The sequence below is a fragment of the Streptomyces canus genome, assembly GCF_041435015.1.
Lineage (GTDB): Bacteria > Actinomycetota > Actinomycetes > Streptomycetales > Streptomycetaceae > Streptomyces > Streptomyces canus_G.
On the sequence record NZ_CP107989.1, the window covers coordinates 5,588,801 to 5,699,030 of the forward strand.

Here is a 110,230-nt window from a genome sequence, read left to right on the forward strand (position 1 = left end):
CTCGTCGACGCCTTCCTGGCCGCCGCGCGCGAGGGTGACTTCGACCGGCTGCTGGAGGTCCTCGACCCGGATGTCGTGGTGCGCACGGAGGTCGGGGTGACGACAGGGGCGCCGGCTGTCGCCAAGGGGGCGACGAGCTACTCGCGGCACATCATCGGCGTCGCGGTGCCCGTTCTCGTCGAGGGCCGCACCGGCATCGCGCTCCTACGGGACGGCCGCGTGGAGCGGACCCTCGCGTTCACGTTCGTACACGACCGGATCGCCGTGATCGACATCACCACGGACCCGGTCCGGGCGGCCCGGTCGGAGATCACCTTCGTCTAGTCGAGGCTCAACACCCCGACCGTCTCGCCCCCGCTCAGCTCCCCGGTCCGGCGGAAACCGAGCCGCAGATAGAACTCCGCCGGGCCGTTGTCGCCCTCGTGCCAGGTGACGTACAACTCCTTCGTGCCCCGGCGGCGCAGCTCCGCGGCCACGGACTCGACGGCGAAACGGCCGTAGCCCCTGCCCTGGGCGTCGGCCGCGATGTTCAGCCGCCACAGACCGGAGCGGACGACGCTGCCGCCGTCGGCGCGCCAGTCGATGTCGAGGAAGGCCATCAGGAAGCCGACCGTGCGGTCGCCGTCGACGATCAGACGGGGCCAGGCGACGCCCGCGGGATGCACGTAGGCCTCGGCGAGGGACTGCATGACCGGGGAGATCGCGAATTCCTGCTCGGGGCGGACCCGTATGCCGGTCGCCGTTTCGAAATTCCCGGGTGTGATCTCTTCGAGGCGGGGTGCGAATGTCATCCGGGGACCTTATGCCGAAGGGTCGGCGCGGGGCCACGGAATTCATCCCAGCTGGCGGTACCTGCCCCGGAAATAGGTCAGCGGCCCGCCGTCCGCGCTCGGTACGTCGGCCGTCAGGACGCGGCCGATCACCAGCACGTGGTCGCCGGCCTCCACGCGCTGTTCGGTGCGGCACTCCAGGGTGGCGAGGGCACCGCCCACCAGTGCGGCGCCGGTGGCCGCGCCGCGGACGTACGGGATGTCCTCGAACAGGAGGCGGTCGCTGATGCGGCCCTTCATGGCGAAACGGCCCGCGATGTGGCGCTGGCTCTCGGACAGGACGGAGACCGCCCAGTGGGGTTGCTCGTCGAGCAGGTCGTCCATGCGGGAGCCCGTACGCAGGCTGACCAGCACGAGAGGCGGATCCAGGGAGACCGACAGGAAGGCCGTGGCCGTCATGCCGACGTCCTCGCCGCCTGGTCCCTCGGCGTCGAGCGGGGGCTCGAACGCGGTCACCAGGACCACGCCCGCGGCCAGCCGGGACATGGCGGCGCGGAACTCGTCGTTGCTCACCCCCACAGCATGCCCGGAAGCGGGCGGAGGGATCATCGGGGCGGTGGCGGGGGGAGTGTTCGGCACGCCGGAAACGCTAATGTCCGGTCCGTGCGCTCCGCATCGGGCCTTCGTCCGAGGCCGGACCTAGGTCTACCGGCGGAGATGGACAGGGCGTCCACAAACGCCCAAAGTTTGCGTTCAGTAAACGCACAGGGAAAGCGCAGAAACCCCACTCAATTGTTCATCTTTCGCTGTGACTTGAGTCACAAGGGGCGGTATTTGTTGACCCTGTGTACCGAGTGGGCAGCGCGCTGTGATTCAGTGGCGGGGAAGTACCGACGAAGCCGCACCAACGAAGCCGCACTGAAGATACGCCGAAGAGAACCCTTGATTCGCTGCGAGGTCTCGGGGGGAGGGCGAGCAATGGAGAGCGAGTCGGAGCCGTACGTCCGTCTTGCGTCCCTGCGACAGCTGCACCAGGTCATGGCCGACATGAACACGGCCCGCAGCCTGGCCGACACACTGCAGACCGTCGCGAACGGCGTGGTCACCGCACTCGGTTACGAACTGGCGTGCGTCAATCTCGTGCGCCCCGACGGCGACCTCGTGGTCGCCGCCTTCTCCGGGAACCAGGCCGCCGAGTCGCTGATCACCGGCCGGGTGGGCTCCCGTGAGTCCTGGGAGCGCCGGCTGAGCATGGGGGAGACCTGGGGCGACCTGGTCTTCATCCCGCACACCGAGGGCTGGGTCCTCGACGACGACGACGTCCCGCAGTGGTACACCGACGGCCCGGCGCCCCGCTTCGAGGACGAGTGGCATCCCTCGGACCGGCTGTTCGCGCCGATGTACACACCGGGCGTCAAGGGCGGCCAGTGCGGCGAGCTGATCGGCGTGCTGTCCGTGGACCGGCCGCGCAACGGCCGCAGGCCGGGGGCCTGGGGACGCGAAGCGCTCCAGATGTACGCGTTCCAGGCCGCCATCGCGATCAGCAACGCGCGTCTGCGGTCGAACATGCAGCGCGCACTGGTCAGGCTCGAAAGGGAGCAGCAGGCCCTCAGGGCCAGTGAAGAGAGCTTTCGGCAGGCCTTCGAGTACGCCCCCTCCGGCATGGCCATCGCCGAGATGGGCGGTGACCAGCACGGCCGGATCCTGCGCACCAACGACGCCCTGTGCCGCCTTCTCGGCCGCCCCGCGTCCGCGATGCGCCGCTACTCCTTCTCCGACCTGGTCCACCCCGAGGACATAGGCACCCTGCTGCGGACCTCCGCGGAAGGCGGGCGCGCGGAGCTCCGCCTCGGGCGCCGGGACGGCACGTACGTCTGGGTGTCCCTGCGCAACTCGGTGGTCGCCGACGCCGCCGACGGGCCGCGCTTCCTGCTCACCCACGTCGAGGACATCGAGGAGCGCAAGCGCCGCGAGCTCCAGCTCGCCCACCGCGCCTCCCACGACTCCCTGACCGGCCTGCCGAACTCCGCCGAGCTGCGCTCGCGGCTGTCCTCCCGGCTCTGTCAGCGCTCCACCCACACGGGCGCGCTGGAGTCGATCGACGCGGCCTTCGGCCACCCGGCCTTCGACGCGAACGGCCACGGTTTCGACTTCCGGCCGGTCGGCGCGGCGGCGTTCGACACCTTCGACCACCATGTGCACACCGTCGCCCCCGAGGGAGAGCGCGACGACGGCACCAAGGGGCTCGCGGTGCTCTTCTGCGACCTCGACGGCTTCAAGTCGATCAACGACCGGTTCGGGCACAACGCGGGTGACGCGGTGCTCATCGAGGTCGCCCGGCGGTTGTCCCAGTGCGTGCGCGACGGCGACACCGTGGCCCGGCTCGGCGGCGACGAGTTCGTGATCCTCGCCGACGGCCTCGGCAAGGCCGACGCCGCCGACCTCGCCGTACGTCTGCGCAGCGAGATCATCCAGCCGATCCGTGCCGAGGGACGGGCCGTCCGGGTGGGTGCCAGCTTCGGCATCGGCTGGGCGCACTGCGGCATGACGGCGGACGAAGTGTTGAAGTCCGCCGACGAGCGGATGTACGTCGAGAAACGATCTCGTCCCAAACAACACAGACGCGCGGGATGATCCCCAGGTCAGCGAGCTGATGCGATCCGAGTCACCCGTTTGGGCCATCAGGAGCGGGTAGGCTCGCCATTCTGACCATCCGTATCGCATCCGATGCCCACCTGTTTGAGGAGTACCTGGGATGACGTCCGGCAACAACGGGGCGAGTGCGCCCGAGGACGACGACCCGTTCGGCTACCTCTACGCCGACGGCCAGGCCAACGGCGCCCAGCCGCCGTCCGGCGGCGGCTACGGCTACGGCTACCCGAACTCCGTCAACCGGACGCGCTCGGTCGGCCAGCGGCAGTACGGCCAGCAGCAGGCGCCGGCCGCGCCGAACGGCCCGTACGGCCAGGTCCCGCAGCAGCAGGGCCAGAGTGGCCACACCCAGCCCAGCGCCCACTACGCCGCCCCCGAGACCTTCCCGGGCGGCGCCCCCACCAGCCAGCAGCCCATGCCCGGCTACAGCGGTGGCGGCGGCCGGAGCGGTGGCCCCAACACCAAGGGCCTGCTGATCGGCGCGATCGCGGTGGTCGCCGCGGTCGTCATAGGCATCGGCATCGCGATGGCGGGCGGCGACGACCAGAACGACGACAAGGGCAACCAGGCGGCGACGACCCCGAGCACGTCGCAGAGCTCGAAGCCGAGCGCGTCGAGCAGCAGTGGCAGCGCTGCGAGCGAGGAGTATAAGAAGACGATCGACGCGAAGGCGCTGCGCCTTGGCGGCGGCGCCGCTCTCGCCTCGGACGTCGAGGGCGCCCAGTCCGAGGGCGGCATCTACGTCGGCAACCTGAACAACGTGGGCGCGTCCGTGACGTGGACCGTCAACGGCATTCCCTCGGACGGCACTTACACGCTGTTCGCGCACTACAGCGCCACCAGCGACGACCAGGCGATGACCCTCACGGTCAACGGCAAGGTCTTCGGCAGCAAACTGAACCTGAAGAACTACGCGAAGGCGGCCGACGGCGACTTCGCCAAGGGCTGGACGACCACCTACAACTGGCCCACCCTCACCAAGGGCACCAACACCATCAGCCTGTCCTGCGCGGACGGCGACCAGTGCAACGTCCTCCTGGACCAGGTGTGGCTCAAGGAGGGCCAGGTCACGCGCTAGGCCGTGCTGACCTCCCGCGTCACGGGCCCACCCGGTCTGCCATGCTCTGCAGCAGTAGACGCCACGATCGTGCTCTCACCACAACGGCCGGGGCCCTGGGGAGGCCCCGGCCGACGCTGTGCGTGTGGAGTGCAGACGCCTATGGCCAATTCGAGGTCGCCGCCCCGGATGCAAGTTCTACAGGTGGTGCGTGGTGCAACCACCGTCCGGAGCAGTGGCACACCAGCGCTGCGCCACACTACGAGGAACGCACCCAACGGTCCGGTTGGCCATTACCAATCGGTGCAAGAGTTCAACTTATGCTCACCTTCGAACGTCGCCACCTCGACGCCTATCTCGAAGAGGCCTCTGTCGTCCGATGCGGTGGTGTCCCAACTCTGCCCTGTGCCTGCTCCACCCATATGCTTGCGCCACGGCCAGTAAACAACGTTGCCACTGGACTGCTCGCTAAGAATCCTGATCCGAACGTGGTGGTCGTCGGCCTTCGTGTCCTTCACGGTGATTGAGAGTCCCACCCTGGCGCCCGGGTCGGTCCAGTTGGTTATCGTAACGCCGCCGTTGGATCCTGTGGTTGAACACCAACGGTAGTCCTCGGCGTGGGCGGGGCTCATGCTGAGTGCGGTGGCGGCTAGTGTGGCGGCCGTTGTGATGGCTGCACCCGCCTTCTTGTTCATTTGACCTCCTCAGGAATGAATCTTTGCCACTCTATGTGGCGACCACATGGAGCCGCCCGTGTGTTCGAATATTGACTGAAAAGATCGCCTTCTTGGCGCGGTGCGCATACTTGTTCAGGCTGTGTCGGCTACGACACGTCCAAGCAGGTCCGTGTAGCCGGCGTGGTCGAACTCGCCCGCCACCGGGGACAGTACCGTCGCCGCGGACAACGCGACCGCGCGGATCAGGCGGTCCGGCCAGGGGAGTCGGTCGACCAGGCCCGACAGCAGGCCTGCCACCAGCGAGTCGCCGGCGCCCGTCGGGTTGCCGTGGACGCGGGCCGGGGGCGTGGCGCTCCAACGGCCTTCCGGGGTCGCCGCCAGCAGGCCCCGCGCGCCCAGGGAGGCGACCACCGTGAGCGCGCCGCGGCGGCGGGCGTCCTGGGCCGCGCGCAGCGGTTCGTGGGAGCCGGTCAGTTCGGACAGTTCGTCGGCGTTCGGCTTGAGGATGTCGGGGCGGGCGGCGACCCCGCGGCGCAGTGCCTCTCCGCTGGTGTCCAGCAGGACCGGCACCCCGGCCGCCTTCGCCGTGCGGATCAGGCCCGCGTACGCCCCCACCGGCACCCCCGGCGGCAGGCTCCCGCACAGGGCCACCGCCGAGACCGACGGGACGAGATCCTCGTACGCCTCCTGGAAGGCCGACCACTCCGCCGACGTGACCGTCGGACCCGGTTCGTTGAGCTGGGTGGTGTCGCCGGACTGGTCGTCCACCACGGCGATCGTGCGCCGGGTCGGGCCGGCGACCGGGACGAGCGCGTCCACCAGGCCCGGTACGGCGGTGAGCCGGTCCTGGACCATGCGGCCCGTGGCGCCGCCCGTGAACCCGGTGACCGTCACCTCGTGGCCGAGCGCGGCCAGCACCCGGGCCACGTTCAGGCCCTTGCCGCCGGGGCGTTCGGTGACCTCGGTGACCCGGTGGCTGGTGTGCGGCCGCAGCGACCGTACGCGATAGCTGATGTCGAGAGCGGTGTTCAGCGTGACCGTGAGGATCACCTGGGCCGACCTCCCCCGAAAGACAGAATGTGCCCGTCCAGTCTCCCAGGATGCCGACGGGCCCAACAGCGGGACACATCAGCCCAGTTGGGGATCGACCACCCATTCCCCCCGGCGCATGACGCCCTTGAGGTCGAATTGATGGTCGAGGAGGACCAGGTCGGCGTCCTTGCCGGGCTCCAGTGAGCCGATGCGGTCGGACATGCCCAGCAGACGGGCCGGGTTGGCGGAGATCGCCGCGACCACGTCCTCGACGGGGAGCCGGTCGACGGTCACCGCCCGCTTGAAGGCGCGGTCCAGGGTGAGGGTCGAGCCCGCGATCGAACCGCCCTCCACGAGCCGGGCGACTCCCTCGCTGACCTCGACCTCCAGGGGGCCGAGCAGGTAACGGCCGTCGCCGAAGCCGGCCGCGTCCATGGCATCCGTGATGAACGCGACGCGGTGTGCCGTCGCGCGGTGGAACGCGAGTTGCAGCGCGGCCGGGTGCAGATGCGTGCCGTCGTTGATCAGCTCGACCGTGATCCGCTCGTCCTCCAGGAGGGCGGCGATGGGGCCGGGCGCGCGGTGGCCGATCTGCGGCATCGCGTTGAAGAGGTGGGTGGCCACGGTGGCGCCCGCGTCGATGGCCTCGACGGTCTGCTCGTACGTCGCGTCCGTGTGCCCGATCGCCGCGATGACCCCCTGCTCGACAAGGAGCCGTACGGAGTCGATGCCACCGGGGAGTTCGGTGGCGAGCGTGACCATCTTCGCCTGTCCGCGAGCCGCGTCGACCAGCTTGCGGACCTCCGCCGGGTCGGGGTGGCGCAGGAGGTTCTCCGCGTGCGCGCCCTTGCGGCAGGGGGAGATGAACGGGCCCTCGAAGTGGATGCCGGCGATGTCGCCCTGCTCGGCGAGTTCGCTCAGCAGGCCGGCTCGCTGGGCGAGGAAGTCCATGTCGCCGGTGACGGTGGAGGCGACGAGGGTGGTGGTGCCGTGGTTCTGGTGGGTGCGGATGCCCTTGAGTACGTCTTCGATCGTGCCTGAGGTGAACGAGGCTCCGCCGCCGCCGTGGTTGTGGATGTCGACGAAGCCGGGGACCAGGGTGTAGCCGGTGACGTCGATGACCTTGGCGTTCTCCGGGGCGATGCCGGCGATGCGGGTGCCGTCGACGATGACGCGGCCGTCTTCGACGGATCCTGTGGGGAGGACGACCGTCGCGCCGGACAGGACGAGGGGGGACTTGCCCGTAGTGGGGTGCGGGCTCGTCGTGGCTGGTCGCGCAGTTCCCCGCGCCCCTAGCGGCGTAGCCATCAGGGAGTTACCTCCGTACGGTCCGTTGTGTCGAGGAGATCCCAGGCCAGCAGGCCTGCGCCCAGGCAGCCCGCCGTATCGCCCAGGGCGGCCGGGACGATGGTCGGGAGCTTCTGGAAGGTGACCCGTTGCCGGACCGCCTCCCGCAGGGGTGTGAACAAGGTTTGCCCCGCCTCGGCCAGGCCGCCACCGATGATCAGGGTGCGGGGGTCCAGGAGGGTGAGGGCGGTGAGCAGGCCGTCGGCCAGGGCGTCCACGGCGTGCTGCCAGACCTCCCGGGCCTTCGGGTCGTCGGCTTCCACCGCCTTCGCGCAGTCCGCCGCGTCCGCTTCCGGGTTCCCGGTGACGGAGGACCAGGCCTCGCTGACCGCCGCCGCGGAGGCGTACCGCTCCAGGCAGCCCCGCTGGCCGCACGGGCAGGGCGTGCCGCCCGGGCGTACGACGATGTGGCCGATCTCGCCCGCGAAGCCGTGGGCGCCCGACTCCACCCGCCCCGCGATGCCGATCGCCCCCGCGATGCCGGTGCCCAGGGGGACGAAGAGGAAGCGGTCGGCGCCCTTGCCCGCGCCGATGCGGCCCTCCGCGAGACCGCCGGTGCGGACGTCGTGCCCGAGGGCGACCGGGACGCCCCCGAGGCGGTCGGTGAGCAGCCCGCGCAGCGGGAGGTCCCGCCAGCCCAGGTTGGCGGAGTAGGCCGCGATGCCCCGCTCCTCGTCGACGATGCCGGGCACGGCGACGCCGGCCGCGAGCGCGGGGGCACCGAGGTGCTCGATGCCGTACGCGCGCAGCTCGGCGGCGAAGTCGAGGATGCCGTCGACGACCGCGTCGGGGCCGCGGTCGCGGCCGGTCGCCCGGCGGCCCTGGTGCAGGAGCTCGCCGCCCGTGCCGACCAAGGCCGCCTTCATCCCGGTGCCGCCCACATCGAGGGCGATGACATGTCTCACGGAAGACAGTGTGGCCCTTGGACCCGCAAGAGGTCTAGTCCACTCACGTGGTGTAGACCTTACGTCTGAGATATGTATGACTTTTCGAAAGCTTTCGAACGTGAGTGTGGGGCGGTTGTCGGTGCGGCGGCGTAGGACGGGAACGATCGCGGCGGTGTCCGCGCTGGGCATGACGGCGGTCCTCGGCGGCTGCGGGCTGGGAGGCGGCTCGGACGAGGTGACGCTGAGGCTGGTCGCCGCCGACTACGGAGACAGCTCGGCCAACAGCTCCCAGAAGTACTGGGACAAGCTCGTCAAGGAGTACGAGGCCGAGCACTCCGGCGTGAAGATCGACGTCAGCGTGTACTCCTGGACCGATGTGGACCGCAAGGTCAAGGAGCTGGTCGACGCCGGGAAGGCACCCGACATGGCGCAGATCGGCGCGTACGCCGACTACGCCCACAAGGGTCTGCTGTACAAGGCCGACGACCTGATCGGGATCCGGGAGCAGGCCGACTTCGTCGCGCAGCTGGCCTCGGCGGGGCGGATCAACGGGATGCAGTACGGCATGCCGTTCGCCGCGTCCACCCGGCTGCTCTTCTACAACAAGACCCTCTTCGCCGACGCCGGACTCACCCCGCCGACGACGTGGAAGCAGCTCGCCGCGGATGCCGAGGCGCTCAAGGCGGACGGGGTGAAGTACCCGTACGCGCTGCCGCTCGGGCCTGAGGAGGCGCAGGCCGAGACCATGCAGTGGCTGCTGAGCGGGGGCGGCGGGTACGTCGACTCCGTCGGCACGTACGGCATCGACTCCGGCGAGAACGTCACGACGCTGACCTGGCTCAAGGACGACCTCGTCGGCAAGGGGCTGACCGGGCCGGTAGCGCCCGAGAACCTCAATCGGGCCGCCGCGTTCTCGGCGTTCGCCGCCGGGGATGTCGGCATGCTCAACGGGCATCCCTCGCTGATGAAGATCGCCGCCGCGAAGGGGCTGAAGTTCGGGATGGTGCCCATGCCCGGGGCCCACGGGGAGACCAAGAACTCCATGGGGGTCGCCGACTGGATGATGGCCTTCAAGCAGAACGGGCACGCCGAGCAGGTGGGCGACTTCCTCGACTCCGTGTACAGCGAGAAGAACGTCCTCGCGTTCTCCCGGGAGTACGACCTGCTGCCGGTGACCAACTCCGCGTCCTCGGTCATGAGCCGGGCCTCCCGGGACGCCGACCTCAAGCCCTTCCTCGACGCGCTGCCCAACTCCGAGCTGCCTCCGGTGGGCAAGACGTCCTGGGCCTCGGTGAGCGCGGCCGTGAAGAAGCGGATCGGGTCGGCGGTGAGTTCGGGCGGGAGCCCTTCGGAGGTGCTGCGCGCGCTGCAGCTGACCGCGCAGAAGGCGGAGTAGTCGCTGTCAGTGGCGGGCGTTACGGTTCCGGGCATGGAGCATCCGGAGCTGGACCGCAGGGAGCGGGACATCCTCGCCCTGGAGCGCCGCGGCTTCCCGGGGCCCGGCGCCAAGGAGCGGGCGATACGGGAGGAGCTGGGGCTGGCACCGGTCCGCTACTACCAGCTGCTCAACGCCCTGCTGGACGACGAGCGCGCCCTGGTCTTCGACCCGGTGACGGTGAACCGTCTGCGCCGGGTCCGGGAGGCGCGGCGGCAGGAACGCTGAGGGTCGGGTGCGGGTCAGGTGAGCCGTTCGGCCAGGGCGCGCAGCAGGCCCACCACGCCGCCCGGGCCGTCCACCACCAGGTCCGCCCGCTTACGCAGTTCCGTCACCTCGTCGCTGCCGCTGCAGACCAGGAGGCCGGGGGTGCCGGTGGTGCGGAGGTCGTCGACCGCGGAGAAGGCCGGGAGGTCACCCAGGTCGTCACCGCCGTAGAGGACGGACGTGGCGGACAGCTCGCGGACGTGGGTCAGCAGGGCCACTCCCTTGTCCATGCCCGGGGGGCGCAGCTCCAGGACCAGACGGCCCGGTTCGACGATCAGGCCGTGCCGGGCGGCCAGGTCGGTGAGGGGGGCGCGCAGGGCGTCGAAGACGGCCTGCGGGTCCGGGGCCCGGCGGGTGTGGACCGCCACCGCCCGGCCGCCCTTCTCCTCGATCCAGGCACCGGTTCCGTCGAGGAACTCCGGCAGCTCGGCACGGACCGCGGCCACGCCCGGGTGCGGTTCGGGCGCCGTGACCTCTCCCGTCACCGCGTCCCAGCGTTCCGCGCCGTAGTGGCCGAGGACCGTCAGGTGCTCCAGGCCGGGGACTCCCGCGAAGCCGCCGTAGCGGACCGCGATCTCGGCCGGGCGGCCGGTGATCACCGCGACGGAGGCCACCTTCGGTGCCAGGGCGGCGAGGACGGCCACCGCCTGGGGGTGCGCCCGCGCCTGTTCAGGGTCCGCCACGATCGGCGCCAGCGTCCCGTCGAAGTCGAGTCCGATGACCGCCCGCCGCGGCTCCGCGAGAAGCGCGCGCAGGCCGTCCCGCCCGGCGGGCGTCGCCGGACTCGGCAGGGCACCGGGGTCGGTGTGGCTGCTCATGGGGTACCTCTCCGCGGGGGTGAAGTGCGGCGAGCGCCGCTTTCGCCTGGCCGGTGGTCGGTCAGCCGTGCTCGGTGTTCAGTGCCTTCAGCGCGTTCAGCTGGTCCAGGAACCACTGGGCCGGCGGCAGCGCCGTGGCCGCCGCGGCGAGCCGCTTCGCTCGTTCGGCCCGTTCGTGGGCCGGCATCGTCAGGGCCTCGTGCAGGGCCTCCGCCGTCTGCTCCACGTCGTACGGGTTCACCACGATCGCGTCGTCACCGAGCTCCTCGAACGCCCCGGCCTCCCGCGACAGGACCAGCGCGCATCCCTCGTCGGAGACCAGCGGCACCTCCTTCGCGACCAGGTTCATGCCGTCCCGGATGGGGTTGACCAGCGCCACGTCGGCCAGCCGGTACGCGGCGAGGGAGCGCGCGAAGTCGTCCTTCAGATTCAGCAGGACCGGGGTCCAGTCGGGCGTGCCGAACGTGTCGTTGATCTCCTCCGCCACGCGCTGCACCTCGGCCGTGTAGTCCCGGTACACCGCCAGGTCCTGCCGCGACGGATACGCGAACGCCACGTGCACGACCCGCTCCCGCCACTCGGGCCGCGACTCCAGCAGCCGCCGGTAGGCGTGCAGTCCGCGCACGATGTTCTTGGACAGCTCGGTCCGGTCCACCCGCACGATCGTCTTGCGGCCCGCGCCGATCTCCTCGCGCAGGGCGAGGATGCGCTCCTCGACGTCGGCCTCGTGGGAGCGGGCACGCAGGAAGTCCGCGTCCGTGCCCAGCCCGTGCACCCCGATCCGGGTTTCGCCGAGCCCGTCCGCGCACTCCGTGGCGCAGGCCGTGAAGGCGTCCGCCCAGCGACGGGTGAGGAAGCCGAGCCGGTCGGCGCCCAGCATGCCCCGCAGGAGCCGGCCCGCGATGTCGTCCGGCAGCATCCGGAAGTAGTCCACCGGCGCCCACGGCGTGTGCGAGAAGTGGGAGATGCGCAGGTCGGGACGGAGCTCGCGGAGCATCCCCGGCACCAGGCACAGGTGGTAGTCCTGGACCAGGACCGCCGCCCCCTCGGCCGCCTCCTCGGCGAGCGCCTCCGCGAAGGCGCGGTTGTACGTCTCGTACGACGCCCACTGCCGCCGGAAGTCCGCGTCGAAGGAGGGCTCCAGCGGGGTCTGGTAGAGGAGATGGTGGACGAACCAGAGGACCGAGTTCGCGATGCCGTTGTACGCGTCCGCGTGCACGTCGGCCGGTACGGCGAGCATGCGGACACCGTCCTCGCCGACCCCCTGTCGCACCGCCTCGCGGTCGCCGTCGGACAGCGCCGAGCACACCCACAGCGCGCCCGCCTCCGGGCCGATCGCCGAAAGACCCGAGACCAGTCCGCCGCCACCCCGTTTGGGGCTCAGCGAACCGTCCTCCTGGACCTCGTACGAGACCGGGCCGCGGTTGGACGCGACCAGCACCTGGGCAGCACCCTGCACGGAAGACGTGGAAGCCATACGCCTCAACCTAGCCCGGCCCGGAAACGCTCAAACGTACGGTTGCGCTCAGTGCGCGGACGTATACGGAACGCCCCGTTCTGTCACCCGGTCCGTCACGCGACCCTACGCTCCGCGTACTCCGCGATCTCCACCATCGGCGGCCGCTCCTCCGTGTCCACGGAGTACGTACGCGGCTCGAAGCCGTCGCGGCCCCGCTCGAACTGGGTGAGGGAGGGCCGGATCATATGGCCGCGGGCCAGCCTCAGCTGGGCGGTGCGGTAGATCGCGGCGGACATCCGGCCCAGGGCCTGGCCGTCCTGGTGACGGTGCTTGCGCACTCCGACGTCGACCTGGGCGAGCGCGTCCAGGCCCACCAGGTGCAGGGCGTCGACCAGCATGCCCAGTTCGACGCCGTAGCCGACGGGGAACGGGAGCTGTTCCAGCAACGAGCGCCGGGCCGCGTACTCGCCGCCCAGCGGCTGCACGAAACCGGCCAGCTGCGGCCAGTGCATGTTCAGCAGCGGACGCGCCATGAGCTCGGTGACCCGGCCGCCCTGCCCTGCGGCGCCGCCCAGGGGGCGGTCGTACATGCCCTTGACCAGGTCGACCTCGGGGTCGGTGAGCAGCGGTCCGACGATGCCGGAGACGAAGTCCGAGGAGAACTCCTTCAGGTCGGCGTCGATGAAACAGACGATGTCCCCCGAGGTGGCGAGCAGGGAGCGCCACAGGACCTCGCCCTTGCCGGGCACGGCGGGTATGCGCGGGAGGATGTCGTCGCGGTGGACGACCCGCGCACCGGCCGCGGCGGCGACCTCGGAGGTGCGGTCGGTCGATCCCGAGTCGACGACGACGATCTCGTCGACGAGCGGGACCTGCTGCATGAGGTCATGACGGATCACGGCGACGATGTCACCGACCGTCTCCTCCTCGTTGAGCGCGGGCAGGACAACACTGACCGTCCGGCCCGTGCCCCGCTTCGCCGCCATGATCCTGTGCAGCGGGCGATCGGTCACGGACCAGGAACGCGTGGCCAGCCAGCGCTCGACTTCGTTCAGCACAGTGCGCGGCTCCTCTGCCTTTGATCCATCTCGCGGTTCGGACGTCTCTCTCAACTGTCCTGGCCGTCGGTTACAGTCTTGAACAACGCGGATGACCATCGCATGTCCTGGGTGGCCCGCCGTTCACAACTTCATACCGCTCATCCAGAGGGGCAGAGGGATACGGCCCGATGAAGCCCCGGCAACCCTCCAGTCGGTTCTCGTAGCGATCGCTGACGATCGTTTCCGCGAGGCTCCCGGCTCGGGAAGGTGCCAAATCCGTCTCACGGCGAGATGCGTCGTGAGGAAGATGAGGAGAAAGGGCCTCGCCTCCATGGCTGCGCAGACTGTTGCAAGCACCACGAACTCCGTCGATCTGGGTCCCGCCGCGGCGCTGAGCTGCCGCGAATGCGGCCACCGCGTCCCGCTCGGCCCGGTCTTCGCCTGCGAGGAGTGTTTCGGCCCGCTCGAGATCGCGTACGACTTCTCGGCCTACGACACCGAGGAGCTCCGCAAGCAGATCGAGGCGGGACCCGCGAACATCTGGCGCTACGCCCCGCTGCTGCCCGTCCCCGCGGACGTGGCGGACAAGCCGAACATCAACCCCGGCTGGACCAAGCTCGTCAAGGCCGACAACCTCGCGCGCGAGCTGGGTGTCGACGCCGGCAAGCTCTTCGTGAAGGACGACTCCGGCAACCCGACGCACTCCTTCAAGGACCGGGTCGTCGCGCAGGCCATCGAGGCCGCTCGCGCCTTCGACTTCACCACCCTCTCCTGCTCCTCCACCGGCAACCTCGCCGGCGCCGTGGGTGCCGCCGCGGCCCGGGCCGGGTTCCGTTCCTGCGTGTTCATCCCGCACGACCTGGAGCAGGGCAAGGTCGTCATGGCCGCGATCTACGGCGGCGAGCTCGTCGGCATCGAGGGCAACTACGACGACGTGAACCGCTTCTGCTCCGAGCTGATCGGCGACCCGGCCGGCGAGGGCTGGGGCTTCGTCAACGTCAACCTGCGGCCGTACTACGCGGAGGGGTCCAAGACCCTGGCGTACGAGATCTGCGAGCAGCTCGGCTGGCAGCTCCCGGACCAGCTGGTCGTGCCGATCGCCTCCGGCTCGCAGCTCACGAAGATCGACAAGGGTCTGCAGGAGCTGATCAAGCTCGGGCTCGTCGAGGACAAGCCGTACAAGATCTTCGGCGCGCAGGCCGAGGGGTGCTCGCCGGTGTCGGTCGCGTACAAGGCGGGCCACGACGTGGTCCGGCCCCAGAAGCCGAACACCATCGCCAAGTCCCTGGCGATCGGGAACCCGGCGGACGGTCCGTATGTGCTGGACATCGCGCGTCGTACCGGCGGTGCGGTGGAGGACGTGAACGACGAGCAGGTCGTCGACGCGATCAAGCTGCTCGCGCGGACCGAGGGGATCTTCGCGGAGACCGCCGGTGGCGTGACCGTCGGCGTGGCGAAGAAGCTGATCGAGAACGGTCTGCTGGATCCCTCGCTGACGACCGTCGTGCTGAACACCGGTGACGGTCTGAAGACGCTGGACGCGGTGGCGGGTACGGGTCTCACCGCCACGATCCGCCCCAACCTGGATTCGTTCCGCGAGGCCGGCCTCGCGTAGTCGCCGCCCCTGAAAGCCCTCACCCCGACCGGAGGTCCTGAAACATGAGCGTTTCCGTCCGAATCCCCACCATCCTGCGCACCTACACCGGCGGGCAGGCCGAGGTGCAGGCCGAGGGTGCGACCCTCGCCGATGTCATCGCCGATCTGGAGAAGAACCACACCGGTATCGCCGCGCGCGTTCTCGACGACCAGGGCAAGCTGCGGCGGTTCGTCAATGTGTACGTCAATGACGACGATGTGCGGTTCGAGCAGGGGCTGGAGACGGCGACGCCCGACGGGGCCGGCGTCTCGATCATTCCGGCCGTCGCCGGAGGGTGACCGTATGACTGGTCATTACCTTCGGTAACGGTAATTACCGAGTGTTCATCCGATTGCCCCCTCCGCGAGAGAAGCGGAGGGGGCAATTCTCTATGGTTGAGCGCGGTACAGTTGGGGAAGCGGCGGCTTTTTTCTTGCCGCGTGCATATGAGTTCTCGCTCCACATGCGATGAGAAGTAGCCAAAGTGTGCGCGTCTTAAGTGCCTTATGTGTCTTTTATGGGGCCCGACTTGCCCCGAATTCAGGCGAATTCTCGCTACATTCCGGACCCCTTCCGTCCAGAATTCTCGTCCGATTGACCTGTTGCAGACGGCAGTTGGACAGATACATTCAGCCGCGGTCGACGCGTTCCGGCGCACGCCCCCAACCATGTGGGGGGTGAGGTCTGACCCGGATCCACGAAGTGTGGATCCGTGCAAGGGCCAGTAATAGGGGAGTTAGGCATGGCTCAGGGCACCGTCAAGTGGTTCAACGCGGAGAAGGGGTACGGCTTCATCGCGGTCGACGGTGGTGCGGATGTATTCGTCCACTACAGCGCGATTCAGATGGACGGCTACCGCACCCTTGAAGAGGGCCAGCGGGTCGAGTTCGAGATCTCGCAAGGTCAGAAGGGGCCGCAGGCGGACATGGTTCGTCTCGCGACTGGCTGAAGCACGCGCCGGGTAACAACAGCGTCGTTCTTCTGTTCTTCTTCGAAGGGCTCGTCCCCCATAGGGAGTCATGGGGTACGGGCCCTTCGGCATGCCCGGAGTGGTGTTCCGTCGAGTGCTGGGGCTGAGCGGGTTCGCGTCCGCTGCGGGTCGCGGCCGTGCGGTCCAGTCGGGCGTTGTGTACGGCGCCGACATGGCCAGTGGTGCCCGGACGCCTGGCGTCGGTCGGCTGTATGGGCCGGTGGCGAGCCGTCGCTGTCGCTCGGCGCCGCCGTGCGGGACTACCGCAATCGCCGGCGGGGCGGCCGGGCCGTCGTGTCGGCGATGGTACGGCCCCGATGCGCCCGGACGCGGGGGCGCCGGTGGGCCGTAAGGGTCGGTAGCGAGACGTTGCTGTCGCCCGGCCACCCCCCGTATGGATGGGGGCGGCCGGGCTCCCGCATCGCTCGACGGGCCCCTGGGAGGGCACCCCGGGTGAGGCCCGGCCGGCCGTCGTGCGCCGTGCCGGGACGGCCGTGTGGGGCCCGGACACCGTGGCGTCGGCCAGGCCGTACGGGCCGGTAACGAGGCGTCTCTGTTGCTCGGCGTCCTGCCCGATACCCGAGAGGCGCTTGCACTCGACCATGCCGAGTGCTAATCATTGGCGTTAGCACTCTGAAGGTGAGAGTGACAAAGATGGACCGGGTCGGTGAGGCCCGCAGGCCTTGTGGGGCAAGGATCCACAGGCCGGCGAGCCGTCCGTCGCGGGCGCGGGCGCGGTCCGAAGGAATCACCCCCAGTCCTGGAGGGACCACTTCACATGGCCAAGATCATCGCGTTCGACGAGGAGGCGCGGCGCGGCCTCGAGCGCGGCATGAACCAGCTCGCGGACGCCGTCAAGGTGACGCTCGGCCCCAAGGGCCGCAACGTCGTCCTCGAGAAGAAGTGGGGCGCCCCCACGATCACCAACGATGGTGTTTCCATCGCCAAGGAGATCGAGCTCGAGGACCCGTACGAGAAGATCGGCGCCGAGCTGGTCAAGGAAGTCGCCAAGAAGACGGACGACGTCGCCGGTGACGGTACGACCACCGCGACCGTGCTCGCCCAGGCCCTGGTCAAGGAAGGCCTGCGCAACGTAGCCGCCGGCGCCAACCCCATGGCCCTCAAGCGCGGTATCGAGAAGGCCGTCGAGGCCGTCTCCGCCGCCCTGCTCGAGCAGGCCAAGGATGTCGAGACCAAGGAGCAGATCGCCTCCACGGCCTCCATCTCCGCCGCCGACACCCAGATCGGCGAGCTCATCGCCGAGGCGATGGACAAGGTCGGCAAGGAAGGCGTCATCACCGTCGAGGAGTCCCAGACCTTCGGTCTGGAGCTCGAGCTCACCGAGGGTATGCGCTTCGACAAGGGCTACATCTCGGCGTACTTCGCCACCGACATGGAGCGGATGGAGGCGTCGCTCGACGACCCGTACATCCTCATCGCCAACTCCAAGATCGGCTCCGTCAAGGACCTGCTCCCGCTCCTGGAGAAGGTCATGCAGTCGGGCAAGCCGCTGCTGATCATCGCCGAGGACGTCGAGGGCGAGGCCCTGTCGACCCTGGTCGTCAACAAGATCCGCGGCACCTTCAAGTCCGTCGCCGTCAAGGCCCCGGGCTTCGGTGACCGCCGCAAGGCCATGCTCGGCGACATCGCCATCCTCACGGGCGGCGAGGTCATCTCCGAGGAGGTCGGCCTCAAGCTGGAGAACGCGACCCTGGACCTCCTGGGCCGCGCCCGCAAGGTCGTCATCACCAAGGACGAGACCACCATCGTCGACGGTGCCGGTTCCTCGGACCAGGTCAACGGCCGGGTGAACCAGATCCGCGCCGAGATCGAGAACAGCGACTCGGACTACGACCGCGAGAAGCTCCAGGAGCGCCTGGCGAAGCTCGCCGGTGGCGTCGCCGTCATCAAGGCCGGTGCCGCGACCGAGGTCGAGCTCAAGGAGCGCAAGCACCGCATCGAGGACGCCGTTCGCAACGCGAAGGCGGCCGTCGAGGAGGGCATCGTCGCCGGTGGTGGCGTGGCCCTCATCCAGGCCTCCTCGGTCTTCGAGAAGCTGGACCTGGAGGGTGACGAGCTGACCGGCGCCAACGCCGTGAAGCTGGCCCTGGAGGCCCCGCTCAAGCAGATCGCCGTCAACGGTGGTCTCGAGGGTGGCGTCATCGTCGAGAAGGTGCGCAACCTGCCCGTCGGCCACGGCCTGAACGCCGCGACCGGTGAGTACGTCGACATGATCGCCGAAGGCATCATCGACCCGGCGAAGGTCACGCGCTCTGCCCTGCAGAACGCCGCCTCCATCGCCGCGCTGTTCCTCACCACCGAGGCCGTCATCGCCGACAAGCCGGAGAAGGCGGGCGCTGCCCCGGCCGGCGGCGGCATGCCGGGCGGTGACATGGACTTCTGATCGACCCCCGGCCGCAAGGCCTGACGGTTGATCAACGTCCTTCCCGGGGGCGGCACTTCCTGGAAACAGGAGGTGGCCGCCCCCGGTCTTTTCCTGCGCTATGCTTGATCACGAGCCGCTCGACGTGAACTCCCGTCGGTCGACTACGCGTTGGTGGTCCAAGGAAAGACGCCCCGCTTCCTGCGGGGAGATGCAGGTGCAAGGCCTGCCCGGCGCTCGACATGAAGCCCGTCCCACGATGGTGGGGCGGGCTTCTTTCATGCGCGGCTCAATGCGCGGCTTCCATGCGTGGGCGGAGTCACAGCGTCCCGGGAAATCCTGAGCAGGACGAGGTGGTTGGCACCTGCGTAGTGTCCATGCGCAGGCACATACCGAGGAGTACTGTCACGTGACCGCCCCCGCCGCCTCCCGCGCCGCCGAGATCCTCTCCCGCCCGGCCCACATCAACGGCCTGACCGTCCCGAACCGCATCGCGATGGCGCCCATGACCCGGATGTTCTCCCCGGGCGGCGTCCCCGGCGCGGACGTGGCGTCGTACTACTCCCGCCGCGCGGCCGCCGGAGTCGGTCTGATCGTCACCGAGGGCACCTACGTCGGCCACGAGTCGGCCGGGAACAGCGACAGCGTCCCCCGGTTCCACGGCGAGGAGCAGCTGGCGGGCTGGGCGAAGGTCGCCGAGCAGGTGCACGCGGCGGGCGGCAAAATCGTCCCGCAGCTGTGGCACATCGGCATGGTGCGTGAGCAGGGCCAGCCGCCCTACGCCGACGCCCCCGCCGTCGGCCCCTCCGGCATTCGTCTCGGCGCCGACGAGCCCACCGGCAAGGCGATGACCCAGCGCGACCTGGACGACGTCATCGGTGCCTTCGCCGAGGCCGCGGCCGCCGCCGAGCGCATCGGCTTCGACGGCGTGGAGCTGCACGGCGCCCACGGCTACCTCCTCGACCAGTTCCTGTGGTCGGGCACCAACCGCCGCACCGACGCCTACGGCGGTGACCCCGTCGCCCGTACCAAGGTCGCGGCGGAGATCGTGGCGGCCGTACGGGAGACGGTCTCGCCGGAGTTCCCGATCATCTTCCGGTACTCGCAGTGGAAGCAGGAGGCCTACAAGGCGCGGCTCGCCGAGACGCCGGAAGAGCTGGAGGCGATCCTCACACCGCTCGCCGCGGCCGGGGTCGACGCCTTCCACGCCTCCACGCGCCGCTACTGGCTCCCCGAGTTCGACAACTCCGACCTCAACCTCGCCGGCTGGACCAAGAAGCTCACCGGCAGGACCACCATCACCGTGGGCTCGGTCGGCCTCGACGGCGACTTCATCCGCGGCTTCATGGGCGAGGGTTCCCCGGTCAAGGGCATCGACGACCTGCTCGACGCCCTGGAGCGCGAGGAGTACGACATGGTCGCCGTCGGGCGGGCGCTGCTTCAGGACCCGCAGTGGGCCGCGAAGGTGCTGGCGGGCCGATTCGACGAGCTCGAGCCGTACGACGCGTCCGCGCTGAAGTCGTTGAGCTGACGGGTTTCGGGTCGGTGGGGTCGGCCCGCGCGCCGACGTGGTGCTGGTTGCGGTCGCCAACTCCCGCTACCGTGCCGGAACATGCGGATTCTGCATCTCTCGGACACGCACGTGGAGCGCACCGATGCACCGAACAGGAACGGCGTCAACGCCACCGACTCACTACGGCTGATGCTCGCTGAGCTGCGGCATCTACGGGACGTCGACGCGGTCGTCGTCACCGGGGACATCGCCAACGAGGGGGACGTGGAGGCGTATACGGCGGTACGGGAGCTCATGGGGGCGTTCGCCCAGCCGCTGGACGCCCCCGTCTTCTACACCACAGGCAACCACGACGAGCGCGAGGCCTTCGGCAAGGTGCTGGGGAGCGGACACCCGGATCCCGAGGGGCTGTTGGAGACAGGTGCGTCCGAGCGGGCCGCAGTGAGCACGGTCGGCGGGTACCGGTTCGTCACACTGGACTCGCTGGTGCCGGGAGAGGTGTACGGCCGTATCAGCGCGGCCCAACTGGGCTGGTTGCGCGAGGTGTTGAGCACCCCGGCCGAGCACGGCACCGTCCTCGCCTTCCACCACCCGCCCCTCGGTCTCGGCCTGTCCGTCACCCAGCCGGTCTTCGGGCTGCTGAACCCCGGTGAGCTGGCGTCCGCGATCCGGGGGAGTGACGTACGGGTCCTGCTGACCGGGCACTTCCATCTCCAGCTCTTCGGGATGCTGGAGGCGGTGCCGGTGTGGGTGACGCCGGGGGTGGTCAACCGGATCGACCTGACGACGCCGTACGGCACCGAGCGGGCGGTGCGCGGGGCCTCGGCCTCGCTGGTGGAGCTGGGCGGACCGGCGAGCCCCATGTTCCACACGTTCCACGCGCGGGACCCGCGGGCCCACGAGACGGTGTACCAGCTGGACGAGGAGCGGACCCGGGCGCTGCTGGAGAAGCACGGGCCGACGGCCCTCGACTGACGGCGACTTGGTTGACTCACGCAAGGGAAGTGGGCTGAAGTGAATCGCACAGCCCCCTACTCGTGAGGAGTTCGACGATGACGTCAGCCGAGGGTCTCGAAGTGCGCACCGCGGCCGGTGCCGTGCGCGGGCGTGCGGAGGGCGGACTGGTGGTCTTCCGGGGGATCCCGTTCGCCGAACCACCGGTCGGGGAGGCCCGGTTCCAGGCGCCGCGGCCCGTGAAGGGCTGGCAGGGGACCCGGGAGGCGTACGACTTCGGCCCCCCGCCCCCGCAGGAGTCGGGCTTTCAGGGCCGGGCCGCCGAACTGCCGGTACCCACCGGGGACGACTGGCTGACGGTCAACGTCTGGACGCCCGGCACGGACCCGTCGGCCCGCCGCCCGGTCATGGTGTGGATCTACGGCGGCGCCTATAAACTGGGTCACGCTGGCAGCCCCGGCTACGACGCCCAGCACCTCGCGCGCGCCGGTGACGTGGTCGTCGTGACCTTCAACTACCGCGTCGGGATCGAGGGGTTCGCCCTGCTGGAGGGGGCGCCCGCGAACCGGGGCCTGCTGGACCAGGTCGCCGCGCTGGAGTGGGTGCGGGACAACATCACGGCGTTCGGCGGGGACCCCGGGCAGGTCACGGTGTTCGGGGGGTCGGCGGGGGCGGGGTCGGTGGCCTCGCTGCTGGCGATGCCGAGCGCGCGGGGACTGTTCGGGCGGGCCGTCGCGCAGAGCGTGCCCGGCACGTACTTCTCCGCCGAACTCGCCCGGGACATCGCGGTGGAGATCGGCAAGGAGGCGGGCCCGGCTCCGACGGCCGCCGCGCTGTCCGCCGTGGAACCGCTCGAACTCCCTTCGGCAGGCGAGCGGTTGAGCCTTCGGATGCGTGAGTACGACGACCGGTGGGGGCAGGTGGCGCCGACCGCCACACCGTTCTCGCCGGTGGTCGACGGCGAGGTGCTGCCGACGACCCCCTGGGAAGCGCTGGCGGCCGGCGCGGCCCGGGACGTGGAGCTGCTCGTCGGGCACAACCGGGACGAGTACCGGCTCTTCCTCGCCCTCGCCGACCGGCTCGGCCGGATAACCGAGGAACAGACGGCCTCGGCCCTGCGCATGTTCGCGCCGGGTCCGGACGGCGAGCGCGCCTACCGCGAGGCCTTCCCGGACGCCACACCGACGGAACTCTACGAACGCGTGCAGACGGACTGGCTGTTCAGCATGCCCACGCTGCGGCTGGCCGAGGCCCAGGTCACGGGCGGCGGCCGCGTCCACCTCTACGAACTGGTTTGGCCCGCACCCGGGATCGGCGGCGTGCTCGGCGCGTGCCACGGGCTGGACATCCCGCTGCTCTTCGGTACGTACGAGGCCGACCTCGGGAATCTGCTGTTCGCCGGGAGCGGGGTGCCCGACGAGGCGAGGGCGCTGACCACGCGCTTCCAGGCGGCGTGGACGGGGTTCGCGCGGACCGGGGATCCGGGGTGGCCGGCGTATGACGCGGCGGGCGGCCGGCTGACCCAGGTCCTGGACGCGGAGCCGGAGGTGCTGCCGTATCCGGAGGAGGTCTCCCGGCGGCTGTGGGAGACGTACGACTTCCGGCCGCTCCCCCTGCTGAAGTAGGTCTCTCGGCCGCTAGAGATTGCCGAGCGGCTCGATGTCCACCTTCACCGGTGTGCCCCACACCCGCAGCACCTCGTAGTCGGTGAACTCGTGCACGAGCCGGTACGCCATCGCGGCGCGCGGGCCCCGGCGCTGCGCGTTGATGTAGAGCTCGGCCTCGTGCCGGTCCCGCCTCGGCGTGCCGCACAGCTGCCACTCCTGACCGGTCCACTGCTCCGGCAGCCAGCGCTGCTGGGGCTGGGGCCGGTCCTCCCGCACCCCGTACCTGGAGGGCGTGGGACCGGCGGTCCTCGGGCGCGCGCCGGGCCCGTTGATCTCGGCACGACGGGCCGCCCGGCGCCGGGTCTCGCACAGCAGACACAGGTCGGGGGCGTTCTCGTCGACCGGGCCGTTCGGATGCTCGGCGCAGCGGGTGGTGGGGGCGGCGGCGGTGACGCTGTCCTCGAGGAGGTCCAGGGCCCGCTTGATGTCCGCCTTCACTTCGTGCAGCTTCGCGTCGGGGGTGTCACCGGTGAGCGACTCACCGTGCTCGCCGAGGAGACGGAGGGCGCGGCCCAGGGCGGTGAGCTGGGCGTGGTTCATGGGATGGCTCCGGTTGTCGCGGGGGCCGGGTTCAGTTGGTGGGGCCGACCTTCAGCACATGCACGGTGACGGTGGGCCCGTCCGGCCGGTACAGCACGCGCCAACTTCCGACGTGCAGCCGGTAGTAGCCGGAGGATCGTCGGCGAGGGCACGTACTGCCACGGCAGTCGCCTTGGCACCTACCGGGTCGAGGACGCGGAGTCGTCGGAACTCGTTCATGGCGTGGTTCTCCCACACCACCGTGTACGTCACGAAGCGGCCTCTCGGCGATCTTCCGCCTCCAACTGCGCCATGAACGCGTCGTGGGACATCGACGGGCCGGCCGGAGCGGCCTCACGAGCGCGCGCCTCGGCGATGTCCGCCTCGTCACGCAGCCGCTGCAGCTCTTCCAGCTCGCTTATCGGGATGAGTGCCGCAGCGGGCTTGCCGTACTCGGTGATCAGAATCTGTTCCTGTCCGTGCCGGACCCGGCCGACCAGTTGGCCGAGCTGGTTGCGGGCTTCGACGAGCGGATACGTGTCCATGGAAAAACTGTACACACCAGCGAGTGTGTGTACTGCCTGCCGCGACAAAGCCAGGCTTGGGTCAGTCGTCATGCGTACGTGCGCTCTTCTCGTTTCAGGGACATTGCGGCTCGGATCTCGTCCGCGCGGGCGTGGATCTCGGGGGCGGGCAGCAGCCAGGCGGGGCGCGCGGGGGCGTATCCGTCTCGGCAACCGCGGCAGACGCCTCCCGGCAGGGCCTCCGGACGCCCGGGCACTCCGCACTCCGCGCACTCCAGGATCCGGTCGGGCGTTTGGGGAAGCGGCAGCTCCGGGGGCAGTTTGTCGGTCAGGCGGCGGCGGAGCAGGGCAGCCGGGTGGTGGACCGGGGTGGGCAGGCCGCTGGTCAGGGCATGGCGTACGGCGTCCTCGCCGGCTCCTCGGGCGAACCACTCCGTCACCAGCGGGGCGAGGGCCGCGCAGTCGGCGGCGGAGAGGGACAGAGAAGGGGTCCCGCGGCCCAGCGCGGCGAGGAGGATGTAGGCGCGGGTACGGGTCGGCGGGTGGGGTTCGCTGTCCTTCGGTACGTCACCCCTCGTGAAGGCAGCCCACCAGTCGTCATTGCGTGCGGTACGGGTGAACCACGTTCGGGTGATCCAACGGGAGCTGCCGGTATCCGAGTCCAGGCGCTCGCGCCCCCGGCGCAAGTGGCCTGCCTGTTGGAGGCGGTTGAGGGCGGTGCGGAGGGCGCACTGTCCGTACGGCAGCTGCTTGGCCAGCGTTTTCACGGAGATGTCGGCGCCGTCGGGGAGGCGGTCGAGGTACGCGGCGATGGCGGCTTCGCGGGGCGGGAGGTCGGCGAAGTCCTGCGCGGTGCGGGGGCGTTGGTCGGGGGCGCTGCGTTTGCCGTATCCCGGGTTCGCCATGGGATGCGCGGGCAGGAAGGGAGCACTAAAATGGGCGTCAGCCACGGGATCGACTCGCATTCGATCTTGTAGGTCAAGCCCCCGCAGGTGTTGGTAGCACCTGGCGGGGGCTGTTCGTTTATGCGGGCACGCTAGACGATCGTGACTGTGCGTGGCAAGTCGGTCGCTTCCCGTCAACTCGCGGGGTGGGAGGGCGGGTTGAGGCCCTCCATCCATTCCTTGAAAAGAGGGCTTGGAGCTGGGTGCTTGAGCTTCGGGCCGGTCCGGTCGGTGGGTCAGCCCATGCTCTTGGCGCCGTCCAGGGCCTCCCGGACGATGTCGGCGTGGCCGGCGTGCTGGGCGGTCTCCGCGACGATGTGCAGCAGCACCCTGCGGGCCGACCACTGAGCCCCGGCCTCGAACCACGGGGCCTTGGGTAGCGGATGGGTGGCGTCCAGGTCGGGCAGGGCGGCGACCAGTTCGTCCGTCCGGTCGGCCGTCTCCGCGTAGTCGGCCAGCACGCCGGCCAGGGTCTCACCGGGCAGCATCCGGAACTCGTCCGCCCGCCGGGCCCAGTCGTCCTCGGTCATGGCGGTGAAGTCGCCCATCGACGACGGGCCCTTCTCGATGAAGCCCACCCAGTTTCGTTCCACCGACGTGACGTGCTTGATCAGGCCGCCGAGACACAGTTCGCTGACGGTGGTCCGCTGCCCGGCCTGCTCGTCGGTGAGGTCGCGGGTGGTGAAGCGCAGGAAGTGCCGCTGCTTGGCCAGCGCCTCCAGCAGGTCGGCGCGCTCGCCGGTGGGCAGGGTGGTCTTCGTGGCGGTGGTCATGGTGTGGCCCTCCGTGGATTGCTGTTCCGTCGACAGGCCACACGCTAGGAGGCATATAGGTCAGATCCTGACCTCTTGGGAGCGGCGTTGCCTTTGCCTCCGCTAGGAGTCTTTCGCCGCCCGGGCCCGATAGGCCGCGACCGTCGTCCGGCTCGCCCACGCGTGGGAGCAGAACCGTCGCGTCCGGTTCCGTGACTGGTCCACGAAGTGGTTTTCGCACCCGGCCGTGGCGCACCGCCCCAGTGCCACCGCCGGATCCCCGGCCGCGACCAGGGCGAGCTTGGCGGCGATCAGCTGGCGGGTTCGCGTACGCGCCGCAGCTCGCGGACCTGCCGGACCAGAAGATGTGGCGCATCGACCGCACCGCCGACTACGGCGCCTTCACCGACGCCGCCCGCGGCCGGGTCGACCTCGCCCGGATCGAGCGCCGGTGGGAGGACATCCTGCGGATCATCGGCTCCGTCCACACCGGCGCCGTCCACGCGTACGACGTGATCCGGATGCTGTCGCGGGACGGGCGGCCGACCCCGCTGTTCGATGTCCGCGACGAGGACGTCGCCCGCCTCTCGCCGTTCGTGCGGCAGCACATCAACATGCTCGGCCGGTACTCCTTCCAGCTCCCCGAACTGCCCGGCGGCGACGTTTGCACTGGTCACCGGCTCGTAGGGGGCCGGGAGCCGTAATACCGGCGGAGGGCATGGCGGCGGGTGCGGTAGGCGGCCGACGAGAGTTCCAGGCTGCTGCTGGTCCGGCCCTGGGGTGCGGCGGCCGTGGGTGGCATCGGCTCGTGGTTCGAGTCAGGCGGCCGCCCGGAGCAGGGCGTGCAGCTCGGCGGTGTCGATGATGTGGGCCCGTGAGGGGAAGACTTTGTGGAGCAGGACGTTGTGGACTTCGGTGTCTGGGTCGGCGACGCCGTCGGACAGGACGTAGAGCTGGTAGTCGAGGTCGGCCGCGTCGATGACGGTGGAGAGGACGACGCCGCTGGTACTGATGCCGGAGACGACCAGAGTGGTGATGCCGCGCTCGCGCAGCCGCTGGTCGAGTTCGGTGGTGGACATGCCGCCGTAGCGGATCTTGCGCACGATGATGTCGCCGTCCTGGGGAGCCAGGCGCTCGTGGATGGCAGCGGCGGGGTCCTCGTGGTGCATGACGCGGTGTTGGGCCAGCGGGGCGAAGGACTTGTTGGAGGCCGGGATCGCGTCCCAGTCGGCATCGGTGAAGCCGACGCGTACGTAGGCGATGGTGCCGCCCTGTGAGCGAACGTCGGCGATGGCCCCTTCCACCCGACCGAGCAGGGCGTTTCGGTCCTCGCCTTCGGGCACAAAGGCCAGGATCGCGGGCTGGTAGTCCATGACGAGAAGCGCGGTGTGGGTGGGGTCGAGCGCGGGGGCAGTGCTCACGCGAGTGTTCTCCTTAACCGGTGGAGTGCCAGGTCGACGCGGACGCGCACCGGCGGACCGCTGCGGCCTGCGGGTGGCAAGGTGTGGTGCCTCATGAGTGGCTGCGGGACAGTTCCGGCTCGTGCTGCGACGTCGGGTCCTGTCGGGGAAGCAGGAGCGGGGTGGTCAGGATGAGCAGTCCCGCGACCGTGAGAGCGGTGCGTGGGCCGGTGACGTCGGCGAGCAGCCCGGCGAGCGCGGTGAGGACGGCGATGGAGGCCTGCTGACCGATCGACCAGGCCGACAGGGTGCGGGCGACGAGATGCTTGGGGGTGTGTTCGAGCCGGTAGGTGGCGAGTACCGGGCTGTACAGGCTCATGTTGATGATGATCGCCAGTTCGACGGCCATCACGGTGACGAGACCGACGACGCCAGGACGGACAAAGGCCAGGCCGATCAGCCAGATGGCACGCAGGGTGCCGACGGTCCGGAAGACCCGGTGTCGGCCGAAGCGGGCCACGACACGGCGGGCCAGCCGGGAGCCGATGAGTCCGCCGAGGCAGGGGGCGGCGAAGGCGAGGGCGTACTGCCAGGGTGGGAACCCGAGCTGGCGAAGCAGGAGCACGGCCAGCAGCGGCTCGGTAGCCATGATCAGACCGGCGACGAGCATGTGGTTGAGGTAGAGCGGCCGCAGACCGGGGTGGCCCATGATGTGTCGCCAGCCGTCGAGCAGTGCGCCCGCCCGGAGCGGGCTCTTTTCGGTCGTTCGCGGCGCTTCTTCCTGGCCGCGGATCGCGGTGATGCCCAGCGCGGAGAGGAGGTAGCTGAGCGCGTCGGCCACCACGGTGGTGACCGGCCCGAACAGGCCGATCGCCGCCCCGCCCAGCGGTGGCCCCACCGCGATGGAGCTCCAGTTCGTGGACTCGAACCGCGCGTTGGCCACGAGCAGGTCGTCCGGCCGCACGAGGGCCTTGAGGTAGGCGCCGCCGGCCGCGTTGAAGGCAATCTTGGCTGCGGCGACCACGGCCGAGACCACGAGCAGGTGGACGAAACTGAGCCGTCCGAAGGCGTAGGCGACCGGGATCGTCGCCATGGCCGCAAACCGGGCCAGGTCCATCATGATCATGACCGGGCGCTTGCGCCGAAACTCCACCCACGGGGCGAGCGGCACCGCGATCAGGGCACCCATCGCAGGCCCCATCGCGGACAGCGCGGACACCTCAGCGGGTCCGGCATGCAACACCAGCACGGCGATCAGCGGCAACGCCCCGAATCCCAGCCCGGACCCGTAGGCGCTCACCGCATATGACGCCCACAGCCAGCCGAACTGCCGGCCCAACCGTCTCCTGCCCACCATGCTCAGCGCACTCCCCTTGAGGTCCCACCCGAACAAACTGACGTTGACCAATGAGAGGTAAGCGGGCAGGGCAACAGCAGGTCAAACAACTGACCTGCCGGCAATCCACAACTATCAGTTGTTCACTAAGGTGGGTGGGCGTGGACCTCGAAGCTGTACGTACCTTTGTCGCCGTCGCGGAAGCGGGCCAGTTCCAGAAAGCCGCCACCGACCTGTCGATCACCCAGCAGGCTGTCTCCAAGCGCATCGCCGGGCTGGAGAGCAACCTCGGCGTGCGGTTGTTCACCCGTGCCCCACGCGGCGCCGAGCTCACCATCGATGGTCAGGCGTTCCTGCCCCACGCACGCGAGCTGCTGCGCGTCGCCGAGCGTGCGGGCGCGTCCGTGCGTCCCGGCCGCCGTCCGCTGCGCGTCGACGTGATCGCCTCGCGCAGCGCGCAGTCGGGCCTGATGCGCGGCTTCCACCGCGCACACCCCGAGATCGACCTCGACGTGATGATGCTGTTCGACATCGAGACGGCCGTCACCGCCATCCGCTCCGGTGCGATCGACGCGTCCTTCCGCGCCGTCGCCGCGCCCGGTCGACCCCTGCCCGAGGACATCGCCTCCGTCCGGGTGCTCGACGAGCCGCTCCAACTCCTCACCGGCCCCGCCCACACACTGGCGGGCGCCCGGTCGGTGACCATCGCCCAGCTCACCGGGCACCGGATCTGGATGCCCGGCATCGCCCCCGGTACCGAGTGGGGCGCCTACTACGACGACCTCGTCGCCGAGTTCGGCCTCACCATCGAGGTGACCGGCCCCAACTTCGGCTCCGACGCGCTCCTCGACACCATCTCCGACACCCCGGCCCTGGCCACCTTCATGGGCGAGCACAGCCGCCTCATCTGGCCCGCCGACCACGGCCTGCGCCGCATCCCGGTGACCGACCCGACGCCCGTCTACCCGCGCTCGCTCCTCTGGCACCGCGACAACCCCCACCCAGCGCTGGCCACCCTCCGCACCCACCTCGCCGCCGCGACGGCCGGCCACGACACCGCCGGGACCTGGACACCGGGCTGGGCGATTCCTCGCTGAACGGCTCCCCGCCCGTGCGGCCGGCCCCGCCCAGCGCAGGCGGTCAACGGCGGGCGTCGCCGAGGTCGAGCAGGCTGGTCGGCTCGGCGATCGCCTCCGGGGAGGGCTTGAAGTAGCGGCGGACGTTCTTCCGCCCCATCAGACGCCCGCCTCCAACTGCCCCACGAACGACCCGCTCGCGAACAGCCGTTGCCCCAGCTCCTCCTGGCCCAGCCCGCCGGACGCCACCGGGCCCGCGCCGCAGACAGACGTGCCGCGGGCGAGAGTGCGGAAGGTCAACAAGGAAGGGAGGATGCCCTGTTGAATGAACCATGCCTCTCCTGGACGCCCTCGCTCGCTTCAACGACGCCCACCCCTGGTCCCACAACGCCCACTTCCACCCGTGGCTCATGCGTCAGTTGCCCCGGCGCTACGACCGCGCCCTCGACGTCGGCTGCGGTTCCGGTGACCTGGCCCGGCTGCTGGCCACGCGCGCGACGCAGGTCCACGGCATCGACAGCGACGAACGGATCATCGACAAGGCGAGGGAGTCGACTGACCCCGGCCTCCCCGTCACCTTCGCCGTCGCAGACGCCCTGTCCTACGACGAAGGCTCCCCCTACGACGTCATCACCTGCGTCGCCGTACTCCACCACCTCCCCCTGACCGAGACCCTCACCCGCTTCCGACAACGGCTGGCCCCCGGCGGGAGCCTGGTGATCGTCGGGCTGACGCGAGAAGACACCCGCGTCCAGACACTCCTCGGCCTCGCGTCCGTCCCGCTCAACCTGGTCACCGGTTGGGTCAAGAACAGGGGACGTACGGCACCGCGCCCCGTCGCGATGACCGCCCCGACCCGACCGGCGGACGTCCCCCACACCGAGTTCGCCCGCGAGGTCCGCCGTATTCTCCCCGGCGCCCGGCTGAGGCGGCGCCTCTTCTGGCGCTACAGCCTCGTGTGGAAAAAGGTGCGCGGGGATGTCGATCCCGGCAGGCTCTGAACGACGCAGAGGTGAGAGCACGACATCACACGAGAGGTGAAGGCCATGCCCAAGGTCCGGGTGCACAACGTGACGATCTCCCTCGACGGTTTCATGGCGGGTCCGAATCAGCGACTGGACGCCCCGTTCGGCGACGGCGTCGGCTGGGGCGACGACCTGCACAGCTGGTTCATGTCCGCGTCGCAGGACGCGGCCGCGGGGAAGTCCGGGATCGACGTCGACCACTTCGTCCGCGGTGATCAGAACATCGGCGCCACGATCATGGGGCGGAACATGTTCGGGCCGCAGCGCGGGCCGTGGGAGGACGAGTCCTGGCAGGGCTGGTGGGGTGACAACCCGCCGTACCACCACGACGTCTTCGTTCACACCCACCATCTGCGCCCGGCACTGGAGATGGCCGGCGGAACCACCTTCCACTTCACCGACGGGCCGCCGGAGGCGGTCCTGCGGCGCGCGTTCGACGCCGCGGACGGCAAGGACGTCCGGATCGGCGGCGGGGCAGCGGTCATCCGGCAGTATCTGCGCGCCGGGCTGATCGACGAACTCCACCTGGCGATCGCGCCGCTCCTCATCGGACGCGGGGAGCGGCTCCTCGACGACCTCGGCGACGGGATCGACGGCTACCGGGTGTCCGAGCTGGTCAGCTCACCGAACGTCACCCACGCGATCCTCCTCCGCAGCTGAGCCCGCTAGCGGGTCGTCGCCGCCAGCGCCGCCCGCAGATGGCCCCCCGACTCCTCCAGGAGCCGGGCCGCCGTGGGGCCGTCCACGTCGGCCAGGATGGCCAGGATGGCGTTCTTCACCTCGCCGTCCGTGGTGGCCAGGGCGCGCTCGACCTCCTGGTCGTCGGCGCCGGTGGCGAGGGCGACGATACGGCGGGAGCGGGCCCGCAGCTTCTCGTTGGAGGCGCGGACGTCGACCATCAGGTTCCCGTACGTCTTGCCCAGGCGGATCATCGTGATCGTCGACAGCATGTTGAGGACGAGCTTCTGGGCCGTGCCCGCCTTGAGGCGGGTCGAGCCGGTGAGCAGCTCGGGGCCGACGACCACCTCGATGCCGTGATCGGCTGCCGCGGCGAGCGCGCTGTCCGCGTTGCAGGACAGGCCGACCGTCAACGCCCCCTGCGCGCGGGCGTGTTCCACCGCGCCCACGGCGTAAGGGGTACGACCGGACGCGGACACCCCGACCACCGTGTCCACGTCCGTCACCGCGAGCCCGTCGAGGTCGGCCCGCGCCAGCTCCGCCGAGTCCTCCGCCCCCTCGACGGAGGTGACCAGAGCCTCGGGGCCGCCCGCGATCAGGCCCACGACCTGGGCGGGGTCGGTGTTGAAGGTCGGCGGACACTCGGAGGCGTCCAGTACGCCGAGGCGTCCGGCGGTGCCCGCACCGACGTAGATCAGCCGTCCGCCGCGGGCCATCCGGTCGGAGATCGCGTCGACGGCGGCGGCGATCTGCGGCAAACGCCGGGACACCGCGGCGGCCACGGAGGCGTCCTCGCCGTTCATCAGCCGGGCGATGTCGAGGGTCGGCAACTGATCGATGTCGGCCAGCTCCGGCCGGAAGGCCTCGGTGGTCAGCGACTCCAACGCGGCACGCAGTTCACGGGAAGAGGACGTGGACGTCATGGCGGTGACTCTTTCAGAGGTGCGTTCCGATCAACTATCGACGATGCCGGTGCGCCAGCGCCTCGTATGACGCGGCCAGCGCGGGCGCCGCCGTCTCGTACGTCTGCTGCGCCACCCCCACGAACAGACAGTCCACCACCAGCAGCTGACTCGTCCGCGAGGACATCGCCGCCGGCCGCAGTTCACTCTCCCGGGCCGTGGACGTCGTCAGTACATGGTCGGCGTACTGCGCCACCGCCCCGCCCGGCCGCCCGGTGATGGCGACGGTCGTGGCCCCGTGCTCGAAGGCGACCCGCAGCGGCTCGATGACATCCCCGGTCGCCCCGGAGTGCGTGATCGCGATCGCCACATCGCCCGACCGCAACTGCACGGCGTTCGTCACGGCGAGATGCGGGTCGCTGTGCGCCTGGGCTATCAGCCCTATCCGCAGCAGCTTCTGCGTGAGGTCCTGGGCGACGAGACCGGAGGCACCCACCCCGTACACGTCGATCCGCCGCGCCGAGGCCGCCGCGGCGACCGCCGCCCCCAACTGCACGGTGTCCAGCCCGGCCGCCGTGTCCGCGAGGGTCTGCTGCTCGTCGTAGGCGAGCTTGGCGACCACGTCCGCGAGCGGGTCGTCCACCGCGATGTCCGTGGTGATCGCGGGAGACCGCCCGGACTGCTGCTGCGCGGCGAGCCCGGCGAGGGCGAGCCGCAGGTCGCGGTACCCGGGATACCCCAGCAGCCGGGCCGTGCGCACGACGGTCGCCTCGCTCGTCCCGGTCAGTTCCGCGAGGCCCGTGACGGTGAGCGCCGCGCACCCCGCGGGGTCCTTGGCGACGGCCTCGGCGACCCGCTGCATGGAGCGCGTCATGGACGGACCCAGCGTGCGCACCTTCGCGGCGAGAGCGCTGCCGAAAATTTCCTTCACTTCCTGGGGCACGTATGAAAGATATTTTCGGCTCGGGCCCGTGGTCAAGAGCGCGCACAATGGCACCATGGAGTCCATCGATCCACTGGAACAGACGCTGCACACGGCCCGCGCCCTCGTACTCGCCGACCTGGCCGCCGGTGAGGTCGCCGCCGCGGACGTGGTGTCGATGGTCGAGGACTCGGTCGTACAGCGGCGCTGGTGGGTGGAGCAGTGGCCCGAGGGCGCCGAGTTCGTGGCGGGCCTGGTCGCCCAGGACGTCCAGGACGCGCTGCTGGAAACCTACGGCCGCTGGCCCCTGTGCCCGGTGTGCGGCTCCGGCGACCCGCACGCCCTGGACGTCGAACCGGAGCTCGGCCCCGACCCGCACTGGGTGTGCCACAAGGCGGGCGTGAAGGTCGCGGCGGTCGGCTCGCTCGGGACCGCGGCGGGCGGGACCTCCCCCTCGTGACCGTCTACATCGACCCACCCACCTGGCCGGGGCACGGCCGCATGTGGTCCCACCTCGTCAGCGACGTCTCCTTCGACGAACTGCACGCCTTCGCCGACGAGTTGGGCGTCCCGAGGCGCGCCTTCGAACGCGACCACTACGACATACCCTCGCACCGGTACGCGGACGTCGTGGCGGCCGGCGCGGTGGAGGTCAGCAGCCGCGAGGTGGTGCGGCTGCTCACGGGGGCGGGACTGCGGCGGCCCAAAGGCCGTTAACCGGCCCGGCCGGGCAGCACGTACAGCCGAAGGCCCGGTTCCGCCTCCCCGTACGCCTGCTCCTCCTCCACCGTGGCCCGGACGTACCCGGCCCGGGCGATCACCCGCTGCGAGGCGGCGTTGTCGGGTTCGATGGTGGCGCAGAGGCTGCGCACGTCGTCGCGGGCCAGGGCCCAGTCGCTGAGGGCGCGCAGGGCCTCCGTGGCATAGCTCTGGCCGCGGGCGCTCTCGGCGAGGTCGTAGCCGACCTCCGCGCGGCCGTCCTCGTCGGGGGCGCCGTGGAAGCCGATGCCGCCGATCGCGCGGCCGTCCTCCCGCCGTACGAGGGCGAAGAGGCCGAACTCCGGGCGGTGGACGCCGGCTTCGTAGGCCTTGATGGTCATGCCGGCGGCCTCGCGGGTGCCCTCGAAGGGGCCGTCCTCGACCCACTCGAAGTCACCGTCGCCGCCCGCGGCCAGTTCGGCGGCCGAGGCGGGGGTCACGCCCTGGAGGGTGAGGCGTTCGGTGGGCAGGACGAGGTTGTTGCTCCAGCGCCACTCCGTGCGCGGGGCGCGGCCGGGCAGGTCGCCGCGGCCGGTGGCCCACAGGAGGGTGCGCCAGGGGTCGGGGCCCGGCTGGACCTCGGGGAAGATCCGGGTGAGGACGTGTTCGGGGAGGTGGGCGGGGGGCTCGTACGGCAGGCCCAGTCCGTCCGCCATGTCGTACGTGTGCAGCAGCACCTCGGCGATGCCCATCGCGGCGAAGCCCGCGCGGTTCGCGCTGCGGAAGGGGTACGGGTGGAAGGCGCGGATCTCGCGCGGGGTGGCGCGGATCGTCGCGGCGAAGAGGGTGCCGGCCGTCTCGATCACCTGGAGGGCGCCCTCGGCGTCCGTGTCGTCCTCGAGGTGGATCTCGAAGGGGACGTACCTGTCCTGCGGGCTGCCCGCCAACTGCCCCGCGTACGCGATCAGATCGCTCGCGATGTGCTCGGCCGTCTTCAGACAGCTCCACTCCACCCGGCCGGCCCGTACCGCCTCCCAGTCCCGGTCCACCGCCGCCCGCAGCACCGCCACCGCGTCCGCGACGGCCTCCGTCACCCGTTCCCCGCCCATGTCTGCCATGCGGGCAGGCTAAGGCGCCGATCGCCTCAGAGCGACAGCATTTCCAGCTCCGAGGCGAGGTTGTAACGGGCTGTGGCCTCCCATTGCCGTTCCCCGTACGGCGTCCTGAACAGGCGTGGCAGATCCAGCAGTTGGCGCAGGATTGCGGACCGGCCCTCGCGGAAGGCGTCGGTCGGGACGAAGCCGTACTCCTCGCGTACGGCGGCCGTGTAGGCGGCGTAGGCGGAGGGCGGGGCGGCGAGGATCGCGAGGTCGGCGTCGCAGAGGACCTGGCCGTTGCGGTCGTCGTCGGCGGGGGCGTGGGTGGTGGTGAGGCGGACGAGGCGGGCCACTTCGGCCGTGCCTTGCCGGGAGAGTCCGGCCTCGGGGAGGGCGCGTTCGGCCAGTCGGGCGGAGCGGTCCTCGTTCTCCGAGCGGTCCGGGAGGTAGACGGCGTCGTGGAACCAGGCCGCGAGACGCACCAGGTGCGGGTCGTCCGCGTACTCCTCCAGTACGTCGATGTGGTCCAGGACCGCCGTCAGGTGGTGGACGGTGTGGTACCGGCGCTGCGGTTCCTGCCAGCGGGTGAGCAGGTTGTCGGCGTACGGCGCCGGGTCGGGTCCTTCGGTCCCGGGGCGGGCGCTCTCCAGGGCACGGGCGAAACGGTCGCGGAGGTCGTCGAGATCGGCCATGGCCTCATTGTCCCGCGCGGCGCCCCCTGGCAGTTTTGACCCCATGACCACAGACATGACTGCGGACGCCGTACGCGACCCCGACCTGCCCGGCCGCCTCCTGGCCGGCGAACGCGACGCCCTGATCCCCCTCCTGCGCTCCCGCCCGGACGCCGATTTCGCGCTGCCGACGCGGGCGTGTCCTGGGTGGAGCGTGCGGGACGTGCTGGCGCACTGTTCGTCCGCGCTGACGCGGGTCGTGGAGGGCCGGTTCGAGAAGGGGGCCTTCTCGCCCGAGTCGAACGACCGGGACATCGCCGAGCGCGCGGACCGGACGAACCAGCAGGTCGTGGACGAGCTGGAGCGCGGGATGACGCAGGCCGGGCCGGTGATCGCCTCAGCGGGTGGGGTGCTGGACATCATCGCGCTGGGGGAGTGGGTGCACGCCGGGGACGTACGGGACGTCCTCGGGGAGCCGGGGGCGTACGCGGGTGCCGGTCTTCCGGACGCGCTGGCCCTGCTGGCCCGCACGACCCGGGAACGCGGCCACCTCCCCCTCCACGCCGACGTCGACGACCTGGACGAACCGGTCCGCCTGGGCGATGTGACGGGTGACCGCACTCCGGCGCGGTACATCGGGGACGCGGCGACCCTCGTACGGCTGTACTCGGGGCGTCCGGTGGAGGGGCGGGCGTACGAGCTCGCGGGGGCGGAGGTGAAGGAGCTGAACATCTTCGGCTGAGACGCGCCGGTGAGCGGGACTCCGTGGCGGCGTATTCTGAAATTGGACTAGACCTGTAGCCGCCCGAGACCGTCGACGAATGGGGTCCCATGAGCAAGCGTGCAGTCCTGGAGGTGATCGCCCTGGACGCCGAGGACGCGATCGCCGCCCAGGCCGGAGGCGCGGACCGGCTGGAACTCGTGACCGACATGGCGGCGGACGGTCTGACGCCGACGGTCTCGACGGTCGCCGCGATCCGGACCGCCGTGGACATCCCGGTGCGGGTGATGCTGCGGCTGTCGGACGGGTTCGGGGCGGGGGACGTCTCGCGGGTGGCCCGGGCGGCCGGGGAGGTGCGGGACGCCGGGGCCCAGGAGTTCGTGCTCGGTTTCCTGGACGGGGCCGGCGAGGTCGATCTGGCCGCCGTGGAGCGGGTCGTCGAGGTGCTGGACGGGTGCCGCTGGACCTTCCACCGGGCGATCGACCATGCCGCCGACCGGGACGCGCTGCGCAAGCAGCTGGCCGATCTGCCGGGCCTGGACACCTACCTCACCGCGGGCTCGGCAGTGGGCGTCGACGAGGGGCTGCCGGTGCTTCTCGCGGAGGCGTCGAGGGCGGGGGAGCCGGGGTACGAACAGCAGCTTCTGGTGGGTGGCGGTCTACGACTGGACCACGTGCCGGGGCTGCGGGCGGCGGGAATCGACGCGTTCCACATCGGCGGGGCGGCGAGGCCGGGGGGCTGGCATGCACCGGTCTCGGCCGACGCCGTAAGGGAGTGGCGCCACGTCCTGGACGAGTGCTGAGCTGAACTCCCCAGGGGGGCGGGGCTGTGTCGATGTGCGGCTCAGCCGCGCCGGCGCGACCAGCCCCCGCCACCCGCAATCGGTGAACAGCAGGACGCGGGACCCTACTTGGCGAGCGCCGCAGGCAATGGCGCCGCGTGCGTCACGACCAGCCCCGACACCGCTCGGGTCAGCGCCACGTACAGCCGCCGCAGGCCCGTGCGTTCGTCCGGTTCGCCGTCCACCACCGCCTGCGGCTCGTCCAGGACGACATAGTCGTACTCGAGGCCCTTGGCGAGGGACGCCGGGACCAGGGTCAGACGGGTTTCGGCCGTCGTCTCCTCGCCGGGGGCCAGGTAGCCGATGCCGGCCGCGGTCAGCGCCTCCGCCAGCTCCGGGACGCGGGCGTCGGCGGCGATCAGGCCGGTCGAGCCCTCGTTGCGCAGCAACTCCTCGCACGCGGCGACCACCTGGTCCGTGGTCTCCACGGGGCGGACATCGAAGAATCCCGGGTTCTCCCGGACCGAAGCGACCGGGGTCAGGCCCGGCGCGATGTGCGGGAGGAGGCGGGAGGCGTAGGTGATGACGTCCGTCGGCACGCGGAAACCCGCCGTCAACTCCTCGATCACCCCGTCGGACTTGCCCAGGTGGGCCAGCGCCTCGTCCCAACTCCGCGTCGCCCAGGGCGTGGTGCCCTGCGCGAGGTCGCCGAGGACCGTCGCCGAACCGGTGGAGCAGCGGCGGCCGACCGCGCGGTACTGCATGGGGGACAGGTCCTGCGCCTCGTCGAGGACCACATGCCCGAGGGAGTGCGTGCGCTCCACGATGTCCGTCGTCTCGTCGATCAGCACCGCGTCCGCGGCGGACCACTTGGCCGACTTCACGCTCCGGACGGGCTTCGCCCACACGATCGTCTTCTGCTCGTCCTCGTCGAGGATCCCCTCCGCGTGGACGGCGAGGAAGTCCGCGTCCGTCAGCAGCCGGAGCACCAGCTTCGCCGGATCCACCGGCGGCCAGATCGCCTTGACCGCCGCCTTCACCGCCGTGTTGCGTGCCACCGCGTCCTGCACCCGGTCGTCCGGCGCCTCCCCGGACCGCTCCATCTGCACCAGCACGGCGTGCGCGATGCGCTGCGGGAGTGCCTCGCGGGCGGCGCCGTAACGGATGCCCCGGTCGAGCAACTCCCGGACGATCTCCTCGATCTCGTACGCCGGGATCCGCCACCTGCGCGACCCGCGGACGACCATCACCGGCTCGGCCGGCATGGTCACGTGTGCGTACACGGCCCGCTTGAGCACCTCCGCCATCCTTGCGTCGCCTTTGAGGACGGCGGCCGCCGCGTCATCGGTGCCGCGCACCTCCAGGCCCGCCGCGACCAGGTCGTCGACGGTCGCCTGCTTCACCGACAGCTCGCCCAGCGCGGGCAGCACCTGCTCGATGTAGTGCAGGAAGGAGCGGTTCGGCCCGATGACGAGGGTGCCGGTGCGGGCGAGCCGCTCGCGATGGGCGTAGAGCAGATACGCGACCCGGTGCAGGCCGACGGCGGTCTTCCCGGTGCCGGGGCCTCCCTGTACGCAGACCGTGCCGCCGAGCCCGGACCGAACGATCTCGTCCTGCTCGGGCTGGATGGTCGCGACGATGTCGCGCATCGGGCCGACGCGCGGGCGCTCGATCTCCTGCTGGAGCAGCTTGCTGGTGGCCGCGGCCTCGGCGGGGTCGGAGAGGTGCTCGTCCTCGTAGGCCGTGATCTCGCCGCGCGTGTAGCCGAAACGGCGGCGCAGCCCGATGTCCCTCGGGTCCTTCTTGGACGCCCGGTAGAACGGCTGCGAGACCGGCGCACGCCAGTCGATCACCATCGGGTCGCCGTCGTGGTCGTGGACGTGCCGGCGGCCGATGTAGAAGCGCTCGCCCTCGGCGCCTTCCGCCCGGTCGGCGCCGGGGGAGTGCAGGTAGTCCAGGCGGCCGAAGAAGAGGGGGGTGTCGCTGAGGTCGGCCAGCGACTTGATGCGCTCGCCGATCTGACGGGCCAGGACCTCGGCGTTGACCCAGTTCGCGGTGACGTCCTTGATGTCCAGCGACTCGGCGTCCTCACGCATGGCGCGCAGTGCGGCACGGGAGCCGGCGAGGTGGGAGCGTTCGCGGGCGAGAGGGTCGTCGGCTACGGGCACGGGCGTGGGCGGCCTGGACAAGGGGGTGCCTCCGAAGGCGCTGCGGGGTGGATGGCTGCCGGGTGGACGGCAGCGGTGTGCCGGCCGGTTTCCGTCCGGTCGGCGGCGCTCCGGGAGGGAGGCGGGCAAGAGCGGAGATTCTAGACCGGCGGGATGTGAGGCGGCCAACGAATTTTCCCGCGTCTCAGGGTCGGGCCCGCCGTCCCGTAGGGGTGGCTCCACCCAGGGGGTGTACTCAGGTAGCACAGCAAGTGGCTACCTGGGACCGATGCCCTGCTTATGCCTCGAAAGCCACTATGGAGGCATGAGTGCAGCGACCTTCACCCCAGCCCCCGGTCGCCCGTCCGGGGCGACCCCCGTCTCCGGCCTCACCCCCCGCCACCGCGTCGGCCAGGCCCTCCGAGCCGTCCGCGTCCTCGTCGGCGCCGCCTTCGACGTGGTCATACTCGGCGAGTACGGCGAGGAGGCGGGCGTCGTCCGGCGTCACCGGTGAGTACCGGGCACGGTCCGGGATGAGTACCCGAGCCGATGCCGGTCCGTCCCCTCGGGCGGTTCACTCGGATGCATGACGACAGCGACCGCACCGGTGTGCGCCACCGACCAGGACCGTCGCGCCTGGGTGGCCCCTCTCGTCGCGACGATCCTGCTGGTCCTCCTCGGCCCGGCCGCCCTGTTCCTCGGCGGCCTCTCCGCGATGGCCACCGACTCCTGCGGCCCCGACGACTGCCCGTCGGCGCTGATGACCTCTCTGACCCTGATCTACGGGATCCTGGAGTTCGGGATCCTGGTCACCCTGCCCGCGTTCGTCGCCTCCTGGGCCCTGCCCCGGCACCGCCGCTGGTCGGCCCTGCGCGCAGTGCTGGCGGCCGTGGCGGTGCTGCCGCCGCTGACCGTACTGCTGCTGGTCTTCACCCTCCCGATGCCGTGACGGGGGCTCCGGTTCAGGTGCCGTCGTCCGCGAGGATCTCGTCCGCGTCCACGATCCGGTAGGCGTACCCCTGCTCCGCGAGGAACCGCTGGCGGTGGGCGGCGAAGTCCTGGTCGAGCGTGTCGCGGGCGACGACGGAGTAGAAGTGCGCCTGGTGGCCGTCCGCCTTCGGGCGCAGTACCCGCCCCAGCCGCTGCGCCTCCTCCTGCCGTGATCCGAACGTCCCCGAGACCTGGATGGCGACCGTCGCCTCCGGCAGGTCGATCGAGAAGTTCGCGACCTTCGACACCACCAGCACGCTGATCTCGCCCTGCCGGAAGGCGTCGAAGAGCTTCTCGCGCTGGGCGTTGGAGGTCTCGCCCTTGATGACGGGAGCGTTCAGATGCTCGCCGAGTTCGTCGAGCTGGTCGATGTACTGGCCGATCACCAGGATCTGCTGGCCCGCGAAGCGCCGTACCAGAGCCTCCGTGACCTTCCGCTTCGTCGCGGTCGTGGCACAGAAGCGGTACTTCTCCTCCTGCTCGGCGGTGGCGTAGGCGAGCCGCTCGGAGTCGGTCAGGTTGACCCGCACCTCGACACAGTCGGCCGGCGCGATGTACCCCTGCGCCTCGATCTCCTTCCACGGCGCGTCGAACCGCTTGGGCCCGATGAGCGAGAACACGTCCGACTCCCGCCCGTCCTCCCGCACCAGGGTCGCGGTCAGCCCGAGTCTGCGCCGGGCCTGGAGGTCGGCGGTGAACTTGAAGACGGGCGCCGGGAGCAGGTGCACCTCGTCGTAGACGATGAGCCCCCAGTCCCGGGAGTCGAAGAGCTCCAGGTGTGGGTAGACGCCCTTGCGCCGGGTCGTCAGCACCTGGTAGGTGGCGATGGTGACGGGCCGGATCTCCTTGCGCGTTCCGCTGTACTCGCCGATCTCGTCCTCGGTCAGGGAGGTCCGCTTCACGAGCTCGTGCTTCCACTGCCGGGCCGAGACGGTGTTGGTGACGAGGATCAGCGTGGTCGACTTGGCCTGCGCCATGGACCCGGCGCCGACGAGGGTCTTGCCCGCACCGCAGGGCAGCACCACGACCCCGCTCCCGCCGTGCCAGAAGTTCTCCACGGCCTGCTTCTGGTAGGGCCTGAGCGCCCACCCGTCCTCGGCCAGCTCGATCGGGTGCGCCTCGCCGTCGACGTACCCCGCGAGGTCCTCGGCGGGCCAGCCCAGCTTCAGCAGCGTCTGCTTGATCTGCCCGCGCTCGGAGGGGTGCACGGCCACGGTGTCCGGGTCGAGCCGCGCCCCCACCAGCGGGATGATCCGCTTCGAGCGCAGGATCTCCTCCAGCACCGGCCGGTCGGTGGTGGTGAGCACGAGCCCGTGTGCCGGGTGCTTGCTCAGGGTGAGCCGCCCGTACCGGTCCATCGTCTCGGCGACGTCGACGAGCAGGGCGTGCGGCACCGGATACCGGCTGTACTGCACCAGCGCGTCGACCACCTGCTCGGCGTCGTGCCCGGCGGCCCGCGCGTTCCACAGCCCCAGCGGCGTCACCCGGTAGGTGTGGATGTGCTCGGGCGCCCGCTCCAGCTCCGCGAACGGCGCGATGGCCCGACGGCACTCGTCGGCCTGCTCGTGATCGACCTCGAGCAGCAGGGTCTTGTCGGACTGGACGATGAGAGGACCGTTCACGTACATGCATCCTTCCGCACGGGCCAAACGTCCAGTGTGCCTCAACCAGGGACGATCAGGGGAGGTCGGCGGCGTGCAACCCCGACCCCTGCTCGTGTGTCTTGACTGACGGGAGTGGGGCGAGGAGGACGCATGGGGATGTCTGCGGGCAGATGGGTGGTCGGCGGGGGAGCGGTCGCGGTGCTGGTGGCGACCGGTGCCTTCGTGATGTGGCCGGCGGCCGGAGTCGACACGCGGCTGTGGGGCGAGGTCCGGCCGGTGATCGAGGCCCGGATCGCGTCCGACGCGCGGGGCAGCGGATACGGCGGGACGGTGCCCGCCCTGAGGGCGCGCTGGTTCTGCCGGGCGGAGGCGCTCGGTCTCCAGCGGCAGGGGGACGACGTGCGCGCGGACGTCACCACGCTGTGCGTGGAGTACGGCGTGCACGACGACACCCTGGTGGAGTGCAGCGCCGGGCAGGTCCCGCAGGTGGTGCGGCTGGAGCGCGACGACGCGGCCGCGGGCGGCTACCGGGTCGTGTCCCGGCAGGAGGCTCCCGACGGCGCCGGGAACGCCCGCTGGACGAGGGCCCACTTCGGGATCGTCGGTGCCTCGCTCGCGCGGGACTCGATGTCCTCCGGCGCCCTGGAGGCCGAGGCCCGCACCCACTTCGGCCTGCCCGCGGGCGCCGCCGTCGTGGACTGCTGACCGTCAGGGCCGGTCCTCGGCGAGCTCGGCCAGCCGGCGCAGGTGGGGGCCGTACTCCGGGTCGGCGAGCGCGGCGGCGAACTGGGCCGTGAGGTAGGCCAGCGGATTGCCGGTGTCGTACCAGCGGCCCTGGATGACCTGGCCGTAGACGGCCTTGCTGCTCGCGTAGGCGTTGATGGCGTCCGTCAGGTAGATCTCGCCGGTCCGGTGCTCGTACCAGCGCTCGGTCTGGCTGCGCAGCTCCTCGATGATGCCGGGGGTGACGACATAGCCGCCGATGGCCGCGTAGGCGGAGGGCGCGTCCTGCGGCTTCGGCTTCTCGACCAGGCCGGTGATGCGCAGCAGCCCGTCACCGAGGTCCTCCTTGACCCGGGGCACGCCGTAGCGCTGCGAGTCGGCCGGGTCCATCGGCAGCAGGGCGAGGACCGGGCAGCTGGTCGCCTCGTAGGCGCGGATCAGCTGCTGGGCGCGCGGGACCTCGGCCACGAAGACGTCGTCCGGCCACAGGACCAGGACCGGCTCGTCGCCGACGTTGCGTGCGGCGTTGAGGACGGGAGTGCCGTTGCCGTACGGGCCGTGCTGGTCGAGATAGGTGATGTGCCCGAGCCGGGAGAGCTCGCCGACCTCCTCCACGGCGTCCGCGTAGGCCGTCTTGCCGTCCGCCCGCAGCTGTGCGACGAGGGTCGGATTGGGGCGGAAGTGGTCCTGGATCAGGCCCTTGCCGCCGGAGACGACGATGGTGATGTCGGTGATGCCGGACGCCACCAGTTCCCGGACGGTGTGCTCGATGACCGGCTTGTCGCCGACCGGCAGCATCTCCTTCGGGATCGCCTTCGTCAGCGGCAGGAGACGGGATCCCAGCCCCGCCGCGGGGATGACCGCCCTGCGGATCGTCGTTGCCATGAAATCCCCTTCGCCGAAGACACCGAATGTGCCGAACATCCGGTCCTGTGTCCAGGAGACGTTTCCCGTCAGCCCGTCCCGGAAGCGCCGGTTTCGAGCCCTACGCCTCGTCCGCCAGCTCCGCCACCCCGGTCACCCGGTGCAGCGGATACGTGCGGACCTCGTCCGCGGTGTGGTCGTAGGCCGTGACGAAGCCGCCCTCGACGCGGACGGGGGCGATGAGGCGTTGGCTGGCGGCACCCTCGGCGTTGACGTAGCCGATCCACAGGGCCTCGCCGGTGAGGACGGCGGCCTGCATGGTGGCGAGGGTCTCGGCGGAGTTGGTGCGGGGGAGCTCGCCGGTGGCGGGCGGGGGCCGGTCGGTCTGTCTGCGGGGGGTCGTCGAGGCCAGGTCACCTGCGCGGATCGCCCGGATCGCGGCCGACAGGAGTGTCGCGTCGGGGATCGGGGGGCCGTCCGGGACGGGTTCGGGGGCCGTGCGGGGCGGGGTGCGGTGGGCGTGGGCGCGGGTGATCAGGACATCGCCCTCCGCGGACTCGGCGGCCGGGGCGAAGCCCATCGCGCGCAGGCCGTCCAGCAGTGACGCCGGGTCGGTCTGCGCGGCCAGCACGGTCGGGGCCAGGCGGCGCAGGCGCAGGCCCGCGGCGCGCTTGTCGGCGAGGATCTCGTTGAGGATGGCTTCGTCGTCGCAGCGGACGTAGGCGGAGGCCGCGCCGACCCTGAGGTGACCGTGCCTGCGCGCCACGTCGTCGATGAGGTACGTCAGTGGCTGCGGCACCGGCGTCCGCGCGTGCGCGGCGAGGAAGGCGTGCAGGTCGGAGGCGGACTGGCCGGCGTCCAGAGCACGGCGTACCGAGCCGGGGGTGAAGCGGTAGACCGTCGCCCCGCCCTTCGACTCCACGTCGGCCAGCACGTCCAGCACCTCGGCCAACGACCGCTGCAAGGGGCCGGGGGCCACCGCGGTCAGGTCGGCCTGCAGCAGGACGTGGTCCAGCGGCTCGGGCAGCAACGGCGCGAGCAGCCGGGCGGCCGCGGCGGACGCGGTGGCCTGCTCGGCGGGGGAGAGGGGTTCCGCGAGGGTGGGGCGATGGTGCACGGGCAGCTTGTCCCCGGGGCCCACCGGTGCCTGGGCCGGCGACTTCGGCGCGGTCGCGCCGAGCAATGCCCGTCCGTGCCCCGACAGCGCCCCCCGTCCGGTCACTCCCAGCAGCTCAGCCTCCGCCAGCGTCCACTCGGCGAGCCGTGACCGCAGGTCGTCCTCGCGCTGCGGCCCCCGCAGCGGACGCTCCCAGCGCAGCCGGGCCAGCACCGACTCCTTCGACGGCGACGCCCCTTCCGGCAGCCCCGCCAGCAGCGTCAGCACCCGGTGTCGTACCTCTGGCGCCGCACTGCGGTCGAGCCCCGGGCCCAGCGTCGACAGCGTGCGTTCCTTCGCGTCCCGGCCGCCCACCACGCCGGACACCCGCGTCGCCGTCAGCCACGCCTCCGCCAGGCGGGCCCAGCGCTGTGCCGCGGGCTGCTCCAGCCACTCGTCGTGGGCCGGGGTCGCCGCGTACCGTTCGTCCGCCTCGCCGTCGGAGGCCAGCAGGCCCGCCGCGTACGCCAGCTCGACCCAGAACGCGGCGACCGGTTCCGCCACGTCCAGGGCGACGGCCGTGCGCTTGAGGTCGCGGACGCTGAGGCCGCCCGCCCGCAGCACCGCGGGCCCGCCCTCGTCCCAGTCCTTCAGCAGCTCCTCGACGGTCGCGAGCGCGGTGTACGCCTGCCCGGCCGCCGTCGCGTCCACCACCTGTGGACGGTGCGTCGCCGCGGGCTCGACGGCCGGCGGCAGCGGCTCCACCGCGCGGTGCGCACGGCCGCCGCGCAGATGCAGGGCCACTTCCCGCGGGAGGACGACCGTCCCGGGCGCCGTCGGCACCAGCAGCCCCAGGTCCAGCAGGCGCCGCAGATGGGCCGCAGGGTCGGCGGTGACCTGGCCGTACGGCGGGCCCCACACCAGCCGGGTGAGCACCTCCCGCGACTCCTCCGAGAGCTCGGCGAGCAGCGCGGACATCCGCTTGCGGTCCGTGAACAGGGCCGTCAGCGACGCCAGCGCCGACACCGCGTCGTGGGTCGAGCCGAGCCCCGTCGCCGTCACGATGTCCTGGATGCGGCCCGGCGACATCCCCGCCGTGGCCTCCTGCACGGTCGGCCCGAGCCCGGTCGGCGACGGATGCTGCGGCGAGGGCGCGAGCAGCTCACGGGCGGTGCGCACCAGCCGCAGCCGGTCGTCGTCGCCCCACACCAGGGCCTGCTCCCGCAGCGTGGCGAGGGCGCGGGGGAGCGCCGCCGAGACGGCCGGGTCGCCGCCGTCACCGGTCAGCAGCGCCCGCAGTTCCTCGTACGGCGCCGGGTCCGCGGCCACGGCCAGCGCCTCCGCCGTCTGCAGCGCGAAACGGTCCAGCCGCTCCAGCGCCCGCACCACCGACGCCCTCGTCCCGGCCCGGGTCGCGAGCTGGGTCAGGTCCGTGGGCACGGGGGTGATGAGGTCGGGGCGGGCACGCAGAAGCGCGGCCAGGGAGGCGTCGTCCCTGGCCCGGAGCGCTTCCGCGAGGGAGCGCGGCGGTACGGCCGGGTTGCTCATCCGACCAACGTTAGCGGGTCGCCTCCGGCGGCCGGGCCGAGCAGGTGAGGTCGGCGGGGGTGCGCGTCCCCGGGGGCGGTGCGCTAGTTTCGTCCCACGAGGGAGCCAATGCACCAACCCCGGAGGGGACTTCGTGGGTATCGAGAGCGACCAGGTCGTCTACGAGTATCTGAGCCGCGTCGGAGACGTCGCGCAGCAGCGGCAGTTGCCGTCGTCCACCCGGATGAGACTCGTCTCGGAGTTGCGCAACGAGATCGACCGGCGGCGCGCCAAGGTCACCGTGGACTCGCCCGCCGCCGTCCGCCGGATCATCGCCAGGCTGGGCAGCCCCGACGAGGTGGTCAGCGCCGCCGGAGGCACGGCGGGCAGTGCCCCGCAGATGCCGGTCGTCTCGATGCCCGTACAGCGGGACCGGGAGCCGGAGGAGACCGAGCGGCCCAAGGGGCTGCGCAAGGTCGTCCCCCGGCCGCGCCCCGGGACCCCGCCGCAGCCCGCCCCGGCCGCCGATCGCGACACGTCCCACGGGCCCCATCTGGCCGGCCTGGACGAGCTCGGCGACAGTGCGGCGCAGCCCGACTGGTGGCGGGTGGACAGCAGTCCCTTCGGGGTCGGCGACAGCGTGCCGGGCTTCGTGGGCGGAGTGGAGATCCCGGAGCTGCTGAGGCCCCCGCCGCCCAAGGAGGAGCAGAAACCCGAGCCCCCGCCGGCCGTCGAACAGGTGGCGCAGGCGCCGGTGGTGAAGGCCCGTACGGCCTGGTGGAGGCCGAAGACGGTCACGAAGGCCGCGGAACCGCTCGTCGAGGCCGTCCCGGCCCGCCGGCGCCCCTTCTCCCGGGCCGCGGGCTCCGGAGCCGGAGGCTGGAGCAATCCCCTCCTCCTGCTCGCCGCCGCCCTGCTCGTCGCCGGTGCCGTGCTCGGCAACCTGCTCGTCCTGGTCGTCGGCTGGCTCATCGCGTGGGCCTCGCGCCGGCTGACCGACACCGAGACCAAATGGGCCGTCGTGTTCCTGCCCGGTCTCTCGCTCACCGCGGGGCTCGTCTGGCTGTGGGGGCGGAACGAGGGCCGCTGGGGCGAGCCCATCGCCCAGGGCCACATGAACGACGCGATCTCCCAGACGTGGCCATGGGTGGTGCGGGGCGCGGCCGTGGCGTCGGCGCTGTTCCTGGTGTGGCGCTCGCAGCGGCAGCGGTAGACCGCGGAAATCCGGTGTCTGCGGGCCCCGCCGCCCGGGCACAATGGCCCATATGGCCTCTGCGAGCATCACCGCCCCGACCGTCGGCTTCGACCTCGACATGACGCTGATCGACTCCCGCCCCGGCATCCGCGCCTGCTGGGTGGAGCTGTCGGAGCGGACGGGGACGTACGTCGACGCCGACCTGGTGGTCACGCGGCTCGGGCCGCCGCTGGAGGAGGAGATGGCGTACTGGTTCCCGGCGGACCGCATCCCGGCCATGTCGGACCTCTACCGCGAGCTCTACCCGTCGTACGCCATCACCGGCACCCTGGCGATGCCCGGCGCCCGCGAGGCCATAGGCGCCGTACAGGCGGCCGGCGGGCGGGCGATCGTCGTGACGGCCAAGTGGGAGCCCAACGCCGAGCTGCACATGGAGCACCTGGGCATGGAGCCGGACGCGGTGATCGGCAACCTGTGGGCCGAGCAGAAGGGCGAGGCGCTGCGCGAGCACGGCGCGCGGGTGTACGTCGGCGACCACACCGGCGATGTGCGCGGGGCGCGGATCGCCGAGGCGCTCTCGGTCGCGGTGCCCACGGGACCGTGCACCGCCGAAGAACTGAGCGAGGCCGGGGCCGATGTCGTCCTCGGAGATCTCACCGAGTTCCCGGGGTGGTTTTCGGACTATCGTCCCGGTTATCGGCCGGCCCGCGCTTGACGCCTTCCCGCCGCGACCGATTGCAGCACGCCCGCACCGGCCACCACGAACCCGACGGCCATGAGCATGCTCAATCCGAACATGTACGTCGGAAAAGGCGTCGTTCCGAGCAGGAACGGGGCCACGGTGACCAGAGTGGCCACCGCACCGATGAAGAAGACGATGGCTCCGGCACGGATCAGTCGGTCACCGGGAGCGGCGGAATTCGGTTGGGTTTTGTCACGCACCGGACCAGGGTAGTTCCCTGCGCGAAGGAACAACCGGGCGACGTCTTGTCACCGGCCTGAAGACCATTAGCCTGGGAACCGGCGGGTCCCGACGACCCGCCCCAGTGCTATCAAGAGCCGTTTCAGAAGCAGTTTTCCGACGAGTACGAGGACGAGGACAGACGTGCCTACCGGCAAGGTCAAGTGGTTCAACAGTGAGAAGGGCTTCGGCTTTCTCTCCCGCGACGACGGCGGTGACGTCTTCGTCCATTCCTCCGTCCTCCCTGCCGGAGTCGAGACGCTGAAGCCCGGACAGCGGGTGGAGTTCGGGGTGGTCGCCGGGCAGCGCGGTGACCAGGCCCTTTCGGTGGCCGTCCTCGACCCGACCCCATCGGTCGCGGCGGCGACGCGCAAGAAGCCGGACGAACTGGCCTCCATCGTCCAGGATCTGACGACCCTTCTGGAGAACATCACGCCGATGCTGGAGCGCGGCCGCTACCCCGACAAGGCGGCCGGCGGAAAGATCGCCGGTCTCCTGCGAGCGGTCGCCGACCAACTCGACGTGTAGTGCACGAGACACGGGCCGAGGCGCCGTCCCCTCAACTGCTGGAACAGGTCCGGCGGCAGCGGCGCCACACCCTGGAACTGCTCACGGTGTGCGCCGTGGGCCTGGTCCCGTGGACGATCCTGCTGGCGGCCACGCTGCCCAGCGGCTACACGGTCCGCCAGTGGCGCACCACCTGGGTCGGCTTCGACATCCTGCTCCTGCTGGCGATGGCCGCCACGGCCCTGCTCGGCTGGCGCCGCCACCGGGGGGTCGTGGTGGCGGCCGTGTCGACGGGTGCCCTGCTGGTCTGCGACGCGTGGTTCGACGTGTCGCTGGCCCTGGGCACCCCGGACGTCTGGTGGTCGGCGGCACTGGCGGTGTGCGTGGAACTGCCGCTCGCCGGCTTCCTGATCCACCGAGTCCTGGGAATGCTGAAACTGGCCCAATGGCCGAGCGCCCCGCAGGAACGCGTCAGGTGAACGACAACGCGTCGGGACCCAGAGCGGGCACAAGGCCTTCCGCGGCCGCCCGGGTCAGCAGCCCCCGAATCGCCGCATATCCGTCTTCCCCGAGGTCCGCGGTGAACTCGTTGACGTACAAACCAATGTGCTGATCGGCGACAGCGGGATCCATCTCCTGCGCGTGTTCCATGACATAAGGCCGGGAATTCTCGGGCTCGTCCCAAGCGGCCCGCACGGACGTACGGATGGACTCGGCGAGCGACTCCAGCCTCTGGGCACCGAGAGCGCGCTTGGCGATGATCGCCCCCAACGGAATCGGCAACCCCGTCGTCGACTCCCAGTGCTCGCCCATGTCCGCGAGCTTGTGCAGCCCGTAGTTCTGATACGTGAAGCGCGCCTCGTGAATGACGAGCCCCGCGTCCACGCGACCGTCCCGCACGGCCGGCATGATCTCGTGGAACGGCATCACGACGATCTTCCCGACCCCGCCCTCCAGGACGTCCGCCGCCCACAGCCGGAACAGCAGATACGCCGTCGACCTCTCGGACGGCACGGCGACGGTACGGCCCTTGAGATCCACGTCGGCCTCCCGCGTCAGCACCAGCGGCCCGCACCCCCGCCCCAGCGCACCCCCGCAGGGCAGCAGCGTGTACTCGTCGAGGACGTACGGCAGCACGGCGTACGACACCTTCAGCACATCGAACTCACCGCGCTCCGCCATCCCGTTGGTGATGTCGATGTCGGCGAACGTCACGTCCAGCGAAGGCGCCCCCGGCACCCGGCCATGGGCCAGCGCGTCGAAGACGAACGTGTCGTTCGGGCAGGGCGAGTACGCGATCTGCAGCGGCTCAGTCGTCATGGTGTGTCCAACCCTCCAGTACGGGCGTCAGCTTCCCGAACCCCTCCGTCAGGGCCGTGAGCGCGTCGCCGATTCGCCAGGCGGCCCGGTCGCGCGGACCGATCGGATTGGAGACGGCCCGGATCTCCAGCACGGGCACCCCGTGCGCCCCGGCCGCCTCGGCGACCCCGAAGCCCTCCATGGCCTCGGCGAGGGCGGTGGGATGGCGTTCTCGCAGGGCGGTAGCGCGGGCGGCGGTACCGGTCACCGTGGAGACGGTGAGCACGGCTCCGGCCCGGCCGCCGGTCGCGGCCACGGCGGCCCGTACGAGTGTTTCGGGCGGACGGTGGGTGACGACCCCGAACCCCAGCTCGGTCACCGGCACGAACCCCTCGGCGGTCTCGGCCCCGAGGTCGGCCGCGGTGATCTCGTCGGCGACGACGAGCGACCCGACCGGCGCGTGCGGCAGAAACCCGCCCGCGATCCCGGCGGAGACGACGAGGCCGTAGGGAGCCCCCTCCACAGTGGCCATGGTGAGCGCGGTGGCGGTGGAGGCGGCGGCGAGAGCGGGCCCGACCCCCACGGCGACGACGTCGACGGACGACGCCGTGCCCTCGAACGCGCGGGCCACCGCGTCCCGTTCGACCGGGACGGCGGTGGCCACGAGGATGCGCATCAGCTACGGCTCCGACGGATCAGTAGTCGGAGTTCTCCAGCTTGAAGTTCCACACGCCCTTGTAATCCTTGCTCTGGCCCGAGGTCGTCTTGTCCTGCTCGACGATGCTGATGTACAGCGTCTTCTGCGGGGCCTGGCCCTGCTGCTGGGCGAAGAGGTCGACGCCGTCGAAGGAGTAGTACGACTTCTTGTACACGTAGGTCATCTGCTGGCCGTTGATCCACAGGGCCCAGCCGGTGTCCGCGATCTTCTGGTCGACGCCGACGCGCAGGGTCTCGCTCTGCTTGACCTTGATCGTCTTGACGTCGCCCTTCTCCAGGGCGCACTTGGCGACCTTGGCCTGGCCGAGGTCGTTGCCGTCGTCGTAGCAGACGGCCTCGGAGCTCACCGAGGTCGAACCGACCGTGACGGTGACGCGCGGCGTCGGCTTGTCGCAGGCCGACAGGACGAGCAGTCCGGCGGAAACGAGGCCGGCGGCGGCGACGGCACGGCGGCGTCGCACATCGGATTGCAGCGTGGTCATGACGGAAGGCTATCTGGCACGTCCTACGGTCCCCTTATGCGGGGTACGGCGTGCCGTGCGTCGGCGGCGGGTTACGCCACTCGCGCCTTGGGCGCGCTGCCGTGCCGGGCCGAGCTGAGCAGTCCCTTCGCGGTGGCCAGCCAGCCCGCGGCGACGACCGCGGCGGCCACGGACAGGCCCAGGTAGCCGTTGAGCGGCATCACGATGCCGACCGCGCCGCCGAACACCCAGGACACCTGGAGCAGCGTCTCGGAGCGGGCGAAAGCCGAGGTGCGGACGAGTTCGGGCACGTCCCGCTGGATCAGCGCGTCCAGGGACAGCTTGGACAGGGCCTGGGAGAATCCGGCGACCGCCGTCAGACACGCCACCAGGAAGGCCCCGAAGAAGATCGCCGCCGTGATCGCCGCGCCCAGCACGAACGCCACCACCGTCACGATGATGATCTCCGGCGCTCTCGAGCGCAGCCAGGCCCCGACCGCCGTACCGAGCGCGTTGCCCACGCCCGCCGACACGGCCACCAGGCCCAGGGAGACCGCCGCGCTCTCGCCGGTCAGCGGATGCTCGCGCAGCAGGAAGGCGAGGAAGAAGGTGAGGAAGCCGGAGAGCCAGCGCAGGGCGGCGTTCGCGCCGAGGGCGTGGGTGACGGCGGTGCCGACCGTGCGCAGCCCCGGCCGCTTGACGGCCTTGAGATGCGGTCCGTGCAGATGTTTCTCGTCGGCGGCGAGCAGCGCCACGTCCTCGCCCTTGGCCGAGTCGACCTTCGGCGGCAGCGAGAAGGACAGGAACGTACCGGCGATGAAGATCACGAAGGCGCCGTACAGCGGCCAGCGTGGTCCGACGGCCTGGAGCCCGGCGCCGATCGGGGCCGCGATGCCGGTGGCGAGGAGGCCGCCGAGGGTGACGCGGGAGTTGGCCTTGACCAGGGAGAAGCCGGGCGGGAGCAGCCGGGGCACGACCGCGCTTCTGACGACGCCGTACGCCTTGGAGGCCACCAGGACGCCCAGAGCCGCCGGATACAGCTCCAGGCTGCCCGTGGCGACCGCCCCGGCGATGATGAGCGCGAGCATCGCCCGGGCGAGCATCGCGCCCGCCATGGCGGCGCGGCGGCCGTGCGGGAGGCGGTCCAGGAGCGGGCCGATCACGGGCGCGAGGACCGTGAAGGGCGCCATGGTGATGGCGAGGTAGAGCGCGACGCGCCCGCGGGCCTCGTCGGTCGGCACCGAGAAGAACACGGTCGAGGCGAGCGCGACGGTGATCATCACGTCACCCGCGCCGTTGACGGCGTGCAGTTCGATCAGCTTGCCGAGGCCGGACTCGCCCGCCCCGTGCGCATGGGTCGCCTTGCGGATTCCCCGGGCCGTACCGGTGAACGGGAAGTGCAGGGCACGCCCGACGGCACGGACGGACCCTGTCATCCGGCCCGAACCGCCACCGATCCCGGTGGCTCCCTGGGGTGTCCTCGCCGCTGCCACCCCGTCATAGTGCCCCGAGAAAGCTGTGAGTAGTGCGGTTACCGCGCGTATGAACGCATATGAAGCGCCACCTGAGGCAACGGATCATCACGTCGGTGTAGGCCGAGCGGCGGCGAACAGGTAGCGTGCGTAGCGCGCCGTGGCGAACGTTCTCGGCCGCGCGCCTCTCTGACATCCCGCAGAATGGATAGGAGCAGGTGCGCCCGAGCGCGATCGGACGCGGACGTCGACGCGGTCCTCCGGTCCGCTCCGTCCGCATCCGCCGCCTTCAGGCCGGCGCACCCGAGTGACGGCGTAGGAGAGAAGCGATACCTGTGAGCGCAGCGACAACGCGAAGCCGCACCCCCGACCGCCTGTGCGCCGAGGCCGTCGACCTCGCCCGCGCCGCCGCCGAGGAGGCCGCCGCACCCGGCGTGGTGGGCGAGCACGCGAGCCTGGTGTCCGAGGGCGATCGTGTCGTCACGCACTTCTTCGAGTGCAAGGAGCTCGGATACCGGGGCTGGCGCTGGGCCGTCACGGTGGCCCGCGCCTCCCGCGCCAAGCTGGTGACGCTGGACGAGGTCGTGCTGCTCCCCGGCCCCGACGCGCTGCTGGCGCCGGAGTGGGTGCCGTGGAGCGAACGCCTGCGCCCCGGCGACATGGGCCCCGGCGATCTGCTCCCCACCGACGCCGAGGACCTCCGCCTGGAGCCCGGCTATACCGGCGAGGACGAGCCGCTGCCGAGCGCGCCCGTCTCCGAGGAGATGGCCGAGCTGGTCGAGGCGGAGGACGCGGAGCTCACGGCGGGCACCCCCTCGAACCTCCCGGTCGCCCCGACCCGCGGCTCGATCGCCGCGGTCGCCGAGGAACTGGGCATGCGCCGCGCCCGGGTCCTGTCCCGCTACGGCCTCCATGTCGCCGCCGACCGCTGGGAGGATTCCTTCGGCGCCAAGACGCCGATGGCCCAGGCGGCCCCGGCGCCCTGCGTCAGCTGCGGCTTCCTGGTCCCGCTCGGAGGTTCGCTGGGCCAGGCCTTCGGACTGTGCGCCAACGAGTTCGCCCCGGCGGACGGCCGAGTGGTCTCGCTGTCCTACGGCTGCGGAGGCCACTCGGAGGCGGCGGTCATGCCGAAGCCCCCGCAGCCGGCCCCGCCGGTGATCGACGAGACCCGGGTGGACCCGTTCCCGCTGCGACCGGCATCCGACTCGGGGTCGGTGCCGCTGCTGGCGGACGAGGACTCGGCGGAGCTGGGTCACTCGTAGGAGGGGTGCCGGCTCCCGGGGTGCAGCACCCCCTGCCGTGCACATGCCGCGGAGCGGGCGCCCGTTCCCGTTGCCGGAGAACGGACGCCCGCTCGCGGGCCGACGGACGGGCGATCGGTCAGGGGCGCTGGAACACCCGGTCCACCACGCCGTCGGCGACGATGTACTGCGACTGGTCGTAGACCTTGGTCGTCAGTTTCATCGTGGTCCGCTCACGCAAGCCCAGGTACCGGTACGTCTTCGCGTCGAAGAGCAGCACCCGCCCGCCGTCCTCCCAGGGGGTGCCGCGCGGGCCGACGTACCGGACACCGATGGCCGTGTGCCCGTTGAACTCGGTCCGGTCCGGCAGCACCTCGACCCCGGGGACGGCGGCGAGCGCCTCGAACGCCGCGGAGCGCAGCCCCTTGGGCAGGACGGAGTCGCGGAGCAGTCCGGCGAGGAAGAACTGGACCATCGGCCACTCGTCGGCCCTGGTCTTCCGGCCGAAGTCGGGCTTCGTGCCCGACTCGCGCAGGACGATCGTCAGCCTGGCCGGGTCGAGGGGCAGCTTCTCCAGCTTCGACCACTCGGTCGGCGGCCAGGAGTACTGACCCTTCTGAGCCGGCGGCACCCACTGGGTGTGGCCCAGCTCGCTGACGTAGGACTTCTTGGACCCGTCGACCGAGTTCCAGCTCTCGTCGACGTACTTCTTCACGGGACCGCCCGAGACCGGCTTGAGCTCGATGACCTCCTTGGTGTAGATGAACTGGTCGTCGCGCGGGGCGAGCGGCTTCTCCAGCCGGAGTGCCTCGGCCGCCGCCCCCCGCAGCACGGTGGTCGCGCTCACCGTCTGCGTGCGGGGTGCGCTCTCCCCGGTGTTCTGGGCGACCACCACGGTCGCGGTGACCGCGGTCGCGGCCGCGCAGGCCACGGCGATCCGCAGCAGCGGACGGCGGCCTACGGCGGCGGGGGCGGCGGCGGGGGCCTGCATCGCCTGGTAGAGGCGGAAGCGGGCGCGGGCGCGGGCGGTGTCCGTGAGAGGGGGCGCGTCCGCGTCCCACTCCCTCAGAAGCTCGATCTCATTCATCGTCGGATTCCTCTCGGAGAGCGGTCGGATCGGATCCGCCCAATGCCTCACGGACTTTTCTGCGGGCCCTGTACAACCGCGACCGGACCGTCCCCACCGGCACGCTCAGGGCGGCCGCGACCTCCTCGTAGCCGAGGTCGGCCCAGGCGACCAGCAGCAGTACGTCCCGGTGCCGGGCGGGCAACCGGGCGAGGGCGCCGGCGAGTTCGCCGCGTACCGCCTGGGCGCTGACCCGTGCCGCCACCCGGTCCGCCACCGTCTCCTCGGCCGGCCCGTCGGGGGCGGCCGCGGGCAGCCGGCCAAGTGTCTTCAGCCGCCGGGCCTCGGCGCGCCGGTGGCGGCCGATGAGGTTGGTCGCGATGCCGAACAGCCAGGGGCGGGCGTCGGGCGCCTCCGTGCGGTACCGGAAGCGCTGCTGGAACGCGGTGGTGAAGGTCTCCGCCATCACGTCCTCGGCCGCTTCCGCACCGAGTCGGCGCGCCGCGTAACGGTGCACCGAGTCGGCATGGCGGTCGAAGAGCGCGGCGAACACCTCGGGCTCGTCCCACGACCGTTCGATCACCGAGGCGTCGCTGTCCTGCCCCACCCTGACGCCTGGTTCGACGGTCATCGGGGCTCCTTTCGTCGCTGTGGCGCTGTGAAGCTCGGGCTTTCACCCGTACTTCGCCGCTCGCGGGAATCCGGTTCCCATGGAGACAAGGTGTGAGGGCCACAGGGGCGGAGTTGCCGTCCCCCCTGCGCGCGGTACCTTCATCGTCACGCCGACGAGGAGAGTGTGAACGTGAGCAAGTTCGTGCGGCCCGCCGCCGAGGGTGCCGACCCGTTCGGGACCGCCCGGCTCAGGCGAGGGGTGCTGGACGCCTGGGCCACCAGCCCCGCCCGGTTCCGGGAGGACGCCAACGCCGAGGAGGACCTCGTCCTCGGCGGGTACCGGGACCGACTCGTCGTCGAGCTCGCGCAGAACGCCGCCGACGCGGCGGCCAGGGCGGGCGTGCCGGGACGGCTCCGGCTCACCCTCCGCGAGGGCGTCCTGGTCGCCGCCAACACCGGCGCACCGCTGGACGCGGCCGGTGTCGAGTCCCTCTCCACCCTGCGGGCCTCCGCCAAGCGCGACAACCAGGACGGCTCGATCGGCCGCTTCGGCGTCGGCTTCGCCGCCGTGCTCGCCGTCACCGACGAACCCGCCGTCGTCGGCCGGCACGGCGGGGTCTGCTGGTCCCTCGCCGAGGCCCGCGAGCACGCCGCCGACACGGCGCGGCACAGTCCCGGACTCGGCGACGAGATCCGCCGCCGCGACGGCCATGTCCCGCTGCTGCGACTCCCGTTCGCCGCCGAGGGCACCGCGCCCGACCCCTACGACACCGTCGTCATCCTCCCGCTGCGCGACACCGCCGCCGCCGACCTCGCCGAGCGCCTCCTGAACACCGTCGACGACGCTCTCCTCCTCGCCCTCCCCGGGCTCGAGGAGGTCGTGATCGAGACGGACACGACCCGCACGATCAGCCGCCGCACCGAGGGCAACCTCATCGTCGTGGAGGACTCGCGAGACGGTACGACCGGCTGGCGTACGGCGTCCGCGCACGGGCCGCTCACCCCCGAACTCCTCGCCGGCCGGCCCGTCGAGGAGCGGCTGCGGCCGCACTGGTCGCTCACCTGGGCCGTGCCCGCCGACACCGACGGCACCCCGGCCCACCCCCGCACCAGCCCCGTCGTGCACGCCCCGACGCCCAGCGACGAGCCGCTCGGCGTCCCCGCCCTGCTCATCGCGTCCTTCCCGCTGGACACCACCCGCCGGCACGCGGCACCCGGACCACTCACCGATTTCCTCGTGCAGCGCGCGGCGGACGTGTACGCCGAACTCCTCGCCGGCTGGCGGCCGGTGAGCGAAGGGATCATCGGGCTGGTGCCCGGCCCGTTGGGCAAGGGTGAGCTGGACGGGGCGCTGCGGCAGGCGATTCTCGATCGCCTCCCGCGCACGGCGTTTCTCCCACCCGCCCTCCCAGCGTTTCTCCCACCCGCCCTCCCAGCGTTTCTCCCACCCGCCCTCGAGCCCGGTGACGACTCAGAGCTGCCGGAGGTCCTGCGCCCCCGCGAGGCCGAGGTCGTCGAGGGCGCCGGCGCCGACACCGTGCGGGTGCTCGCCGAAGTACTGCCCACCCTGCTGCCCGCCGGTCTCGAACGGCGTGTGGAACTGCGGACGCTGGGCGTCGCCCGCATCCCGCTGACCGACGCCGTCGACCGGCTCGCCGGGCTCGAGAAGGAGCCGGAGTGGTGGCAGCGGCTCTACGACAGCCTCGCGGGCGTCGACCCCGACCGGCTCTCCGGCCTTCCCGTGCCGCTGGCCGACGGGCGGACGACCATCGGGCCCCGGCAGGTCCTGCTGCCCACCTCGGACGGATCCCTGATCGACCCGGAGATCCTCGCCCGGCTCGGCCTCAAGGTCGCCCACCCGGCCGCCGCCCACCCGCTCCTGGAGAAGCTCGGCGCGCTGCCCGCGACGTCGCGCGCGGTGCTCACCACGCCCCAGGTGCGGGCCGCCGTGGCCGCCTCCCTGGACGACGACGGCGGGATGAGCTGGGAGGAGGACACCCCGGACGCCGAGGAGCTGGCCGACACCGTCCTCGCGCTCGTCAGGGACGCGGGACTCGAGCCCGGCGACGAGCCGTGGCTGGGCGCGCTCGCCCTGCCGGACGAGGAGGGGGAACTGGTCCCCGCCGGTGAACTCGTCCTGCCCGGCAGCCCGTTCGCCCAGGTCATGCGTGAGGACGAACTCGCCTACGTGGACGCCGAACTGGCCGGGAAGTGGGGCGAACAGCCTCTCGCGGCCTGCGGAGTGCTCGCCGGCTTCGCCCTGGTCCGGGCCACGGACGTGGTGTTGGACCCGGACGAACTGGAGCCCCGCGAGGGCGACTTCGCGGAGCCGGACGACGCCGGTCTGCTCGATGCCGTGGACGTGTGGTGCGAGGACATCCTCGACCGCTTCCCGGACACGCCGGTACCGCCGGTCGCCACCGAACTGGTCGCCGTACGCGATCTCGACCTGGTCGACGAGGACAAGTGGCCCGAGGCGCTGGCCCTGCTGGCCCGGCCGCCCCTCCGGGACGCGATCACCCAGCAGGTCCGCATCCTCCTGCCGGACGGCACACATGAACTCGTACGGCCGTACACCGCCTGGTGGTTGCGCGGGAACCAGGTGCTCGACGGCCGCCGCCCCGCCGGTCTGCTGGCGGCCGGGGGAGACTCCCTCCTCCGCGGCCTGTACGACGAGGCGGACGCGACCGGGTTCGACGACGAGCAGGTGCTGCGGGCGCTGGGCGTGCGGACGTCGGTGGCCGCGCTGCTGGAGGAGCCGGGCGGGGCGGCGGAGCTGCTGGACCGCCTCGCCGACCCCGACCGATCGGTGACGGGCGTCCAACTGCATGCCCTTTACAGTGCGTTGGCCGATCTCGATCCCGAACAGGTCACCCTCCCCGACGAGCTGCGGGCGGTGACCGACGGCCGGGTCGAGGTCGTGGACGCGGCCGACGCGGTGGTCGTCGACTCACCGGACCTGCTCCCGTTCACGCAGGGCGTCCCGCTGCTGCCGGTCCGCCCGCCCCGGGCCGCCGAGCTGGCCGAACTCTTCCAGGTCCGCCGCCTGAGCGAGTCCGTCACCGGTTCCGTCGACTCCGAGGGCACCGAGCACGACGTACCGGATCCGGTACGGGTGCTGCTGGGCGCCCGTACCCCGTCCACCTACGTCGAGCACGACGAACTCGTCGTCGACGGCGTGGGGATCGACTGGCGCCTGACGAACGACGGTGTCCTGCACGCTTCCACCCTGGAGGGCGTGGCCGCGGGCCTGGCCTGGGCGGCGGGCCAGTGGCCACGACGCTTCGAGGTGGCAGCGCTCCTGGAGGACCCGACCCGCACGGAGGAACTGGCCAGGGACCGCTGGTTCGACTGAGCGTCTCAGCCGGAGCTGGGGTCCAGGAAGTAGTCGTACTTCTCCAGGTCGAGCGTGATTCCGGTCAACTGCCGGACACGCTCGGCGTGTTCCTCCGTCAGAGGCACATCGCCGACGAGCCGGGACGGTGGAATCCCCACGAGGTCCGCGAGGACGTCCACGCCGACGGCGGTGACATCGACGGACGAGTCAAGGAACTCGTCGTCCTTCGGGAAGCGGGAGATGGCAAGTCGGCCGTTCACAGGGAAGGGTCCTCCTCCGGTTCCAGGAAGTAGTCGTACCTCTCCAGGTCGAGCCTGATTCCGGTCAACTGCCGGACACGCTCGGCGTGCTGCTGCGTCAGCGGATACACGTCGGCCAGCTGCTCCGGCGCCATCCCGAGGAGTTCTCCCCAGGCTTCCGCGCCGACCGCGGTGACGTCGGTGGACGACAGCGGCTGGTCGCCGTCCTTGGGATAGCAGGTGAGAGGGAAGTACACGGTCACGTCGGCACCTTCCGGGTCGGATCGGCGGGCTTGGTCGGGGCTCCAGTATTGGGGTCGAACTCCCCGAGGTGCTTCAACGACGGCCTGGGCCGGGTGCTGCGCGAGACGCAGAGCGAGAGCAACGCCGTACAGAAGGCGCAGACGGATCCGATTCTCGCGGTTACGCCGGTGACGGCTCGTGGAAAATCAGGCCGTCTGCTGCAACGCTTCACCCCGCTCGCGCATCTGACCCCACGAGCCGCCAGGCTCCACGACCAGTCCCTGGGGGAACGCATGCGCATCCGCACCACCGTGGCCGCCGTCTCCGGCGGCCTCGTCCTCTCCGCCCTCGCCGTCCCGGCCGCGCAGGCCGACGGCGGGGGCCTCCACAAACCCACCGCCGCGGAGCGTTTCGGCGTCTCCAGAGCCGCGATGAGCGCCGCCGCCGACGATGAAGTGCCGGTCATCTCCGACGTGAAGGTCAACGGCGGCAAGAGCATCGTGTTCGGTACGACTGGCGTCAAGACGTTCGCTGTGTCGCTGACCGCCAGTCACTCCGCCGGTATCCAGGACGCGTACATCGACTTGTGGCACGGCAAGGACCTGGCCCACCACGACGGCGTGTTCGCTCCGAACGAGCAGAACGCCACCTGCACCGCGGTCAGTGCCACGACCTCGAACTGCAAGCTCACCATCACGGTCGACGCCGGCCGGGAGCTGTACATGAACTCGCTGGCCGGTACCTGGCACGTGACGGCCGCCGCGATCGCCGCCGACGAGGCCGGGAGCGACTACTGGAACGACTTCTACGGCACCCACAAGCTCCAGCGCCTCTCCAAGCTCACGGCCAATGCCTCCCCCGAACCGGTGAAGAAGGGCAAGACGATCACCGTCACCGGCAAGCTGACGCGGGCCAACTGGGAGACGCGTAAGTACGCCGGTTACTCGACCCAGCCGGTGAAGCTGCAGTTCCGCAAGAAGGACTCCGACACCTACACCACCGTGAAGACCATCAAGACCAACAACAAGGGTGACCTGAAGACCACGGTCAAGGCCACGGTCGACGGCTTCTTCCGCTGGAGCTTCGCGGGCACCTCCACCACCCCGGCGGTCAACGCCGCGGGCGACTTCATCGACGTCAAGTAAGTCGGCTTGAAGTAAAGCGTTGCGCATGTGCGGCTAAAAAAACGCCTCACGCGTACAACCTGTCCCAGGAGTCACGGATCTACGGACTGAGTCATCAGACTCCGAGATCCTTCTCTCCTCATGGGGAACGCACATGCGCATACGCGCCCTCGTCCTCGTCGCCTCCGGCGCCGTGGCACTCTCCACCCTTGCCGTGCCGGCCGCCCAGGCCGCCACGGCCGGGCCCGCCGTCACCTTCTCCAACCTGAAGGTCAACAGCGGCAAGAACATCGTGGTCGGCACGACGACGACGGTCACGGTCTCGGCGACCTACACCGTGACCAAGCCCGCGAGCCTGAACGCGAGTTCCTTCCAGACCGGGCCGGTCCTCTACCGCGGCGCCACTCTCGGCCTGAACTCCGACGACCTGCTCGGCGGTGACGACGCCGGCACCTGCACGGCGTCCTCCTCGACGGTGCTGAAGTGCACGGCGAAGATCCAGTTCCGCCCCAAGGGCTCCGACGAGGCCGACGACCTGGTCAGCAGTGAGGCCGGCACCTGGAAGCTGGGCGCCCTCGCGGTCAACGCGGACGACGGCATGACCTGGCAGGGCGACCTCGGCACCACCCACCTCCAGCGCAGGGCCACCCTCTCCGTCAACGCCTCCCCCGAGCCGGTGAAGAAGGGGAAGACGATCACGGTCACGGGCAAGCTCGCCCGCGCCAACTGGGACACCAACACCTACGCGGGTTACTCGACCCAGCCGGTGAAGCTGCAGTTCCGCAAGAAGGGCAGCAGCACCTACACGACCCTCAAGACCATCAAGACGACGTCCACGGGCACGCTGAAGACGACGACCACGGCGACGGCCGACGGCTACTACCGCTACAGCTTCGCGGGCACGACGACGACGCCGTCCGTGAGCGCGGCGGGCGACTACGTCGACGTTCAGTAGAACGTGCCCCACAGGGGCGCGAGGCCGTATCTCATTCGCGGCTGCGCCGCGCGGGCGCGACAGGCCACGACGGCGCCGCACACGACACACAGCGGCCCTGTCCCGGCTGAAGCCCAGCGCTAAGCGGGAACGCGGCGGTCCACCCACCTCCACAGGAGTTCCAGGGTGGCCGCCGCCACCACCGAGATGCCGACCGCGATCCACGGCATCGTCACCCCCACCAGCTTCAGCGCGAAGAAGTCCTGGAGCCACGGCACCGCCAGGACCGCGACGAACGCGAGGCCCATCGCCGCGACCAGCGCGAGACGCCACCAGGTGTACGGGCGGGCGATGATCGCCAGCACCCACATCGAGATCAGGAACAGGGTCAGGGTCGCCGCGCTCGTCTCCGCGTCCAACGCGCCGGTGCCCGTGTAGTGGTGACGGGCGAGCAGATACGTCACGAAGGTCGCGACCGCCGCCACCACACCGCCCGGGACCGAGTACCGCATCACCCGGCGCACGAAGTGCGGTCGCGCGCGTTCCTTGTTGGGCGCGAGGGCCAGGAAGAAGGCCGGGATGCCGATCGTCAGCGTCGAGAGCATGGTCAAGTGTCGTGGCAGGAAGGGGTATTCGACCTGCCAGCACACCACGAAGACCGCCAGCAGCACCGAGTACACGGTCTTCACCAGAAACAGCGTCGCGACCCGGGTGATGTTGCCGATGACCCGTCGCCCCTCGGCGACGACGGACGGCAGCGTCGCGAAACTGTTGTCGAGCAGCACGATCTGCGCGACCGCCCGCGTGGCCTCCGACCCGGAGCCCATCGCCACCCCGATGTCGGCGTCCTTCAGGGCGAGCACGTCGTTCACCCCGTCACCGGTCATCGCGACCGTGTGGCCACGCGACTGCAACGCCCCCACCATGTCCCGCTTCTGCTGCGGGGTGACCCGACCGAACACCGTGCCCTCGTCGAGCTTCTTCGCCATCCCGTCCCGGTCGGCGGGCAGCTGACGTGCGTCGACCACGGAGCCGTTCAGCCCGAGCTTGGCCGCCACCGCCCCGACCGAGACCGCGTTGTCACCGGAGATGACCTTGGCGCGGACGTCCTGGTCGGCGAAGTACCGCAAGGTGTCGGCCGCGTCGGGCCGCAGCCGCTGTTCCAGGACGACGAGGGCGGTCGGCCGCGCTCCCCGGGCGACCTCGGGATCGTCGAGGTCGCGGGAGGCCCGGGCCAGCAGCAGCACGCGCAGTCCCTGTTCGTTGAGCCGCCCGGTGTCGGCCAGGGCGGGGTCGCCGGGCGCCAGGAGCACGTCCGGCGCCCCCAGCAGCCACGTACTGGACTCGCCGTCGCCCTCGCTGAAGGAGGCCCCGCTGTACTTGCGGGCGGAGGAGAAGGGGAGCGACTCGGTGCAGCGCCACTCCTCGGCGTCCGGGTAGGCGTCGATGATCGCCTGGAGGGAGGCGTTCGGCCGCGGGTCCGACTCACCGAGGGCGCCCAGGACCTTTCGTACGTACGACTCGTCGGCGCCCCGCAGCGGCCTGAGCTCGGTGACGTCCATGCCGCCCTCGGTGAGGGTGCCGGTCTTGTCGAGGCAGACCGTGTCGATGCGGGCGAGACCCTCGATGGCCGGGAGTTCCTGGACGAGCGCCTGTTTCCGGCCGAGCCGGATGACGCCGATGGCGAAGGCGACCGAGGTCAGCAGGACCAGCCCCTCCGGGACCATCGGCACGATCCCGCCGACCGTCCGGGCGAGGGAGTCCTTGAGGTCGTTGTCCTTCACGAAGAGCTGGCTGATGACCAGGCCGATCGCGGTCGGGACCATCATCCACGTCACGTACTTGAGGATCGTGGAGATGCCCGAGCGCAGTTCGGAGTGGACCAGGGTGAACCGGGAGGCCTCCTCGGCGAGCTGGGCGGCGTAGGCCTCGCGGCCGACCTTGGTCGCCTCGAAGGCGCCGCCGCCGGCGACCACGAAGCTCCCGGACATCACCTGGTCGCCGGGCCGCTTCACCACCGGGTCGGCCTCGCCGGTCAGCAGTGACTCGTCGATCTCCAGACCGTCGGCCTCGACGACCACCCCGTCGACCACGGCCTTGTCGCCGGGCCCGATCTCGATGAGGTCGTCGAGGACGATCTCCGAGGTGCTGACCTGGGACGCGGTCCCGTCCCGCCGTACGGTCGGCCGGGCCTCGCCGATCACCGCGAGCGAGTCGAGGGTCTTCTTCGCCCGCCACTCCTGGATGATGCCGATCCCGGTGTTGGCGAGGATCACGTACCCGAACAGGCTGTCCTGGAACGGCGCGACGAACAGCATGACCAGCCAGAGCACACCGATGATCGCGTTGAACCGGGTGAAGACGTTCGCCCGGACGATCTCCGCCAGGCTCCGGCTGCTGCGCACCGGCACGTCGTTGACCTGTCCGCGCGTCACCCGCTCGGCGACCTCGGCCGCGGTGAGTCCGCCCGCCGCCGGTGCCCGGAGCCTCGTGGGGTGCACAGGGTCGAGTTCGGCGCCCGCGTCGGTGTGCGTCATGCATTCGACGGTACGTGCGGTTTTGCGGCTTCACCCGCCGAGTGACCGGAAGTTCCGACCTGGGGAGGAGACGGGAACGGGCGAGTGATGCCGTGGGACTAGGGGACGCTCGTCACTCGGCAGCAGGGGTGGCGGCGGAGTCGGTGGTGGCCGCCTTCCTGATCGCCGCGTCCCGCTTCCGCACGTACCAGGTGCCGTACAGCCCGAGCACGCCCCCGGCCAGGCAGGTCCACAGCCACCAGGTGTGGTCGTGGTCCGCGAACCAGCCGTAGAAGGGAAGCTGCACGAGGAAGAGCACGAACCAGAGGATCGTGCCACCGGTGACGGTGGCGACGACGGGCCCTTCCAGGGGCTCCGGCGCCTCGTGCTTGATGGGTCCCGAAAAAAAACCGGCCATGGGGACAGCTTACGAGGCGATCACATCTACGCGCGGAGATGGTCATGGTCGACGTTATACGTTCATACTGAAACAGTTTCTCTCTGTCCACATCTGCTCGTAGGAACATCCAATGCCGACCGCCCTCGACCGCTACTTCAAGATCTCCGAGAGGGGCAGCAGTCTGCCCCGGGAGATCCGGGGCGGCTTCGCCACGTTCTTCGCGATGGCCTACATCATCGTGCTGAACCCGATCATCCTCGGCAGCGCCAAGGACATGTACGGCCACCAGCTGGACAACGGCCAGCTGGTCACCGCGACCGCCCTGACCGCGGCCTTCACCACGCTCCTCATGGGCGTGGTCGGCAACGTCCCGATCGCGCTGGCCGCGGGGCTCGGTGTGAACTCGGTCGTCGCGCTCCAGCTCGCGCCCCGGATGTCCTGGCCGGACGCGATGGGCATGGTGGTCCTGGCGGGCTTCATCGTGATGCTGCTGGTCGCCACCGGTCTGCGCGAGCGCGTGATGAACGCGGTGCCCTTCGGGCTGCGCAAGGCGATCTCCATCGGTATCGGCCTGTTCATCATGCTGATCGGGCTCGTGGACTCCGGTTTCGTCTCCCGCATCCCGGACATCGCCCGTACCACCGTCCCGCTCCAGCTCGGCGCCGACGGCCACCTCAACGGCTGGCCGGTCCTGGTGTTCATCCTGGGCGCCCTGCTGACCCTCGCGCTCATCGTCCGCAAGGTCTCCGGCGCGATCCTGATCTCGATCGTCACGATGACCGTCGTATCGATGATCATCGAGGCCGTCGCCAAGGTCCCGTCCTGGGGGCTCACGGTCCCGAAATGGCCCGGCAACCCGGTCGCCACCCCGGACTTCGGTCTGATCGGCAAGGTCAGCCTCTTCGGCGGCTTCGACAAGGTCGGCGTGCTGACCGGCATCCTCTTCGTCTTCACGGTCCTGCTGTCGTGCTTCTTCGACGCGATGGGCACGATCATGGGCGTCTCCGACGAGGCCAAGCTCACCGACGCCCAGGGTCAGATGCCCGGCATCAACAAGGTGCTCTTCGTGGACGGCCTCGCGGTCGCCGCGGGCGGCGCGAGCTCGTCGTCGGCGACGACGGCCTTTGTGGAGTCGACGGCGGGAGTCGGCGAGGGTGCGCGCACCGGTGTCGCCAACATCGTCACCGGCGGTCTCTTCACCCTTGCGCTGTTCCTCACGCCGGTCGCGACGATGGTCCCGTCCCAGGCGGCGACCCCGGCCCTGCTGGCGGTCGGCTTCCTGATTCTGGCGGGGAACGTCAAGGACATCGACTGGGCCGACTACACGATCGCCATCCCGGCCTTCATCACCATGGTGATGATGCCCTTCACCTACTCGATCACCAACGGCATCGGCATGGGCTTCATCACCTTCGTGGTGCTGCGGCTGGCGGCCGGACGGGGCCGGGAGGTTCCGGTGCCGATGTACGTCGTCGCGGCGGTGTTCGGCTTCTACTACCTGATGCCGGCGCTGGGCCTGACGTGACCCGCTCTCACGTGACCCCGTAGAACTTCTCGGTCTCGTCGACGGCGGTCTGGAACCGCTCGTCGAAGTCGTCCCGGATGAGCGTTCGGATCACATAGTCCTGGACGCTCATCCCCCTTTTGGCCGCATGGTCGCGGAGCCGCTCGAGCAGCTCCCCGTCTATCCGCAGGCTGAGCACGCTGGTCCCCATGAGGACGAGGGTCGCCGCCCACGCCGAGCGGCGTTCACATTCCGCCGCCGACTCACTCGTATGGGTGAAGATCGGGTTTCAGTGGCCGGGGTCACGGGAATCCCCGTGCGCGCGAGCTTGTTTAGCGAGGGTAATGAGTTACGCTAAAGAGATGCCGGACCTTACCCATGGCGACGACGTTGCCGCCGTGAACTCCCTGCGATCAGCCGTGATGCGACTGTCCCGTCGGCTCAAGCACCAGCGGGTCGACGAGTCGCTCAGCCCCACCGAGATGTCGGTGCTGGGCACCCTCTCCCTCTGCGGCAAGGCCACCCCGGGCGAGCTCGCCCGCAAGGAGCACGTCCAGCCGCCGTCGATGACCCGCATCGTGGCGCTGCTGGAGGCCAAGGGACTCGTCCGGCTGGAGCCGCACCCCGAGGACCGGCGCCAGAAGGTCGTCACGAAGACCGAGCAGGCCGAGGCCATGCTCGCGGAGAGCCGCGCCAAGCGGAACGCCTTCCTGGCCACCCTGGTCGACAGCCTCGACGAGGACGAGTGGGCGAAACTGCGCGAAGCCGCCCCCGTGCTGGAGAAACTCGCACACCTGTAAGCCACAAAGAGGAGGCGAACGCACTTTGAGTACGGGACCCGGAGCACACTCCGCCCCCGCACCGACCACCCACGACCCCCGCAAGTCCTCGATGTTCAGCTCGCTGACGGTCAGGAACTACCGCCTGTTCTTCGTCGGTCAGGTCGTCTCCAACATCGGCACCTGGATGCAGCGCATCGCCCAGGACTGGCTGGTGCTCAGCCTCACCGGCTCCGCCACCGCCGTCGGCGTGACGACGGCCCTGCAGTTCCTGCCGATGCTGCTCTTCGGCCTCTACGGCGGTGTCCTCGTCGACCGGCTGCCCAAGCGCCGCGCGCTGCTGTTCACGCAGTCCGCGATGGGCGCCACCGGTGTCGTGCTCGCCGCCCTCACCCTGACCGGCCACGTCCAGGTCTGGCACGTCTACCTCGCCGCCTTCGTGGTGGGTCTCGCGACCGTCGTCGACAACCCGGCCCGCCAGTCCTTCGTCTCCGAGATGGTCGGACCGGACCAGCTGCAGAACGCGGTCAGCCTGAACTCCGCGAACTTCCAGTCGGCCCGTCTGGTCGGCCCCGCGGTCGCGGGTGTCATGATCACCGGCGTGGGCACCGGCTGGGCGTTCCTCGCCAACGGCCTGTCCTTCGTCGCCCCGCTCATCGGCCTGATGATGATGCGGGCGCGTGAGCTGTACGTCGTCGAGCGGGCCCCGCGGGCCAAGGGACAGCTGCGGGAGGGCCTGCAGTACGTGGCCGGCCGCCCCGAGCTGATCTGGACCATCGTCCTGGCCGGGTTCGTCTCCACCTTCGGCTTCAACTTCCCCGTCTTCCTGTCCGCCTTCGCCGACGACGTCTTCCACGCGGGCGCCGGCTCCTACAGCCTCTTCAACACGCTGATGGCCGTCGGCTCCCTCGCCGGCGCCCTGCTCGCGGCCCGGCGCGGCACCGCCCGGATGCGAGTGCTGCTGGCGGGCGCGGTGGCCTTCGGGGCGCTGGAGATCGTGGCCGCGATCGCCCCCTCGCTGTGGCTGTTCGCCCTGCTCATGGTCCCGATCGGGATGTTCGGCATGACGGTCAACGTCACCGCCAACAGCAGCATCCAGATGAGCACCGACCCGGCCATGCGGGGCCGTGTGATGGCCCTGTACATGATGGTGTTCATGGGCGGAGCGCCGGTGGGCGCGCCGATCGCCGGCTGGGTCACCGACGCGTACGGCGTCCGCGCCGGCCTCGCGTCGGGCGGCGCGATCGCCGCGGCGGCGGCCGTCACGATCGCCCTGGTCCTGGCCAGGGTCGGCAACCTGCGCCTGTCGGTGGGCTGGAACCACGGTCACCCGCACGTCCGGTTCGTGCCGCGCGAGGCCCAGGAGCAGCTGGCCGCGGCGGCCTGAGCTTTACGGCAGCACCCGCATGGCCAGTACCTGACCCGGCCAGTCGTTGTTCGCCCCGGCGGTGTACGTCTCCGTCGGGGCGAAGCCGTTGGCCTCGTAGTAGGCGACCAGCTTGCGGTCGTCGCCCGCGTAGCAGTCCACCCGCAGCAGGGCGACGCCCGCGCGCCGGGTCTCCTCGGCGGCGTGCGCGAGGAGGGCGCTGCCCACGCCGTGGCCCTTGAAGCGGCGGTCCGAGGCGAGCCAGTGGATGTACCGCTCGGGCTCACCGGGCGGCGGGAGATGTGCCAGATAGGCGCCGGGCGCGTCGGTGATCGTGAGGGTCGCGGCCGGGACGCCGTCGGCCTCGGCGATGAACACGCTGCCCTCGTCGATGTACCGGGCGACGGACTCCACGGTCCTGGGGCTCCCGGACAGCGGCTCGGTCCCCCACTGACCGGGACGCCCCTGCGCGACCAGCCACTCCACGCAGCTGTCGAGCATGCCGAGGATCACGGGTATGTCGTCGGGTCCGCCGTCCCTGATGCTGATCTCCATGCCCTCATGGTGACAGGCTGATTGCCATGAGACTCTTCGCCGCGGTGCTGCCTCCGCAGGACGTGTCCGACGAACTCGCGCTGAAGGTCGCTGAGTTGAGGCGGCTCCCCGGAGCGTCCGAGCTGCGCTGGACCGGCGTCCCCGGGTGGCACTTCACCCTGGCCTTCTACGGCGAGGTCGACGAAGCCGTCGTCCCCGAACTGTCGGCGCGGCTGGAGCGGGCGGCTCGGCGGACCCCGTGTTTCCCCCTGGCCCTGCGCGGGGGCGGGCAGTTCGGGCACGGGCGGGCACTGTGGACGGGGGCCTCCGGCGATCTGCCGGTGCTGCGGCTGCTGGCCGAGCGGGCGGAGGCGGCGGCGCGGAAGGCGGGGGTGGAGACGGGGGAGCACCGGCGGTACAAGGCGCATCTGACCGTGGCTCGCAGTCGGGAGGCGGTGGATGTACGGCCGTATCTCTCGGTTCTGGACGGATTCACGAGCCGCACCTGGACCGTCGACGAGCTGGCGCTGGTGCGGAGCAACCTTCCGCAGTCCGGAGTGCCGGGCGAGCAGCCCCGCTATGAGGTGGTCGGCCGCTGGGCGCTGAGCGCGGCCGGTTAGGCTCGATGCGTGGACCCGAAGACCCGGAACCGGATCATGGCCGGTGTACTTGTGATGATGTTCGTCGTTGTGGCGTTGGCCGCCGCGCTCGGCAGGTAGGGGACTGCGGCCGGTCGCGCCCGCGGGGCGGAGCCCCATATCGACTCCGCCCCGCGCCTGAAGGGGCGCTACCAGGCGAAGGCCTCCGGAGACGGGCCCGGGCCCGGGAAGATCTCGTCCAGGCCCGCCAGGACCTCCTCGCTCAGCTCCAGCTCCACCGCGCGGATCGCCGACTCCAGCTGCTGCGCCGTGCGCGGGCCGACGATCGGCCCCGTCACGCCGGGGCGGGTCAGCAGCCACGCCAGGGCCGCTTCCCCGGGCTCCAGGCCGTGCTTCTCCAGCAGGTCCTCGTACGACTGGAGGCGCGCACGGGCGGCCGGGTCGGCGAGGGTGTCGGCGGCGCGGCCGGAGGCGCGGCGGCCGCCCTCGGCCTCCTTCTTGATGACACCGCCGAGCAGGCCGCCGTGCAGCGGCGACCAGGGGATGACACCGAGGCCGTACTCCTGCGCGGCCGGGATGACCTCCATCTCGGCGCGGCGTTCGTAGAGGTTGTACAGGCACTGCTCGCTGACCAGACCGATGGTGCCGCCCCGCCGGGCGGCGATCTCGTTGGCCTGCGCGATCTTGTAGCCGGGGAAGTTGGAGGACCCGACGTACAGGATCTTGCCCTGCTGGACCAGGGTGTCGATCGCCTGCCAGATCTCCTCGAAGCCAGTGGCGCGGTCGACGTGGTGGAACTGGTAGATGTCGATGTGGTCCGTCTGGAGCCGCTTGAGCGAGGCGTCGACGGCGCGGCGGATGTTCAGCGCCGACAGCTTGTCGTGGTTCGGCCAGGCCTCCCCGTCCGCGGCCATGTTGCCGTAGACCTTGGTGGCGAGGATGACCTTGTCGCGGTGGGCGGCGCTCTTCGCGAACCAGCTGCCGATGATCTCTTCGGTACGGCCCTTGTTCTCGCCCCAGCCGTACACGTTGGCGGTGTCGAAGTAGTTGATTCCCGCGTCGAGAGCCGAGTCCATGATCGCGTGGGAGTCGGTCTCGTCGGTCTGCGGGCCGAAGTTCATGGTGCCGAGGACGAGTCGGCTGACCTTGAGTCCGGTGCGTCCGAGCTGCGTGTACTTCATGACTCCTCAGCCAACGCCTTCGAGTGCGCTCAAGGCAAGCACCTGCTTCGGGGGGATTGCTCCCCTGCCGAATCGGGGGACAGCCGGAGGGAGTTGAGGCGGTTTCGTCTCTAGCGTGCCGTGCATGAGGCATACGGAGGGAACCCACGCCACCCGGCGGAACGTGCTGGCGCTCGGCACCGCGGCGGCGGCCGCCCCCTGGCTGGGCGCGGCCCCGGCCCAGGCGGCGGATGTCAGGCCCGGGGAGTTCGACGAGCTGGGCATCACCGAGCTGCGCGGGCTGATGACCCGGGGACGACTCGACGCGGAGCGGCTCACCCGTCACTACCTGGAGCGGATCGAGCGCATCGATCCGCTCCTGCACGCGGTGATCGAGGTCAACCCCGACGCGCTGCGGGAGGCGCGGCGGCTGGACGCGAGCGGGCGCCCCCGGGGCCCGCTGCACGGCATGCCCGTGCTGCTGAAGGACCTGGTCGAGACCGCGGACCGGATGCACACCACGGCCGGCTCCCTCGCCCTGCAAGGGCTCCGGCCCGCGCGGGACGCCACGGTCGCCGCCCGGCTCCGGGCCGCCGGTGCCGTCATCCTCGGCAAGACCAACCTCAGCGAGTGGGCGGGCGGCCTGTCGCTCACCCACCACGCCGGGTGGAGCGCGCGCGGCGGCCAGACCCGCAACCCGTACAAGCTGGACCGCTCGCCCAACGAGTCCAGTTCCGGCACCGGCGTCGCCGTCGCGGCGAACCTGTGCGTCGCCGGCATCGGCACCGAGACCAACGGCTCGATCATCGACCCGTCGTCGGCGAACTGTGTCGTGGGCGTCAAGCCGACGGTCGGACTGGTCGGCCGGGGCGGGGTGATCCCCGGTGTGCCCAGTCAGGACAGCGTCGGCCCGATGGCACGCACGGTCCGGGACGCGGCGATCATGCTCGGCACGCTGGTGGGGGTCGACGGGAGGGACCCGGCGACCGCGGCGAGCCGGGGTCGTTTCCACCGCGACTACACCCGTTTCCTGGACGTGGACGGGCTGCGCGGGGCGCGTATCGGTGTTCCGCGGACCGTGTACTACGGCTACAGCGACCACGCCGACGAGATCGCGGAACGCGCGATCGGGGTGCTTCGCGCGGCCGGGGCGGTGATCGTCGACCCTGCCGACATCCCCACGGCCGAGCAGTTGGAGGACCTGCCCGGCTCGATGGTCGTCCAGGCCTACGAGTTCAAGCGGGCGCTGAACACGTACCTGGCCGGGGCCGGTGGTGAACATCCGCGCGACCTGGCGGAGTTGATCGCCTTCAACCGCGCGCACGCGGACCGTGAGCTGCGCTATGTACGGCAGGACGGGCTGGAGACGGTACAGGGGCTGGACTTCTCGGAACGGGAGTACCGGGAGGCGCTGGCCACGAACCGCCGGCTGTCACGGGCCGAGGGCATCGACGCCGTCCTGCGCCGACACCGCCTGGACGCCCTGGTGATGCCCACGTCCGGCCCGCCGGCCAAGATCGATCTGATCCGGGGGGACACGTACGGGGGCGGTGCGTCCACGCCCGCGGCTCTCGCCGGGTATCCGGCGGTCAGTGTGCCGGCGGGGTTCGCGTTCGGGTTGCCGGTCGGGCTGACGTTCATGGGGACGGCGTGGAGCGAGCCGGTGCTGCTGCGGCTCGCGTACGCGTACGAGAGGGCGAGCGGGGTGCGGCGGGTGCCGACGTATCGGGGGGCGGACGTGGGGTTCTGACCCCGGGTCGGTGTTCTTGGAGAGAGGGGTCAGGAAGGGCGGCCCGCCTGGACCTCGCGGTGGATCGCCCACGCGTCCGCGACCGGGCCCACGTGGCCGAGTTTGTCGGGGTTGATCACCGCGCGAATCGTCTGGATGCGGCCGTCGAGGATGTCCAGGGCGAGGGTGTGGAGGACCTTGCCGTCGCGGTCGTAGAAGATCGCGCCCGGCTGGCCGTTGAGTTCGTGCGGCTCGAAGGTCACCTCGATCCGGGCCATCCGGGGGAAGACCGAGCCCAGCAGCCGGGCCACGTTCTGCGCGCCTGCGACCGCCTTCGCCAGCTGCGGGGCCCTGCCGCCGCCGTCGCCGACCATCGACACGTCGGCGGCGAGCAGTCCCCGCAGGCCGTCCACGTCGCCTTCGCGGAGGGCTGCGAAGAAGCGTGACGCCAGTTCCTCGCGCTCTTCCCGGTCCGCCTCGAAGCGGGGGCGGCCCGCCGCCATGTGGCGCCGGGCCCGGGACACGAGTTGCCGGCATGCCGCCTCCGAGCGGCCCACCGCCGCCGCGACCTCGGGGAAGCCGAAGTCGAAGACCTCCCGCAGTACGAAGGCCGCGCGCTCGAGCGGGCTGAGGCGCTCCAGCAGCAACAGGGCGGCCATCGATACCGACTCGGCCAGTTCGGCCGCCCGCTGCGGGTCCTCGTAGGGGTCGTCGAGGAGTGGCTCGGGGAGCCATTCGCCCACGTACTCCTCCCGGCGGACGCGGGCCGAGCGCAGTACGTCGATCGCGATGCGGGTCACCATGGTCGAGAGGTAGGCCTTCACCGACCTGGGCTCGGTCGCGGTGTCCTCGTAGCGCAGCCAGGTCTCCTGGACCGCGTCCTCGGCCTCGCCGACGCCGCCGAGGATCCGGTAGGCGATCGAGAACAGCAGTGGCCGTAGCTCCTGGAACTCCTCGGTCCTGCTCATGCCGTTCGTCGGCTCCTCTCAGCCGGTGAAGGACTCGGGGCCGAAACGGCCCCACGCGATGAACACCGCGAGTGCCAGGTAGGCCAGGTTCAGCACCACGAACGCGGACTCGCCCCGGCGGCCGTGGGTGATCATCGCGCCGACCATCAGGAGGATCCAGCAGACGGCCGTCACCGGCACCAGCACCGGTGCGATGTCGAGCGCGGCGGTCAGGACCAGGCCGGCCGCGGCCAGGAGTTCGAGGATGCCGAGGGTCTTCACGAAGGCCGTGCCGACCTCTCCGGTCCATCCTCCGCCGTGGGCCGCGGCCAGCTTCTCCCTGGGCACGAAGGTCTTGGTGACACCACCGGTCAGGGCCACCGCGGCCAGCAGTCCGGCGGCGATCCACAGCGCGAGGTTCATCGTCCACTCCTTGATCGAGGCTTGCCTGCACCTCTCGGGACGAGACAGCTGCCTCCGCTGTGACATCCCCGGTCTCAGGGGCGGCTCAGGGTCGCGAACACGGCTCGGGTGCGGGTGCCGTCCGGGGCGACCCAGGCCCCGGAGACATGACCGGCGGTTCCCTCGGGGGTCGTGGGCCGCGGGCGTCGGTGCACGCGGAGAACCGTGCCGTCCGGGAGGGTGAGCTCGGTGCCGTCCTGGTCCTCGGTGACCTCGGCGGGGCCGGTGGGGAGGGCGGGGCCCGGGTAGGAGTGGGTGACCTCGTGGTCGGGGGTGTCGGTGAGGCTCTGGGCCTGGGCCTGGGTGCGGCCCTCGAACAGGGCGAGGAGTGCGGTGCGCAGGACCGGGTCGTGGGTGCCGTCGTAGGCCCAGCGGGGGCCCAGTACGCCGTGTGCCATGGTGCCGACGAGGGCGTGGTCCGCGCCGGGGAGCGGGGCGGCGCGGTAGGTGAGGGGGGCCAGATAGGCGGCGGGTCCGGGGCCGGAGGAGTCGACGGCCACCATGAACTCGATCCCGACCTCGCCCTCCGGGTCGTCCAGCCGGAAGCCGCCGGCCTTGGTCAACTCGGGGGTGCCGGTGCCGGTGTACCACGGGCGGGTGGGCAGCCAGGCGGTGAGCAGGTCCAGCTTGGTGGGCTTGAGGGTGGTGTGGTGGATGATCGCCATACGGCGGATTCTGTCAGTCAGTCGCGGGGGAACTCATCGGTTTTGAGGGTGAGTTCGAGAGGGGTGGTGGTCATGTCGACGTCTGCTCCGAAGGCGACGGACAGTTCGGTGAGGTATTCGCCGTCCTTGGGCTGGGTGTAGAGGTGACACTTGCCCTGGTAGGGGTCGGCGATGAGGTAGACGAGGACCTCGGCGAGCGCGTAGGCGATCTTCTTGGGGCCGTAGTCGTTGGCGGCCGTGCCTTTTGAGATGACCTCGGCGACGAACTCGATGTCCTTGGACTGCCACAGCCCCTTGTTGTCCTTCTCGGCGCCCTCGGCCACCAGCGTCACGTCGGAGGCGAAGCCATTGAGGTGCCCTGGGTAGTCGACGCGGACATCCGACTTCACGCGCTTGCGCGGGTACTTGGTGCGCAGTTGCTCGTAGATGGCGGCGATGATCTCCCAGTGCGTGTCCCGCTGCGGCGACATGAAGACGGCCCCCTCGACGATCTCGACCTTGTATCCCTCGGGGACGGGCATGTGCTCAAGGCGCTCGAACAGTGCGTCGAGCGTGAGCTCCTCGCTCTCGTGGGCCATCTCGATCCTGTCTTCAAGGACGGTCATCGTGGCGCTCCTCCCCGGCTGCTCCATGGACAAGCACCGCCGCGCGGTACAACGATACGCACGCTGACCAGGACACGGAGGGATGACGCACATGCCAGTCGACGGCGCCCCGGCAGTCGCGCGCACCGTCCACCGCACCCTCTCCGACACCCCCCTCGGCATCTACCTCCACGGCTCCGCCGTCCTCGCCGGTCTTCGCCCGCACAGCGACATCGACGTGCTGGTCGTCGTTCGGAGGTCGCTGACCCGTGACGAACGCCGGGCCCTGGTGAGCGAGTTGATGCGGGTGTCCGGTGTTCCGGGCGCTCGGCCCGTCGAGCTGATCGTCGTCGTACAGGACGAGGTACGGCCCTGGCGGTACCCGCCCGTCTGCGACTTCCTCTACGGGGAGTGGCTGCGCGCGGAGTACGAGCGGGGTGTGCTTCCCGAGCCCGAGTCCAGTCCCGATCTCGCCCCCCTGCTCACCATGACCCTGGCCGGGGACACCCCTCTGCACGGTCCTCCGCCCGCCCAACTCCTCGACCCCGTACCCCTCGTGGACCTCCGGCGCGCGATCGTCGCCGGAGTGCCGCAGCTCCTGGGCGACCTGGACCACGACACCCGTAACGTCCTGCTCACCCTCGCCCGTATCTGGACCACCCTCGCCACGGACACCATCCGCTCCAAGGACGCCGCCGCCGACTGGGCACTCGAGCGACTGCCGTCCGCACACCGGGCCGTCCTCGCCCATGCCCGGGCCATCTACCTCGGGGAGGAGAAGGAGCGGTGGGACGTCGGGCTGCGTGCCGGTGTCCGGCCCTGCGCCGGCTTCCTCGTCGACGCGATCGGGCGTCAGTCGCTCATGTAGCGCTGTCCGAGGGTGTCTCCGGTTTCGTGTGCAGGACCTCGCGGGCCTGGTCCGCGGCGCGGGTGAGGCTTTCGGAGACGAAGTCGAGGAAGCGGGCGATGTTCTCCAGGCGGGTGGCGGCCGGGGTGCCCTGCCCGAGGATGCCCACGCCCTGACGGGCCGTCTCGGCGAGCTGGATGGTGCCGCGGGCACTGGCGATCATGGACTGGTACCAGACGTCGTCGTCGGCGACATAGCGCTCGCGGCGGCGGTCGTCGCGTTCGCGGCGGACCAGGCCCTGGGTTTCGAGGTAGCTGATGGCCTTGGAGATGGAGGCCGGGCTGACCTGGAGGCGCTGAACGAGTTCGGCGGCGGTGAGGCTGCCGGTGTCGCTGGTGTAGAGGCAGGTCAGCACCCTCGACATCATCTTGGGCGCGCCCGTCTGCATGAGGACGGTGGTGAACGTCTCCTCGTACTCGCGCACCGCCTCGGGGTCGCGGCCATGGGGCAGTTCGGGGATCTGCGTCCCTCGGGGTGTGGTCTGGCGGCGGCGGTGGGCGCGGCGTTCGGTGGCGCGGTGGGCCAGGTCGGCGCGGTAGGCGGTGGGGCCGCCGTTGCGCATGACCTCGCGGGTGATGGTCGAGGTGGGCCGCTCGAGGCGGCGGGCGATCTCCGCGTAGGCGAGGCCGTCGGCCACTCCCAGCGCGATCTGCTGACGTTCCTGCTGGGTGAGCCTGCCTCCCGGCATCGCGGTCTCCTTCGTGGTCCCTGGTGCCCGCAGCATAGCGTTCGCTTGCATTCTATTGCAACGAGAGAGCTTCTGACGTTGCGTTGCTTTTAGAGCCGTTGCAATGAAATAACCGCAACTACCTGCAGTGATAACGATACTTCGCAACGACTGTGTTGCCGGATCTATGAATGCAACGTAGCTTTTCGTTCATCGGAAACAGTGACCAACGCAGGAGCACCTGATGCAGAAGTTCGACACCACCGCCCCCGTCACCACCGTCATCGACCTCCCCGCCGGCCGCGTCCAGGTCATCGCCGCCGACCGCACCGACACCACCGTCGAGATCCGGCCCGCCAATCCCGCCAAGAGCCGCGACACCCGGGCCGCCGAGCAGATCGAGGTCACCCACGGCGACGACGGTGTCCTGCGGATCGCCGCCCCGGCCGCGAAGAACCAGTACTTCGGGCCCTCCGGCTCCGTCGAGATCACCGTCCAGCTCCCGACCGGCTCCCACGTCGAGGCGAAGACCGCCGCCGCCGAGTTCCGCGCCGTCGGACGCCTCGGGGACGTCGTCTTCCAGGGCGCTCACGGCCCGGTCAAGATCGACGAGGCCGCGAGCATCCGCCTCACCGCCGCCGACAGCGACATCACCGTCGGCCGCCTCGCAGGACCCGCCGAGATCAGCACCCAGAAGGGCGACATCACCATCGGCGAGGCCCTCACCGGCTCGGTCGTGCTGAGCACGCAGACGGGCGACATCACCGTCGGCACCGCCGCCTCCGCCTCCCTGGACGCCGGCACTTCCTACGGCCGCGTCCACAACTCCCTCAAGAACACCGAAGGAGCCCATGCCGGCCTGGCCATCCGCGCCACCACCGTGCACGGCGACATCACCGCCCGCAGCCTCTGACCCGCAGCCCTCACAAGGAGCACCCACCATGACCGACCTGGCCATCGCGGCGAACGGCCTGCGCAAGTCCTACGGGGACAAGACCGTCCTCGACGGCATCGACCTCCAGGTGCCCGCCGGCACGATCTTCTCCCTCCTCGGCCCGAACGGCGCCGGCAAGACCACCGCCGTCAAGATCCTCTCCACGCTCATCTCCGCCGACCCGGGCACCGGGGGCATCCACATCGGCGGCCACGACCTGGCCGCCGACCCGCAGGGTGTGCGTGCCGCGATCGGGGTCACCGGCCAGTTCTCCGCCGTGGACGGGCTGATCACCGGTGAGGAGAACATGCTCCTGATGGCGGACCTGCACCACCTGCCCAAGAGCGAGGGACGGCGGGTCGCGGCCGAACTGCTGGAGCGCTTCGACCTCACCGAGGCCGCCAAGAAACCCGCCTCCACCTACTCCGGCGGTATGAAGCGCCGCCTCGACATCGCCATGACCCTGGTCGGCGACCCGCGCATCATCTTCCTCGACGAACCGACCACCGGCCTCGACCCCCGCTCCCGGCACACCATGTGGCAGATCATCAGGGAGCTCGTCTCCGACGGCGTCACCGTCTTCCTCACCACGCAGTACCTGGAGGAGGCCGACGAACTCGCCGACCGCATCGCCGTCCTCCACGACGGCAGGATCGCCGCCGAGGGCACCGCCGACGAGCTGAAGCGGCTCATCCCCGGGGGGCACGTCCGGCTCCGCTTCACCGACCCGGCCGCCTACCGGAGCGCCGCCTCGGCACTGCGCGAGGTCACCCGGGACGACCAGTCGCTGACCCTGCAACTCCCCAGCGGCGGCAGCCAGTCCGAGCTGCGCGCGATCCTCGACCGGCTCGACGCGGCCGGCATCGAGGCCGACGAGCTGACCGTGCACACCCCCGACCTCGACGACGTCTTCTTCGCCCTGACCGGCGGCACCGGCGTCACCGACCAGCCCAAGGAGACCGTCCGATGAGCAACCTCTCCCTCGCCGTACGCGACTCGTCCACGATGCTGCGCCGCAACCTCCTGCACGCCCGGCGCTACCCCTCGCTCACCCTGAACCTGCTGCTCACGCCGATCATGCTGTTGCTGCTCTTCGTCTACATCTTCGGCGACACCATGAGCGCGGGCATCGGCGGCGGCGACCGCTCCGACTACATCGCGTATCTCGTCCCGGGGCTGCTGCTGATGACCATCGGCTCCACCACGATCGGCACCGCGGTCTCCGTCTCCAACGACATGACCGAGGGCATCATCGCCCGCTTCCGGACCATGGCGATCCACCGCGGTTCGGTGCTCGTCGGACATGTCGTCGGCAGTGTGCTGCAGTCGATCGTCAGCGTGGTCCTGGTCGGCGCGGTCGGCGTGGCCATCGGCTTCCGCTCCACCGACGCCACGGTCCTGGAGTGGCTCGCGGCCTTCGGACTGCTCGTGCTCTTCGCCACGGCGCTCACCTGGATCGCCGTCGGCATGGGCCTGATCAGCCCCAACGCCGAGGCCGCCAGCAACAACGCCATGCCGCTGATCTTCCTGCCGCTCATCTCCAGCACGTTCGTCCCGGTCGACGCGATGCCGGGCTGGTTCCAGCCGATCGCCGAGTACCAGCCCTTCACCCCGGCCATCGAGACCCTGCGCGGACTGCTCCTGGGCACCGAGATCGGCCACAACGGCTGGCTGGCCGTCGCCTGGTGCCTCGGCCTCGCGGTGCTCGGCTACCGCTGGTCGACCGCGAAGTTCAACGCCGACCCGAAGTAGGCGCCATGACAGCGCGGGCAGGCTCCCGCACCCCGTCCCACCCCGGGCGGCGTACACCGACACCTCGTCGGAGTGCGCCGCCCCGTTCGTGTCCGCCTCGAAGCGCCGATCAGTCGGCCTTGTACGGCCCGCCCAGATCCCAGGCCTGGTGCATCGCCGCCGCGAAGGCCGCCGCGATCTTGTGCTCGCCGCTCGCGTTCGGGTGGGTGCCGTCGTAGGTGTCGTGGTTGATGTCGTACGACGCCGGGGGCGAGACCGGCAGCAGGGGGGAGCGGGGCTCGTCCAGGTCCGCGATCGCCTTGGCGAGGAGCTCGTTGAAGCGGGTGACCTCCGTCGCGAAGGGCGGGTCCGACTCCGCCCGGACATTGGGGATCACCGGGAGGACGGCCATCCGGATCCGGGGGTCGGCCCGGCGGGCCTCGGCGACGAAGGCGCGGACGTTCTCCGCCGTCTGTTCCGCGTTCGTGTAGAAGCCCAGGTCGATCAGGCCCAGCGACACCAGGAGCACGTTCGCGCGGTGTGCCCGAACCGCGTCGCCGATCAGCGGGGCCATGTGCAGCCAGCCCTCGCCCCAGCCGGCCAGGTGGGCCCGGGGGAAGTCGGGATCGGCGTACTCGTACGACGTCGGGGCGTCCGCCGCCTTGTCGTACAGCGTCTCGCGCGGGCCCACGAGGGCGAAGGGGCCGCCGCAGGTGTCACGCAGGTGCTGCCACATCCGGTAACGCCAGGTGTGCTCGCCCGCGCTTCCGATCGTCATCGAATCGCCGACCGGCATGAATCTGAGCATCCGCTCATGATGGATCATCGGTGGCGCAGTTGGCATGTGAGCCCGGCCACGCATCCCTTCTGCCCTCCCGGCCACACCCGTTCAAACGTGCGTCGGGATGGCAGGCTTGGGGCATGCGTCGACCCTTCGCCCTCCTCGCCGGGACCCTGCTCGTGGGCGCCTTCACCCTGCCCGCCGCCGTGCCCGCCTCCGCCGCCGACGGGGACGGGAAGGGGGACAAGGGCTTCACCATCAGCGATCCCCGGATCACCGAGTCCAGCGGGCTCGCCGCCTCGCGGCAGCACCCGGGCATCTACTGGACCCACAACGACCAGGACACCGGCGCGTACCTGTATGCCGTCGACAGCTCCACCGGCAAGACCGTCGCCAGGATCACCATGACCGGCGTCGGCACGCCGCGTGACGTCGAGGCCATCGCCATCGGGCCCGACAACGAGATCTGGGTCGGCGACATCGGCGACAACGACGGGGTCACCTGGCCCTATGTGTGGATCTACAAGCTGCCCGAGCCGAAGGTCCTCAAGGACCAGTCCGTCAAGGCCACTCAGTACGTCGTGAAGTACACCGACGGCTCGCGCGACGCCGAGTCGATGGTCGTCCATCCCAAGACCGGGCGCGTCTACATCATCGACAAGCACGAGGACGGCGGGCATCTCTACGAGGGACCCGTCACCCTCTCCCCCTCGGGGACGAACGTCTTCAAGCCCGTCAAGCCCGTCGACCTGTGGGCGACCGACGCCGCGTTCTCGCCCGACGGCCGGCAGCTCGTCGTACGCGGGTACCTCGGCGGTATCTGGTACGACTGGAACGGCGGCGACATCAAGCGCCGCGGGCGGATCAGCGTGCCGCTCGGGCAGGGGGAGTCCGTCTCCTACTCGCCCGACGGGACCAAGATCCTGCTCGGCATGGAGGGCGCGGACAGCGAGGTGGAGGCACAGGACGCACCCGGGGACGGCGGGTCCAAGTCGCCCTCCGGGAGCGGGAGTTCCTCTGCCTCCGGAAGCGACGGCGGAGGGATCTCCGACGGCACGATCAAGATCGGCGCCCTCGCCCTGGGGGCCGTCGTCGCCCTCTTCGGACTCCGGCGGCTATTCCGGCGTAGCTGAGCACAAGGTGACGTCGACTGTCTTGACGTGTTCATGTGTCCTGACTTACATGGGGTGTGCCGGGTGGTGGGAGCGCTCCCACCAGGTTCCGGGCCCGCGCCTCCCGAGAGGAAGCAGCGAACATGTTCCGCAGCTTGCGAAGAGCGCTGTGTGCGGTGGCGGCGGCGTGCCTGTTACCGCTGGGGACCGCCGGTCTTCAGTCGGCCCACGCCGCCGAGACGGCCGGCGCCGGCTACTGGCACACCAGCGGCCGTCAGATCCTGGACAAGTCCGGGCAGCCGGTCCGGATCGCCGGGATCAACTGGTTCGGCTTCGAGACCAGTAACCAGGTCGTGCACGGCCTCTGGTCCCGCGACTACAAATCCATGATCGACCAGATGAAGTCGTTGGGCTACAACACCCTCCGCATCCCCTACAGCGACGACATCTTCAAGTCGGGGACGGTCCCCAACAGCATCGACTTCTCCAGCGGCAAGAACGCCGACCTCCAGGGGCTGAACTCCCTCGGCGTCCTGGACAAGATCGTGTCGTACGCCGGTCAGGACGGCCTCAAGGTCATCCTCGACCGGCACCGCCCGGACTCCGGCGGCCAGTCGGCGCTCTGGTACACCTCCGCGGTTCCGGAGTCGACGTGGATCGCCAACCTCAAGGCGCTGGCGACGCGTTACCGGGGCCAGGACACGGTCGTGGGCATCGACCTGCACAACGAGCCCCACGATCCCGCCTGTTGGGGCTGCGGTGACACGGCCACGGACTGGCGGCTGGCGGCTCAGCGGGCCGGCAACGCGGTGCTGGGGGTCAATCCCGAGCTGCTGATCTTCGTCGAAGGCGTGCAGACCTTCAACGGCGTCTCCGGCTGGTGGGGCGGCAACCTGATGGGCGTCGCCCAGTACCCGGTGCAGCTGAACGTCGCGAACCGGGTCGTGTACTCCGCCCACGACTACGCGACGAGCGTGGCCCAGCAGAGCTGGTTCAGCGACCCGTCCTTCCCCGCCAACATGCCGGGGATCTGGGACAAGTACTGGGGCTACATCTTCAAGCAGAACATCGCCCCGGTGTGGGTGGGCGAGTTCGGCACCACCCTGCAGCCGACCGTGGACCAGAAGTGGCTGGCGGCGCTGGTCTCGTATCTGCGGCCGACATCGACGTACGGCGCCGACTCCTTCCACTGGACCTTCTGGTCCTGGAACCCCAACTCCGGTGACACGGGCGGCATCCTGAAGGACGACTGGCAGACCGTGGACACCGTGAAGGACGGCTATCTGGCGAGCGTGAAGGCGCCGGGCTTCCCTTCGAGCGGCGACCCCGGAGACCCGGGCGACCCCGGCGGCGGCACGGCGGCCTGCACCGCCTCCTACGCGGTCAGCAGCGACTGGGGGAGCGGCTTCAACGCCGAGGTGAAGGTGACCAATTCGGGGTCCACGGCCCTCTCCTCCTGGAAGGTGACGTGGAGCTGGCCGGGCTCGCAGAAGGTCACCTCCATGTGGAACGCGTCGTACACCCAGACCGGCTCGACCGTGACCGCGGCGAACGCTTCCCACAACGGGGCGGTGCCGGTGGGGAGTTCGGCGAGCTTCGGCTTCGGGGGAGCGCCTGGGGGCGGGGGTGCGCCGGCTGTGAGCTGTACGGCTGCGTGAGGACCGGGTGACGGGGGCGCTCGGTGAGTGCCGGGCGCCCCTTCAACGGGCGCCGGAGCTGCTCTACTGACTCCTGGTTCATGTCAGCGAGGATCTCGTCCTCACTCCGGAAGGACATGATGAAGCTTCTCCTCACCGACTCCGGCGTCAAGAACACGCGCATCCAGGACGCGCTGGTCGACCTCCTGGGCAAGCCGATCGCCGAGTCCAGCGCCCTGTGCATCCCCACCGCGGGGTACGGGGCCCCCGACGCCGATCCGGGCGGGCCATGGCGATTCGTCAGCGGACGATCCCCCCACCCCATGACCGGCCTGGGGTGGAAGTCGGTGGGCGTGCTGGAGCTCACCGCGCTGCCCAGCATCGAGAAGGCGAGCTGGGTCTCCTGGGTCCGGGAGACCGACGCCCTGCTGGTCAACGGCGGTGACGCGCTGTACCTGGCGCACTGGATGCGGGAATCCGGGCTCGCCGGCCTCCTGCCGTCGCTGCCCGACACGGTCTACGTGGGACTCAGCGCCGGGAGCATGGTGATGACACCCCGCATCGGGCAGGACTTCGTGGGCTGGAAGCCGCCCGCCGGCGGCGACAGCACATTGGGCCTGGTGGATTTTTCGCTCTTCCCGCACCTGGATCACCCGGCTTGCCCGGAGAACTCCATGGCCTCGGCAGAACGATGGGCGGCCGAGATCGCGGGTCCGGCGTATGCGATCGACGAGCAGACCGCCATCAAGGTGGCGGACGGAACCGTCGAGGTGGTCTCCGAGGGAAACTGGAAGTTGTTCAACCCGGCCTCGTGAAGCCCTCCTCCGTCGGACGTACTGGGTCGACCGCGTCCTCGGCCAGGCGGGCGGCGCGCTCGTCGAACTCCCGGCGTGCGCTCTGGATGGCGGTGATGTTCGCCTGCGACCAGTCGGTGATGGACTGGCTGGACATAGGGCGCGTGTTCGCTCGATTACGTTCCGTCGCATGGTCAGTTCGCAGCATGACGCTGTACATCGGATCTTCCGGGAGGAGCCGGATCTCCTGGCCCGTCTCGTGCCGGAGACGGGCGTCAGGTTCCCCGAGTACAGCTCGATCGAGCCACTCGACACCGACCTCACCGAGATCTGGCCGTTGGAGCGCCGGGTGGACAGCTTCTTCCGGGTCCGCACGGCCGACGACGAAGGGGGGTTTCTGCTCGCTGTCGAGTCGCAGAGCAAGCCGGACCCGGACAAGCACAACAGCTGGGCGTACTACTTGGCGCACATGTATGCCAAGTACCGGTTGCCGCCGATTCTGCTGGTGGTGTGCCGGGACAAGAAGACGGCGGAGTGGGCGAGGGACCCCATCCGAATCGGGCGCAGTTTCCACACGAGCATGGAGGTGTTCCCGTTGGTTCTGGGGCCGATCGGGGTGCGTCCGATCACCGACCCGGAGGAGGCGGCGAAGGACTTGGCGCTCACCACGTTCTCCATTCTCATCAACGCCAAGGATCCGGGCATCCTTGCCATACTGGACGCGGTGGCGCCGGTGCTGGGGCCCAACGCGGACTGGGCGGAATACATCGAGGCCGGTCTGGACGAAGGACCCAGCCGCGATCATTGGAGGTAACTGATGGCCGTGTACACGCCGAACTTCCCCGGTTTGGGCAGCGTGATGGAGGAGACATGGCGCGAGGTCCACGCCGACGGTGAGGCAAAGGGTGAGGCCAAGGCCATCCTCCGGGTTCTTCGCAGGCGGGGTGTCGAAGTCTCCGAGTCCGTACAGGAACGGGTGATGGCCTGCGTCGACCTGGAGCTCCTGGAGACCTGGCTCGACCGTTCCCTGGTCGTGGAGAACGCCGACGAACTGTTCGGCGAGGAGTAGCCCAAGCACGCGAGAAGGGCGCCCGGTGTCCGCCGGGCGCCCTTCGTCGTCGTATCCCAGAAAACGACTACAGCTTCTCGATCACGTAGTCGACGCACTTCGTCAGGGCCTCGACGTCCGCCGGGTCGATCGCCGGGAACATCGCCACGCGCAGCTGGTTGCGGCCGAGCTTGCGGTAGGGCTCGGTGTCCACGATGCCGTTGGCGCGCAGGACCTTGGCGATCGCGGCGGCGTCGATCTCGTCCGAGAAGTCGATCGTGCCGATGACCTGGGAGCGCTTGGCCGCGTCGGTGACGAACGGGGTCGCGTGCTTGGACTCCTCCGCCCAGCTGTACAGACGCGTCGAGGAGTCCTTCGTGCGGGCCGTCGACCACGCGAGACCGCCCTGGCCGTTGATCCACTCCAGCTGCTGGTTCAGCAGGAAGAGCGTGGCGAGGGCCGGGGTGTTGTACGTCTGGTTCTTGCGGGAGTTGTCGATCGCCGTCGGCAGCGAGAAGAACTCCGGGACGTGGCGGCCGGACGCGTGGATCCGCTCGGCGCGCTCGATCGCCGCCGGGGAGAACACGCCGATCCACAGGCCGCCGTCGGAGGCGAAGGACTTCTGCGGGGCGAAGTAGTAGACGTCCGTCTCGGACACGTCGACCGGGAGGCCGCCGGCGCCTGAGGTGGCGTCCACGAGAACCAGCGCGCCCTCGTCGGCGCCGGCCACCCGCTTGATCGGGGCGGCGACACCGGTGGAGGTCTCGTTGTGCGTGAACGCGTACACGTCCACACCGGCCTCGGCCTGCGGCTCCGGGTGGGTGCCCGGCTCACTGGAGATCACCGTCGGCTCGGCCAGCCAGGGGGCCAGCTTCGAGGCCTTGGCGAACTTCGAGCTGAACTCGCCGAAGGTCAGGTGCTGCGACTTGTTCTCGATCAGGCCGTGCGTCGCGACGTCCCAGAACGCGGTCGAGCCGCCGTTGCCGAGGACGACCTCGTATCCCTCGGGGAGGGAGAACAGCTCACTGATGCCCTCGCGCACCTGACCGACCAGGTTCTTGACCGGGGCCTGGCGGTGGGAGGTGCCGAGGAGGGAGGTACCGGTTGCGGCCAGCGCGTCCAGCGCTTCCGTCCGCACCTTGGAGGGGCCCGCGCCGAAACGACCGTCGGCGGGCTTGATGTCAGCGGGAATCTGGATCTCAGCCACGAGGGGAGCGTAGCCGTTGGAGGAAACCTGGTCGAAACGTAGTCCGTCGGGTGAGACGCGGCGGTGTTGACCGGACTGGTTTGCTGGAGTCATGACGGATCTTGAGGCCGATCTGCGGAAGGTCGTCCGGGGTGAGGTCGGTTTCGACGTCACCTCCCGGGCCCTGGTCACCATGGACGCGTCCAACTACCGGCGGGTCCCTCTCGGGGTCGTCGCTCCCCGGGACGCCGACGACGTGGCCGCCGTGCTGGAGGTCTGCCGCACCCACGGCGTGCCCGTCGTCCCCCGCGGCGGCGGTACCTCCATCGCCGGACAGGCCACCGGTACCGGGGTCGTGCTGGACTTCACCCGGCACATGCACCGGGTCCTGGCGGTGGACCCCGAGATGCGTACCGCCGTCGTCCAGCCCGGGCTCGTGCTGGACCGGCTCCAGGACGCCGCCGCCCCGCACGGGCTGCGGTTCGGGCCCGACCCCTCCACCCACAGCCGGTGCACGCTCGGCGGAATGATCGGCAACAACTCGTGCGGCTCGCACTCGGTGGCGTGGGGGACGACCGCGGACAGCGTGGCGGAGCTGGACGTCGTCACCGCGCGCGGACAGCGGCTGCGGCTCGGACAGGAGTGGGCCGGGGCGCCGACGGGGCTGCGGGAGCTGGTCGACGGGGAACTGGCACGGCTGCGGACCGGTTTCCCCGAGCTGCCCCGCCGGATCTCCGGGTACGCCCTGGACGCCCTCCTGCCGGAACACCGGGCCGACGTCGCCCGGTCCTTCTGCGGCAGCGAGGGCACTCTGGGCGTCCTCACCGAGGCCGTCGTCCGGCTGGTGGAGGCGCCACGCGCGCGTGCGCTCGCGGTGCTCGGGTACGCGGACGAGGGCGCGGCCGCCGAGGCGGCGGCGGGGCTGCTGGTGCACCGCCCCCTGACGGTGGAGGGCATGGCGGCCGACCTGGTGCCCTCGACGGCCGCGCTGCCGCGGGGCGGCGCCTGGCTGTTCGTGGAGACGGGCGGCTCCTCCGAGGGCGAGGCACGCGCGCGTGCGGAGGACGTCGTGCGCGCTGCCGACGTCCTCGACGCGCTCGTGGTGACCGACCCGGCGGGGCAGCGGGCCCTGTGGCGCATCCGCGAGGACGCCAGCGGTACGGCGACCCGGATGCCGGACGGTTCCGAGGCCTGGCCCGGCTGGGAGGACTGCGCGGTGCCGCCGCAGCGGCTCGGCGCCTATCTGCGGGACTTCCGCGGACTGCTCGTCTCCCACGGCTTCAAGGGCACCCCGTACGGACATTTCGGCGACGGCTGCATCCACGTCCGCATCGACTTCGACCTGCTCACCGGTCCCGGCATCGCCCGCTTCCGGCGCTTCTCCGAGGAACTCGCCGACCTGGTGGCGGCGCACGGCGGGTCGCTGTCCGGAGAGCACGGGGACGGGCAGGCGCGGGCCGAAATGCTGCCGAGGATGTACGGCGAGGAGATGGTCGCCCTGTTCGAGCGGGCGAAGGGCATCTGGGACCCGGACGACCTGCTCAACCCGGGGATGCTGGTCCGCCCGGCCCCCCTCGACACCAACCTCCGCTTCTCCGTCCTGCCCCGCGAGCCGGTCGAGGTCGCCTTCGGGTACCCGGCCGACGGCGGCGACTTCTCCGCCGCGGTACGGCGCTGCGTCGGGGTCGCGAAGTGTCGTACGACATCGGCGACCGGGTCCGCCGTCATGTGCCCGTCCTTCCGGGCCACCGGCGAGGAGGCGCACTCCACGCGCGGGCGGGCCCGGCTGCTGCACGAGATGCTGGCCGGTGAGGCGGGCGGGCTGGTCACCGACGGCTGGCGGTCCGAGGAGGTGCGCGAGGCGCTGGACCTGTGCCTGTCCTGCAAGGGCTGCCGTTCCGACTGCCCGGTCGGGGTCGACATGGCCACGTACAAGGCGGAGTTCCTGCACCACCACTACGCCGGGCGACGGCGACCGGCCGCCCACCACAGCATGGGCCGGCTGCCGATGTGGCTGCGCGCGGTGGACCGTATGAGAGCGGCGGCGGTGGTCAACGCCCTTGCCTCCGTAAGGCCGTTGGCGGCCCTCGCCAAGCGGCTCGGCGGGATCGCGTCCGAGCGGCGGATCCCCGAGGTGGCGACGGAGACGTTCAGCCGGTGGTGGGACAGGCGAAAGGCCCGGGGCACCGGTGGTGAACCGGTCGTCCTGTGGCCCGACACCTTCACCGAGCATCTCTCACCGTCCGTGGGACAGGCGGCCGTACGCGTGCTGGAGGCGGCGGGGTTGCGGGTGGTTCTCCCTCCCACCGTGCACCTGGAGAAGGCGCCGGTGGGCGACGGCAGGACGGTCGCCCTCGATCCGGTGTCCCTCCTGCGCGGCCGGGGCCGGGTCTGCTGCGGCCTGACGTATGTGTCGACGGGTCAACTCGACGGCGCCCGTACGGTGTTGCGCCGCACCCTCGACCTGATGGCTCCGGTGCTGGAGACCTCGGCCCCGGTCGTCGTCCTGGAACCGAGCTGCGCGGCCGCCCTCCGCACCGACCTGCCGGAACTGCTGCACGACGATCCGCGGGCCGCCCGGCTCGCCTCCCGGGTCCTCACCTTCGCGGAGGCGCTGGAGCGACTCGCCCCCGGCTGGCGGCCACCTGCCCTGGACCGGCCGGTCGTCGGCCAGACCCATTGCCATCAGCACGCCGTCCTGGGCGACATGGCCGACCGCCGGCTGCGCGAGGCCGCGGGACTCACCGGCGACCTGGCCGGCGGCTGCTGCGGGCTGGCGGGCAACTTCGGCTTCGAGAAAGGGCACTTCGAGGTGTCGCGGGCCTGCGCGGAGGACCAACTGCTGCCCTCGGTACGGCAGGCACCCGAGAGCGCGGTGGTGCTGGCCGACGGCTTCTCCTGCCGTACGCAACTGGACCAGCTGGCCGGGGTGCGGGGGCGGCATCTGGCGGAGGTACTCGCGGAGGCGCTGCGACGCGGTGAAGGCGCTGATGGGGTGGGCGGTCCGTGAGGGGATCCGGGGGCGTTGCCGGGAGGGCCCACAGGGCGACGTGTCACCGGTGAGGTCCAGTGGGACAGGCGGCCGGGAGCGCTCATGGGTCCGGACGGCGTGCAAGGGCTCAAAGGGCGGGACGACCGGACGAGTTCACGGAGGCCGTTGCGATACTCCCGCCGTGGAAACGAACACGCCTCTCACGAGCTGGACCCTGCGTCCGGCGCACCCCGACGACGTCGAGCCGATAGCCGAGCTGCGGGCCATGGTGATGCGCCCCGACCTGGAGCGGCTTGGCCGGTTCGACGAGCACCGGGTGCGGCAGCGGTTCCGGGACGCCTTCGTCGAGCGGCACATGTCGATCATCATGGCCGAGGGGCGTTTCGCGGGCTGTGTCGCCCTGCGGCCGGCCGCGGCCGGCCACTGGCTGGAGCACTTCTTCATCGCCCCGGACCTCCAGGGCCACGGCCTCGGCTCGGCCGTCCTGCGCGGCCTGCTCGCGCGGACCGACGCCGACGGCGAACTCGTCCGCCTGAACGTCCTCCAGGGCAGCGCGGCCCGACGCCTGTACGAGCGCCACGGTTTCACCGTGGAGACCGAGGACCCGGTGGACGTCTTCATGGTGCGGGGACCGCGCCGGTAGCGGACAGTCGTATAACGGGTTTACGCACATGACCAGGTCCACTATCGTGAACCGAGTAGTGCATCATGATGGACGAACCCCGAGTCGATCCCTGGAAGCCCCGTGACCACCTCCAGTAGCGCCCCGACGTCGTCGCCGACCCCGGTGGGCACCGCGCCCGCCCACGGGCCCCGCCGCTCCAGCTCTCTCGGTCCCGTCGGCCTGGTGCTCGCCGGGGGCATCTCCGTGCAGTTCGGCGCGGCGCTGGCCGTGACCCTGATGCCGAGGGCGGGCGCCCTCGGGGTCGTGACCCTGCGGCTGCTGGCGGCCGCGGTCGTCCTCCTCGTCGTCTGCCGCCCCCGGCTGCGCGGGCACTCCCGCACCGACTGGGGCACGGTTGTCGTCTTCGGCCTCACCCTGGCCGCGATGAACGGCCTCTTCTACCAGGCCGTCGACCGCATCTCCCTCGGCGCAGCCGTGACCCTGGAGTTCCTCGGACCCCTCGCCCTCTCGGTGCTCGCCTCCCGCCGCGCGGTCAACACCGTCTGGGCCGGACTAGCGCTCGCCGGTGTCTTCCTCCTGGGCGGCGGGGACTTCGGCGACCTGGACCCGGCGGGCGTCGCCTTCGCGCTGGGTGCGGGCGCCATGTGGGCGGCGTACATCGTCTTCAGCGCGAGGACCGGCCGCCGCTTCCCGCAGGCCGACGGCCTCGCCCTGGCGATGGCGGTCGGCGCGCTGGCGTTCCTGCCGCTCGGCATCGCGGAGTCGGGCACCAGGCTCCTCGATCCGGTGACCGTGGGTCTCGGCGCGGCGGTGGCCCTGATGTCCTCCGTCCTGCCCTACACCCTCGAACTCCTCGCCCTGCGCACCCTGCCCGCCTCCGCCTTCGCCATCCTCATGAGCCTGGAGCCGGCCCTGGCCGCCCTCGCGGGCTTCCTGATCCTCGACCAGTCCCTGTCCGCGCTTCAGGCGCTCGCCGTCGCGCTCGTGATCGCGGCGAGCATGGGAGCGGTCCGGACGCAGGTGGGACGGGGTAAGGCGATCAGTCCGTGAACCTCGAGCGGGCGTTACGCGGCGTCAGCCCGCGATCTTCTCCCACACCGAGACGTGTGTCTCGCTCTCGCTAATGAAGGGTGCCCGGCTCCAGTCCTCCCACCGGTCCCGCAGCCTCATCCCCGCCAACCGCGCCATGAGATCCAGCTCCGCGGGCCAGACGTACCGGAAAGGGATGGTCCGGAAGGAACCCCGGCCGCCCTCGACCCTGACGTGGTTCGAGGCCATCGCCTGGGTGGCCACGTCGTAGGTGTCGAAGCCGAGGCGGTTCTCACCGACGTAGTACGGCACGGCGTTCTGGCCCGGCGGAAGCTTCCGCAGCTGAGGGATCATGACCTCCACGACGAAGGTCCCCCCGGGTGCCAGATGGGCCGCGACATTGCGGAAGCAGTCCACCTGGGCGTCCTGGGTCGTCAGATTCATGATCGTGTTGAAGACCAGGTAGCCGACCGAGAAGGTGCCCGGCACCCGGGCCGACGCGAAGTCCCCGATCGTCACCCCGACCGCCTCGCCGCCGGGCTTGGCCCGCAGTCGGTCCGCCATCGCCCGGGACAGGTCGATGCCGTGCACCTCGATCCCGCGCCGCGCCAGCGGCAACGCGATCCGCCCGGTGCCGACGCCCAGTTCCAGGGCCCTCCCCGCGCCGGCGAGCTCCGCCAGCACCTCCACGGCCGGCTCGACCGCATCCGGCGTGAACATCTCCGCCGACGACTCGTCGTACGTCGCCGCGACGGACTCTCCGAAGTAACCGTCGTCATCGATCATCGGAGGACCGTACTGCGGGGGAGGGTGCGGGCGCCCCTGAATATCGAGGACGCGAGCATAGGGCGGGCCCGCATCGAGGACGCGAGCATCGGGCCCGCGGGGCGGGCACCCGCTCTCGGAAATTAATGCAAGCACGCTTGCTTGTTTCCGGGGTCGCTGACATTCTCGCCCCATGGCAGACCCCACGCCCGTCATCGACGACCTGTGTGCGGAGAGCGAGGAGCTCGACCTGCTGGTAGCCGGACTCAGCCAGGAGCAGTGGTCGCTTCCGACCCCCGCCCCCGGCTGGACCGTCGCCCACCAGATCGCCCACCTCGCCTGGACCGACCACTCCTCCCTGCTCGCCGTCACCGACCAGGCGGCCTTCTCCCGCGAGGTCGAGAAGGCGCTCGCAGCCCCCGGGGACTTCGTGGACGAGGGAGCGGAGGAGGGTGCCCGTAAGCCTCCGTCACGGCTGCTCGCCTACTGGCGGGCGGGACGCGAGGACCTCGCGGAGGCCCTTCGTACGGCACCCGAGGGTGCCCGTTTCCCCTGGTACGGCCCGCCCATGTCGACCGCCTCCATGGCCACCGCGCGTCTCATGGAGACCTGGGCGCACGGACTGGACGTGGCGGACGCCCTGGGAGTGACCCGCACGCCCACCGACCGGCTCCGGCACATCGTCCGCCTCGGCGTCCGCACCCGCGACTTCGCCTTCGGGGTGCACGGACTGACCCCGCCGTTCGAGGAGTTCCGCATCGAACTCGCCGCCCCATCAGGCGAGTTGTGGACCTTCGGCCCCGAGAACGCCACCGACCGCGTCACCGGCCCCGCCCTCGACCTCTGCCTCCTGGTCACCCAGCGGGCCCACCGCACCGACCTCGCCCTGCGCGCGGAGGGCGAGGACGCCGACCGGTGGCTCGACATCGCCCAGGCCTTCGCGGGTCCGCCGGGCAAGGGCCGCACGCCGAAGAGGGCCGCCGGATGACCCTCCGTATCGGCAACGCCTCCGGCTTCTACGGCGACCGCTTCGACGCGATGCGCGAGATGCTCACCGGCGGCGAACTCGACGTCCTCACCGGTGACTACCTCGCCGAGCTGACCATGCTCATCCTGGGCCGCGACCGGCTGAAGGACCCGGGGGCCGGGTATGCCCGCACCTTCCTGAGGCAGTTGGAGGAGTGCCTGGGGCTGGCGCGGGAGCGGGGCGTCAGAATCGTGGCGAACGCCGGAGGACTGAACCCGGCCGGACTCGCCTCCCGCATCAGGGAGTTGGCGGACCGTACAGGCCTCCCGGTCCGCGTCGCGCACGTCGAGGGCGACGACCTCACCCCCCTCCACCCCGGCAGCCTCGCCGCCCACGCCTACCTCGGCGGCTTCGGCATCGCGACCTGTCTGCGGGAGGGCGCGGACGTGGTCGTGACCGGCCGGGTGACGGACGCGGCCCTGGTCACCGGGCCCGCCGCCGCCCACTTCGGCTGGGGACCGACGGACTACGACCGGCTCGCGGGAGCCGTCGTCGCCGGGCACGTCCTGGAGTGCGGGACACAGGCGACCGGCGGGAACTACGCCTTCTTCCCGCAGGGAGACGTCCGCCGCCCCGGCTTCCCCCTCACCGAACTCCACGAGGACGGCACCGCCGTCATCACCAAGCACCCCGGCTCCGGCGGATTCGTCGACGTCGGCACGGTGACGGCCCAGCTGCTGTACGAGACGCAGGGCGCCCGGTATGCGGGCCCCGACGTCACCGCCCGCCTCGACACGGTCCGGCTCACCCAGGACGGCCCCGACCGCGTCCGGATCTCCGGCGTACGCGGCGAGGCCCCGCCGCCCACCCTCAAGGTCGGCCTCAACCGCCTCGGCGGCTTCCGCAACGAGGTCGCCTTCGTCCTGACCGGCCTCGACATCGAGGCCAAGGCCGCGCTGGTGCGGGACCAGATGGAACCGGCCCTCGCCAAGGCGGCCGAGGTGCGCTGGGGCCTGGTCCGCACGGACCGCCCGGACGCCGGCACCGAGGAGGCCGCGAGCGCCCTGCTGCGACTGGTCGTCCGGGACGCGAACCAGGAGATCGTCGGACGCGCGCTCAGCGGGGCCGCCGTAGAACTGGCCCTGGCGAGCTACCCCGGGTTCCATGTGCTGGCGCCACCGGGAAAGGGCTCGCCCTATGGGGTCTTCGAGGATGTGTACGTCCCCCATGGGGCCGTGGACCATGTGGCCGTCCTCCACGACGGGCGACGGCTTCCCGTGGCACCGGCCCAGGAGACCGCCGTACTCGATGATCCCCCGGCACCACCCCTGCCCGAACCGCTGCCGGAAGGCCCCACCCGCCGGGCCCCCCTCGGTCTGATCGCGGGCGCCCGCAGCGGCGACAAGGGCGGCAACGCCAACATCGGGGTCTGGGCCCGGACGGACGAGGCATGGCGGTGGCTCGCCCACACCCTCACCGTTGACCGCCTGCGCGAACTCCTCCCGGAGACGGCGGAGTTGCCCGTCACCCGCCACGACCTGCCCCACCTCCGCGCCCTGAACTTCGTCGTCGAGGGCATCCTCGGCGAGGGCGTCGCCGCCCAGCACCGCTTCGACCCGCAGGCCAAGGCCCTCGGCGAATGGCTGCGCTCCCGCCACCTGGACATCCCGGAGGCCCTGCTATGACCGTCATCGACTCCGGCCTGGACACGGCAGGTGCGGACTACCGCGACAACCGCGAGGCCATGCTCGCCAAGCTGGAGCAACTCACCGCCGAGCACACGAAGGCTCTCGCTGGCGGCGGCGAGAAGTACGTCGAGCGGCACCGGGGCCGCGGCAAGCTGCTCGCCCGCGAGCGCATCGAACTGCTCCTCGACCCGGACACGCCCTTCCTGGAGCTGTCGCCGCTCGCCGCCTGGGGCAGCGAGTACACGGTCGGCGCCTCCCTCGTCACCGGCATCGGGGTCGTCGAGGGCGTGGAGTGCCTGATCACCGCGAACGACCCGACCGTGCGCGGCGGCGCCAGCAACCCCTGGTCGCTGAAGAAGGCCCTGCGCGCCAACGACATCGCCCTCGCCAACCGGCTGCCCTGCATCAGCCTCGTGGAGTCGGGCGGCGCGGACCTCCCCTCCCAGAAGGAGATCTTCATCCCCGGCGGTGCCATCTTCCGGGACCTGACCCGGCTGTCGGCCGCCGGAATCCCCACCGTCGCCGTCGTCTTCGGCAATTCCACGGCCGGCGGCGCCTACGTCCCGGGCATGTCCGACCACGTGATCATGGTCAAGGAGCGGGCCAAGGTGTTCCTCGGCGGCCCGCCCCTCGTCAAGATGGCCACCGGCGAGGAGAGCGACGACGAGTCCCTCGGCGGTGCCGAGATGCACGCACGCGTGTCGGGCCTCGCGGACTACTTCGCCGTGGACGAGCAGGACGCGCTCAGGCAGGCCCGGCGGGTCGTGGCCCGCCTCAACCACCGCAAGGCGTACGGCGATCCCGCCCCCGCGGCGCCCCCCAAGTACGACGCCGACGAACTGCTGGGGATCGTCCCCGGCGATCTGCGCACCCCCTTCGACCCGCGCGAGGTGATCGCCCGGATCGTCGACGCGTCCGACTTCGACGAGTTCAAGCCCCTGTACGGGACGAGCCTGGTGACCGGCTGGGCCGAGCTGCACGGCTATCCGGTGGGCGTCCTGGCGAACGCCCAGGGTGTTCTGTTCTCGGAGGAGTCCCAGAAGGCGGCCCAGTTCATCCAGCTCGCCAACCAGCGCGACATCCCGCTGCTCTTCCTGCACAACACCACCGGCTACATGGTCGGCAAGGAGTACGAACAGGGCGGCATCATCAAGCACGGCGCGCTGATGATCAACGCGGTGAGCAACTCGAAAGTCCCGCACCTCTCCGTCCTCATGGGCGCCTCCTACGGGGCCGGCCACTACGGCATGTGCGGCCGCGCCTACGACCCCCGTTTCCTCTTCGCCTGGCCCAGCGCCAAGTCGGCCGTGATGGGCCCCCAGCAGCTCGCCGGCGTGCTCTCCATCGTCGCCCGCCAGTCGGCGGCCGCGAAGGGACTGCCGTACGACGAAGAGGGCGACGCGGCCCTGCGCGCCATGGTGGAGCAGCAGATCGAGGCCGAGTCGCTGCCCATGTTCCTGTCCGGGCGGCTCTACGACGACGGCGTCATCGACCCCCGCGACACCCGGACGGCACTGGGAATGTGCCTGTCCGCGATCCACACCGCCCCCTACGAGGGCGCACGCGGCGGCTTCGGCGTCTTCCGGATGTGAGGAACCCTTCAGTGATCACTTCTGTGCTCGTCGCCAACCGGGGCGAGATCGCCTGCCGGATCTTCCGCACCTGTGGTGAGTCGGGAATCCGAACCGTCGCGGTGCACTCGGACCCGGACGCGAACGCCCTCCACACGCGCGTGGCGGACGCGGCCGTACGACTCCCGGGAGCGGCCCCCGCCGACACCTACCTGCGCGCCGACCTGATCGTGAAGGCGGCGATCGCCTCCGGCGCCGACGCCGTGCACCCCGGCTACGGCTTCCTCTCCGAGAACGCCGACTTCGCGCGGGCGGTTCTGGACGCGGGCCTGGTCTGGATCGGTCCCCCGCCGTCCGCGATCGAGGCGATGGCGTCCAAGACGCGTGCGAAGGAACTGATGGGGCTGGCGCCCCTGAGGGACGTGACACCGGCCGACCTGCCGGTGCTGGTGAAGGCGGCCGCGGGTGGCGGAGGACGCGGAATGCGTGTCGTCCGCCGCATCGAGGACCTGGCCGCCGCCCTGGAGAGCGCACGCGCCGAGGCCGCGAGCGCCTTCGGCGACGGCGAGGTCTTCGTCGAGCCGTACGTCGAGGACGGCCGCCACGTCGAGGTCCAGATCCTCGCCGACACCCACGGCACGGTGTGGGCCCTGGGCACCCGCGACTGCTCCCTCCAGCGCCGCCACCAGAAGGTGATCGAGGAGGCCCCGGCCCCCGGACTCCCGCAGGACCTCAGTGAGGAACTGCACGAGCTGGCGGTACGAGCCGCGCGCGCGGTGGACTACGTGGGCGCGGGCACGGTCGAGTTCCTGGTCTCCGGCACCAAGGCCCACTTCCTGGAGATGAACACCCGCCTCCAGGTCGAACACCCGGTGACGGAGGCGGTGTTCGGCATCGACCTGGTGGCGGAACAGATCCGCGTCGCCGAAGGGGCCCCTCTGCCCGACGAGCCCCCACGCGCGCGTGGCCACGCCGTCGAAGCGCGCCTCTACGCCGAGGACCCCGCGCGGGACTGGACCCCCCAGACCGGCACCCTGCACCACCTGTCGGTCCCCCCGTCCGTCCGCCTGGACACGGGCTACGAGAACGGCGACGACATCGGCGTCCACTACGACCCGATGCTCGCGAAGGTCGTCGCGTACGCCCCCACGCGCGCGGAGGCGGTCCGCACTCTGGCGGGCGCCCTGGAGAGGGCGACGATCCACGGCCCGACCACGAACAGGGACCTGCTGGTGAACTCCCTGCGCCACAAGGAGTTCACGACGGCCCGCATGGACACGGGCTTCTACGACCGTCACCTGCCCGAACTCACCGAGCCGCACTCCGACCCGCACGCCCCCCTGGCCGCGGCGCTCGCGGACGCGGTCGGCCGCTCCCGCTTCGGCGGCTGGCGCAACCTGCACTCGGCCCCGCAGACGAAGCGGTACGCGATGGCGGGGGAGGAGCACGAGGTCCACTACCGCCACACGAGGGAGGGCCTGGACGCGGACGGGGTGCGGGTTCTCCACGCGGACACGAGCGGAGTCGTACTCGAAGTGGACGGCGTGCGGCGGAAGTTCGAGGTGGCGCGGTACGGCGACCAGGTGTACGTCAACGGGACGACTCTGACGGCCCTGCCCCGCTTCCCCGACCCGACGGCCCAGCACGCACCGGGTTCCCTCCTGGCTCCGATGCCGGGAACGGTTGTCCGCGTGGCCGACGGACTGGCCGTAGGGACCGCCGTACAGGCGGGAGAGCCCCTCCTGTGGCTGGAGGCGATGAAGATGGAACACAGGATCACGGCGCCCCACGCAGGAACGCTGAGCGCCTTGGAGGCAGTACCCGGCCAACAGGTAACGGTCGGCTCTCTACTAGCGGTGGTGGACGCACCTTAGGGGCGCGGGGAACTGCGCGACCAGCCACGACGAAGGAGCCACATGCCCACGATCGAAACCGATGAGCACAAGTCCCTACGCGAAGCCGTAGCCGCCCTGGGCAAACGCCACGGCCGCGACTTCATCCGAGAACAACTCTGGTCCGAAGCCGCCAAACTCGGCTACCTGGGAGTCAACCTCCCCGAGGAATACGGAGGCGGAGGCGGCGGAATCGCGGAACTCTCCATAGTTCTCGAAGAGTTGGGCGCAGCCGGCTGCCCCCTCCTCATGATGGTCGTGTCTCCCGCCATCTGCGGCACAGTGATCGCCCGCTTCGGCACGGAAGCCCAGAAACAGGAGTGGCTCCCCGCCCTCGCCGACGGCACCCGCACCATGGCCTTCGGCATCACCGAACCGGACGCCGGTTCCAACTCCCACCGCATCACCACCACGGCCCACCGCGACGGAGCCGACTGGCTGCTCACCGGCCGCAAGGTCTTCATCTCCGGCGTGGACATAGCCGACGCCACCCTCATCGTCGGCCGCACGGAAGACTCCCGCACCGGCCGTCTCAAGCCCTGCCTCTTCATCGTCCCCCGAGACGCCGCAGGCTTCACGCGCCGCCAGATGGACATGGAACTCCAGGCGGCGGAAAAGCAGTTCGAGCTGACCCTCGACGACGTACGTCTGCCCGGCGAGGCCCTCGTGGGAGACGAGGACGCGGGCCTTCTCCAGCTCTTCGCCGGCCTCAACCCCGAACGCATCATGACGGCGGCCTTCGCGATCGGCATGGGCCGCTACGCCCTCTCGCAGGCGATCACCTACGCCAGGGACCGCACGGTCTGGAACACCCCCATCGGCGCCCACCAGGCCATCGCCCACCCCCTCGCCCAGGCCCACATCGACCTCGAACTCGCCCGCCTGATGATGCAGAAGGCCGCCCACCTCTACGACGCCGGAGACGACGTGGCCGCGGGAGAGGCCGCCAACATGGCGAAGTACGCCGCGGGAGAGGCCTGTGTGAAGGCGGTGGACCAGGCGGTCCACACCCTCGGCGGCAACGGCCTCACCCGCGAGTTCGGGCTCGCCTCCTTGATAACGGCCGCGCGCGTGGCTCGTATCGCACCGGTGAGCAGGGAGATGATTCTCAACTACGTCTCCCACCAGACCCTGGGCCTGCCCAAGTCGTACTAGGCGCTCTTGGAGGAACCGTGTTCCGCAGCGAGTACGCAGACGTCCCGCCCGTCGAACTCCCCATCCACGACGCGGTCCTCGCCCGGGCCGCCGAGTTCGGTGACGCGCCCGCCCTGATCGACGGGACCGACGGGGCCACCCTCACCTACGGACAGCTCGACCGGTTCCACCGCCGGGTCGCCGCCGGTCTCGTGGAGGCGGGCGTCGCCAAGGGGGACGTGCTCGCGCTGCACAGCCCCAACACGATCGCCTTCCCGGCCGCGTTCTACGCCGCCACGCGCGCGGGTGCCTCCGTCACGACCGTGCACCCGCTCTCCACGCCCGAGGAGTTCGCCAAGCAGCTCAGTGACTCCGCGGCCCGATGGATCGTCACCGTCTCCCCCCTCCTGGAGACGGCACGTCGGGCCGCCGGACTCGCGGGCGGGGTAAGGGAGATCTTCGTCTGCGACAGCGCGCCCGGTCATCGCTCCCTGATCGACATGCTGTCCTCGACGGCCCCCGAGCCGGACCTCGCCATCGACCCGGTGACGGACGTGGCGGCACTGCCGTACTCCTCGGGCACCACCGGCACCCCCAAGGGTGTGATGCTCACCCACCGGCAGATCGCCACCAACCTCGCGCAGCTCGAACCGCTGATGGCGGCGGGCCCCCAGGACCGCATCCTCGCGGTCCTGCCCTTCTTCCACATCTACGGCCTCACGGCCCTCATGAACGCACCCCTGCGCCTCGGCGCCTGTGTCGTCGTCCTGCCCCGCTTCGACCTGGAGACCTTCCTCGCGGCGATCCAGAACCACCGCATCACCGGCCTGTACGTGGCCCCGCCGATCGTCCTCGCCCTCGCCAAACACCCGCTGGTCGAGCACTACGACCTGTCCTCCCTGCGCTACATCGTCAGCGCCGCCGCCCCCCTGGACGCCCGGCTCGCCGCCGCCTGTTCGGCCCGGCTCGGCCTCCCGCCCGTCGGCCAGGCGTACGGCATGACGGAACTCTCGCCCGGCACCCACGTCGTCCCCCTGTCCGCCATGCGCGAGGCACCCCCCGGGACGGTCGGCAAGCTCATCGCCGGCACCGAGATGCGCATCGTCTCCCTCGACGACCCCGACAAGGACCTCGACGTCGGCGAGCCCGGCGAGGTCCTGATCCGCGGCCCGCAGGTCATGAAGGGCTACCTCGGCCGCCCCGACGACACCGCCGCGATGATCGACCCCGACGGCTGGCTGCACACCGGCGACGTCGGCCATGTCGACGCCCACGGCTGGCTGTTCGTCGTCGACCGGGTCAAGGAGCTGATCAAGTACAAGGGCTTCCAGGTGGCCCCCGCCGAACTGGAGGCCCTCCTGCTCACCCACCCCGGCATCGCCGACGCGGCCGTCATCGGCGTCTACAACGACGACGGCAACGAGGTCCCGCACGCCTTCGTCGTCCGCCAGCCGGCCGCCGCCGTCCTCTCCGAGGGCGAGGTCATGATGTACGTCGCCGAGCGCGTCGCCCCCTACAAACGCGTTCGCCAGGTCACCTTCCTCGCCGGAGTGCCCCGGGCCGCCTCCGGCAAGATTCTCCGACGACAGCTCAGGGAGCGCGCATGACACTGATCGGCCGCACGCGCGCGCGTGGCATCGAAACCCTCACCCTCGACTCCCCGCACAACCGCAACGCCCTGTCGGCGGCGCTGGTGGGGGAGCTGGCCTCCTGCCTGGCGGACTGCGCCAAGGAGGACGCCGCGCGCGCGATCGTCCTCACCCACACCGGCAACACCTTCTCGGCGGGCGCCGATCTCAAGGACCCCCCGGACCCGGACGCCCTGGTCGGGCTCCTGCGGCAGATCGTGGAGCTAGGCAAGCCGGTCGTCGCACGCGTCACCGGCCACGTCCGCGCGGGCGGCCTCGGCCTCCTCGCCGCCTGCGACATCGCGGCCGCGTCCACGGAGTCGACGTTCGCCTTCACCGAGGTACGGATCGGGGTCGCCCCCGCGGTCATCTCGCTGACGCTGCTGCCCCGCACCGACCCCCGCGCCCTGGCCCGCCACTACCTCACCGGCGAGCGCTTCGATGCCGCCGAGGCGGCCCGTATCGGCCTGGTGACGACGGCGGGCGACGACGTGGACGCCGTACTCGAACCGATCCTGGACGGTCTGCGCCGGGCCGCCCCCGAGGCCCTGACCGAGACGAAACGGCTGCTCACGGCTAAGGTGCTGGAGACCTTCGACCGGGACGCGGCCCACCTGACCGCGCTCTCGGCACGGCTGTTCGCCTCACCGCACGCGCGCGAGGGCATGACAGCCTTCCTGGAACGACGGGATCCCTCATGGGTGGAGTGACCACGATCGGCGACCGCGCCGAACGCGTGCCCAAGCAGGACCGCAGCCGGGCCACCCGGCAGCGCCTCCTCGAAGCCGCCGTGGCCTGCCTCGCCGAACACGGCTGGGCCGGCTCCACCGTCACCGTCGTCGCCGAACGCGCCGGCGTCTCCCGAGGCGCCGCCCAGCACCACTTCCCGACGCGGGAGGACCTCTTCACGGCGGCGGTCGAATACGTGGCGGAGGAGCGCTCCACGGCCCTGCGCGCCCTGTTCCCGCAGGGCGCGGCGGAAGACCGCCGCGCGGTGATCTCAGCCCTCGTGGACCTCTACACCGGCCCGCTGTTCCGCGCCGCCCTCCACCTCTGGGTCGCCGCCTCCAACGAGGAACAACTGCGCCCTCAGGTCACCGAACTGGAGGCGCGCGTAGGCCGGGAGACCCATCGGATCGCGGTGGACCTGCTGGGCGCGGACGAGTCACGCCCGGGAGTCCGCGAAACCGTCCAGGGCCTCCTGGACATGGCAAGAGGCCTGGGCCTGGCCAACCTCCTCACGGACGACGCGGCCAGACGCGACCGTGTGGTCGCGCAGTGGGCGGTACTGCTGAACGAGGCGCTGGCCTAGTCGGCGATGCCGCCGTACCCCTCGATGTCCCGGGGATCCCGCGCCGAGGGCCCCACATACCGCGCCGAAGGCCGCACCAGCCGCCCCGTCCGCTTCTGCTCGAGAATGTGCGCCGACCACCCCGCCGTACGCGCACACGTGAACATCGACGTGAACATGTGCGCCGGCACCTCCGCGAAGTCGAGCATGATGGCCGCCCAGAACTCCACGTTCGTGGCCAGCACCCGGTCCGGCCGCCGCGCATGCAGCTCCGCCAGCGCCGCCTTCTCCAGCGCCTCCGCGATCTCGAACCGCGGCGCCCCCAACTCCCGCGCGGTACGACGCAGCACACGCGCGCGGGGATCCTCGGCCCGGTACACCCGGTGCCCGAACCCCATCAGCCGCTCACCCCGGTCCAGCGCCTGCTTCACGTACGCCTCGGCGTCCCCGGTCCGCTCGATCTCCTCGATCATCCCGAGCACCCGGGAGGGCGCCCCGCCGTGCAGCGGCCCGGACATGGCACCCACGGCCCCGGAGAGCGCGGCGGCGACATCGGCCCCCGTGGAGGCGATCACGCGCGCGGTGAACGTGGACGCGTTCATCCCGTGCTCCGCCGCCGACGTCCAGTAGGCGTCCACGGCGGCCACATGCTTGGGATCCGGCTCCCCCCGCCAGCGGATCATGAACCGCTCGACGACGGACTGCGCCTTGTCGATCTCCCGCTGCGGCACCATCGGCAGCCCCTGCCCGCGCGCGGACTGGGCGACGTACGAGAGGGCCATCACGGCGGCCCGGGCGAGGTCGGCACGCGCCTGCCCGGCATCGATGTCGAGCAGCGGCTTGAGGCCCCACACCGGCGCGAGCATGGCGAGCGCCGACTGTACGTCCACGCGGATGTCCCCGGAGTGCACCGGGATCGGGAACGGCTCGGCGGGCGGCAGACCGGGATTGAAGGCGCCGTCGACCAGCAGCCCCCACACGTTGCCGAACGAGACATGGCCGACCAGATCCTCGATGTCGACGCCCCGGTACCGCAGCGCGCCGCCCTCCTTGTCCGGTTCGGCGATCTCCGTCTCGAACGCGATGACCCCCTCGAGGCCAGGGACAAAACCGGGGTCGAAGTCGGACATCAGGCGGCTCCTCATGATGTGTACGACGGATGACTTCACGATATCCCCGAGTGCCACCTTTGGGGAGTCTCTGCGGCACTCAGTGCCACCATCGGTGGGCGAGCCATCCGTACGGCAAGATGACCGCGTGACCGACGCAGCAGACGCCGCCGCCCCGGACCCCGCCTCCATGCGCCAGCAGTACCGCACCGTGGGTCTCGCCGAGACCGACCTGGCCGCCACCCCCGTCGAACAGTTCGCGCGCTGGTTCAAGCAGGCGGCCACCGAGGCACACCTCTTCGAACCGAACGCCATGGTCGTCTCCACCGCCGACGCCGAGGGCCGCCCCAGCTCCCGCACGGTGCTCCTCAAGCAGTTCGACGAACAGGGCTTCGTCTTCTACACGAACTACGACTCCCGCAAGGCGCGGGACCTCGCACAGAACCCGTACGTCTGCCTGCTCTTCCCCTGGCACCCCATGGGCCGCCAGGTCATCGTCACCGGCCTCGCCCGCCGCACCGGCCGCGACGAGACCGCCGCCTACTTCCGCACCCGCCCCCACGGCTCCCAGCTCGGCGCCTGGGCCAGCGCCCAGTCCTCGGTGATCGACGCGCGCGAGCAGGTCGACACCGCATACGCCGAACTGGCCGCCCGCTACCCCGAGGGCGAACAGGTCCCGGTCCCCCCGAACTGGGGCGGCTTCCGAGTGGCACCGGACCAGATCGAGTTCTGGCAGGGCCGCGAGAACCGGCTCCACGACCGACTGCGGTACGTGGCGGAGGCGGACGGCAGCTGGCGGGTGGAGCGGCTGAGCCCCTGAAGGAGCGGCTCGACGCAGCCCTACGCCCGCCCCACCACCCCGCCCAGATCCAGCGCCGCGGCGATCCGGACCGCCACGTCCTCCGCGTACACCGCGTCGCCCCGCTCGAACTGTCCCCTCCCGGACCCCCGCAGGAACGTCACGACTCCGAGCGTCCGCCCCCGGCTCCGCAGCACCGCGCACAACGCGTGCACCACATCCGGAGGCCACTGCCGGGCCAGGGCCCACTCACGGGCCCGCTCGCCCGACACCGACCCCACACTCGCCCGCACCGAACCCACCCGGTCCACGCACTGCAGCGCCGGATGCCCCTCCCCGTACCGCACGGGCAACCCGGCCTTGCCCGACGCCTGCAGACTCGGCCCAGGTGCCCCCGACGGCGTCGCGGCGACCCGTACCAGACGGACCGGATCCGTCTCCTCGCCGTCGGCCACGGCGCCCCCGGACACCCGGTCGATCAGCGCGTGGTCGGCGAACCCGGCAAGGGCGAAGTCCAGATGTACGACGGCAGCCTCGACCGGATCCTCGCACTCCGCGGCCGCCCGGGCCGCCCGGTGCAGCTGATTCGTCCGGAACCGCAGCAGCGAGGCCTCCTGCTCGCTCTGCTTGGCCTCGGTGACGTCCTGGAACAGCCAGCCGACACCCAACGGCACCGGCTCCTCCGCGAGCGGCGAGGCCAGCCGCACGAACCCGCAGCGCCAGCAGCGCCGCTTCTCGCCGTCCGGTGTCCGCACCCCCACCCAGATCTCGGCCGGCGCCGGTGGCGCGCCCTCGGCCAGCACATGGGTGAGCGCGCTCTCCAGCTCCTCCACGCCCTGCGCGAGGAGCTCCCCCAGGGGCCGCCCCAGCACGGACGTACGCCCGATGCCCAGCGACCGGGCCGCATGCGCGTTGACCACGGCCGGCCGAAGATCGGCGTCGACGAGCACGACACCCCACGAGGCGTCCTCGAACAGCGCCTCGCTCAGCGCGATCGACCGCTCCAGGTCGATCTGCGTGTGCACCTCGCTGAAGGCGCAGTACACCCCGGCCGGCTTCCCGTCGGGCCCGCGTACGGCCGCGGACTGGGTGCGTACGAGCACCCGGCCGCCGTCCTTGGTCAGCAGCGCGAACTCGTGCACCTGCCGCCCGAGGGCCTGCATGGCGGACATCAGCCGCGCCTCGACCTCTTCGGCGTCCGCGCGCCGTACCGCCCACCCGGCGAACCCGTGCCGCCCCACGGCCTCGGCCGCGGTCCAGCCGAGGATCCGCTCGGCCTCACGATTCCAATGGGTGACGACACCGTCCGCGTCGAAGGCACACAGTGCCGCGTCCATCCCGTCGAGGAGCGCGGCGAGCAGGTCCGAGCCGCCGTCCGATCCCTCCGGACCGTCCGGCCCGGGCCCGTCCGGACCCAGCTCGTCGGTGGTCCCACTACGCCGGGAAGCACTCACCTGGACCCCCTGCCGGCTGCTTCACTCACTAACAATCATTCAACTCGAACGTGACGCAGCACACACCAGATTCCCGCAAGATTGAAGGAATCGTTGTACGCCGGAAACGCTCCGAATCCCCTTAAACAGCTCTCCGGTCCGGCTCCAGCCGCAGGTCGATCCACTCGTCGCTCTCGCCGTCCAGCACATACCGGTCGACCTCGACGAACCCGCGCGCCAGCGCGAACCGCACTCCGTCCCCATTGACGGCCAGCACACATGTCTCGATCACCCGGGCGCCGAGCACACGCGCATGATCAAGACCCTTCTCGTACAGAGCCGTCCCGAAACCCCGCCTCCGGTAATCGGGCAGCACGCGCGCGATGACGGTCGCCACGGAGTCGTCTCCGTGTGGGGGCCGCACGGTCGAGCAGCCCACGAGCGTGTCCCCGAGATACGCGTTCTCCAGCCGATACCGCCCGGCACGCTCGCGTGCCCCTTCGGCACTCATGGCAGCCGGCGGAACGATCGCGTTGTGCACATACCGCCACTGCTCGAGCATGCCGTCCCCGACGACGGGCTCGATCCGCAGATCAGACACGGTCACCACTTCCCCTCCGCGCGTCCACCTCTATCTCGATCTTCATCCGAGGGTCGGCGAGGCCGCACACGAACATCGTGGCGGCCGGCCGGACATCGCCGAAGTGGCGGCGCAGGACCGGCCAGCAGGGCTCGAAGTCCTCCCGGTCGGGCAGCAAGTAGCGCACCCGCACCACGTCCGCGAAGCTGCACTCCGCCTCGGCCAGCGCAGCCCCGATGTTCCGCAGACACTGCTCGGCCTGCTCCACCACGTCGTCCGAGATCGTCATCGCGGCATAGTCGAACCCGGTCGTCCCGGACACGTGCACCCAGTCCCCGTCGACCACGGCGCGCGCATACCCGATGCGTTCCTCGAAGGAGGAGCCGCTCATGATCGCTCGTCGCTTTGTCATGCACGGAACGCTAATCGTTGTCAGACCCTCCTGGCGGACAGGTCGGCTTGACGAGATCCCCTAGCAGGTGGATCGACTACGCGTTCGGCTGTTTGGGATCTTTCGCACTGATGAGTGCCTTCTGGTGATTCAACCGATCGGCTGGCACTTGATCACTAACGTTGCAGGCGCACCGAAGAGGGGAGGTCACTCGCTCCCCAACCGCACGGTTGTCGAGTGACCAGCCCCAGTCATCGCGATCCGCAAGATCAGGGAGGTGCCCCGATGACTACGTTCCCCGCAGGCGAGCAGACCCACCAGGCTGTGCTTCCTCAGCAGCCTGCTCCGGAATCCGTGAGAGCAGACACCCCCGGGAGCAGGGACGAAACGGCTCACGGACACCCCGCCACCGCGCGAGGCACCGGCCGGGAACATGGGCGAGGGGAGACCGACGGGCGCGGCACCAGGCCCCGTCGGCGTCACGCCAAGAACGCTGCCACGGCAGCGGAGGCGGCAGAGAACGGAAGCGGTGAGGCTTCCCCGCACAACCCGCCATACGCGGGCGGCATCGGCGCGAGCAGGGTCTTCGTGCTGTCCAAGGAGGGGGACCCCCTCATGCCCTGCCATCCGGCTCGGGTCCGCGAACTCCTGGGCAAGGGGAGGGCTGTCGTCGCTCGACAAGTGCCCTTCACCATCCGGCTGAAGGACCGGACACGCGCGGAATCCGAAGTCGACGGCGTCCAGTTACGCATCGATCCCGGTTCCAAAGGCACCGGTCTCGCCCTCACCGACGAGAAGAAAGAAGTCGATGAGCAAGGCACGGTCGTCACCGTCAGACGCGGCCTCGTAGCGGTTGAACTCCAGCACCGCGGCGACCAGATCCACAGATCCATGCAACAGCGAGCCGGCTACCGACACCGCCGACGCTCCGCCAACTGCCGCTACCGAAAACCCCGCTCAAACAACCGAACTCGCCCCACAGGCTGGCTACCACCCTCCCTGCGCCACCGTGTCGACACCACCTACTCCCAGGCCGCCCGCCTCTGCCGCTACGCACCCGTCACCGAGATCCACATCGAACGCGTAGCGTTCGACACCCACGCCATCGGTGAGGGAAGAGCCCTCACCGCAAGCGAATACCAACAGGGCACACTCGCCGGAACCGAAGCCCGCGCCTACCTACGCGCAAAGTGGAACAACGCCTGCGCCTACTGTGATGCCACCGGCGTACCCCTGAACATCGACCACCTCAGACCTCGCAGCCGAGGCGGCTCCAACCGCATCTCCAACCTCGTCCTCGCCTGCGCCCCCTGCAACCAGGCCAAGAACAACACCCCCGTCGAGATCTTCCTCGCCGACCAGCCCGACCGGCTTGCGAAGATCGTCCGTCAGCTCAGAACGCCACTCCAGGACGCCGCCGCCATGAACGCGACCCGATGGCAGCTCACGGGGAGACTCAGCGACCTCGGCAGGCCTGTTCACGCCTGGTCAGGCGGTCGTACGAAGTGGAACCGAAGTGCCATGGGGCTGCCGAAGACGCACACCTTGGACGCGCTGTCCGTCGGGCGTCTGGACCATGAGAGCGGCGACGCCATCGTGCGGTATCCCGGGCAGGTGCTCGTCGTCAGAGCGACAGGACGCGGGTCGTACGCCCGCACAACTCCGGACCGCTTCGGATTTCCGCGGCTCCGCCGAGCCCGTGCCAAACAGCACTTCGGGTACGTGACCGGCGATCTCGTACGGGCCGATGTCCCGACGGGCAAGTGGGCAGGCGCCTGGACCGGCCGCATCTCCGTCCGTGCAAGGGGACAGCACAGCATGGCGATGCCCGAAGGCCGTATCAACGTTTCCCACTGGAATCTGAAGCTGTTGCAGCGGGGCGACGGATACGGCTACAGCACCCGCCTGGAGCCTTAAGAGTCGGCATCCCGAAAAACCAGTTGATCGGCGCCGGAACCCTTCCTAGTGTGTGGTTCACGCCGAAGGGAGGTGATCGGGTACATGAATGAAACCCGGACTAGCGAGGTGGCTGCGGGCTAGCGCCCGTCACCCACTGAGTGCGGTGCCGGACCCGCGTGTACGAGATGCACGCAGCCGGCCAATTCAACGCAGTCACCCGACCCGCGAGCTCGCCGGTACGTCCGGCCGGCTCCCTCGCCGCAAGGCAGAGGGACCAGAGCTCGCGGGTCGTCTGCGTTCTGACTATTGCCGGTAGAAGATCCGGTCCCCGTACTCCTCGAACACCCGCTCATTCCACTCCAGCCCGCCGTCCACGTTCCCCGACCGCAGCAGCGGCGGCTCGATCCCCCGTTCCGCCAGCGCTCCGGCCGCCGTCGCCATCACCGCCTGGAGCAGCGCCGAGGTCACGACCGTGGAGGCGGGGGCGAAGGGGGCCGGGATGGTGTCCAGGGAGAGTTCCGCGTCGCCGACGGCGATCTTGGAGTCGAGGACGACGTCGCAGTGGTCCTTGAGGAAGGTGCCGGAGCTGTGGCGGGGCTGCGTCTGCGTCGTATAGGCGACCGACGTGACGCCGATGACCTTCACGCCGAGGGAGCGCGCGGTCAGGGCCATTTCCACGGGGAGGGCGTTGCGGCCGGAGAGGGAGATGATCACGAGGGCGTCGCCCGCGCGGAGGGGCGAGCAGTTCAGGACCGCGCTCGCGAGGCCGTCGACGCGTTCCAGGGCGGAGCCGAGGGTGGCCGGCATGACGTCGACGCCCACGACTCCCGGGACGGTCAGCAGGTTCATGAGGGCGAGTCCGCCGGCCCGGTAGACGAGGTCCTGCGCGGCGAGCGAGGAGTGCCCGGCACCGAAGGCGAAGAGGCGGCCACCGGCGGCGACGGTGTCGGCGAGCAGCTCGCCGGCCGTCGCGACGGACTCGGCCTCCTCGTCCCGGACTCGTTGCAGCAGCTCGATGGCGGCGTCGAAGAACTGCCCGGACAGCTTGCCGTCAGCGCTCTCGGAGCCCGTCTCGCCCATGCGTCGTCCAACCCTTCGTCGCCGTGTCGCGGATCACCGTGCGGTCTGGACCAGTGGGATGTCAATACGGCCGCACGCCTGGTCGTAACCGCTTGGTTTCAACGGCGCGGCACGCTTGTCAGTGGTATCCGGCAGAATTGGTGCCAGGGCCAGCGCACGCGCCGGGAAGCTGTCGTGCTTCCGGCAATCTCATCAAGGGGCACGTATGTCCGGACTGATCGACACCACGGAGATGTATCTCCGCACCATCCTCGAGCTGGAGGAGGAAGGTGTGGTCCCCATGCGCGCCCGGATCGCCGAGCGGCTCGACCAGAGCGGGCCGACGGTCAGCCAGACCGTGGCGAGGATGGAGCGGGACGGGCTGGTGTCGGTCGCCAGTGACCGGCATCTGGAGCTGACGGACGAGGGCCGGCGGCTGGCCACGCGCGTGATGCGCAAGCACCGGCTCGCGGAGTGTCTGCTGGTCGACGTGATCGGTCTGGAGTGGGAGCAGGTCCACGCGGAGGCGTGTCGCTGGGAGCATGTGATGAGTGAGGCGGTGGAGCGCCGGGTGCTGGAGCTGCTGCGTCACCCCACCGAGTCGCCGTACGGCAATCCGATCCCGGGTCTGGAGGAGCTGGGCGAGAAGGACGGTGCCGATCCGTTCCTGGACGAGGGCATGGTGTCGCTGGCCGAGCTGGACCCGGGTCTCGACGGCAAGACGGTCGTCGTACGGCGTATCGGCGAGCCGATCCAGACGGACGCGCAGCTGATGTACACGCTGCGTCGGGCGGGTGTGCAGCCCGGTTCGGTGGTGAGCGTGACGGAGTCGGCGGGCGGGGTGCTGGTGGGCAGCGGCGGCGAGGCCGCGGAGCTGGAGTCGGATGTTGCCTCGCATGTGTTCGTGGCCAAGCGCTGACGGTCGCCAGGGGGTTCAACTCCCGGGTCCTGTGGGGCAGTTGTGGCGTTCCTGAGCCTCTTCCCGGGGGCCGTCGACACCAAGATTCAGTGTGCGGAATCGCAGCGCTTCGACGCTTCCCGTGCGAGGCTGTCGCGTGGGGCATATGACCTGAGGGGGGCGGGCGGATGTGCCGTAGGCGTATGGATGGCCCCGGCACCTTTCGGTGCCGGGGCCGGTCCTCCCCTGTGCTGACCCGGAGCCCCGAGCTCTCAGGGTCATTCCCCTCGGACCGATTTCCCCGAGCGGTCCGCCTCCCGCTGAAGATCTCCCCTCGGCGGCGGCGATCATTCCTTGAGCGAGGTCACTCGAACGAGGGGTGTTGTCGTTCCGAGGGCCCATCTTCGAATGCGCATTCGATAATCTGCGAGTGACGGGACGCACGAGGCGTGCGCTGGAGAGATGTACGGCGAGCAACGACAGACAGGACAGGCACGGCAGTCAGGACACGGTTCACAGGGCGGCCCGAGCGGGAGCGGGCGGTCCGGGCGGAGCTAGGGGGGTGCCAATGGCGCGGCGCATCGACGTGACCGGGGCGGGCGGCGTACGTCTTGCGGCCTGGGAGTTCGGTGACCCTCCCAAGACCGACCCGGCGGATCCGGCGGATCCGGCGAGGGACCACCCGGAAGCTCCGGAGAAACGATCACCGGGGGTGCTGTTACTCCACGGCCTGATGGGCCGAGCCTCGCACTGGGCGTCCACCGCCCGCTGGCTCTCCGAGCGCTACCGCGCCGTCGCGCTCGACCAGCGCGGTCACGGCCAGAGCGACAAGCCCCCTCGGGCCGCTTTCACCCGTGACGCGTACGTCGAGGACGCCGAGGCCGCCCTCGAACAGCTCGGTCTGGCCCCGACCGTCCTGATCGGCCATGCCATGGGCGCCCTCACCGCCTGGCAGCTCGCCGCGCGGCGGCCCGATCTGGTCCGTGGGGTGATCATCTGCGACATGCGGGCCTCCGCGCTCGGCGCCGCCTCGCAGCGGGAGTGGGGCGAGTGGTTCAAGGCCTGGCCCGTCCCCTTCGCCACGCTCGCCGACGTACGCAAGTGGTTCGGCGAGGACGACCCCTGGGTGGAGCGGCCCAACCCGGCGCGCGGCGAGTTCTACGCCGAGGTGATGGCCGAGTCCCCCGACGGCTGGCGCCCCGTCTTCGAGCCCGACCAGATGCTGTCCTCCCGCGAGACCTGGGTCTACGACGCCCACTGGGAGGAACTCACCCAGGTCAGGTGCCCCGCCCTGGTGGTCCGCGGCCTCGACGGTGAACTGGGCCGCGCCGAGGCCCAGGAGATGGTCCGCGTCCTGCCCCGCGGCCAGTACGCCGAGGTGGCCGACGCCGGCCACCTCGTCCACTACGACCAGCCGGAGGCATGGCGGGCAGCCATAGAGCCCTTCCTGGACGGCCTGGACGGCCC

At 70.7% G+C, this 110,230-nt stretch carries 113 protein-coding genes, 2 pseudogenes and 1 riboswitch (2 of these 116 cut by a window edge); of the genes and pseudogenes, 60 read left to right on the forward strand and 55 right to left on the reverse strand.

What is annotated here, in order from left to right; all coding sequences use genetic code 11:
• On the forward strand, positions 1-324 hold the 3' portion of the coding sequence (locus tag OG841_RS25565; RefSeq protein ID WP_328639365.1) for a sigma-70 family RNA polymerase sigma factor. It extends 519 nt beyond the left edge of the window; only the last 324 of its 843 coding nucleotides appear in the window; its start codon lies beyond the left edge, outside the window; it ends in the stop codon at positions 322-324.
• Here OG841_RS25565 and OG841_RS25570 read toward each other — a convergent pair.
• On the reverse strand, positions 321-791 hold the full coding sequence (locus tag OG841_RS25570; protein ID WP_328639364.1) for a GNAT family N-acetyltransferase: 471 nt from the start codon (positions 789-791) through the stop codon (positions 321-323). The two genes, OG841_RS25565 and OG841_RS25570, sit on opposite strands and share 4 nt — an antisense overlap.
• A 42-nt stretch (positions 792-833) precedes the next feature.
• Positions 834-1,409, reverse strand: a complete 576-nt coding sequence (locus OG841_RS25575) for a flavin reductase family protein (protein WP_328639363.1) — start codon at positions 1,407-1,409, stop codon at positions 834-836.
• Between the two features lie 339 nt (positions 1,410-1,748).
• Here OG841_RS25575 and cdgB point away from each other — a divergent pair, with 339 nt between their 5' ends.
• Positions 1,749-3,404 carry a diguanylate cyclase CdgB gene (gene cdgB, locus OG841_RS25580; RefSeq protein WP_328639362.1) on the forward strand — a complete coding sequence of 552 codons (1,656 nt, stop codon included), beginning with the start codon at positions 1,749-1,751 and terminating at the stop codon, positions 3,402-3,404.
• A gap of 121 nt (positions 3,405-3,525) precedes the next feature.
• Positions 3,526-4,500: a carbohydrate-binding protein gene (locus tag OG841_RS25585; RefSeq protein ID WP_328639361.1), complete on the forward strand. Its 975-nt coding sequence runs from the start codon at positions 3,526-3,528 to the stop codon at positions 4,498-4,500.
• Positions 4,501-4,772: 272 nt separating this feature from the next.
• On the opposite strand, the gene OG841_RS25590 is transcribed toward OG841_RS25585, so the two are convergent.
• The 4 genes from OG841_RS25590 to OG841_RS25605 all read right to left on the reverse strand — a co-directional run bounded on the left by OG841_RS25590 (position 4,773) and on the right by OG841_RS25605 (position 8,440).
• Positions 4,773-5,174 (reverse strand): hypothetical protein, encoded by a 402-nt coding sequence (locus tag OG841_RS25590; RefSeq protein WP_328639360.1) that lies wholly within the window; start codon positions 5,172-5,174, stop codon positions 4,773-4,775.
• A 114-nt stretch (positions 5,175-5,288) separates the two neighbouring features.
• Entirely contained in the window at positions 5,289-6,206 is a 918-nt protein-coding gene (locus OG841_RS25595; RefSeq protein ID WP_371566909.1) for a 1-phosphofructokinase family hexose kinase, read from the reverse strand.
• Positions 6,207-6,284: 78 nt separating this feature from the next.
• A complete protein-coding gene (gene nagA, locus OG841_RS25600; RefSeq protein ID WP_328639358.1) occupies positions 6,285-7,496 on the reverse strand; it encodes an N-acetylglucosamine-6-phosphate deacetylase in 1,212 nt (403 codons plus the stop codon).
• Positions 7,496-8,440: an ROK family protein gene (locus OG841_RS25605; RefSeq protein WP_371566910.1), complete on the reverse strand. Its 945-nt coding sequence runs from the start codon at positions 8,438-8,440 to the stop codon at positions 7,496-7,498. Before OG841_RS25605 ends, nagA begins: the two co-directional genes overlap by 1 nt.
• Positions 8,441-8,516: 76 nt before the next feature.
• Between OG841_RS25605 and OG841_RS25610 the strand changes: the two genes are divergently transcribed.
• The gene (locus tag OG841_RS25610) at positions 8,517-9,818 is read left to right on the forward strand and encodes an ABC transporter substrate-binding protein (protein WP_442759701.1); all 1,302 of its coding nucleotides are present in this window, start codon (positions 8,517-8,519) and stop codon (positions 9,816-9,818) included.
• A gap of 33 nt (positions 9,819-9,851) precedes the next feature.
• Entirely contained in the window at positions 9,852-10,085 is a 234-nt protein-coding gene (locus tag OG841_RS25615; RefSeq protein ID WP_328639356.1) for a DUF3263 domain-containing protein, read from the forward strand.
• 14 nt (positions 10,086-10,099) lie between these two features.
• Here OG841_RS25615 and otsB read toward each other — a convergent pair whose 3' ends face one another.
• The 3 genes from otsB to OG841_RS25630 form a co-directional block, all read right to left on the reverse strand.
• Positions 10,100-10,942 carry a trehalose-phosphatase gene (gene otsB / locus OG841_RS25620; protein ID WP_328639355.1) on the reverse strand — a complete coding sequence of 281 codons (843 nt, stop codon included), beginning with the start codon at positions 10,940-10,942 and terminating at the stop codon, positions 10,100-10,102.
• 61 nt (positions 10,943-11,003) lie between these two features.
• The gene (locus OG841_RS25625; RefSeq protein WP_328639354.1) at positions 11,004-12,419 is read right to left on the reverse strand and encodes an alpha,alpha-trehalose-phosphate synthase (UDP-forming); all 1,416 of its coding nucleotides are present in this window, start codon (positions 12,417-12,419) and stop codon (positions 11,004-11,006) included.
• A 95-nt stretch (positions 12,420-12,514) separates the two neighbouring features.
• Complete coding sequence (locus tag OG841_RS25630; protein WP_328639353.1) at positions 12,515-13,459, reverse strand: glucosyl-3-phosphoglycerate synthase; 945 nt, start codon at positions 13,457-13,459, stop codon at positions 12,515-12,517.
• Between the two features lie 137 nt (positions 13,460-13,596).
• Positions 13,597-13,755, forward strand: a riboswitch (SAM riboswitch).
• A gap of 17 nt (positions 13,756-13,772) precedes the next feature.
• Here OG841_RS25630 and thrC point away from each other — a divergent pair.
• The 7 genes from thrC to OG841_RS25665 all read left to right on the forward strand — a co-directional run bounded on the left by thrC (position 13,773) and on the right by OG841_RS25665 (position 22,522).
• A complete protein-coding gene (thrC, locus tag OG841_RS25635; protein WP_328639352.1) occupies positions 13,773-15,056 on the forward strand; it encodes a threonine synthase in 1,284 nt (427 codons plus the stop codon).
• Between the two features lie 44 nt (positions 15,057-15,100).
• A complete protein-coding gene (locus tag OG841_RS25640) occupies positions 15,101-15,376 on the forward strand; it encodes a ubiquitin-like small modifier protein 1 (RefSeq protein WP_057608614.1) in 276 nt (91 codons plus the stop codon).
• A 443-nt stretch (positions 15,377-15,819) separates the two neighbouring features.
• A complete protein-coding gene (locus OG841_RS25645; RefSeq protein WP_007382895.1) occupies positions 15,820-16,026 on the forward strand; it encodes a cold-shock protein in 207 nt (68 codons plus the stop codon).
• Between the two features lie 799 nt (positions 16,027-16,825).
• Positions 16,826-18,451, forward strand: a complete 1,626-nt coding sequence (gene groL, locus OG841_RS25650; protein ID WP_057608613.1) for a chaperonin GroEL — start codon at positions 16,826-16,828, stop codon at positions 18,449-18,451.
• Positions 18,452-18,839: 388 nt separating this feature from the next.
• Positions 18,840-19,961 (forward strand): NADH:flavin oxidoreductase, encoded by a 1,122-nt coding sequence (locus tag OG841_RS25655; protein WP_371566911.1) that lies wholly within the window; start codon positions 18,840-18,842, stop codon positions 19,959-19,961.
• 81 nt (positions 19,962-20,042) lie between these two features.
• On the forward strand, positions 20,043-20,918 hold the full coding sequence (locus OG841_RS25660) for a metallophosphoesterase (RefSeq protein ID WP_371566912.1): 876 nt from the start codon (positions 20,043-20,045) through the stop codon (positions 20,916-20,918).
• A 77-nt stretch (positions 20,919-20,995) separates the two neighbouring features.
• Positions 20,996-22,522 carry a carboxylesterase/lipase family protein gene (locus OG841_RS25665; protein WP_371566913.1) on the forward strand — a complete coding sequence of 509 codons (1,527 nt, stop codon included), beginning with the start codon at positions 20,996-20,998 and terminating at the stop codon, positions 22,520-22,522.
• 12 nt (positions 22,523-22,534) lie between these two features.
• Here the strand turns inward: OG841_RS25665 and OG841_RS25670 are convergent, their stop codons facing one another.
• The 6 genes from OG841_RS25670 to OG841_RS25695 form a co-directional block, all read right to left on the reverse strand.
• A complete protein-coding gene (locus OG841_RS25670; protein WP_059206709.1) occupies positions 22,535-23,104 on the reverse strand; it encodes a hypothetical protein in 570 nt (189 codons plus the stop codon).
• A gap of 31 nt (positions 23,105-23,135) precedes the next feature.
• The gene (locus tag OG841_RS25675) at positions 23,136-23,441 is read right to left on the reverse strand and encodes a type II toxin-antitoxin system RelE family toxin (protein WP_371566914.1); all 306 of its coding nucleotides are present in this window, start codon (positions 23,439-23,441) and stop codon (positions 23,136-23,138) included.
• The gene (locus OG841_RS25680) at positions 23,353-23,628 is read right to left on the reverse strand and encodes a type II toxin-antitoxin system Phd/YefM family antitoxin (protein ID WP_311717885.1); all 276 of its coding nucleotides are present in this window, start codon (positions 23,626-23,628) and stop codon (positions 23,353-23,355) included. The genes OG841_RS25675 and OG841_RS25680 overlap by 89 nt, the downstream gene beginning before the upstream one ends.
• A gap of 68 nt (positions 23,629-23,696) precedes the next feature.
• On the reverse strand, positions 23,697-24,512 hold the full coding sequence (locus tag OG841_RS25685) for a hypothetical protein (protein ID WP_328639347.1): 816 nt from the start codon (positions 24,510-24,512) through the stop codon (positions 23,697-23,699).
• 275 nt (positions 24,513-24,787) lie between these two features.
• Positions 24,788-25,324, reverse strand: coding sequence for a DinB family protein (locus OG841_RS25690; protein ID WP_328639346.1), 537 nt, complete (start codon positions 25,322-25,324; stop codon positions 24,788-24,790).
• 102 nt (positions 25,325-25,426) lie between these two features.
• Positions 25,427-25,573, reverse strand: a complete 147-nt coding sequence (locus OG841_RS25695) for a CGNR zinc finger domain-containing protein (protein WP_371566916.1) — start codon at positions 25,571-25,573, stop codon at positions 25,427-25,429.
• 50 nt (positions 25,574-25,623) lie between these two features.
• Between OG841_RS25695 and OG841_RS25700 the strand changes: the two are divergent.
• Positions 25,624-26,007: pseudogene (locus OG841_RS25700) on the forward strand (Tn3 family transposase); the annotation flags it as partial.
• 114 nt (positions 26,008-26,121) lie between these two features.
• Here the strand turns inward: OG841_RS25700 and OG841_RS25705 are convergent.
• Together OG841_RS25705 and OG841_RS25710 are read right to left on the reverse strand one after the other, a co-directional pair.
• Positions 26,122-26,724, reverse strand: coding sequence for a cysteine hydrolase family protein (locus OG841_RS25705; RefSeq protein ID WP_371566917.1), 603 nt, complete (start codon positions 26,722-26,724; stop codon positions 26,122-26,124).
• A 91-nt stretch (positions 26,725-26,815) separates the two neighbouring features.
• Positions 26,816-28,060, reverse strand: a complete 1,245-nt coding sequence (locus tag OG841_RS25710; protein WP_371566918.1) for an MFS transporter — start codon at positions 28,058-28,060, stop codon at positions 26,816-26,818.
• Between the two features lie 140 nt (positions 28,061-28,200).
• Here OG841_RS25710 and OG841_RS25715 point away from each other — a divergent pair, with 140 nt between their 5' ends.
• A complete protein-coding gene (locus OG841_RS25715) occupies positions 28,201-29,136 on the forward strand; it encodes a LysR family transcriptional regulator (protein WP_371566919.1) in 936 nt (311 codons plus the stop codon).
• Between the two features lie 43 nt (positions 29,137-29,179).
• Here the strand turns inward: OG841_RS25715 and OG841_RS48640 are convergent.
• Both OG841_RS48640 and OG841_RS25720 read right to left on the reverse strand, forming a co-directional pair.
• Positions 29,180-29,266 (reverse strand): annotated as a pseudogene (locus OG841_RS48640) (site-specific integrase); the annotation flags it as partial.
• An 8-nt stretch (positions 29,267-29,274) separates the two neighbouring features.
• The gene (locus OG841_RS25720) at positions 29,275-29,415 is read right to left on the reverse strand and encodes a hypothetical protein (protein WP_371571070.1); all 141 of its coding nucleotides are present in this window, start codon (positions 29,413-29,415) and stop codon (positions 29,275-29,277) included.
• Between the two features lie 32 nt (positions 29,416-29,447).
• Here OG841_RS25720 and OG841_RS25725 point away from each other — a divergent pair, with 32 nt between their 5' ends.
• Complete coding sequence (locus OG841_RS25725) at positions 29,448-30,116, forward strand: class I SAM-dependent methyltransferase (protein WP_328639341.1); 669 nt, start codon at positions 29,448-29,450, stop codon at positions 30,114-30,116.
• Positions 30,117-30,161: 45 nt separating this feature from the next.
• On the forward strand, positions 30,162-30,800 hold the full coding sequence (locus OG841_RS25730; RefSeq protein ID WP_365119289.1) for a dihydrofolate reductase family protein: 639 nt from the start codon (positions 30,162-30,164) through the stop codon (positions 30,798-30,800).
• Between the two features lie 5 nt (positions 30,801-30,805).
• Here the strand turns inward: OG841_RS25730 and murQ are convergent, their stop codons facing one another.
• Positions 30,806-31,741, reverse strand: coding sequence for an N-acetylmuramic acid 6-phosphate etherase (murQ, locus tag OG841_RS25735; RefSeq protein WP_365119288.1), 936 nt, complete (start codon positions 31,739-31,741; stop codon positions 30,806-30,808).
• 34 nt (positions 31,742-31,775) lie between these two features.
• On the reverse strand, positions 31,776-32,663 hold the full coding sequence (locus tag OG841_RS25740) for a MurR/RpiR family transcriptional regulator (RefSeq protein WP_371566920.1): 888 nt from the start codon (positions 32,661-32,663) through the stop codon (positions 31,776-31,778).
• Positions 32,664-32,718: 55 nt separating this feature from the next.
• Between OG841_RS25740 and OG841_RS25745 the strand changes: the two genes are divergently transcribed.
• Both OG841_RS25745 and OG841_RS25750 read left to right on the forward strand, forming a co-directional pair.
• Positions 32,719-33,102 carry a hypothetical protein gene (locus tag OG841_RS25745; protein ID WP_326667171.1) on the forward strand — a complete coding sequence of 128 codons (384 nt, stop codon included), beginning with the start codon at positions 32,719-32,721 and terminating at the stop codon, positions 33,100-33,102.
• Entirely contained in the window at positions 33,099-33,359 is a 261-nt protein-coding gene (locus tag OG841_RS25750; RefSeq protein WP_069764921.1) for a DUF4031 domain-containing protein, read from the forward strand. Before OG841_RS25745 ends, OG841_RS25750 begins: the two co-directional genes overlap by 4 nt.
• Here OG841_RS25750 and OG841_RS25755 read toward each other — a convergent pair.
• Positions 33,356-34,459 carry a GNAT family N-acetyltransferase gene (locus tag OG841_RS25755; protein WP_371566921.1) on the reverse strand — a complete coding sequence of 368 codons (1,104 nt, stop codon included), beginning with the start codon at positions 34,457-34,459 and terminating at the stop codon, positions 33,356-33,358. The two genes, OG841_RS25750 and OG841_RS25755, sit on opposite strands and share 4 nt — an antisense overlap.
• 26 nt (positions 34,460-34,485) lie before the next feature.
• Complete coding sequence (locus tag OG841_RS25760) at positions 34,486-35,130, reverse strand: HD domain-containing protein (protein ID WP_328639337.1); 645 nt, start codon at positions 35,128-35,130, stop codon at positions 34,486-34,488.
• A gap of 43 nt (positions 35,131-35,173) precedes the next feature.
• Here OG841_RS25760 and OG841_RS25765 point away from each other — a divergent pair, with 43 nt between their 5' ends.
• Positions 35,174-35,851 carry a maleylpyruvate isomerase family mycothiol-dependent enzyme gene (locus tag OG841_RS25765; protein ID WP_371566922.1) on the forward strand — a complete coding sequence of 226 codons (678 nt, stop codon included), beginning with the start codon at positions 35,174-35,176 and terminating at the stop codon, positions 35,849-35,851.
• An 89-nt stretch (positions 35,852-35,940) separates the two neighbouring features.
• Positions 35,941-36,633 carry a copper homeostasis protein CutC gene (locus OG841_RS25770; protein WP_365119284.1) on the forward strand — a complete coding sequence of 231 codons (693 nt, stop codon included), beginning with the start codon at positions 35,941-35,943 and terminating at the stop codon, positions 36,631-36,633.
• Positions 36,634-36,737: 104 nt separating this feature from the next.
• Here OG841_RS25770 and OG841_RS25775 read toward each other — a convergent pair whose 3' ends face one another.
• A complete protein-coding gene (locus OG841_RS25775) occupies positions 36,738-38,801 on the reverse strand; it encodes a HelD family protein (RefSeq protein ID WP_371566923.1) in 2,064 nt (687 codons plus the stop codon).
• A gap of 283 nt (positions 38,802-39,084) precedes the next feature.
• Between OG841_RS25775 and OG841_RS25780 the strand changes: the two genes are divergently transcribed.
• Both OG841_RS25780 and OG841_RS25785 read left to right on the forward strand, forming a co-directional pair.
• Positions 39,085-39,273 carry a hypothetical protein gene (locus OG841_RS25780; RefSeq protein WP_371566924.1) on the forward strand — a complete coding sequence of 63 codons (189 nt, stop codon included), beginning with the start codon at positions 39,085-39,087 and terminating at the stop codon, positions 39,271-39,273.
• A gap of 72 nt (positions 39,274-39,345) precedes the next feature.
• A complete protein-coding gene (locus OG841_RS25785) occupies positions 39,346-39,708 on the forward strand; it encodes a hypothetical protein (protein ID WP_328639333.1) in 363 nt (120 codons plus the stop codon).
• A gap of 13 nt (positions 39,709-39,721) precedes the next feature.
• Here OG841_RS25785 and OG841_RS25790 read toward each other — a convergent pair whose 3' ends face one another.
• Positions 39,722-41,371, reverse strand: a complete 1,650-nt coding sequence (locus tag OG841_RS25790) for a DNA repair helicase XPB (protein WP_371566925.1) — start codon at positions 41,369-41,371, stop codon at positions 39,722-39,724.
• Between the two features lie 138 nt (positions 41,372-41,509).
• Here OG841_RS25790 and OG841_RS25795 point away from each other — a divergent pair, with 138 nt between their 5' ends.
• Positions 41,510-42,058: a hypothetical protein gene (locus OG841_RS25795; RefSeq protein WP_328639332.1), complete on the forward strand. Its 549-nt coding sequence runs from the start codon at positions 41,510-41,512 to the stop codon at positions 42,056-42,058.
• Between the two features lie 3 nt (positions 42,059-42,061).
• Here the strand turns inward: OG841_RS25795 and OG841_RS25800 are convergent, their stop codons facing one another.
• Together OG841_RS25800 and OG841_RS25805 are read right to left on the reverse strand one after the other, a co-directional pair.
• Positions 42,062-42,961, reverse strand: a complete 900-nt coding sequence (locus OG841_RS25800) for a UTP--glucose-1-phosphate uridylyltransferase (protein WP_328639331.1) — start codon at positions 42,959-42,961, stop codon at positions 42,062-42,064.
• A 100-nt stretch (positions 42,962-43,061) separates the two neighbouring features.
• Complete coding sequence (locus OG841_RS25805; RefSeq protein ID WP_371566926.1) at positions 43,062-45,584, reverse strand: helicase-associated domain-containing protein; 2,523 nt, start codon at positions 45,582-45,584, stop codon at positions 43,062-43,064.
• Positions 45,585-45,717: 133 nt separating this feature from the next.
• On the opposite strand from OG841_RS25805, the gene OG841_RS25810 reads away from it, so the two are divergent.
• Both OG841_RS25810 and OG841_RS25815 read left to right on the forward strand, forming a co-directional pair.
• The gene (locus OG841_RS25810) at positions 45,718-46,776 is read left to right on the forward strand and encodes a hypothetical protein (RefSeq protein ID WP_365119276.1); all 1,059 of its coding nucleotides are present in this window, start codon (positions 45,718-45,720) and stop codon (positions 46,774-46,776) included.
• Positions 46,777-46,828: 52 nt separating this feature from the next.
• The gene (locus tag OG841_RS25815) at positions 46,829-47,473 is read left to right on the forward strand and encodes an HAD family hydrolase (RefSeq protein WP_365119274.1); all 645 of its coding nucleotides are present in this window, start codon (positions 46,829-46,831) and stop codon (positions 47,471-47,473) included.
• On the opposite strand, the gene OG841_RS25820 is transcribed toward OG841_RS25815, so the two are convergent.
• Entirely contained in the window at positions 47,452-47,700 is a 249-nt protein-coding gene (locus tag OG841_RS25820; protein ID WP_069764907.1) for a hypothetical protein, read from the reverse strand. The genes OG841_RS25815 and OG841_RS25820 overlap by 22 nt on opposite strands.
• 163 nt (positions 47,701-47,863) lie before the next feature.
• Between OG841_RS25820 and OG841_RS25825 the strand changes: the two genes are divergently transcribed.
• Entirely contained in the window at positions 47,864-48,247 is a 384-nt protein-coding gene (locus OG841_RS25825) for a cold-shock protein (protein WP_020122829.1), read from the forward strand.
• Positions 48,247-48,705, forward strand: coding sequence for a hypothetical protein (locus OG841_RS25830; protein ID WP_328639327.1), 459 nt, complete (start codon positions 48,247-48,249; stop codon positions 48,703-48,705). The genes OG841_RS25825 and OG841_RS25830 overlap by 1 nt, the downstream gene beginning before the upstream one ends.
• Here the strand turns inward: OG841_RS25830 and OG841_RS25835 are convergent.
• The 4 genes from OG841_RS25835 to OG841_RS25850 all read right to left on the reverse strand — a co-directional run bounded on the left by OG841_RS25835 (position 48,698) and on the right by OG841_RS25850 (position 52,139).
• On the reverse strand, positions 48,698-49,546 hold the full coding sequence (locus OG841_RS25835; RefSeq protein ID WP_328639326.1) for a 1,4-dihydroxy-6-naphthoate synthase: 849 nt from the start codon (positions 49,544-49,546) through the stop codon (positions 48,698-48,700). The two genes, OG841_RS25830 and OG841_RS25835, sit on opposite strands and share 8 nt — an antisense overlap.
• Positions 49,536-50,201 carry a futalosine hydrolase gene (locus OG841_RS25840; RefSeq protein WP_328639325.1) on the reverse strand — a complete coding sequence of 222 codons (666 nt, stop codon included), beginning with the start codon at positions 50,199-50,201 and terminating at the stop codon, positions 49,536-49,538. Before OG841_RS25840 ends, OG841_RS25835 begins: the two co-directional genes overlap by 11 nt.
• A 19-nt stretch (positions 50,202-50,220) precedes the next feature.
• On the reverse strand, positions 50,221-50,724 hold the full coding sequence (locus tag OG841_RS25845; protein ID WP_328639324.1) for a hypothetical protein: 504 nt from the start codon (positions 50,722-50,724) through the stop codon (positions 50,221-50,223).
• Between the two features lie 71 nt (positions 50,725-50,795).
• Positions 50,796-52,139, reverse strand: a complete 1,344-nt coding sequence (locus OG841_RS25850) for an MFS transporter (protein ID WP_328639323.1) — start codon at positions 52,137-52,139, stop codon at positions 50,796-50,798.
• A gap of 371 nt (positions 52,140-52,510) precedes the next feature.
• Between OG841_RS25850 and OG841_RS25855 the strand changes: the two genes are divergently transcribed.
• Positions 52,511-53,437 carry a DUF3027 domain-containing protein gene (locus tag OG841_RS25855; RefSeq protein WP_328639322.1) on the forward strand — a complete coding sequence of 309 codons (927 nt, stop codon included), beginning with the start codon at positions 52,511-52,513 and terminating at the stop codon, positions 53,435-53,437.
• Between the two features lie 118 nt (positions 53,438-53,555).
• Here the strand turns inward: OG841_RS25855 and OG841_RS25860 are convergent, their stop codons facing one another.
• Entirely contained in the window at positions 53,556-54,503 is a 948-nt protein-coding gene (locus OG841_RS25860; RefSeq protein WP_371566927.1) for a CU044_5270 family protein, read from the reverse strand.
• Complete coding sequence (locus tag OG841_RS25865) at positions 54,496-55,113, reverse strand: RNA polymerase sigma factor (RefSeq protein WP_328639320.1); 618 nt, start codon at positions 55,111-55,113, stop codon at positions 54,496-54,498. Before OG841_RS25865 ends, OG841_RS25860 begins: the two co-directional genes overlap by 8 nt.
• Positions 55,114-55,284: 171 nt before the next feature.
• Here OG841_RS25865 and OG841_RS25870 point away from each other — a divergent pair, with 171 nt between their 5' ends.
• The gene (locus OG841_RS25870) at positions 55,285-58,449 is read left to right on the forward strand and encodes a sacsin N-terminal ATP-binding-like domain-containing protein (protein ID WP_371566928.1); all 3,165 of its coding nucleotides are present in this window, start codon (positions 55,285-55,287) and stop codon (positions 58,447-58,449) included.
• Positions 58,450-58,454: 5 nt separating this feature from the next.
• On the opposite strand, the gene OG841_RS25875 is transcribed toward OG841_RS25870, so the two are convergent.
• Positions 58,455-58,691: a DUF7683 domain-containing protein gene (locus OG841_RS25875; RefSeq protein ID WP_328639318.1), complete on the reverse strand. Its 237-nt coding sequence runs from the start codon at positions 58,689-58,691 to the stop codon at positions 58,455-58,457.
• Positions 58,688-58,933 carry a DUF7683 domain-containing protein gene (locus tag OG841_RS25880; protein WP_328639317.1) on the reverse strand — a complete coding sequence of 82 codons (246 nt, stop codon included), beginning with the start codon at positions 58,931-58,933 and terminating at the stop codon, positions 58,688-58,690. The genes OG841_RS25875 and OG841_RS25880 overlap by 4 nt, the downstream gene beginning before the upstream one ends.
• A gap of 273 nt (positions 58,934-59,206) precedes the next feature.
• Between OG841_RS25880 and OG841_RS25885 the strand changes: the two genes are divergently transcribed.
• On the forward strand, positions 59,207-60,058 hold the full coding sequence (locus OG841_RS25885) for a DUF5707 domain-containing protein (protein ID WP_328643572.1): 852 nt from the start codon (positions 59,207-59,209) through the stop codon (positions 60,056-60,058).
• A 133-nt stretch (positions 60,059-60,191) separates the two neighbouring features.
• On the forward strand, positions 60,192-60,992 hold the full coding sequence (locus OG841_RS25890) for a hypothetical protein (protein ID WP_328639316.1): 801 nt from the start codon (positions 60,192-60,194) through the stop codon (positions 60,990-60,992).
• Positions 60,993-61,111: 119 nt separating this feature from the next.
• Here the strand turns inward: OG841_RS25890 and OG841_RS25895 are convergent, their stop codons facing one another.
• Entirely contained in the window at positions 61,112-63,508 is a 2,397-nt protein-coding gene (locus OG841_RS25895) for an HAD-IC family P-type ATPase (protein WP_365119260.1), read from the reverse strand.
• A 112-nt stretch (positions 63,509-63,620) separates the two neighbouring features.
• Positions 63,621-63,905, reverse strand: coding sequence for a DUF2530 domain-containing protein (locus tag OG841_RS25900; RefSeq protein ID WP_328639314.1), 285 nt, complete (start codon positions 63,903-63,905; stop codon positions 63,621-63,623).
• Between the two features lie 112 nt (positions 63,906-64,017).
• Between OG841_RS25900 and OG841_RS25905 the strand changes: the two genes are divergently transcribed.
• A complete protein-coding gene (locus OG841_RS25905) occupies positions 64,018-65,412 on the forward strand; it encodes an NCS2 family permease (protein WP_371566929.1) in 1,395 nt (464 codons plus the stop codon).
• Positions 65,413-65,419: 7 nt separating this feature from the next.
• Here the strand turns inward: OG841_RS25905 and OG841_RS25910 are convergent, their stop codons facing one another.
• On the reverse strand, positions 65,420-65,602 hold the full coding sequence (locus OG841_RS25910) for a hypothetical protein (RefSeq protein WP_030317890.1): 183 nt from the start codon (positions 65,600-65,602) through the stop codon (positions 65,420-65,422).
• 151 nt (positions 65,603-65,753) lie between these two features.
• On the opposite strand from OG841_RS25910, the gene OG841_RS25915 reads away from it, so the two are divergent.
• Complete coding sequence (locus OG841_RS25915) at positions 65,754-66,191, forward strand: MarR family winged helix-turn-helix transcriptional regulator (RefSeq protein ID WP_328639312.1); 438 nt, start codon at positions 65,754-65,756, stop codon at positions 66,189-66,191.
• Positions 66,192-66,216: 25 nt separating this feature from the next.
• Positions 66,217-67,557, forward strand: coding sequence for an MFS transporter (locus OG841_RS25920; RefSeq protein WP_371566930.1), 1,341 nt, complete (start codon positions 66,217-66,219; stop codon positions 67,555-67,557).
• A 3-nt stretch (positions 67,558-67,560) separates the two neighbouring features.
• On the opposite strand, the gene OG841_RS25925 is transcribed toward OG841_RS25920, so the two are convergent.
• On the reverse strand, positions 67,561-68,091 hold the full coding sequence (locus OG841_RS25925) for a GNAT family N-acetyltransferase (protein ID WP_328639310.1): 531 nt from the start codon (positions 68,089-68,091) through the stop codon (positions 67,561-67,563).
• A 26-nt stretch (positions 68,092-68,117) separates the two neighbouring features.
• On the opposite strand from OG841_RS25925, the gene thpR reads away from it, so the two are divergent.
• Positions 68,118-68,690, forward strand: a complete 573-nt coding sequence (thpR, locus tag OG841_RS25930) for an RNA 2',3'-cyclic phosphodiesterase (protein ID WP_328639309.1) — start codon at positions 68,118-68,120, stop codon at positions 68,688-68,690.
• Positions 68,691-68,857: 167 nt separating this feature from the next.
• Here thpR and OG841_RS25935 read toward each other — a convergent pair whose 3' ends face one another.
• Positions 68,858-69,850 (reverse strand): aldo/keto reductase, encoded by a 993-nt coding sequence (locus OG841_RS25935; protein WP_328639308.1) that lies wholly within the window; start codon positions 69,848-69,850, stop codon positions 68,858-68,860.
• A 124-nt stretch (positions 69,851-69,974) separates the two neighbouring features.
• Here OG841_RS25935 and OG841_RS25940 point away from each other — a divergent pair, with 124 nt between their 5' ends.
• Positions 69,975-71,579, forward strand: coding sequence for an amidase (locus tag OG841_RS25940; RefSeq protein WP_328639307.1), 1,605 nt, complete (start codon positions 69,975-69,977; stop codon positions 71,577-71,579).
• Between the two features lie 29 nt (positions 71,580-71,608).
• On the opposite strand, the gene OG841_RS25945 is transcribed toward OG841_RS25940, so the two are convergent.
• The 4 genes from OG841_RS25945 to OG841_RS25960 all read right to left on the reverse strand — a co-directional run bounded on the left by OG841_RS25945 (position 71,609) and on the right by OG841_RS25960 (position 74,237).
• Positions 71,609-72,526 carry an RNA polymerase sigma-70 factor gene (locus OG841_RS25945; RefSeq protein ID WP_328639306.1) on the reverse strand — a complete coding sequence of 306 codons (918 nt, stop codon included), beginning with the start codon at positions 72,524-72,526 and terminating at the stop codon, positions 71,609-71,611.
• An 18-nt stretch (positions 72,527-72,544) separates the two neighbouring features.
• Positions 72,545-72,928, reverse strand: coding sequence for a DoxX family protein (locus tag OG841_RS25950; RefSeq protein WP_328639305.1), 384 nt, complete (start codon positions 72,926-72,928; stop codon positions 72,545-72,547).
• Between the two features lie 74 nt (positions 72,929-73,002).
• Positions 73,003-73,632, reverse strand: a complete 630-nt coding sequence (locus OG841_RS25955; RefSeq protein ID WP_328639304.1) for a maltokinase N-terminal cap-like domain-containing protein — start codon at positions 73,630-73,632, stop codon at positions 73,003-73,005.
• A 17-nt stretch (positions 73,633-73,649) separates the two neighbouring features.
• Complete coding sequence (locus OG841_RS25960) at positions 73,650-74,237, reverse strand: Uma2 family endonuclease (protein WP_328639303.1); 588 nt, start codon at positions 74,235-74,237, stop codon at positions 73,650-73,652.
• Positions 74,238-74,328: 91 nt separating this feature from the next.
• Between OG841_RS25960 and OG841_RS25965 the strand changes: the two genes are divergently transcribed.
• Positions 74,329-75,084 carry an aminoglycoside adenylyltransferase family protein gene (locus OG841_RS25965; RefSeq protein WP_371570819.1) on the forward strand — a complete coding sequence of 252 codons (756 nt, stop codon included), beginning with the start codon at positions 74,329-74,331 and terminating at the stop codon, positions 75,082-75,084.
• Here the strand turns inward: OG841_RS25965 and OG841_RS25970 are convergent.
• Entirely contained in the window at positions 75,077-75,811 is a 735-nt protein-coding gene (locus OG841_RS25970) for a GbsR/MarR family transcriptional regulator (protein ID WP_328639301.1), read from the reverse strand. The two genes, OG841_RS25965 and OG841_RS25970, sit on opposite strands and share 8 nt — an antisense overlap.
• A 223-nt stretch (positions 75,812-76,034) precedes the next feature.
• Here OG841_RS25970 and OG841_RS25975 point away from each other — a divergent pair, with 223 nt between their 5' ends.
• Genes OG841_RS25975 through OG841_RS25985 form a run of 3 tightly spaced genes read left to right on the forward strand, consistent with a single transcriptional unit; the run spans position 76,035 to position 78,476 of the window.
• Positions 76,035-76,703, forward strand: coding sequence for a DUF4097 family beta strand repeat-containing protein (locus OG841_RS25975; protein WP_328639300.1), 669 nt, complete (start codon positions 76,035-76,037; stop codon positions 76,701-76,703).
• A 28-nt stretch (positions 76,704-76,731) separates the two neighbouring features.
• Positions 76,732-77,694 (forward strand): ATP-binding cassette domain-containing protein, encoded by a 963-nt coding sequence (locus OG841_RS25980; RefSeq protein ID WP_328639299.1) that lies wholly within the window; start codon positions 76,732-76,734, stop codon positions 77,692-77,694.
• The gene (locus tag OG841_RS25985) at positions 77,691-78,476 is read left to right on the forward strand and encodes an ABC transporter permease (protein ID WP_328639298.1); all 786 of its coding nucleotides are present in this window, start codon (positions 77,691-77,693) and stop codon (positions 78,474-78,476) included. Before OG841_RS25980 ends, OG841_RS25985 begins: the two co-directional genes overlap by 4 nt.
• A gap of 109 nt (positions 78,477-78,585) precedes the next feature.
• Here OG841_RS25985 and OG841_RS25990 read toward each other — a convergent pair whose 3' ends face one another.
• On the reverse strand, positions 78,586-79,263 hold the full coding sequence (locus OG841_RS25990; protein WP_328639297.1) for a GDSL-type esterase/lipase family protein: 678 nt from the start codon (positions 79,261-79,263) through the stop codon (positions 78,586-78,588).
• Positions 79,264-79,376: 113 nt separating this feature from the next.
• Between OG841_RS25990 and OG841_RS25995 the strand changes: the two genes are divergently transcribed.
• The 3 genes from OG841_RS25995 (at position 79,377) to OG841_RS26005 (ending at position 82,800) form a co-directional block, all read left to right on the forward strand.
• Entirely contained in the window at positions 79,377-80,369 is a 993-nt protein-coding gene (locus OG841_RS25995) for a WD40 repeat domain-containing protein (protein WP_365119238.1), read from the forward strand.
• Positions 80,370-80,491: 122 nt separating this feature from the next.
• The gene (locus tag OG841_RS26000; protein WP_371566931.1) at positions 80,492-82,006 is read left to right on the forward strand and encodes a cellulase family glycosylhydrolase; all 1,515 of its coding nucleotides are present in this window, start codon (positions 80,492-80,494) and stop codon (positions 82,004-82,006) included.
• Positions 82,007-82,125: 119 nt separating this feature from the next.
• Positions 82,126-82,800 (forward strand): Type 1 glutamine amidotransferase-like domain-containing protein, encoded by a 675-nt coding sequence (locus OG841_RS26005; RefSeq protein ID WP_371570822.1) that lies wholly within the window; start codon positions 82,126-82,128, stop codon positions 82,798-82,800.
• Here the strand turns inward: OG841_RS26005 and OG841_RS26010 are convergent.
• Entirely contained in the window at positions 82,784-82,936 is a 153-nt protein-coding gene (locus OG841_RS26010) for a hypothetical protein (protein ID WP_365119236.1), read from the reverse strand. The genes OG841_RS26005 and OG841_RS26010 overlap by 17 nt on opposite strands.
• A 33-nt stretch (positions 82,937-82,969) precedes the next feature.
• On the opposite strand from OG841_RS26010, the gene OG841_RS26015 reads away from it, so the two are divergent.
• Complete coding sequence (locus tag OG841_RS26015; protein ID WP_371566932.1) at positions 82,970-83,593, forward strand: hypothetical protein; 624 nt, start codon at positions 82,970-82,972, stop codon at positions 83,591-83,593.
• Positions 83,594-83,596: 3 nt separating this feature from the next.
• Positions 83,597-83,848 carry a hypothetical protein gene (locus tag OG841_RS26020; RefSeq protein ID WP_328639291.1) on the forward strand — a complete coding sequence of 84 codons (252 nt, stop codon included), beginning with the start codon at positions 83,597-83,599 and terminating at the stop codon, positions 83,846-83,848.
• Between the two features lie 67 nt (positions 83,849-83,915).
• Here the strand turns inward: OG841_RS26020 and serC are convergent, their stop codons facing one another.
• Positions 83,916-85,034 carry a phosphoserine transaminase gene (gene serC / locus OG841_RS26025; protein ID WP_328639290.1) on the reverse strand — a complete coding sequence of 373 codons (1,119 nt, stop codon included), beginning with the start codon at positions 85,032-85,034 and terminating at the stop codon, positions 83,916-83,918.
• Positions 85,035-85,125: 91 nt separating this feature from the next.
• Here serC and OG841_RS26030 point away from each other — a divergent pair, with 91 nt between their 5' ends.
• The 3 genes from OG841_RS26030 (at position 85,126) to OG841_RS26040 (ending at position 89,680) form a co-directional block, all read left to right on the forward strand.
• Positions 85,126-88,023 carry an FAD-binding and (Fe-S)-binding domain-containing protein gene (locus OG841_RS26030; RefSeq protein ID WP_371566933.1) on the forward strand — a complete coding sequence of 966 codons (2,898 nt, stop codon included), beginning with the start codon at positions 85,126-85,128 and terminating at the stop codon, positions 88,021-88,023.
• 163 nt (positions 88,024-88,186) lie between these two features.
• Positions 88,187-88,648, forward strand: a complete 462-nt coding sequence (locus OG841_RS26035) for a GNAT family N-acetyltransferase (protein WP_328639288.1) — start codon at positions 88,187-88,189, stop codon at positions 88,646-88,648.
• A gap of 102 nt (positions 88,649-88,750) precedes the next feature.
• Positions 88,751-89,680 carry an EamA family transporter gene (locus OG841_RS26040; RefSeq protein ID WP_371566934.1) on the forward strand — a complete coding sequence of 310 codons (930 nt, stop codon included), beginning with the start codon at positions 88,751-88,753 and terminating at the stop codon, positions 89,678-89,680.
• 24 nt (positions 89,681-89,704) lie between these two features.
• Here OG841_RS26040 and OG841_RS26045 read toward each other — a convergent pair whose 3' ends face one another.
• Positions 89,705-90,445, reverse strand: coding sequence for a class I SAM-dependent DNA methyltransferase (locus tag OG841_RS26045; protein ID WP_371566935.1), 741 nt, complete (start codon positions 90,443-90,445; stop codon positions 89,705-89,707).
• 172 nt (positions 90,446-90,617) lie between these two features.
• Here OG841_RS26045 and OG841_RS26050 point away from each other — a divergent pair, with 172 nt between their 5' ends.
• Genes OG841_RS26050 through OG841_RS26085 form a run of 8 tightly spaced genes read left to right on the forward strand, consistent with a single transcriptional unit; the run spans position 90,618 to position 100,616 of the window.
• Entirely contained in the window at positions 90,618-91,412 is a 795-nt protein-coding gene (locus tag OG841_RS26050) for a TIGR03084 family metal-binding protein (protein WP_365119225.1), read from the forward strand.
• Positions 91,409-93,076 carry an acyclic terpene utilization AtuA family protein gene (locus tag OG841_RS26055; protein ID WP_328639284.1) on the forward strand — a complete coding sequence of 556 codons (1,668 nt, stop codon included), beginning with the start codon at positions 91,409-91,411 and terminating at the stop codon, positions 93,074-93,076. Before OG841_RS26050 ends, OG841_RS26055 begins: the two co-directional genes overlap by 4 nt.
• Positions 93,073-94,671 carry an acyl-CoA carboxylase subunit beta gene (locus tag OG841_RS26060; RefSeq protein ID WP_328639283.1) on the forward strand — a complete coding sequence of 533 codons (1,599 nt, stop codon included), beginning with the start codon at positions 93,073-93,075 and terminating at the stop codon, positions 94,669-94,671. The genes OG841_RS26055 and OG841_RS26060 overlap by 4 nt, the downstream gene beginning before the upstream one ends.
• Before the next feature lie 11 nt (positions 94,672-94,682).
• Positions 94,683-96,524: an acetyl/propionyl/methylcrotonyl-CoA carboxylase subunit alpha gene (locus tag OG841_RS26065; RefSeq protein ID WP_371566936.1), complete on the forward strand. Its 1,842-nt coding sequence runs from the start codon at positions 94,683-94,685 to the stop codon at positions 96,522-96,524.
• 42 nt (positions 96,525-96,566) lie between these two features.
• A complete protein-coding gene (locus tag OG841_RS26070; protein WP_371566937.1) occupies positions 96,567-97,697 on the forward strand; it encodes an acyl-CoA dehydrogenase family protein in 1,131 nt (376 codons plus the stop codon).
• Between the two features lie 17 nt (positions 97,698-97,714).
• Positions 97,715-99,283 carry a 4-coumarate--CoA ligase family protein gene (locus tag OG841_RS26075; RefSeq protein WP_371566938.1) on the forward strand — a complete coding sequence of 523 codons (1,569 nt, stop codon included), beginning with the start codon at positions 97,715-97,717 and terminating at the stop codon, positions 99,281-99,283.
• On the forward strand, positions 99,280-100,014 hold the full coding sequence (locus OG841_RS26080; RefSeq protein ID WP_371566939.1) for an enoyl-CoA hydratase family protein: 735 nt from the start codon (positions 99,280-99,282) through the stop codon (positions 100,012-100,014). The genes OG841_RS26075 and OG841_RS26080 overlap by 4 nt, the downstream gene beginning before the upstream one ends.
• Positions 100,002-100,616, forward strand: a complete 615-nt coding sequence (locus tag OG841_RS26085; RefSeq protein WP_266563291.1) for a TetR/AcrR family transcriptional regulator — start codon at positions 100,002-100,004, stop codon at positions 100,614-100,616. The genes OG841_RS26080 and OG841_RS26085 overlap by 13 nt, the downstream gene beginning before the upstream one ends.
• On the opposite strand, the gene OG841_RS26090 is transcribed toward OG841_RS26085, so the two are convergent.
• Positions 100,613-101,725, reverse strand: a complete 1,113-nt coding sequence (locus OG841_RS26090) for a citrate synthase 2 (protein ID WP_326667271.1) — start codon at positions 101,723-101,725, stop codon at positions 100,613-100,615. The two genes, OG841_RS26085 and OG841_RS26090, sit on opposite strands and share 4 nt — an antisense overlap.
• 127 nt (positions 101,726-101,852) lie before the next feature.
• Here OG841_RS26090 and pdxH point away from each other — a divergent pair, with 127 nt between their 5' ends.
• Positions 101,853-102,524, forward strand: coding sequence for a pyridoxamine 5'-phosphate oxidase (gene pdxH, locus OG841_RS26095; protein WP_328639278.1), 672 nt, complete (start codon positions 101,853-101,855; stop codon positions 102,522-102,524).
• A 20-nt stretch (positions 102,525-102,544) separates the two neighbouring features.
• On the opposite strand, the gene OG841_RS26100 is transcribed toward pdxH, so the two are convergent.
• The 3 genes from OG841_RS26100 to OG841_RS26110 all read right to left on the reverse strand — a co-directional run bounded on the left by OG841_RS26100 (position 102,545) and on the right by OG841_RS26110 (position 104,928).
• Entirely contained in the window at positions 102,545-103,957 is a 1,413-nt protein-coding gene (locus tag OG841_RS26100) for a PAS domain-containing protein (protein WP_328639277.1), read from the reverse strand.
• 121 nt (positions 103,958-104,078) lie between these two features.
• Positions 104,079-104,543, reverse strand: coding sequence for a GNAT family N-acetyltransferase (locus OG841_RS26105; RefSeq protein ID WP_328639276.1), 465 nt, complete (start codon positions 104,541-104,543; stop codon positions 104,079-104,081).
• Positions 104,530-104,928, reverse strand: coding sequence for a RidA family protein (locus OG841_RS26110; RefSeq protein WP_328639275.1), 399 nt, complete (start codon positions 104,926-104,928; stop codon positions 104,530-104,532). The genes OG841_RS26105 and OG841_RS26110 overlap by 14 nt, the downstream gene beginning before the upstream one ends.
• Positions 104,929-105,522: 594 nt before the next feature.
• Between OG841_RS26110 and iscB the strand changes: the two genes are divergently transcribed.
• Positions 105,523-106,824, forward strand: a complete 1,302-nt coding sequence (gene iscB, locus OG841_RS26115; protein ID WP_371566940.1) for an RNA-guided endonuclease IscB — start codon at positions 105,523-105,525, stop codon at positions 106,822-106,824.
• 285 nt (positions 106,825-107,109) lie between these two features.
• Here the strand turns inward: iscB and OG841_RS26120 are convergent, their stop codons facing one another.
• Entirely contained in the window at positions 107,110-107,886 is a 777-nt protein-coding gene (locus OG841_RS26120) for an SIS domain-containing protein (protein WP_328639273.1), read from the reverse strand.
• Between the two features lie 205 nt (positions 107,887-108,091).
• Between OG841_RS26120 and OG841_RS26125 the strand changes: the two genes are divergently transcribed.
• The gene (locus OG841_RS26125; protein ID WP_057608532.1) at positions 108,092-108,784 is read left to right on the forward strand and encodes a metal-dependent transcriptional regulator; all 693 of its coding nucleotides are present in this window, start codon (positions 108,092-108,094) and stop codon (positions 108,782-108,784) included.
• Between the two features lie 547 nt (positions 108,785-109,331).
• A protein-coding gene (locus tag OG841_RS26130) for an alpha/beta fold hydrolase (RefSeq protein ID WP_328639272.1) crosses the window boundary here: on the forward strand, positions 109,332-110,230 show its 5' portion. The gene runs 22 nt beyond the window's last position; only the first 899 of its 921 coding nucleotides appear in the window; it begins with the start codon at positions 109,332-109,334; the stop codon falls past the right edge of the window.

Excerpts from the sequence above, each read along its gene's own strand:
- OG841_RS25570 (WP_328639364.1), bottom strand. The coding sequence starts at position 791 with ATGACATTCGCACCCCGCCTCGAAGAGATCACACCCGGGAATTTCGAA.
- cdgB (WP_328639362.1), top strand. The coding sequence starts at position 1,749 with ATGGAGAGCGAGTCGGAGCCGTACGTCCGTCTTGCGTCCCTGCGACAG.
- OG841_RS25585 (WP_328639361.1), top strand. The coding sequence starts at position 3,526 with ATGACGTCCGGCAACAACGGGGCGAGTGCGCCCGAGGACGACGACCCG.
- OG841_RS25590 (WP_328639360.1), bottom strand. The coding sequence starts at position 5,174 with ATGAACAAGAAGGCGGGTGCAGCCATCACAACGGCCGCCACACTAGCC.
- nagA (WP_328639358.1), bottom strand. The coding sequence starts at position 7,496 with ATGGCTACGCCGCTAGGGGCGCGGGGAACTGCGCGACCAGCCACGACG.
- OG841_RS25610 (WP_442759701.1), top strand. The coding sequence starts at position 8,517 with ATGACTTTTCGAAAGCTTTCGAACGTGAGTGTGGGGCGGTTGTCGGTG.
- OG841_RS25615 (WP_328639356.1), top strand. The coding sequence starts at position 9,852 with ATGGAGCATCCGGAGCTGGACCGCAGGGAGCGGGACATCCTCGCCCTG.
- otsB (WP_328639355.1), bottom strand. The coding sequence starts at position 10,942 with ATGAGCAGCCACACCGACCCCGGTGCCCTGCCGAGTCCGGCGACGCCC.
- OG841_RS25625 (WP_328639354.1), bottom strand. The coding sequence starts at position 12,419 with ATGGCTTCCACGTCTTCCGTGCAGGGTGCTGCCCAGGTGCTGGTCGCG.
- thrC (WP_328639352.1), top strand. The coding sequence starts at position 13,773 with ATGGCTGCGCAGACTGTTGCAAGCACCACGAACTCCGTCGATCTGGGT.
- OG841_RS25640 (WP_057608614.1), top strand. The coding sequence starts at position 15,101 with ATGAGCGTTTCCGTCCGAATCCCCACCATCCTGCGCACCTACACCGGC.
- OG841_RS25645 (WP_007382895.1), top strand. The coding sequence starts at position 15,820 with ATGGCTCAGGGCACCGTCAAGTGGTTCAACGCGGAGAAGGGGTACGGC.
- groL (WP_057608613.1), top strand. The coding sequence starts at position 16,826 with ATGGCCAAGATCATCGCGTTCGACGAGGAGGCGCGGCGCGGCCTCGAG.
- OG841_RS25660 (WP_371566912.1), top strand. The coding sequence starts at position 20,043 with ATGCGGATTCTGCATCTCTCGGACACGCACGTGGAGCGCACCGATGCA.
- OG841_RS25665 (WP_371566913.1), top strand. The coding sequence starts at position 20,996 with ATGACGTCAGCCGAGGGTCTCGAAGTGCGCACCGCGGCCGGTGCCGTG.
- OG841_RS25670 (WP_059206709.1), bottom strand. The coding sequence starts at position 23,104 with ATGAACCACGCCCAGCTCACCGCCCTGGGCCGCGCCCTCCGTCTCCTC.
- OG841_RS25680 (WP_311717885.1), bottom strand. The coding sequence starts at position 23,628 with ATGGACACGTATCCGCTCGTCGAAGCCCGCAACCAGCTCGGCCAACTG.
- OG841_RS25685 (WP_328639347.1), bottom strand. The coding sequence starts at position 24,512 with ATGGCGAACCCGGGATACGGCAAACGCAGCGCCCCCGACCAACGCCCC.
- OG841_RS25690 (WP_328639346.1), bottom strand. The coding sequence starts at position 25,324 with ATGACCACCGCCACGAAGACCACCCTGCCCACCGGCGAGCGCGCCGAC.
- OG841_RS25710 (WP_371566918.1), bottom strand. The coding sequence starts at position 28,060 with ATGGTGGGCAGGAGACGGTTGGGCCGGCAGTTCGGCTGGCTGTGGGCG.
- OG841_RS25725 (WP_328639341.1), top strand. The coding sequence starts at position 29,448 with ATGCCTCTCCTGGACGCCCTCGCTCGCTTCAACGACGCCCACCCCTGG.
- OG841_RS25730 (WP_365119289.1), top strand. The coding sequence starts at position 30,162 with ATGCCCAAGGTCCGGGTGCACAACGTGACGATCTCCCTCGACGGTTTC.
- murQ (WP_365119288.1), bottom strand. The coding sequence starts at position 31,741 with ATGACGTCCACGTCCTCTTCCCGTGAACTGCGTGCCGCGTTGGAGTCG.
- OG841_RS25745 (WP_326667171.1), top strand. The coding sequence starts at position 32,719 with ATGGAGTCCATCGATCCACTGGAACAGACGCTGCACACGGCCCGCGCC.
- OG841_RS25755 (WP_371566921.1), bottom strand. The coding sequence starts at position 34,459 with ATGGCAGACATGGGCGGGGAACGGGTGACGGAGGCCGTCGCGGACGCG.
- OG841_RS25760 (WP_328639337.1), bottom strand. The coding sequence starts at position 35,130 with ATGGCCGATCTCGACGACCTCCGCGACCGTTTCGCCCGTGCCCTGGAG.
- OG841_RS25765 (WP_371566922.1), top strand. The coding sequence starts at position 35,174 with ATGACCACAGACATGACTGCGGACGCCGTACGCGACCCCGACCTGCCC.
- OG841_RS25770 (WP_365119284.1), top strand. The coding sequence starts at position 35,941 with ATGAGCAAGCGTGCAGTCCTGGAGGTGATCGCCCTGGACGCCGAGGAC.
- OG841_RS25780 (WP_371566924.1), top strand. The coding sequence starts at position 39,085 with ATGAGTGCAGCGACCTTCACCCCAGCCCCCGGTCGCCCGTCCGGGGCG.
- OG841_RS25785 (WP_328639333.1), top strand. The coding sequence starts at position 39,346 with ATGACGACAGCGACCGCACCGGTGTGCGCCACCGACCAGGACCGTCGC.
- OG841_RS25795 (WP_328639332.1), top strand. The coding sequence starts at position 41,510 with ATGTCTGCGGGCAGATGGGTGGTCGGCGGGGGAGCGGTCGCGGTGCTG.
- OG841_RS25800 (WP_328639331.1), bottom strand. The coding sequence starts at position 42,961 with ATGGCAACGACGATCCGCAGGGCGGTCATCCCCGCGGCGGGGCTGGGA.
- OG841_RS25805 (WP_371566926.1), bottom strand. The coding sequence starts at position 45,584 with ATGAGCAACCCGGCCGTACCGCCGCGCTCCCTCGCGGAAGCGCTCCGG.
- OG841_RS25815 (WP_365119274.1), top strand. The coding sequence starts at position 46,829 with ATGGCCTCTGCGAGCATCACCGCCCCGACCGTCGGCTTCGACCTCGAC.
- OG841_RS25835 (WP_328639326.1), bottom strand. The coding sequence starts at position 49,546 with ATGACGACTGAGCCGCTGCAGATCGCGTACTCGCCCTGCCCGAACGAC.
- OG841_RS25840 (WP_328639325.1), bottom strand. The coding sequence starts at position 50,201 with ATGCGCATCCTCGTGGCCACCGCCGTCCCGGTCGAACGGGACGCGGTG.
- OG841_RS25845 (WP_328639324.1), bottom strand. The coding sequence starts at position 50,724 with ATGACCACGCTGCAATCCGATGTGCGACGCCGCCGTGCCGTCGCCGCC.
- OG841_RS25850 (WP_328639323.1), bottom strand. The coding sequence starts at position 52,139 with ATGACAGGGTCCGTCCGTGCCGTCGGGCGTGCCCTGCACTTCCCGTTC.
- OG841_RS25860 (WP_371566927.1), bottom strand. The coding sequence starts at position 54,503 with ATGAATGAGATCGAGCTTCTGAGGGAGTGGGACGCGGACGCGCCCCCT.
- OG841_RS25865 (WP_328639320.1), bottom strand. The coding sequence starts at position 55,113 with ATGACCGTCGAACCAGGCGTCAGGGTGGGGCAGGACAGCGACGCCTCG.
- OG841_RS25885 (WP_328643572.1), top strand. The coding sequence starts at position 59,207 with ATGCGCATCCGCACCACCGTGGCCGCCGTCTCCGGCGGCCTCGTCCTC.
- OG841_RS25890 (WP_328639316.1), top strand. The coding sequence starts at position 60,192 with ATGCGCATACGCGCCCTCGTCCTCGTCGCCTCCGGCGCCGTGGCACTC.
- OG841_RS25895 (WP_365119260.1), bottom strand. The coding sequence starts at position 63,508 with ATGACGCACACCGACGCGGGCGCCGAACTCGACCCTGTGCACCCCACG.
- OG841_RS25900 (WP_328639314.1), bottom strand. The coding sequence starts at position 63,905 with ATGGCCGGTTTTTTTTCGGGACCCATCAAGCACGAGGCGCCGGAGCCC.
- OG841_RS25905 (WP_371566929.1), top strand. The coding sequence starts at position 64,018 with ATGCCGACCGCCCTCGACCGCTACTTCAAGATCTCCGAGAGGGGCAGC.
- OG841_RS25910 (WP_030317890.1), bottom strand. The coding sequence starts at position 65,602 with ATGGGGACCAGCGTGCTCAGCCTGCGGATAGACGGGGAGCTGCTCGAG.
- OG841_RS25915 (WP_328639312.1), top strand. The coding sequence starts at position 65,754 with ATGCCGGACCTTACCCATGGCGACGACGTTGCCGCCGTGAACTCCCTG.
- OG841_RS25925 (WP_328639310.1), bottom strand. The coding sequence starts at position 68,091 with ATGGAGATCAGCATCAGGGACGGCGGACCCGACGACATACCCGTGATC.
- thpR (WP_328639309.1), top strand. The coding sequence starts at position 68,118 with ATGAGACTCTTCGCCGCGGTGCTGCCTCCGCAGGACGTGTCCGACGAA.
- OG841_RS25935 (WP_328639308.1), bottom strand. The coding sequence starts at position 69,850 with ATGAAGTACACGCAGCTCGGACGCACCGGACTCAAGGTCAGCCGACTC.
- OG841_RS25940 (WP_328639307.1), top strand. The coding sequence starts at position 69,975 with ATGAGGCATACGGAGGGAACCCACGCCACCCGGCGGAACGTGCTGGCG.
- OG841_RS25945 (WP_328639306.1), bottom strand. The coding sequence starts at position 72,526 with ATGAGCAGGACCGAGGAGTTCCAGGAGCTACGGCCACTGCTGTTCTCG.
- OG841_RS25950 (WP_328639305.1), bottom strand. The coding sequence starts at position 72,928 with ATGAACCTCGCGCTGTGGATCGCCGCCGGACTGCTGGCCGCGGTGGCC.
- OG841_RS25955 (WP_328639304.1), bottom strand. The coding sequence starts at position 73,632 with ATGGCGATCATCCACCACACCACCCTCAAGCCCACCAAGCTGGACCTG.
- OG841_RS25960 (WP_328639303.1), bottom strand. The coding sequence starts at position 74,237 with ATGACCGTCCTTGAAGACAGGATCGAGATGGCCCACGAGAGCGAGGAG.
- OG841_RS25965 (WP_371570819.1), top strand. The coding sequence starts at position 74,329 with ATGCCAGTCGACGGCGCCCCGGCAGTCGCGCGCACCGTCCACCGCACC.
- OG841_RS25970 (WP_328639301.1), bottom strand. The coding sequence starts at position 75,811 with ATGCCGGGAGGCAGGCTCACCCAGCAGGAACGTCAGCAGATCGCGCTG.
- OG841_RS25975 (WP_328639300.1), top strand. The coding sequence starts at position 76,035 with ATGCAGAAGTTCGACACCACCGCCCCCGTCACCACCGTCATCGACCTC.
- OG841_RS25980 (WP_328639299.1), top strand. The coding sequence starts at position 76,732 with ATGACCGACCTGGCCATCGCGGCGAACGGCCTGCGCAAGTCCTACGGG.
- OG841_RS25985 (WP_328639298.1), top strand. The coding sequence starts at position 77,691 with ATGAGCAACCTCTCCCTCGCCGTACGCGACTCGTCCACGATGCTGCGC.
- OG841_RS25990 (WP_328639297.1), bottom strand. The coding sequence starts at position 79,263 with ATGCTCAGATTCATGCCGGTCGGCGATTCGATGACGATCGGAAGCGCG.
- OG841_RS25995 (WP_365119238.1), top strand. The coding sequence starts at position 79,377 with ATGCGTCGACCCTTCGCCCTCCTCGCCGGGACCCTGCTCGTGGGCGCC.
- OG841_RS26000 (WP_371566931.1), top strand. The coding sequence starts at position 80,492 with ATGTTCCGCAGCTTGCGAAGAGCGCTGTGTGCGGTGGCGGCGGCGTGC.
- OG841_RS26005 (WP_371570822.1), top strand. The coding sequence starts at position 82,126 with ATGAAGCTTCTCCTCACCGACTCCGGCGTCAAGAACACGCGCATCCAG.
- OG841_RS26010 (WP_365119236.1), bottom strand. The coding sequence starts at position 82,936 with ATGTCCAGCCAGTCCATCACCGACTGGTCGCAGGCGAACATCACCGCC.
- OG841_RS26015 (WP_371566932.1), top strand. The coding sequence starts at position 82,970 with ATGGTCAGTTCGCAGCATGACGCTGTACATCGGATCTTCCGGGAGGAG.
- OG841_RS26020 (WP_328639291.1), top strand. The coding sequence starts at position 83,597 with ATGGCCGTGTACACGCCGAACTTCCCCGGTTTGGGCAGCGTGATGGAG.
- OG841_RS26030 (WP_371566933.1), top strand. The coding sequence starts at position 85,126 with ATGACGGATCTTGAGGCCGATCTGCGGAAGGTCGTCCGGGGTGAGGTC.
- OG841_RS26045 (WP_371566935.1), bottom strand. The coding sequence starts at position 90,445 with ATGATCGATGACGACGGTTACTTCGGAGAGTCCGTCGCGGCGACGTAC.
- OG841_RS26050 (WP_365119225.1), top strand. The coding sequence starts at position 90,618 with ATGGCAGACCCCACGCCCGTCATCGACGACCTGTGTGCGGAGAGCGAG.
- OG841_RS26055 (WP_328639284.1), top strand. The coding sequence starts at position 91,409 with ATGACCCTCCGTATCGGCAACGCCTCCGGCTTCTACGGCGACCGCTTC.
- OG841_RS26060 (WP_328639283.1), top strand. The coding sequence starts at position 93,073 with ATGACCGTCATCGACTCCGGCCTGGACACGGCAGGTGCGGACTACCGC.
- OG841_RS26070 (WP_371566937.1), top strand. The coding sequence starts at position 96,567 with ATGCCCACGATCGAAACCGATGAGCACAAGTCCCTACGCGAAGCCGTA.
- OG841_RS26080 (WP_371566939.1), top strand. The coding sequence starts at position 99,280 with ATGACACTGATCGGCCGCACGCGCGCGCGTGGCATCGAAACCCTCACC.
- OG841_RS26085 (WP_266563291.1), top strand. The coding sequence starts at position 100,002 with ATGGGTGGAGTGACCACGATCGGCGACCGCGCCGAACGCGTGCCCAAG.
- OG841_RS26090 (WP_326667271.1), bottom strand. The coding sequence starts at position 101,725 with ATGTCCGACTTCGACCCCGGTTTTGTCCCTGGCCTCGAGGGGGTCATC.
- OG841_RS26110 (WP_328639275.1), bottom strand. The coding sequence starts at position 104,928 with ATGACAAAGCGACGAGCGATCATGAGCGGCTCCTCCTTCGAGGAACGC.
- iscB (WP_371566940.1), top strand. The coding sequence starts at position 105,523 with ATGCCCTGCCATCCGGCTCGGGTCCGCGAACTCCTGGGCAAGGGGAGG.
- OG841_RS26120 (WP_328639273.1), bottom strand. The coding sequence starts at position 107,886 with ATGGGCGAGACGGGCTCCGAGAGCGCTGACGGCAAGCTGTCCGGGCAG.
- OG841_RS26125 (WP_057608532.1), top strand. The coding sequence starts at position 108,092 with ATGTCCGGACTGATCGACACCACGGAGATGTATCTCCGCACCATCCTC.